Raw genomic sequence first — 115343 nt, 5'->3', positions numbered from 1 at the left:
GCAGCTTCCGATTATAAAGGTCCTTATTCTCCCATTGCGACCAAAACTGAAGGGATGTTCCTCGGCGAGTTACTGCCGCGACATGCTCAGATTTCCGATAAGTTTTCGATTCTGCGTTCGATCACACACACCGGCGGAGGCCATCCTGCCGGCTCATTACAAATGCTCGGAGGTGACAAAGATCGGATCGATAAACAAAAGCCGAAGCTGCCCGACCTCATGTCGGTCGCCAATTATCTCAGGCGTGATAAAGAAAACGTGCTGCCGAACTATATCGGCGTGAATGCGATTACAAACTACGACAGTTTTCAGATCGCCGGGCCGACATATCTGGGACCCGGTGCAGGGCCATTCCAGATTCAAGGTGATCCCAGTAAACCGGACTTTAAAGTTCCCAATATTGGGCTCACCGATCCACAGGAAACGCGACAGATTACCAGGCGCATTTCTTTACGCCAAAAGTTAGATCAATTCCGCCGCGATCTGGACCTGGAAGGTGCGATGCAGGCGATGGATCAATTTGAATCGCAGGCGACCAATTTGCTGACCAGCAAACAGGCGGCCCAGGCATTCGATTTAACCCACGAGCCTCAATACGTTCGTGATCGTTATGGGATGCATCAATGGGGCCAGCAATGTCTGATGGCGCGGCGGCTGGTGGAAGCGGGTGTGGAGATTGTCACCACGGAATTGTCCGGCCCCTTATGTGGGCGGGTTGGAAACTGGGATGATCATGCAGTGAATCATCATGTATTCGATGCGCTCAAGTATCGGGCCCCCTATTTTGATCAGGCAGTGACGGCTTTGATTGAAGATATTTATGATCGTGGACTGAATGAGCGTGTGCTGGTGGTTGTAGCGGGAGAATTTGGCCGTACCCCCAAGATTTCCCATGCGAAAAGTACGGGGGCCGGGATTGCCAGTGGCAGCGCAGGAACAACGCAACCGGGCCGCGATCATTGGCCGCGAGCCGCGTCGATATTGTTTGCAGGAGGCGGAATTCGTACCGGTCAGATCATTGGTGCCACCGATGGAAAAGGAGAAGGGCCTGTCGAACGGGCTGTGGGCCCTCACGATTTCCTGGCAACGATCTACGCACACCTGGGGATCGATTATCACAACACGTTCCTGCCTGACTTTACCGGTCGGCCCACTCCGATTGTGACACAGGGGCATGCGATCACTGAACTCGCCGGTCGTGCCTGATGAGATCATCAGACCACTTGCATTAAGAAATGGCCCTTCCGAATTTGTTTCAGAAGGGCCTTCTGTCTTCTTATTTTCCTTTGATGGCATAAAGTTTATCAAAGGAACGCAGGTAAATGACTCCCTCGCTAATCGCGGGAGTCGCGTAGAAAGTACCCGGCAGTTGATTTTCAGCGATGACCTCTCCACTGTCGGCATCAATCACGGTACAAAGGCCATCGGTGCTGAGGAAATAGACTTTTCCATCACCGGCGACCAGGGCAGAAAAGTACTGCCCCTTCATCCGTTTTTTCCAGAGCGATTTGCCATCTTTCAGATTCAAACAGGTGGCGACTCCGTTCTGGCTCACCATGAAAAGTTTGTCATCCAGAATCAGGGGAGTCGATGAATCAGGGGTGGAAACATCATACTTCCACAACAGGCCGGATTGTGTGATATTGCCTGTCGCACCTTGCTTGAACGCTTTGATGTATCCCAGTCCGCCACCGCCCGGGTTGCCAGAGGTCGCAATCACAAGATTCTCATCCGCCACGGGAGCTGCAATGATCCGGCCGAACGGGCTGGGAATATCCAGTCCACCAGCGATCCAGAGCTGTTTTCCTGTTTGGGGATCATAGGCGTTTACATGATCGGAACCGGAAACCAGCAGTTCGGTTTTGTCTCCGTTCTGATAGATGGTAGGCGTTGTGTATGCATCGGCACCATCTTTTTGAGCCGGCAGCTTTCGATTGACTTTCCAGACTTCCTTTCCGGTCTGCTTGTCAAAAGCCACGACATACGAGGGGCCTTTAGTCATGCAGGTGACAATCAACAGGTCTCCCCATAAACGGGGCGTCGAACCCATGCCGAATGTAATATTATAAGGTCCATAGTCTTTGACCAGATCCCGTTTCCAGACGATTTCTCCCGATTCCGCATCCAGACAAACTAACAGACCCGTACCGAAAAATGCCCAGATGTTCTGATCATCGGAAATCGGAGAAGGGGTGGCTGAGTTATGACGGTCGGCCCACAGATTACGTGGTCCCGGAGCAGACAACGATCCGGAGCCGACCTTGACTTTGCGAATTTCCTGACCGCTTTTGCGATCAAACGAAATGATCCACAGCCCGTTATCTTCAGTTTTGGTCGTCACGTCAATTCGATTTGCGGTGACAGCCGGAGAAGAATTAGCACGTCCCGGCAGGGCGACTGACCAGAGGATTCCCTCTTGCTGAGACCATTTTGCGGGCAGATTTTTCTCGTTAGAAACTCCACTGCCGGTCGCTCCGCGAAATTGCGGCCAGGTTTCGGAATGAGCGAGTGCAGGCATCAACAGGGAAACGATGATGGCAGGCATCAACAGTCTAGAGAATCGCATGGAAAAAACTCCTGGTTTGGTGTGTCTGATAATTGGGAGCAGCTTCAAAGGTGTACTGTATCTAAGACGTTCCTAAGGCAATGTAATGTATCTCACACATTCCCGGCAGAATTATTCTTCGCGCTGGGGGCGTGTCATCAATGTTTGTGTGGCATCGTCGGGCGATTTGCCTTCAAACAGGACGCGATAAATTTCCGTGGTGATCGGCATGTCGAGTCCTTTCTCGTCGGCGAGGTCGTAGACACTGCGTGTGGTGTTGACGCCTTCTGCCACCGCATCCATGCTGGATATGATCTGTTTCAGTGAATCTCCCTGACCGAGTCGTTCTCCCACTTTGCGATTGCGGCCAAATGGGCTCATACAGGTAGTGATCAAGTCACCAACGCCTGCCAGTCCGGAGAACGTGGCCGGTTCGGCGCCCAGTGCCGAACCGAAGCGGTTCATTTCCACCAGACCGCGGGTCATGATTGCCGATTTGGCATTGTCGCCGTACTTGCCTCCATCACAGATGCCGGCTGCGATGGCAATCACATTCTTCAAGGCACCCGCTAATTCGACGCCCACGATATCTACATTCGTGTAAACACGAAATCGATCTGTGCTGAACAGTTTCTGAGTTTGTTTCGCGAGCTGAATGTCACCGCTGGCAGCCACAACACTGGCCGGTAGACGGCGGGCGATTTCTTCTGCATGGCTCGGACCTCCCAGCGCAACTACAGGGCGGGGGCCAAGTACATCGGCAATGATCTCGCTGGGACGATAAAACGTCTCTTGTTCAATCCCTTTAATGACACTGATGACGGGAGTGCCGTTCTGGAGATGGGGGGCCAGTGTGTGCAGAGCGGCTCTGAGAAATTCAGTGGGAATCGCCACCACCAGAAAATCAGCGTCTGCCACTGCTTCATCAATATCTGATGTGAAATGAATGGCTTCTGAAAGCGTTACGCCGGGGAGCAGTCTTTTGTTTTCACGGTGTGTTCTCAGATCTTCAGCAACAGCAGGCTTGCGAACCCACATGGAAACAGCAACGTCTGAAGATTCCGTAAGCAACGTTGCACAGGCAGTTGCCATCCCACCACCGCCCAATATTGCAACTTTCATATCCATAAAACATCCATCTTTCATTTCTGAGCCTGAATTGTCTTAATTATTCGCCGGTGACAGAGATCCCTCCTGTTCAATGCAGCATGACAGGCAGAATTCTCATGATCCGAATACTTGTAATATAACGAGAATTGTCGCGTAAGCCAAAGAAGATAGAAATAACTGTCGATGGTATTTCTGACAGGAGTGTTCCGGGCTGAGATTGACTCCCCCAAATCCTGCAAAGGTCATTTGTGCTGATTTTCTCGTACAACTCCCCTAATCAGAACAGTAGAAATGTTTTGCGACAAATGACAGAAATAATCGTTGCAGATATTAAATTTTCACACATTACCAAAAAATGTAACCTACGTTTTGCTTGGTAAATATTTAATCAAGGAGCAATCTTATGAAACAGGTTACCGAGCAACAATCTGTCACATTCGAGGATCGTCGCCAAAACCGCGATAACAATCGTCCTGAAGGAATTGGTGAGCGACGCCAGTTCAGTAACTCGTATAATTCAGAGAACGAAGACGTCAATGAGTTGGCACAGGCCATCGACCAGTACAAACTGCGTCACCGCCGTCGATTCATCACGTTCGAAGAATTGCATTCGGTCGTCACCGGTCTGGGTTACCACAAATAACCTGAGAATGATTGAATCGTTGTCGTTGGAGAGTAGAGAGTGTCTGCAGGCAAGCAAGCTGCGCGAAGTCTGCTAAAAGGCTGGCTCTCTTTTCCATCCGTCGACGTTTTTGACGATTCCCTTCGCTTCATTGAAAATTCTGACTGACCTTATCGGAAGATCTTCAGATTCGCGACGCTGATCTCACCCTGTCTCTCAGCGTATGGTCGTGTTCAAAAAGCGATCCGCTTCCCTCGCTTTTCTTTTTTCACTTTTCTGGTGAAAAACTCTCTAAATCGCTTCATAGGCAGCTTTTTTTCTCATAAAAATCCAGAAAATTCAAACTTTTCCTCAAGTTTGCAGCCGCCACGCTTCAGATTGATGTTGACCTAATCTCCAACATTTGGAAAATCCCCTCACTAAACCACCCCAACAACGAAGAGTTGAGCCACATTGTGTTGCTGACTCCCCATTCAGACAGAGCATTTCCGCTCATATACTGATTAATCCCATATTTGCAGGTTGAACATTGAAAGCTTCCCTTCTTTGTCTTGCCATTGTGTTTTCAGCCGGACTTCCATTGAATGCCGCTGAATTGACTACGATTTATACACCCGCAGAAGACTTTGATGCCGTCATTCGTGGCCAAAGTCCGCCGCCTACGTATGAAGAGTCGGTCCCGTTTGGGACGACACCTTCGAACGGTGGAACGTATGCGGCTCCAAATGGGCAGCCATTTGATCCCAACGCGGGAGCCGGCAATTTGTATGGTGCGCCACAGGCGGGCTATGATCCGTTTCTCACACCCGGTGCAGGCGTCGATCCCTATATGGGGCAGCAGATGGCGGTACCCGGACCCGGTTATACGTCTAGTTTGAACGGGCCACAGCCCTATCGTTTTGGCTGGACTTCCCGATTTGAATTTGGGATTTTGCCAAAAGCACGGACTTATGTGCCTCCCACAGGCGCCCCCGGTGGTAATTTTGGTGTCTTTGAAACCGACGTTGATCTGACCTACACCACTCCAACACGCAATGGTTGGATTTTCGCATTTTCACCTCAATTTGACTACCGTGGCTGGGATGGTCCTCAGTTTGTTTCATTACCCGGCAAGGGATTCCGGTTTGGAAGTGATTTGCAGTTATCAACTCCCGCCAATGGATTGTGGAGCGTACAGTTAGGCTTTACTCCCGCTCTGGCATCCGATTTAGCGAAAAGCTTAAGCTCAAATGCCTGGCAGTTTGACGCGCGGGTTGTGTTATTCTTTCGACCTTCTGATACCTGGATGTTCGCCGCAGGGGCTGCTTACTGGGATCGTGTGGGTGATTATGTGATTCCTTACGCGGGTGCAGTTTGGACCCCCAATGACCTTTGGGAAATCCGTGCCATGTTCCCGAAAGCCCGTGTCAGCCGTTTCCTGGGAAATGTGGGTGACAAAAGCGTCTGGCTCTATGGTAGCTTTGAATATGATATCGAAGCGTTCCAGGTGGAACGGGCCGGCGTTATTGGCCGCGATCAGGTGGAATTCAAGGACTACGTCATGATGATCGGTTTACGCGGCGAAAACGGATGTATGTCGATGTTCCTCGAAGCAGGGGGAATTGTGAAACGCGAGGCTGACTTCAGAAGCGGTGGTGGATTTGACATCAAAGATGGATTCATCGCCCGGTTTGGGGTCCAGTTTTAATCTGCTCTCTGTTCCAAATTCCAATCTCACCCTGATTAAGGAAATTCATTCGTGAATCCTCCTGCAGCCGTCATCCTTGCCGCCGGTAAGAGCACAAGGATGAAGTCAGAACTTCCCAAAGTTCTGCACCCCATTCTGGGACGTCCGATGATAGAATACGTTCTGGATGCGGCCCGTGCCGCGCACTGCCAGAAACTGGTCGTGATTGTCGGTCATAAGGCAGACGAAGTGAAAGCAGCTCTCGCACCTCATTCCGATGTGGAATTTGCCTTGCAGGCCGATCAGAAAGGGACAGGGCACGCCGTGATGATGAGTGCCGAGAATCTGGCCGATCATGATGGGCCTGTTCTGGTGCTTGCCGGTGATACGCCACTCTTGAAAGGAAGTTCACTGGCAAAATTGCTCGAGATTCAACAGCAGAACCAGGCGGCTTGTGTGGTGGGGACGGCAACGACCAAAGCCAACGAAGGCCTGGGGCGCATCGTTCGCGATGCAAACGGTCAATTCTTGCGAATTGTAGAGCAAAAGGATGCCACTCCCGAAGAAGCCGCCATTGAAGAGATCAATACAGGCTGCTTCGCTTTTGACGGCCGACAGTTATTCCATGCATTGGAAAAAGTGAAACCAGATAACAGTCAGGCGGAATACTACCTGACCGACTGTGCCGAAATTCTACTCAAAGAAGGTCAGACCGTGCTGGCTGATCCGGTATTTGATATTCAGGAAGCCATGGGTGTGAATACCCAGGAGCAACTGGCTGAAGTGGCCGAAATTCTCAAACAGGCACCCTCTGAATAATCGACAGAGATTCGCTCGTTTTGCTACTTGCCCGTTTCAGTAAAGTGCGTCCAAAAAGCGGCATTTGAGGACTTTCGTACGAAATCGAAAGCTCATGCTTGACTTCTTTCTCTCGATAAGCGTGAATAGGGTAGTATGCCAGACAGATCCGTTCGGCGCTGACGGCCCTTGTTCCCGCAACTCAAAGTATCGCACTAAAGCAGGCTTCGCTTTCAATGTATGATCATTTGACTCTTCTTAGTGGACGAGCTCATCCTCAATTAGCTGGAGAAATCGCGGAATATCTCGGCGTTCGTCTGGCATCGGTCGAGTTGTCCAATTTTCCCGATGGGGAAATCAGTCTGAAGCTCAATCAGAATGTCCGGGGGCGAGACGTGTTTATCGTTCAGCCAACTTCGCCTCCCGTGAACGATAATCTGATGGAATTGCTGATACTGATGGATGCCTGTCGTCGGGCGAGTGCAGAACGCATCACGGCTGTCATTCCTTATTTCGGATACGCAAGACAGGACCGAAAAGACTCCGGTCGGGTCCCGATTACTTCCAAGCTGGTTGCAAATCTGATCAATGAAGCCGGCGCTGACCGGGTGCTGGCCATGGATTTGCACGCCGCCCAGATTCAAGGCTTTTTTGATACCCCCGTCGATCACTTGTACGCCGCGCCGATACTGGATCGTTACTTCAGATCACTCAACATTCCGGATAAAGACCTGGTTGTTGTGAGCCCGGATGAAGGCAGTATCAAACGAACGCTGCAACATAATAACAATATCGGGGGCACGCTGGCGATTGTTGATAAACGCCGCAAAAATGCCCTGGAAACACAGCAGGCAAATATTATTGGGGGTCCGATTGAAGGGAAAGTCGCACTCCTGTTCGATGATATGATTTCCACGGGAGGTTCGATTGTCGGTGCAGTCAATGTGGTCAAAGAACATGGTGCCCGCGAAATCTATGTCAGTGCATCGCATGCAGTTTTTTGTGGGCCTGCCATCAAGCTGCTGAGCGAGGCACCCATCAAAGAAATCGTGGTCACAAACAGTCTGCCGATTCCTGATCAGGATAAACTTTCTAATTTGAGAACAATTTCGATTGCCCCCTTGCTGGGCGAGGCCATTCGACGGATTCACCGTAACGAATCGGTAAGCCATCTGTTTGATTAGCAACGTTCCTGAGTAAAACCGATGGTTACGACATCGTTGCGATCAGAATAGAGAGACGACTTGCAATGGCGCGAAATGAACAAGACCGCGAAGACCTGATGCGTGAAGCGACGGCGTTATTTCCCCGTGCCGAACTGCAGCTGGCTCATGAAGCGTTTCCCCTGTTCTGGGGACAGAAGCAAAGCGGCCATTTTTCATTTTACTTTGGCAGCGATCCCGTCTATCAATTTGATCAGGATGGCTTCTTGAGACGCGCATATCTAGAAGGTGCCTTGTATCGCACCCAGGGAAACACGCTGGCCCGGTTGACCCGTGTCAGGAATTCTGAAGAATCCATTCTCAATCGCTACGATCTGTCTATAACAGAGGTAGAATCGTTATTGCAGACAATGGCCGAGCGGTTTCGGAGATTGGAATCAACGTTACTTGAAGACTCTGGTGTTCAAACAATCCAGACTCTGCCAGAGAATGCGGAACGTGAATTATGCGACCAGATTCAAGCTCACGTTCAACTGGTTCTGCAGCATTCAGATCAACTGGCGCCGCGGATTCGTGGTAAACGCTGAATTAGAGAATTCGTTCCCGCCCTCCTGAAAATGGTGTTTTCGATGCATAAATTGATTATAGGCTGTGGTTATGTCGGCTTGTCGGTCGCACAAAAGTGGCTGGAACAGGGGCACGCTGTTTCGGCACTCACACGCTCAGAGACGCACGCTCATGAATTTGAGAAGCGGGGAATCAGACCCATGATGGGGGATATTACCCAGCCCGATTCGCTCAAAGGCCTACCCGAATCAGAAACCGTGCTGTACGCCGTCGGCTTTGATCGTTCCGCTGAGAAATCCCGGCGTGAGATCTATGTCGAGGGATTAGATCACGTACTGACGGAAATCAAACCGCGAACTCAGAAAATCATTTACCTCTCCAGCACCAGCGTTTACGGACAATCCGCGGGCGAATGGGTCGATGAGACCTCCGTTTGCGAACCGGAACGCGAAAACGGCCAGATTTGTCTCGATGCGGAGCAAATGTTTGAACAGCACGGCTTGTTGCCGAACGGGGCACAACGCGAAACCGCAACGGCTGTGATCCTCAGACTGGCTGGTATTTATGGTCCCGGGCGACTTTTGGCCCGGATGCAGCAAATCAAAGCCAGCGAACCGCTGACAGGCAGGCCGGACGCCTGGCTGAATCTGATTCATGTCACTGATATCGTGAATACGATCCTGAAATGTGATACAGACATCCATCTGGAATCGCATTATCTGGTCAGCGACAGTCGACCGATTACCCGACAGGAGTACTATGAAACGCTGGCCCGGCTGATCAAGGCACCGCTCCCTCAATTTGCGGAAGAGGCTCCGGGCCAACCTGCTTTGAAGTCCCAGCGAATGCACAGCACCGAACGTGCAGCAGGACTGAATAAACGTTGCTGTAATAAAAGGTTACGTGAAGAGTTGGGGGTAGAACTGGTTTTTCCGACGATACAGGAAGGTCTTCCCCAGGCCATCGAAAATACTTAAGAGATGGTAACTGATTGACCGCCTCGCTTTAGGTTTGGTTATCAAGTGTGTATGCTGTGATGACTCACGCTTTCAATGACCTCTCATGTTCGAGACGTTCGCAAAAAATCCACATATCAATTACTTAGCTCATGCCTAAAACTTATCAAGTCAAGCCAGTTTCAGGTCCCATTAAAGGGGCTGTCAGACCTCCGGGGTCTAAAAGCATTACCAATCGTGCATTAATCGTCGCGGCGCTCGCTGAAGGCACAACTCACCTGACCGGTGTGCTCGACAGCCAGGACACGCAGGTGATGATCGAGAGTCTGAATCGGCTGGGCATCAGCGTCAAACACGATTCCGAATCATGTTCGATTGAAGTCGAAGGTTGTGCTGGACAAATACCGCAGCCGTCGGCTTCACTCTGGTTGGAAAACAGTGGCACCAGCATCCGTTTTTTGACGGCGCTGTGTGCGACCGGACATGGAGAATATGTTTTAGACGGCAATGCACGCATGCAGCAGCGGCCGATTCGAGATCTGGTGGAAGCCTTAAACAGACTAGGCGTCGATGTCGTCTGTGAAAATGGCACTGGTTGTCCCCCCGTTCGCGTGAAAGCAAACGGACTACCAGGAGGAGACACTTCCATTTCGGGCAGTGTTTCCAGCCAGTATTTAAGTGCCTTGCTGATGGTTGCCCCCGCCGCACAAGGCCCGATTACTATTTCCATTCTGGATGAAATGGTGTCTAAACCTTATCTGGATATTACACTCGGTGTGATGGCGCAATTTGGCGTCACCATTGATCGGCTCGAAGAGACGGTCTGGAGAATTCAGCCTCAAATCTACCAGCGCCCTGTTGCGTATGATATCGAACCCGATGCCTCAGCAGCCAGTTACTTTTTTGCAGCCGCTGCCATTACAGGCGGGGCGGTTACCGTGGAAGGTTTGAATCAGGACGCATTGCAGGGGGACATCAATTTTATCCGGGTCCTGGAAGACATGGGCTGTGAAATCAAACGCGGACGCGACAATATCACCGTTCAAGGTAAGCCCCTCAAAGGGATTGACGTGGATATGAACGATATCAGTGACACCGCTCAGACGTTAGCTGCTGTCGCGTTATTCGCAGAAGGTCCAACCTGTATCAGAAACGTAGGACATATTCGCCACAAAGAAACAGACCGACTTGCCGCGATAGCCACCGAATTGAAACGTATGGGAATTCAGGTTGAAGAAACCGAAGATTCCGTCACCATTTTTCCAGGGGAAATTCAGCCGGCGACCATCGAGACATACGATGATCACCGGATGGCGATGAGTTTTGCACTGGTTGGCTTGAAGGTGCCCGGAATCGTGATTGCCGATCCCGATTGTACGGTGAAGACTTATCCCCATTTCTTTGCTGACCTGGAACGGTTGTGTGGTCAGTCATCGTGAAAAAGAAAAACGTCTGGAAGCAAAATACATCTTCCACTGCCCCTGAGAGCGACCCCGAGAGTTTACCACTGCCCCGATTTTTCCGATCGGCTCGGGAACTCGCTTTTTTCCTGCTCGAAGAATATCGTCTGAACAGTCAATTCATCAGCGATTCGCTACAGCGCTGGGAACGCCGGATCGACCTTTCTTCCAAGGACCGACGACTGGCTACAGAAATCAGCATCGGCGTGATTCGACGTCAGTTAACCCTGGATACGTTGATCGAAAGTCAGCTGACGCGCCCTCGCGAAAAGGTAGAGGCTCCCTTGTGGACGCTGCTGCAAACGGGCGTGTATCAACTGGTGATTCTCGACCAGATCCCTGTGCATGCTGCGGTCTCAGAGACAGTTGAGTTAGCCGGAAAACTGAAACGGGTACGCTGGAAAAAAATGGTCAACGCCATTTTACGTTCCATCGACAGGCTGCAAAACGAGGACCTCGCAACAACGCCACAAGCCAATACCATTCCCTTAAGTACGGACCGCTATCGGTGTCTGAATACAGATTTATTCGAAGATCCCAAAGACAATCCGGCTGGTTATCTTTCCAAAGCATTCAGTTTCCCAGAGTCGTTGATTTCGGATTGGCTGGCACGCTTTGGGTGGGAGCAGACGCTGCAGATTGCCCAATGGTTTAATCAACGCAATAAACTCTGTTTGCGTGCCAATGTTTTGAAGACAAGCCGCGATGACTTGCTGGAAGAATTGAAACACGAGGGAATTCAAGCCAGTCCGGGAACAGAGCCGCAATCGATCAGGCTGGAAGAAATCGTGCCATTGGAATCGCTGGTTGGATTTGATGCCGGAAAATTTACAATTCAAGATGAATCGGCCATCGCCGCCGGGAATCTGCTCAATCCACAGCCGGGTGAAACCGTGTTGGATTTGTGTGCGGCTCCCGGAACCAAGACCACACACCTGGCGGAGTTGATGTACGACCGAGGAACGGTCATCGCCACGGATGTCAGCGACGATCGCCTCGAGAAAATTGAACAGAACGCATCACGGCTGGGACTGACGAGCATTCAAACGCAATTAATTCATCCCCAGGAGAGAATGCTGGACGAAGGGCCCTTTGACGCCATTTTGGTTGACGCACCCTGTTCCAATTCCGGCGTGCTGGGGAAACGTCCGGAGGCCCGTTGGAGAATTGAAGAGGCGGCAATCAAGGAATTGACAGAAATTCAGAGTCACCTGCTGCATTTGGCTCTGGATCATCTGAAGCCCGGGGGACGGCTCGTTTATTCGACCTGCTCCTTCGACCCGAGAGAGAATGAGGATCTGCTGCAGAGTGTTCTCAGGGATTATCCGGACCGCAAAATCGTACAGGAAAATCGGCATATCCCCGGTGTACCCAGTGATGGCGGATACCAGGGGCTTGTCCAATAATCGTCCCGGTTGCTGTATGGATGAATATGCTTCTGGCGTTGTGGGATGGTAAGGTACATAACCACAGCGAGAAAAAGGCTGAAACAGGCCTTAATGGTTGCTGTTTGCTGAAACAGATTGTAAGATTCGGGTTTATAAAATTTGGCAATAGCTTGTGTGAATAAAATCTATTGTCTGCTTCCATCTGCGCGCCAGCTGCAATAAAGGAAAATAGTGTGAGTGTCGACGAATTAATTGACGTAAAAGGTGTATTACAAAGCTCCGAAGGCGTAGGATTCTCGGATGTAGAACAGTTGTCCGAAATTGTCTGCTCTGATCAGGTTTCTGAGTTACGCAATGAAGTGCAGGCGCTCGTCAGAAGTATTGAAGAAGGCGAGGCTTCCGTCGGGCTGACTGCAAGAGCCGGCATCGCTTTGCATTTGTTGGGACAACACAAAGATGCGGTTTTGCAACTTGAGAAAGTGCAAGACAATGCAACAGCCAGTTTCTATCAGTCGGTATCCTTAATCGCTTTGAAACGGTACGACGAAGCCGACAAGCAGTTAGAAGTAGCAGCCAAGCTGGGCTACGATTCAATTGAATGCTCTCTCAGAAGAGCAGAAACGCTACGTCTGGTAGGAAAACTGGACGAAGCAGAAGCGATTCTTTCATCCATCGCCAAAGATGCCGCCGGCCGGGCAGAGTATTCGTTCCAGATGGGATGTATCCGCTCGGACCGAGGCGATCTGTACGGAGCGATTGAATATTTCGAACGTGCCGTCGACATGGACCCGCGTCACTCGCGAGCGATTTTCCGTCTGGCAGGTGAAAACGCTTCACGTGGAAACGACGAAGACGCGATTCGCCTTTATGAACAATCACTTTCCAGCCCTCCTTTTTATCTTGGCGCGATCCTGAATCTGGGACTGCTCTATGAGGATATGGAAAACTATCCCGCTGCTGCATTTTGTTTCCGTCGGATTCTCGAAGCAGATCCGAATAACGAAATGGCTGCGATGTACCTCAAGGACATCGAAGCGGCTGATAACATGTACTACGATGAAGAGACCGCACGCAACGAAGCCCGCATGAAACAATTGCTCGATCGCCCTGTGACCGACTTCGAACTTTCAGTTCGCAGCCGCAACTGTCTGCATGCGATGGATATTCATACGCTGGGTGACCTGACACGGGTCAGTGAAAACGATCTGTTAGCCGGCAAGAACTTCGGTCAGACCTCTCTCGATGAAATTCGCGAGATGCTCTCCTCGTTCGGCTTGCACATCGGTCAGAACCTGCACGAGGCTCTGGGAACAGAAGGCGGCTATGCAGCCTTGCCACCCGAGTTGGCTGATAACCCGGTTACGGAAAAGCCCATTTCCGATCTGGGGCTTTCTGTCCGTTCACGAAAATGTATGTCGCGTCTTGGAATTGGCACCATTGGTGAACTACTACGTCGCAGCCCGGATGAGTTGCTGGCCAGCCGTAATTTCGGTGTGACGTCACTCAACGAAATTCGTGAAAAACTGACAGAGATGAACCTCAAGCTGCGTAACGATTAGTGAATTGGAAAGATGCTGAATTTCTCTTAGAGAACTCTTGCCAGATCTTTCCTGATTCAATAAACTCCGGTGCCGGGTTCAAAGCTGCTACCGTGGCGAACCCGAGCTGAGCTACTGTGTCTGAAATACAGAAACTGCATTACCCGGTAGTGTAATGGTAGCACAGCAGATTTTGATTCTGCTAGTCAAGGTTCGAGCCCTTGCCGGGTAATATTAAATAAAAAACGCATTCCAAATTGGAATGCGTTTTTTTTACGTCTTGTTCAAACGAGCTGGTCGTGCAAACTACATTCGCTCGCAGGTTCGAATTCCCAGGAGGGACAAGCCATGCTCAATCACCCGGGCCGTTAAATCACAGAGCAGCAGTCGGCTGGTTTTCACCTGCTCCTCTTCGGCTTTCAGCACATGGCACTGGTTGTAGAACGAACTGAAGAGATTCGAGAGTTCAAACAGGTAGTTAGTCAGATAATTGGGCCGTGCCTCAATTCCGACGCTGTCCAGGATCTCTGAATAACGGTTGATCTGTAGTGCCAGGGCACATTCCGTCTCATCCTGCAGACGCAGGGCTGACTGATTTTCTCGCAGGGCCTCGCGGTCAATTTCTCCTTTTCGGAAAATGCCTGCGACACGGGCATACGCATACTGCATGTAGGTCGCCGTGTCTCCCCGGTTCGCCAGCATTTTATCCCAGTCAAACATGTAATCACTGTCTCGATTGTGTTTCAGGTCAGCGTACTTGATACCACCCAGGCCGATGATTTCGGCAATCTGCTGACGTTCTGTTTCACTCAGTTCCGGACCGTCCGGTTTGGCTTCATCGTTTTCTGCGATGATCGTGTAGGCTCGTTGAATCGATTCATCCAACAGACTTTCCAGGCCGACATTATCACCGGCTCTTGTCTTCAGCGGTCGCCCGTCTTTGCCAAGAACGGACCCAAAGCTCACATGCTGCAATTCCAGATCCTTGAAGCCCCATTCTTTCACAGTGGCAAACAGTAGTTGGAAATGTTCGCTCTGTCGAGAGTCAACCACGTACAGCACGCGATCCGCGTTCAGTTCTTCAGCTCGATATTTGATTGTCGCCAGATCCGTCGTGGCATAGGTGAAGGCACCATCCTGCTTCTGAACAATGAAGGGGGCTTTGAAGCCTTCCACAAAGACACAGATCGCGCCCTGGCTTTCTTCAGCGAGTCCCTTTTGTTTGAGGTCAGCGACGACATCAGCCAGCATGGGGTGGTAAAAACTTTCGCCCAGAGACATATCAAAGTGAATGTCCAGCCGATCATAGACTGTCTGGATCGCCTCCAGGCACTCTGGCAGGAACTGTTTCCAGAGCGCGAGATTGTCGGCATCGCCCGCGTGTAGCTTGGCGGTTTCTTCACGCGCCTGTCGGGCAATGTCGGGAAACGCGATTGCTTTGCTGTTGAGATCTTCATTCTGTTCCAGGTCAGACAGCTTTTCCTGCATGGAATTGATATTGGATTTTCGTTCCCCGATATCTGCTTTCAATTTTTTGAGTTGCTTCTGGGCTTTTTTGTCAGGCGGATTGCTACTGATACTAGCATTCTGTTCAAATTCAAGAAGCCTGGCTTCCTGTTGCTCAAGATCGTTCTGCCGCAGGGGAACGGCATTCTTGGTCGCGTGGTAATCGGAGAGCTGGTTAACCAGTCGATACAGCCGCGCCAGTTCATGGACTGGGTCATCCTGGAAGGCGGCTTCGTTGAGAAAGTTCTTATATCCGAAAATGATCATCCCGAACTGGGTACCCCAGTCGCCGATGTGGTTGTCGCCGACTACGTCATGTCCCAGAAATTTCAGTACCCGGTAGTTGGCGTCCCCGATGACGGTGCTTCTCAGGTGGCCCACATGCATTGGCTTGGCCACATTGGGGGCCGAGAAGTCGACCACGACTTTTTGCGGGGTTTCCGTAACCGCAACTCCCAGTCGTTCATCAGTGACAAGCTGCTGTGTCTGTTCTTCCAGGCAGTCTTGTTTCAGTTTGATATTGATAAATCCGGGACCAGCGACTTCCAGTGGCTCACAGAGATCAGATAGATCAACTTTCTCTACGATTTGCGCCGCCAGATCTCTGGGATTGGTACCCTGTATTCGTTTTGCCAGAGGCATTGCGAAGTTGGCCTGGTAATCACCAAATTTGGCATCTTGAGACGCTTTAAGCATTTCGATGACCGAAGACGGATCATCGGTCCATTCAGCCAGAACAGGTTCAAATCGTTTTCTAAGTTCAGCGAGAATATTCATGTGATCATTCCAGTACTGAGACCCTGATCTCTCTCTTTAATGGAAAATGTATGTGACAATCCAATGGATGACGCCCAGAATACACGCTGGGCGCGGAGAATGGTAGAAACAGCGGTCTCTTCTGCCCGATGTCAGACAGAATCTGCTTTGTCAGCGTTATGGGACTGCCAGTCGACTTTGGTGGCATCGGCCCAGAGGCGTTCCAGATCATAGAGTTCACGAGTTTCTTCGGTGAAAATATGCAGAACGATGTCCCCATAGTCGCCTAGAATCCATTCGCTGTCCTTGCCTTCGATATTGCGGCGGTGCGTGCTGTCGCGCTTCATTAATACGCGAATCTCCTCTGCGATCGCGTTACTCTGCCTCATGTTTGAAGCAGTCGTGATAATGAAGTAATCAAACAAAGGGGTGATCTTGGAGACATCGAGTACAACGGTGTCTTTGCCTTTGAATTGATCACAGATCTTAGCACACAGACAGGCACGCTCTAAGCTGGACGCACTTTCAATGGAATCGGGTTGTTGAGAAGGTTCAGTGTTGATTTTCGTGACCTTTAGCCTGTTTCAAATACTTAAAATAACTCTAATGCGTATTGAATAATAAACCCGGCTATGACAACAGAAACCATACTCATCAATTTGATCAGAATATTCAGGCTCGGTCCACTCGTATCTTTAAATGGATCACCAACGGTATCACCAACTACTGTGGCTTTGTGCGCATCAGTTCCTTTGCCGCCATGAGCACCTGCTTCAATGTACTTCTTGGCATTGTCCCAGGCACCACCGGCATTAGCCATCATAATGGCAACTGCAAACCCACTCGTCAAGGCACCTACCAGGAGGCCAACCACGCCGGGAACTCCCAGAATGACTCCGACGGCAACCGGTGAAAGTAATCCCAGCATTGCAGGCAGGATCATCTCACGCTGGGCGGCAGCGGTACTGATTTCGACACAGGCGGCGTAATCGGGTTCGGCTTCATTCTCCATAATTCCCGCGATTTCCCGGAACTGACGCCTCACCTCGTCTACCATCGCCCCGGCCGCACGGCCCACCGCTTTCATGGTCATCGCACAAAAGACGAATGCGACCATCACGCCGAAGAAGATGCCGACCAGCACCTTCGGGTTCAGTAGTGAGAAATTATAGAACCGCGAGAAATCGGGGACGGTCGCCTTCTTGACGTCTACGCATTCTCCCCGTTCCAGTAGCTCAGTGATATTGAGACCCCGGATTGTTGCGCCGACTTCTGCTTTCTCGATTTTCTCCCGACCAGGAGTTTTCTGAGAAACATTCAAAGCCGGAAACAGCAAAAATCCCTGGTTGTTATGTTCGGGTTCTGTTCCTGCTGAGTTCACTGTCCGGAGGGCGATGCAGTTTGAACTCAGCTTTAAGGCAGACGCATTCGCCATATCATCAGAGATCGTTTCCACGATCGCTGAATTTTCGACCCAGCGTTCAAATCCAATCCGGACTTCTTCGACATAAGCCGCCAGCAGTGCCAGGGCAGTCAAGGCGGCAGAGCCAATCGCGAATCCTTTACCCGTAGCAGCGGTTGTATTTCCCAAGCTGTCCAGGGCATCGGTTCGCTGACGAACAAACGGTTCCTGTCCGCTCATTTCAGCATTACCACCGGCGTTGTCAGCAATCGGGCCATAGGCGTCTGTCGCTAAAGTAACACCCAGCGTACTCAACATGCCGACGGCGGCGATCGCAACACCATACAGGCCCATCGCGAAAATCTGTGAATTGGCGAAATCAAATCCGGTACATAATCCGAAGGCGAGAATAATCGCAACGCCGATTACCAGGATCGGAATCCAGACACTGTAAAAGCCTTCGGCAATCCCGGCGATAATCACTGTAGCAGGACCTGTGGAAGATTGGTCCGCAATAAAACGGGTCGGTTTAAATTCATCACTGGTTGAATATTCGGTCCACTTACCGATGAGCCAACCTGAAACCAGGCCGCAAACAATCGCACCGAACACGCCGAATAAAGGTGTACCAACCAGTAAGGGGGAGTCAGCAGGAATGCCTGAAGACTGAGAAGGAATCACCAGCATAATCCAGACCAACGCAAACGAAGCCACGATGACGCCAATCGCGCTGGTGTCAATTCCTTTTGCGAGTGCTTTTAACAGGTTCTTTTGTGATGCGCCTTCTTCTGTTTTCACCATGAAGATACCGGTGACTGAAAGAAAGATTCCGATCGCTGCCAGACACATCGGCAGTAACAGGCACATCATCTGCATTTTGGGGTAGCCATGATAGGCGGCAACGCCCAGGGCGCCACTGGCAAGGATCGAGCCACAGTACGATTCATAAAGGTCAGCACCCATGCCGGCGACGTCACCAACATTGTCGCCGACGTTATCTGCAATCGTGGCCGGGTTGCGCGGATCATCTTCCGGAATACCCGCTTCGACTTTACCCACCAGGTCAGCACCGACGTCTGCGGCTTTCGTGAAAATACCACCGCCGACACGTGCAAATAAAGCCTGGCTACTCGCTCCCATACCAAAACAGAGCATCGTCACGGTGATCTCCGCCAGGTCCATTTTGACGACCCAGTGCAGCACGCCAAACCACAGGCTGATATCAAGCAGGCCTAAGCCGACCACAACCAACCCCATCACAGCGCCACTGCGGAAGGCAACCTGTAAGCCATTGTTTAATGAATCTTTTGCGGCGTGGGCGGTTCGTGCACTGGCAAGAGTCGCGGTCCGCATGCCGAACCAGCCTGCTAAAGCAGAAAAGAAGCCCCCGGTTAAAAATGCGAAGGGGACCCAGTGTGATTGTGTATTCAAGCCAAAGGCCATGAAGGCCAGTAAAGCACAGACGACGGCGAAAAAGACGGTAACGACTTTAAACTGCCGATCCAGATAAGCGCGGGCACCTTCACGAACATGCTCGGCGATCGCTTTCATTTTAGGGTCACCTTCACTTTGATTTACCATCCAGCAGAAGAAGCGGTAGGCGGTAAATAAAGCAAAGATCGCACCAGCAATTGCCACCAGCCAACTGATGACAACGGTCTCAGAACCAGCCTCGGGAGGGGCACTGGTAGTTGTGTCTGCAGCGATCAGCGAAGCCGAACAGAACAAGGCCGAGAAAGTTAAGGTGATGAGAGTTGTGAGAAAACGTACGGGAGAGAATCGAGCGCGGAAAGAAAACCTCATCCTTAGAGTTAACCCCATTTTAAAAGCTGTTGTAAATCTTGTTGTAAAACCTCAAAACCTCAATTGATTCCGGGCAACTATCAGCACGCAATTTTGAATGCTCAAAAAGTTACAAGTTAAAAACTCTAGCAAAAACTCTATTCGGGGAGTGTAGCACGTGGAACTCATTTTGCAATAACAGTAACTTAACAAAGTTCGCTAAACGCAAAAGTTAAAAGCAGCGCCAAGAGCAGGGCTGAAACAGGAAGTCAGCCGCAATGGCAGAGAAAATGAGGGAGAGTCGGACTATGACTGTTCTGCTGTACTTCGATTGAAGACCTGGCTCGTGTCAATCACATAATTGGTATCGAAGACCTGTTCGAAATCATAGATGTCGACAAAATCTTCCAGCCGATCATTTTCCGTTTTGCGCATTCTGCCATGCTCGATCATCTCAAAGACCATCTTCCCGAAATCTTTGGTGGCATGCACGCCCCACTGTTTAAATACAGTCAGCGTCATCAGACCAAACTGTTTTACAGCAAGTTCTCTTACGCCTTCCAGCAGTTCCTGACCGGAAACATGCGCTTCATCCTGCTCATTCTCATTGGTGACCGTACGCGCATAAATTTCTTGCGCCTGTTGCAATGCTTCAAAAACAAAATCATATGCATTGGGGTGATACTGCAATTTTGGTCGGGAAAGATTTGTGGCAGATGTCATTATTTCACCCATACCCTTTAGAAAGCTTTATAACTACGGTCTTGAGAGCAGTCTCTTATTCTAGTGTTTCGATCTGAGCGACTTTGGTCAAGACTATCTTATCAGATAACACTTCAGATCGTGAAAAATTATCGATGAGAATTTCACGAAAATCAATCCTGTTCGCCGTTTTTTACTGTTCAAAATCGTGGGAACCCTGTTTCATGAGTCGAATCCGCTCATTGATTCGTAGGAGTTTCTCCCTTTTTCTTTTTGATGACTTCCAGAATCTCTTTTCTATGGACAATTGTTTTCCGCGAGTCAGGATAGACCACCTGCACGCATTCAGAAAGGATCTCCTGGTTCGTCACTCTGCCTTCCCCCTGTTTTGTGATCACGGTTGATCCGATGGGAGGCAGTTCTTTCTTATAGCTTTTGTAGGTGTCATATTCGTATCGCAAGCAGCATTTGAGCCGCCCGCAGCGTCCTGAGAGTTTATTCGGATCCAGTGACGTTTTTTGCAGTTTGGCCATTTTCATGGAAACGGGAGGCATTTCTGTCAGATGCGTTCCACAGCAAACCGTTTTGCCGCAATCACCATAGTCGGCCAGCAGCTTGGCTTCATCACGCACTCCGATTTGGCGCATTTCAATCCGCGATCGATATTTGCGTGCCAGCGCTTTTACCAGTTCACGAAAGTCAACACGCTTTTCAGCAAGGTAATAAAAGACGACCCGTTCGCTGCCAAAAAGATGCTCGACATCGACAAGCTGCATTTGCAGCTTGTATTCATTGACCAGTTCCTGGCATCCCTGGAATTCTTTTCGTTCTTCATGACGATTCTGATCGCGCGTGCGATAATCATCATCTGTGACCATCCGAATAATGCGTCCTGTCGGCTCGGATGTTTTCATGAAAGAGCGAACACGCTCCGTTGCCGGCGAGAGGACTTCACCCCACTCGTGGCCGCGATCGCTTTTGATGATCACCGCCGCATTACGCGGGAGCTCAGTCTGACCCTTAAAAGAAAATTCGCCAATCAGCCGGGTAGAACCATAGCGAACAATATAACCTGAAACTTCAGTATTCATTTATGACAATTTCATTGAATTGAGTTTGAGCAAAGCCGCCAGAATTGAATAGAGAAAAACAGTGAATAAACAATGAGGCTGCTCAGATCATTTTAGTATAGCCAATCTTGATCGGGCAATCTTTACTTTTTCCCGGGAAAATGAATTTTTTGAAAAGCCATTGATTTTGAATCAGGTCATCCATGATCGGCTCTTATTTCATTTGTATACCTCTCAGATCTTCGCTTAAGCTTTCGATGCACAGTGCGATCGTGGCGTTTCTCGCGATTTCTTCTTCCGTCTGCAACATCCGATCCAGCAGATTCCCAATTTTCTCAATCTGGTCTTCCGTTGCACCCGGAATCCCAGCGACAAACTTTCTGATTTGCTCTGTGTCAAAACCCGAATCGTAACCAGCCGCAAACTGCAATGCCTGATGATAAAAATCAGCGCAAAATTTAATGACCCAGTTCGCTGTTTTTCGTTGTGCTGCCGTATTGCCTCCGATGTCATCAATGGCTTGCATGACGGCCTGAGAAAAGACTTGAGGCTGGAATGGGTGCTGACTCAGAATTCGAGTAATCTTGACTCGCAGCGTTTCCAGATTCTCGTCCAGAAGCTGGCTGGCAATTTTGAGAGATCCTTCTGCCAGCCGGGCAATCTGGTTTGCCTGTTCCGCGGAATCGAGTATTTGTTGTTCCATTAACAAATCGGCAACATCCTCTTGTGACAGGCGTCCGAAACGCATTAACTGACATCGGGATCGAATCGTCGGCAGGATCGCGTCCAGCTCGCTGGCAATCAATATCATTAAATAATTGGCCGACGGTTCTTCCAGCGTTTTGAGTAAAGCGTTGGCACTTTCCGCATTCATTTTGTCTGCATCATCAATGATGGCAATCCGCCGATCCCCCGACATCGGCCGTAATGACATTTCATAACACACGCCTTCGCGGCCGCGATGGTCATCTCCCCCGATGATCAGGCTCAACGGCAAGATCGCTTTGTCAGGAGGGCACTCGACCGAAATTAAATCGGGGTGAGTTCCCGCCGCCATTTGTTTACAGGAAGCACATTCGCCGCAGCTCGACAAATCGTCTGCTGATGTTTGCTCACAAAACAAACATTGTGCCAGATACAAGGCGACTCGTTTTTTACCAATCCCGGTATCGCCGGCAAACAGGAGTGCGTGCGGCAAGCGGCTGCGGGACAGGGCACGTTGCAGCATTTCCAGTATCGATTGATGACCTCGTATCTGATCGGTTGTCATTCTTGGTTCCCATTCTGATCAAACAGATCAACTTCCCAGCTCAGGTTCATCAACGTCAGCAGGTTCGATCCAGCCTAATACCGTGCCTGCCTCGACTTCAACCCCCGGCTGACACTCACACGCGATGACAGTTCCCGTACAGGGAGACTCAACATCAAAGGTCACTCCCGGCATCAACAGTTCAACAACACGATCTCCTGAAACAACCTGTTCTCCAGCTCGCGTGAGCCATAAGCTCACCTTGAGTTGGCGGTTCACATTGCCTAACGAAGGAACAACGATCGGGGTGGGCATTCAGGAATCATTTCCCAGGACAGCCGCCATTTCGCCTGCGTTATAACTGGAGCGGACAAACGGGCCACTGGCAACCAGTTTAAAGCCCATCGCCCGGACTTGATCTCCCACTTCATCAAACTCTTCCGGCGGAAGAAATCGTTCGACCGGCAAGTTCTCAGGCGTTGGTTGCAGATATTGTCCAATCGTAATCATATCACAGCCGGCAGCCCGCAGGTCGGCACAGACTTCCAGTACTTCTTCTCTGGTTTCACCCAGTCCCAGCATCAAACCACTTTTCGTGATGATGGTCGGATCAGTTTCTTTGACTTGAATCAGCAGATCCAGGGTTCTCTGATAGACGGCATTCCGGCGAACCCGATGGTAGAGCCGGGGAACCGTTTCGGTGTTGTGATTGAATACGTCGGGATGGGCTTCGGTGACACGATGAATGGCAGCGCGGTCGCCGCGGAAATCGGGGGTCAAAACTTCGATGTCTGCCCCCGTGCGCTCACGTACTGCCAGAATGCAGTTATAAAAATGCTCAGCGCCGCCATCAGGGAGATCATCCCGCGTGACCGATGTGATCACCACATGTTCCAGACCCAATCGGGCTGCTGCTTCAGCAACGCGTTCCGGCTCATCAATTTGGACGGTCTCTGTTTTTCCTTTTGCGATGGAGCAGAACCCACAGGGTCTGGTGCAGACGTTGCCCAGAATCATCAGCGTGGCCGTCTTGTGCGACCAGCATTCCGTGCGATTCGGGCACTTGGCGCTTTCACAAACGGTCACCAGATTTAAATCGTCGATTACATTGCTGGTGAATGACATGCCCGGTTTGGGGAGTGGCCTTTTCAACCACTTGGGAAGTCGCTGCCGAGGGGCAGGTTGAGTGTCTGTCAGAATATTAAGTGTGGACATAAACTTTTTTCTTCACTCTATTCAATAAGGGGTGTCGTGTGAAAATGGGGGTGTCCCGGTATCCGAACCGCGAAACAAGATTCCGCACGATACTTTCGCGAACAGAACTCATGCTGGCCTCCCGCGTCAGCGTGGCAGACAGCGATGTCAGGCGATGGTCGTATCGATTGGAGTCAATCAAGCGCAGTAATTTCATATCTGGTGAAACATTAATATAGAACCCATAGTAAGAAATCCAGGATTTGATCGCAGCCCCCAGGCAGGCAAACTGCCCACAACGACTGGAAATTCCTGTCGAACCGGGTTGGACCTGTGCTTCAACGCCTTGCTCCGCCGCCATGGCTATGATCGCCTGTTCCAGTCGACTCAGATAGTCCTGAACCCCGATCCCCAACTGCTTTAAGGGGAGGACAGGGTACACCGCCAGTTGTCCCGGAGTGTGTAAAATCGCGCCCCCGCCTCGATTGACCCACCGGACCTCGATTTGTCCCGCTTTCAATTCCTGGTAAGACCCCGAAAGTTGGGCGTGGCTGCCTTCACGTCCGACCGTAATCAGCGGTGGATGTTCACAAATGAAAAGCACAGCCGTTTCATTTTGCGCTCTTCGCAGTTCCTGTACCGCACGTTCCTGTAATACCAGTAAAGAATCGAAATCAACGCAGCCCAGCATATAGATTTTCATCGTCCGGTCTTGGTGATGTGCTCGTTCAATAGGGGACAGCTCGATATTCATGATTCTGACAGACAGGGGACAAGTTTACATTTGCGAAAGGCTTTCTACAGCCTCTTGTCATTTTTGGTGGTTGCATTCATGAGTCAATCAAGGGCATTCAAAAAATGGGACAGCCTGGATTGATTCATCGGGCAGGGGAGTCCGAGACCTGATTTCCCGTTGGGATCACAGGGGGATGGCACGCATTGATTTTACGGTGACCGCTGATAAATCCAACTGCGTAATGCCATATATCATATAAGCTTGCGAAAAATATGCTGTTTCAGTCTCTGAAGAAGCCGGGAAATCGTCATAACCGGAAAATCTTATAATTTCGGTTTATTTTAAAAAATCAGCATATCTGGTTCAATTCCGGGAATCCTCACACCCGATAAAGAGAGATGGATAATAATAGCACACCGTTTTGAAATTTATTTGATCTCACCAGCTCTCACAATTCTCGTCATGTCAATCCAACACACAAATCAGTCCCTATCCAGCAGTAAATTCCAATCGGTAAGGAGAATCAAAATGCGACGCGGAAAAAAGATGCTCGCGATATTTTCAACTATGGTAATGAGTGCGAGTATCGCAACCGCCGATGATCGCATGTTTGAATCAAGGTCTCCCTTTGATTCCGCTCCTCCGTCAAAATCGACGAGGGAGTTCTACTCGGGGCAACCGGAGACGAAAGCTGTGCCTGAAAGTAATACAGGTCACATCACCATTTCACAGCCCCGGCAGAAAGCAGCTGTCTCACGTCAGGCAGCTCAGTATAAGCCAACTGGAAAAGCCAAGCTCTCACAGGTTCCGAATTACTATAAAGAACTGTTCGGGCAGGAACGGCCTTATCGTCGGCTGGACGCCAAAGCACAGACGCCAGCGACAAGCCAGTCTCCCTTTCAGCAGGTGGGCCATGCTGAGTCTGGCAACAGCAAGAAACAATATCGCTTTGAAGAGTTCACTTCTCAGCAGACTGGTAAGAACAACATTGTTCATGCCGAATTTCAAGAGGGCAATCGTCAATCTGCTCAAGGAAAAATTCAGCAGGTCAGTGCAGCTGGAAACAGCAAACAGCAATTTCGTTTGCCAACGGAGTTCAATCAACCGGCTCCCGCGTCCAATCCATCCAATGTAGTCGTTCCTCGGATTCCAGATCAAAAAACAGTCGAAAACAAACACCATTTGACTTTCGGGAATAAGAAACAGGAAAACAAAGCAACTCAGCCTACGGGAATTACGATTTCCTCTACGCCACGCAGCCGTCGCAGCAATGAACCGGCATTGAATACGAAGCCCGTCGGTGTTTCTTCTGAAGTTGTCAGCTCAAAGGTTTCTCACAAGTGGATTAAGAAGAGCGAAATCAACGTAGGCCAGGAATGTGAGTTTGAACTGGTCGTTCAAAATGAAGGGAAGCGGACTGTTAAAGATGTTTTAGTAGAAGCATACTTTCCTGTTTCTGTTCGACTGACCAATTCTGTTCCTCGTCCGGATTCAAGCCGCGATCACCTGGAATGGAAATTTGAGTCACTGAAAGCCGGTGAAACAAAATCAATTACGATTAGCATGATTCCCAGTCAGCGTGGTGCGATTTCAGCTTCTGCTAATGTTCGCTTTACCAACGTCTTAACGGAATCATTTACGGTAGCAGAACCACTGCTGCAAGTGGCCGTCAAAGGACCTACGAATGTGATGATCGGCGAGCCTGCTTCGCAGTCTGTGACGATCTCCAATCCAGGAACAGGAACATTACACAACGTTGTTCTTGAAGCAGAAATTCCTAAAGGACTGGAACATGTAACAGCCGAGTATCTGCAAATGCAGGTTGGATCACTCAATCCGGGTGAGACTCGTACCATTCGTCTGGCATTGGCTGCCGTCCTGGGCGGCGAACAGGTTGTCAATGTTCTGGCAAAAGCAGAAGGTGGTCTCCAGCAGGCGACTCAAGCACGTGTGAATGTGATTGCTCCTAAAGTACAGGTTGCCATCGATGGACCAGGACTGCGTTATAAAGGTCGCAGTGCTCAGTATGTCATCACAACTCTGAACGACGGAGCTGCTGCAACAAACAATGTCCGTGTCTTACACAAAATTCCAGCCGGGTTCGAATTTGTCAAAGCCGATCATGGCGGTCAGTTTAATCCGGAAGATTCCACCATCAGCTGGTTCCTGGGACGTATGGAGCCAGGTCAGGCTGCGAGTGTCAATCTGGAATTGAAGACCAAAACCATTGGTAACTATGTCCATCATGTTCGGGCCATCTCTGAGCACAACGTAAAATCAGATGCTCAGATTCAGACTCGGATTGAAGGCACAGCACAACTGGTTCTCGAAATCGCCGATCTGGATGACCCTGTCGAAATCGGTGCGGAAACCGGATACAAAGTCGTCGTTCAGAACGATGGTAGTAAGTCTGCTTCCAACGTCTCGGTTTCCTGTGAACTGCCTCCCGGGGTAGAATTGATCTCTGCAACCGGCCCTACTCAGCACATCGCTGAAAACGGCGTTGTCGTCTTCAAGTCACTGGGAGACCTGGCACCTGGAGATTCAGTGCAATACCAGGTCATCGTGCGGGGTACTCTCGAAGGAAACCATCGTTTCCGAGCACGTCTCGCCAGCGATTCCATCCGCGATCCACTGCTGTTTGAAGAGTTGACTCGTTTCTATCGAGACTAATCAAATCATTCAAATCAGTACAAAATACAAAACCAGGTCAGAATATTCTGACCTGGTTTTTTTCGTTGAAGCAGAACCCATTTGGGACAACGAACCTTGTTTCAGTTGTATGAACCGGGCGATTTTATCGGGTGAATCAGCCTCAACAGTGAGACCGATGATTGCAGAGCTGTAGGGAAGCAGAACTTTTACAGGCAGTTGTTATTGTTTCCTCTGCCAGATGACGAGCTGATGATGTGGCTTTCCCTGTTTGCCGTTGGAAACCTTGAGTACCAGATTCGTCCGCGTCTGATTCTGACTTAGTACCTGACGAAATTCACTCAGGTTATTCACGGGAGTCCCGGCTACTTCTTCGATGACATCGTACAGTTTGACAACGCCGTGAAGTGAACTCTGCTGGTCCACATTCATCACGAGTAATCCAGACTGGGATTTCTCAAATCCCAATTGATCAGCGAGTTCTTCATTCATCGCGTACAGTTGGAGTCCGGTAAGGATGTCCTGTTCTTGTGAATGCTTGACTCGCTGAAAGCTCATCGGTTCAGCCGGAGTTCTAAAACGCCTTGAAGACTGTTGAGATTCTTTTTGCTTCCGCTCCAGTTCATCGAGGATTTGTCGATTGGCCAGCTCTACCATGACATTCACTTTGCGACCATTGCGGAGCAAAACCACGCTGACTCTGTTATCGATGGCAGTCAGACTGACAAGATTAATCAAATGATTCTGGTCCAGAACATCAATCCCACCGAAGCTTAGAATGACATCATCATATTTCAGATTCGCACGTGAAGCCGGGGTATTGGAAATCACTTTCACTACCCGGGCACCTCGAACACGATCCATTTTTAAACGACCTGCTGTCGCAATGCTGAATTCCGGGTCGAGCTGTACACCCAGGTAAGCCCGATAGACCTGCCCGTATTTGACGAGCTGATTGAAGACATGTCGCACCAGCTTGCTGGGGATACTGAAGCCGATTCCATCATTACCACCACTATTGGAAGCGATGGCCGTGTTAATCCCGATGATCTTTCCTTCCAGATCGATCAGCGGTCCACCACTATTACCAGGATTGATCGCGGCGTCTGTCTGTAAAAAGTTTTGATTCAGAACTTCAGAGCCGCTACCCAATTGAAGTGACCGGCGTCCTTTGGCACTGATGATTCCCAGGGTCACCGATTCACTTAAACCAAAGGGACTTCCCATCGCCAATACCATGTGTCCAATATCGAGTTTGTCGCTGTCTCCCCAATCAGCGGGGGGCACGTCTGTGATGTTCAGTTTCAAGATCGCTAAATCGGTATCTTTATCTTCCCACTTGCGCTGCGGGTGAATGACACGACCATCATGTAACTGAATCGAAATCGACTTACCATTGGAATCGCGTACAACGTGCCGGTTGGTGACAATGTATAAACCAGGCGCACCTTCACCCCGCACAATTACGCCGGACCCGGTTTCTTCTACCGCGCCGCGGGGAGTCTGCCGCTCACATTGAATATGCACCACGCTCGGCGTTGCCAGTTTCGCAATTTTGGCCAGATGCTTGCTGCCTTCGTGCAGGGTCGAGTGCGAAAAGATCGTAGAATGAGGTTGCCGTGGGTTTGCCTGCGAAGGAACTTTGGCTTCCAGTTGCTTTGAATTCAGGGGAGACTCAAAGCAGGTATTCCATAGAGAAGCAGAAACAACAAGTGCAAGCACCAGCAAAAGCGAGTATCGGTTTTTCATATTGCAAATCTCTCAGCGTGACTCAGGACCCTTTTGCATTCCAGCTATTTCTAGCTACGGCAAAAAAAGGCAATCCTTCGCCAACTGCCGGACGATTTGATTATCTGAAATCAAGCAGAGTACGATTTCAGATAATACGCAAGGACACCAGACTGATTGCAGTGTGTCTCTCCAGAGATCGAATCAGGTATGAGGGAAAGTCATTTTGGGGAGAGATGAATAAACGCAATCAAGTCGCAGGTACCTTCTGACGCTTATTATCGGAGGGAGAGATTATTTTTCGAGATCTAAATCGTGAATTCTGACGTCTTGATCATTAAGACGTCCTTCGTACTCGTAGGCGTTTTCCCAATCGCTAGGAATATCATGACTGGTTAAGCCCATTGATTCGCGCTGTTGCGCACAACCGACACAATACATCGTGTAAGGAACCGCTTTCAGGCGTGCGATTGGTATACTTTTATTACAGCTTTCGCAATGGCCGTAGCGACCTTCCTGGATCAGCGAAATTGCGCGGCGGATCTGCATCAGTTCTTTGTATTCGATTTCAGCCAGATGAGATTCCAGTCCCTGACGTGTTTCACGCAGGGCAGCATCACCGCTGTCTTCCACCGTAGAACGACTCGCAGAAGATCCTTCTGAACTGTCACTCACCAACTTCTTGAGCTCATCTCGTCGATTTAACAGTTGCTTATGCAACCGGATTATTGCGTCTTTTCGGACCACGCCCTCTTCCCCTCATAAAAAGCATTTTCGGAAAGCAAATTCAAAAGTCGATTCTCACAAAACATAGCTTTTAAATAAGCTCAAGTTATCAGAAACATTTACGGTTTTTAAATCAAATGCCTCCGTGATTATTATTCAATACGCGAATTAAATGTCGAGAGTTGGAAACTTTTAAAATACAAAAAAGATGCACAAGTTCATATTAATCAACAACTTATGCTGGTTTATGAATTTACGATTATGCCCATTTTTGGCGAGACGCCACTCATTTAATTCAACTTTTACTGATGCGATCGCCGAATCGTATGTTCAGGAAAGGGATGCGAGCTTGTCTCGTTCCTGATATTGACCCATCTGTTTGATTCCGATGTAATACGCGCCCCTGTTTTTCAGCATCTTTTTTATGGGTTGGTTCATCAGCCTCAGACAGCGATTGGGAAACGTGTTTACTACCTTCGACCGTTATTTATTAAAACGCTACTTCCATGTCTTCATCATCGGGTTCATCGCAACCTACGGCCTTTACGTCGTTTTCGATGGATTTACAAATATTGATGGCTTTCAGGCCGGGATCAAAGATGACTCTTCCACCAGCCTGCTGATGATTATGCTGGAATACTATACATTTCAGTCCAGCATCTTCTTCGATATGGTCAGTCCCATTCTGACAGTGCTTTCCGGCGTGGTCGTGTTTTCGCTGATGGTCCGTCATGGAGAACTGAACCCGGTTCTTTCAGCTGGAATTCCCACATACCGCCTGGCGATTCCACTGGCTTTGGCAACGATTGTTGTCAATTGCTTTATTGTCGCAAATCAGGAACTCGTGATTCCGGCGATTGCAGACAAGGTTCAGGCAGAACGTGGCGATCTGGGAAATAGTTCTCAGTTTGTCGAACCGGTCTATGATTTCAGTACCAGGATTATGATCAATGGGCAGGAACTCTATCTCACCGAGAGGAAAATGTTGAACGCAGAGTTTGTTTTGTCCAAGCCCACAGTGCATGACTTCGTGACGGTCAAATGCACGGAAGCCTTTTATCAGCCTGAGAGTCCGGACAACCCCGGAGGCTGGTTACTCAAAGCTGCCAGTCCCAACTATGAAGATCTGGAAATTGCAGAGTTTGCCAAAGAGATGATCCTGCCTGGATCAAATCCCGATGATATTTTTATCGTGACAGATGTTGGCTGCGATCAATTGTGTAATCGGAATACCAGTTCTTTGATCTCAACAACCGACTTGATTGCCCGCATTAATAACCCCTCATTCAGTGATCTCTCGATTCGTAAACAGACCCTCGACTTGCATTCTCGATTAACCCGTCCCTTTATGAACTTGATCGCCGTCATGATGTCGATTCCGTTTGTGCTGCGGAAAGAGAGCCGGAGTCAGATATTGAATATCGCAGTCTGTGCCTGCGTTATGGGCAGTCTGTTTGCCATTTCACAATGTTTTTTTTATCTGGGAACAGCCAGAATGATCAGCCCCGATCAGGCCGCCTGGTTTCCTGTGATAACCTGTGGCGCAATGGCCGCCTGGTTTTCGAATCGTGTCTGGACCTGATACGACAAGGACAGCAAAGGTTTCACCCACTTTGTCCCAGGTCCATCAGTTGACCAAATCGATCCAGCACGCGGACTTTTAAAGGGGCAAACCGCGGTTGATCGAATTCCCCCTTTTCTACCAGACGCAGCGCCACTTCCCGTGTTTCCTGTAGAATTGCTTCATCACGTCTCAGGTCGGCCACGCGCAGAGGAAGTTCTCCATGCTGGCGGGTTCCAAAGATGTCCCCCGGACCTCGTGCCTGAAAATCCGCTTCGGCAATTTCGAACCCATCGGTCGTTTGTTCCATCACTGCCAGTCGTTTTAAAGCATCTTCACTTTCAGTATACGAAAACAGGAAACAATTGCCGCGATGCACGCCGCGTCCGACACGTCCCCGTAGCTGATGCAGTTGGGATAAACCAAATCGGTCAGCTTGCAGAATGACCATTAATGTTGCGTTCGGCACATCAACACCGACTTCCACAACCGTAGTCGAAACCAGTACCTGAATGGTGCCACGATGAAACTCATTCATGATCTGAGCGCGTTCCTCTCGATCCATCTGGCCGTGTACCAGACCAATCGAAGCAGAGGCCAGTTCGCTCTTCTGCAGCTTGCGATAGACTTCTTCCGCGCTGGAGCGACTGTTCTGCTCATCCTCTGAATCGATTCTCGGGCAAACAATATAAGCCTGCCGACCCGCAGCAATTTGTGCCCGCAAAAAATCCCACGCCTTTTTTCTCTGTGGCGTTGTGCTCACACGGCTGGTCATGACAGGCTGTCTTCCCGGAGGGAGTTCCGCGTTCACAGAAATATCCAGCTCCCCAAACTGCGTCAGACACAGGCTGCGGGGAATCGGCGTGGCAGTCATCACCAGCATGTGCGGCGTATTTTCGTCGCTGGTGAAATGCGCTCTCTGCATCACACCAAACTTATGTTGTTCGTCAATAATCACCAGCCCCAGGTCCTGATATTTCACGTCCTTCTGAACGACCGCTTGAGTTCCAATAATCAACTGCTGCTGCCCGCTGGCAATCTGCTCCAGTGTTGTTTTTCGTTCAGCAGCAGAAAGGCTGCCGCTCAGAATACATCGCTTTACCCGGCTGTGTTTCAAGATCGTATTAATCGTTTCCCAATGCTGCACCGCCAGCAATTCCGTGGGGGCCATCAGGACCGCCTGATAACCGCCGGCAATCATGGCCAGCATGGCATAAATCGCGATCGCCGTTTTACCGGCGCCGACATCCGCTTGCAGCATCCGATGCATCGCGCGTCCCGAAGCCAGATCCGCACTGATCTCTTTGACCACCTGATTCTGACCCTCGGTGAATTCATAAGGAAACAGCCGCCGAATCCGGGCATCGACTTTCGCAGTCACTTTCAAGAGCGGCGCATTATCCACGCACGTCCACAGCCGCCGTCGCATTGCCAGCCCCAGTTGAAATTCCAGCAGATCATCATAGATCACACGATGCACGCCAGCATGATATTCTTCCATTGTCTGTGGCTTATGCATCTGAGTCACTGCTTGCGAAAGTGGAATTAGCGAGTGTTCCTCTCGAAACGCTTCCGGCAGGTAATCCGGAATCAGCTGCGCAAATTCATCGACGGCAGCACGCACCAACCGCCGCATCTGATACATCTTGATGCCTTCGGTCAAACTGTACTTTGGCAGAATCAGGCCTTGCGGATCATCCAGGTCCTCTTCCAGCACCTGATATTGTGGATGCGACATTTCCCACTTGCCCGAGCGGCGTTTCGCCTTCCCTGAGAACATCAGGAACTGGCCTTGAAAGAAACGCTTGATCACCCAGGGTTGGTTGAACCAGGTCCCTTTCAGAAAACCGGTTCCGCAATCGAGCAGGATCGCGGTGATCGTACGACCCCGGGAAATCGTTCGGGCATCGAGGTCAACTACTTTACCGCAGACCGACGCGGGTTGGTCTTCTTCCAGTTCGTTAATCGGGCGGACATCAGTCAGGTCGAGTACGCTGCGTGGTAGATGCCACAAAACATCTTCCACAGTTTTAATCCCGATTTTCGCCAGGATTTCTGCGCGTTCCGGACCTACTCCATTAAGAAATTGAACCGGCGTTTCCAAAGGGGATTCGGTCATCGCATTCCAGAACCCTGGGTTTAGTAATCAGACTGATTCTGTAGTTTTAAAGCGTATTCGACAGCCAGTTCATCACAGCGCTCGTTTTCGGGATGGCCACTATGACCTTTAATCGTGGTGAATTTAACTTCGTGCTGCTCCAGCAACTCGTCCAGTTTCCGCCACAATTCTTCATTTTTGACGGGCTTCCAGCTTTTACCTTCCCGCCGGCGCCAGTTATTTTTTTTCCAGTTTGGCATCCATTCCCGAGAGCCTTTCGCCACATATACACTATCCGTAATGATCTCAACGTGCGAGCGGCGTTTTAAAAGCTCCAGTCCGGAAATGACTGCCTGCAGCTCCATTTGATTATTCGTCGTAAGTGACTCTCCACCGGAAAACTCTTTTTCCGTTCCGGTCGAGGGATGACGCAGAATCACACCCCAACCTCCGGGCCCCGGATTTCCCCGGCAGGCGCCATCAGTAAAGATTTGCACAAACGGAAGAGACTCCGGTTTCTCTGATTGATCGGGCATAGTTCTTCAGACGCAAATCTGACTTGGGATTAGTACCAACCGACGATGAGTTGAGATCGAACTGCAAGGGCAGGGAACGGCACTCATCTGATGATTCATCCTGCTGCTGGTTCGGGAAACGTGATGGGGAGTAAAGAAACGTCTATCTTTCCCGATAGACGATTCGTCCTCGGTTCAGGTCATAGGGTGATACTTCGACCACGACTTTGTCACCAGGAACGATACGAATGAAGTGCTTTCGCATTTTGCCTGCAACGTGAGCCAAAACCTGATGCCCGTTTTCCAGTTCTACTCGAAATTGAGTATTAGCCAGTGCTTCTGTCACTGTACCTTCGACTTCAATGGCCTCTTCTTTGGCCATAACAATGGTATCCTATCCAATAAAGTTCAAAAAATGGGAATAAGCGAAACAACTCGCATAAACCTAACTCCTGACTGTTCCTGACCAAACTGGGGTCTGCAGTGGGAGAGAGTTTGTAGTGCTTATTGTGACAGGGGACCGTCGAATATGCCAGTCTGAACAGACTCCCAACCGCCATTCCCTCTAATTCCCTCGGAAAATGTCGGTTTCTGATCCGCAAATTTAGAAATTTAGGACAACTTTTCCAGTTTTTCCAGTTCTCGGTAGCAAACGTGAGGTAAATTTCTTCATACGGAGCGGGATATTCTCATAGGAAGAGCTTACGTCCATTCACGACTCACATTTATCTAGACTGGCAATTTCAGACTGCCATTAGTCTAAAGGATTGTTGCAATGCAATTTCTAAAAAGATTGCTCATTGAAGAAGATGGTCCCACTGCAGTCGAATATGCTGTCATGCTGGCAGCCATTGTCATGGTCTGTATTGCCGCCATCGCCGCAGTCGGAACGAAGACGAACGCATTATTTGAAAATGCTACGACCGAATTGCAAAATCACGGTTAAGCTGCTTTATCTATCCGCCCTTTTGTTTATTCTCGTCCGACACACATCCTTCCCCCCGTTTCTCAATCCACGCCCTGTGGAATTGCACTTCTCCACCGATTGACTAAACTGCAATCACGCAATGACACGAGAACGAAACACGCTTTTCTTCAGTCTCACGGAACGGCTATGCCTGACTGCTATATCGCTTTGGGGGGAAATCAGGGAAATGTCCGGGAGACATTCTCGCTGGCGCTGGAGCGACTGAACCGGCATCCAGAGATCACCCTGATCAACACCAGCCAATGGGTCGAAACTGCTCCTGTCGGCAGTCAGACCGACGCCACATTTCTCAACGGCGCTGCTCGACTTTCAACCAGTCTTGCTCCCGAAGCACTGCTGGCAGAATTTCAAGCCGTCGAAACAGAACTGGGCCGCGTTCGCGAAGTTCGCTGGAGTGCCCGCACGCTCGATCTGGATTTGCTGCTGTACGATCAGCTCGTTTTCGAATCAGCCGGCTTACTCATTCCGCATCCGGCGTTCTGGTACCGCCGTTTTGTGCTCGATCCGTTAACCGAGATCGCCCCCGATCTATTGCATCCGCTGAAAAAAGTCACAATCAAACAACTCCGGGATCGTCTGCTGAAACGCCCGTTTATATTCTCGATCGCAGGCTTGTCATCAGGCAAAGCGGAAGCGCTCATGGAAGCAGTCCAGCCCCGATTTCCCGATGTCCTGTTTACCTGTTGGGAATTAACCGAAAACATGCCCCAGGCAGAGGAACCCGCACTAATTGCCTGGTTAGGCACTCCTGATTCGGCGACAAACTGGGATTCGCTCCCTGTTTTGCCGCGTCTGGATCTTTCTAAAGGGGACGATATGACTGAACAAATTGTTCATACCTTGCAATCTGCGCTGGATTTCCAATAAAAAACGTCTATACTATAATATTACGGTTCGCCGATATTTGAATTAAGGGCTGTTCAGATTCCCACAGAAGGACCGATTCTGCCAGTCTCGCCCACCATCCTCCTCCCACCATTATGAATTTGGAGACCTGACACGATGTTGAATATCCTGGGTTCTCAAAAAAGTAAGTTCTGTGATCAGATTACACGCAGGAACTTTCTTTCCATTGGTGGTCTCGCATTAGGTGGCATGTCGCTCCCTCAAATTCTGCAGGCAGAATCTGCAACACCCCAGCGGAAGAACCACAAAGGTATCATCATGATCTTCCTGCCGGGAGGTCCGTCCCATCAGGATATGTGGGATATTAAAGTGGATGCCCCCAGCGAAATCCGTGGTGAATTCAACGCGATCCAAACCAATGTTTCCGGCATCGAAATCGGCGATCAGTTTCCACGCATGGCACAAATGGCTGACAAGTTTGCCTTTATTCGTTCCATGGTCGGTTCTGATGGAAGACACGACGCCTTTCAATGTCTCACCGGACAACGTTTTCGAAATCAGCCTCTCGGAGGATGGCCCAGCTTAGGCTCGGTTCTTTCAAAGAAGTACGGCGCCGTTGATCCTTCTATTCCCCCGTTCCTCGGACTTTCTCCCAAGATGGGACATATGGAATGGGCTCGTGCGGGAGACCCCGGATTTCTGGGTCTGGCGCATGCACCGTTTCGACCGAACGGTGAAGGTATGGCTGACATGACACTCAATGGGATTTCTCTCGATCGGCTTGATGACCGCAAAAAAGTACTCCGCTCGCTCGATCAATTCCGCAGTCAAGTTGATGCTTCCGGCATGATGGAAGGTCTTGACTCATTCACTCAACAGGCGTTTGGAATTCTGACCTCCAGCAAACTCGCTGATGCGCTCGATCTTTCTAAAGAAGATCAGGCCCTCCGCGACCGTTATGGCCGAGGTACTAAACAGCTCCGCGCCGATGGTGGACCAAAACTCCTTGACGATTTCCTCACAGCCCGCCGTCTGATAGAAGCCGGTGCCCGCTGTGTGACCCTCGCCTTCAGTCGCTGGGACTGGCACGGCGGAAACTTCAAACGCGGCCGCGAAGACATGCCGATGCTCGATCAGGGAGTCACTGCCCTCGTTGAAGACTTGGAACATCGCGGCATGCTCGACGATGTTACCGTTGTCGTCTGGGGTGAATTTGGCCGGACTCCCAAAATCAACGCCAATGCCGGCCGCGATCACTGGCCCCGTGTTTCCACCGCTTTACTCGCAGGGGGCGGCATGAAAACCGGGCAGGTCATCGGTTCCACCAACCGCCTGGGCGAATATGCGGAAGACCGTCCGGTGCACTTCCAGGAAGTCTTTGCGACTCTGTATCACAATCTGGGCATCGACGTCGAAACCACCACTCTTACCGACCTGCAGGGACGCCCCCGTTATCTGGTTGACAATAACCAGTACAAAGTCATGCCCGAACTCGTCTAGGCAACCCGGTTTTTCAGATCTATGAAGGGTGGCACTGTTGGCTTGCCCAACAGTGAGTGGAAAGACGCTCGATCCACAGAAATTGTAGGGGGAGACCCATGTGTCTCCCCGTGTGATTGACGTGATAATTAGTAGACTGTTTGAACCGTAATTTCGGTCCCATCGTTTGAGACAACTTCTATCAAACCCTGCCAGGCGAGCGGACACATGGATCTGCTCCTACATCACATCTTCCCCCTCGGCTCATTGATTCCTAACAGCGAATCGAAATCGTCACGCTGTACTTTTCGATCAAATGTTTGTCAAATACATTTTCCATCCACAATGATCATCTATTTGAAATAACAAACGCCCGCATTGCCTAGGTAGTGTTTATTTAAAAGTTTTGAGCGTGATTTTGTGGCCTGTAGAGTTATCAATGTAAAAATTTACTGTGGCCGATAGTGTGCTGTTGCTCTTGTTTTGAGGACTATGACCGCAGAGAAGACCCATTAGCCGCAGGGCGTTAGCCCCGGTTAGCCGTCTTTGGTAAGGCTAGTTTGAATTAATAAACGCTACCTAGAGAAGAGATTTGAAGGACCAACGATGCCCGATCCATCAATACCCGAGACTGTCGAAGCCATTATACGAGCACGTAAGACGGAAAAAGTGCTCTGTGATATTGAGGCACACCGGCCTGTTCCCGCTGACGTGGCGGAACGCAATCGAGAAATCGTGCTTCAGGCGATTAAGACCGCGGGCTGGGCTCCCTTTCATTATCCGCGAAAAGTCGATGGAATTGCGGAACCCTGGCGAGCCCATGTTTTGTGGCATGAAGAAGCACAGCAGGCTGCGATTTACCTGCGCGATGAATTAGGTGTCACCTCGAAAGGGCCCCGCTTGGCAGCCGCTTGCAGTGCGCTGGTATTGGTAACCTGGTTACCAGAGTTTTATGACCTGGAAGCACAGAACGCATCCAAAAGCGACCGTGAAACACAACGCGCACGTGACGAAGAGCATCTGGCTGCTGCTTCCGCCATGGTCCAGAATTTGTTACTCATGCTGACCGCCCACGGTATGGGAAATTACTGGTCTAGTGGTGGGAAGCTGGGAGGCCCCGAGATGTTCAATTATCTGGGCATTCCCAAGCAGGAGCGATTGCTGGCAGCCGTCTTCATTGAGTACCCGGAAATGATGGATGATTCCAAAGATCGCAAACCGGGCAGTCTGCGAAACGAGCGGAGTGATCAGTGGATTCGCGAAGTCACCCTTTGAGATCAACCCAATAATACCTATTCACTTTTTCGTTTCATAATCCTCATCCAATTTCTACTCACAAAAATTATTTATCCATGAATCATTCACGTTCGTGAATTTCGTAGTATTAAAAATCAGACTTGGATTTCAGCCAGTTCCTGCCAGAGCAGGGCACTGGCCAGGGTTCCCTGTCGAAAGGCTTCCAGTGAAAACCGTTCATTCGGGCTGTGCAGGTTATCGGTGTTTTGTCCCCAGCCCAGCAGCAGTGTTTCCACGCCAACGAGTTTCTGGAACGTCTCCACAACGGGAATCGAGCCCCCTTCGCGGATCATCACCGGAGCCGCACCAAAGGCCTGCTCAATCGCCGACCGGGCGGCACTCATATAGGGACTGTGGAAATCAAATACCAGTGCACGGCAACCATGGAAGTCGATAAACTCCATCGTCAACCCCGGCGGAAGTTGTTCCCGTAAAAACTGCTCCAGCGCTTTGGTTAACGCGACCGGATCCTGATCGGGCACCAGACGGCAAGTGATCTTTACGCGGGCTTGTGCCGGCACAATCGTCTTGGGGCCTTCCCCGGTATATCCGGAAATCATCCCGTTCACATCGCACGTCGGCCGCGCCCAGCGACGTTCCAGTGTCGAGAAGCCGGCCTCTCCGGCGACCGCATTCACGCCCAGAGCGTTCATGAATTTCGCTTCATCAAACGGTAGCGCGGCGAACTGGTCCCGTTCTTCCTGTGTGAGTTCAATCACGCCATCATAAAAGCCGGGAATCTGCACCCGTCCCTGATCATCGTGCAGCGCCGCGACCATCTTCGCCAGACCGTTGCCCGGGTTCGTCACCGCACCACCAAACACGCCGCTATGAAGATCCTGGCTGGGACCATTGACGATCACTTCACACGCCAGAATGCCACGCAAGCCGTAGGTAATCGCCGGAATGCCTGGTGCATACTGGCTGGTGTCACTGATGACCGCGATGTCACTGGCAACCAGATCGTGATTTTCTTCCAGGAAGCGGTCGAGGTTATTACTGCCGACTTCTTCTTCACCTTCTATGACAAAAACCACGTTCACCGGCAGTTCCCCGTGGGTTTTCATCCACGCTTCCACCGATTTGATGTGTGTATACATCTGCCCTTTGTCGTCAGTCGCACCCCGGGCATAAATGTGTCCGTCGCGAATATCCGGTTCAAAAGGGGGCGTTGTCCATTGATCCAGCGGATCGGGGGGCTGCACATCGTAGTGACCATAAACCAGCACTGTTGGTTTGCCGGCCGCTTTTTTCCAGGCGCCATAGACAATCGGATGACCGTCAGTTTCCACCAGCCGGCTTTCCAGCCCCGCGGCTTCCATCTGTTTCAAGACAAACTCAGCGCCTTGTCTGGTTTCCGACTTCAATGTCGAATCGGCACTCACGCTGGGGATTTTTAAAAAGTCTACCAGTTCACTGACAAACCGATCCTGATGTTCTTCTAAATAATTGCGAACTTGCTCAACCATTGTTTTCCTGTAACCTTGATCCTGCTAAGTTATGGTATCACTGAAGGTGAGAGAGACTCTGCGAATGATGTCATGTTGTTTGAGTATATGAACCTGCGGACCATTTGAGTATAGAAGTCATCCATGAAAACAGTAGATGTCGCAATAATTGGCGGGGGAATCGTTGGTCTGGCTACCGGCTGGCAAATTACCCAGCGGTTTCCCCATAAATCCATTTTACTTCTCGAAAAAGAAACGCAGGTCGCCCAGCACCAGACCGGTCACAATTCCGGCGTACTGCATTCGGGCATCTACTATAAACCGGGTTCGTTAAGAGCCACCAACTGCCGCGAAGGCAAACTTGCCATGGAAGCTTTCTGCGATGCGGAAGAAATTCCCTGGGATCAATGCGGCAAAGTGATTGTAGCTGTTGATGAACGCGAATTTTCGGTGCTCGACACGATCTTCTCACGTGGCCAGCAAAACGGCGTTACCTGCGAAATGATCGACGAAGCCCGGCTCAAAGAACTGGAACCACACGTCGCTGGCATTCGCGGCATCCACGTTCCGGTAACCGGTATCGTCGATTTCAAACAGGTCGCCGTCCGCCTTGCCGAACGCATCCAGGAAAAAGAGAACCAGATTCTGACTGGCGCCGAAGTCATTGGCATTCAGCATCACAGCGATCACATCACGATTCAGACGAAGCAGGGGGAGTATGCTGCGAAACAGGTCATCAACTGCACCGGCCTGTTCAGTGACCGCGTCGCACGTATGGGTGGTTCGCATCCAGCGTCTAAAATCGTTCCCTTTCGAGGCGAATTTTTCAAACTGAAACCGGAAGCAGAACATCTCTGCCGTGCGTTGATCTATCCCGTGCCCAACCCCGAGTTCCCGTTCCTTGGCGTCCATTTTACAAAGGTGATTCATGGCGGCGTGGAATGCGGACCCAATGCGGTCTGGGCTTTTGCCCGCGAAGGGTATTCGAATTACCATATCAATCTCCGGGATATGTTTGAATCCGCCACCTATCCCGGCTTCCTGAAGATGGCGTTCAAATACTGGAGAACCGGCCTCAAAGAGATGTGGCGTTCTGTCAGCAAACCGGCATTCGTCAAGCAACTGCAACGCCTGATCCCGGAAATCAAATCCGAAGATCTCGAGCCCGCCCCTGCTGGAGTTCGCGCCCAGGCGCTGGGACCAGACGGGAATATTATAGACGATTTTCTAATCGATGAATCAGACCGCATCATCAACGTGTTGAATGCCCCTTCACCCGCGGCCACGTCGTCGCTCCGCATTGGTTCGATGGTCACCGACCTGCTGGCACCCCGGTTCGAATAACCAAAGGAATTTCAATTACATGCAGGCATTGATCATCACCTGTTGGGGGTATGCGACGGTCGTTTTCTGGATCGTCCTCCTTGCTCCGTCGCTGGTGATGATGATCCGCAAACAGATTTCCCGTTGTGTAGCGCACACAGAGATTCCCGCGGAATGGCCGTTGGTCTCGGTGATCGTTCCCGCCAAAGACGAAGCCGAGACGATTGAAGTCACACTCAATTCCTTGCTCGCTTCCGATTATCCCCGCCTGGAAATTATCGCCGTCAACGATCGTTCCGCCGACGAGACCGGCCCGATCATGGAACGTGTCGCCGCGGAAGCAGCTCAGGATGAAAAGGCCTCGATGCAGGTGATTCACATTGAAGAGTTGCCGTCCGACTGGATGGGAAAATCCCACGCCATGCATCAGGCAGCGCAGTGCGCGAACGGAGAACTACTGCTGTTTACCGACGGCGACATTATTTTTACTCCGCACGCCATCTCCAGCGCCGTCCGTATATTTCTGCACAAGCAGCTCGATCATCTCTGCCTGCTGCCGCAGCTCGCACGCGGCGGCTTGATTGAAATGGCGTTCATCACATTCTTTGGGTTTCTGCTCACCGGCGGCACTTTTCTCTGGCTGGTGCCCACGCGCTGGACCTTAGGCTATATCGGCATTGGTGCATTTAATCTCGTGCGGACGTCCGTGTATCAAGCGGTCGGCGGCTTTGAAACGATCAAACTGGATGTGCTCGACGATATCAAACTCGGAAAGTTGATCAAGTACCATCATTATCGGCAGGATTTTTATCTGGGCATTGAAGAGCTCAAAGTCCGCTGGCAGCCTTCCGCCTGGGGCGTGATCACCGGCGTCGAAAAAAATTCCTTCGCTTCGTTTCACTATTCGATCATTCGTGTCACGCTGGCAACACTGGCCTTCATTCTGTTCTTTCTGGCACCCTTTATCGTACCCTTTCTGTTTCCGCTCCCGCAGACCATCGGCTTTCTCATTTCCGTCGTGTTGTTACATCTTTGTTACGCCGCCATCGCCGTATTATTTTCCTCCGGCCTCCGCGTGACCCCGTTCCTGTTCTTCGCCTCATTAGCGCTCGCTTTCGCCATCTGGCGTTCGGCCTGGATCACCCTCAAAAACGGCGGCGTCCGCTGGCGCGATACCATTTACCCGCTCGATGTGCTCAAGAAAAATCTATATTAAGGGCTGGACTACACCTTGAGGGATCGTGGGGACAGCCCGCAATATGGATGTGGTTTGCGTAACAATGTACAAAGTTGATTCCAATACCATTCCAAGTTTACCGTGAAGAATCAAAGGCCTCTTTCGTTTGGACGAAGTAATCTGCTTTAGGCTGGGCCAATCTCAAGGCCTCGCAGGCTTTCAAAGCTTCCTCCTCGGACGAGGCTTCATAAATGTAATAAGGACCGCTCTCTTCATCAGTTGACATGGCATAGTGCGTACCTGTTTTCTCGTAGTGGCATCTGCTTTCGATCAATCCAAAGCGGGCATCCAGGAACGAGACCAGAGGCGCTATTTTGGTGATGACTTTCCAGTCCTCAGTAAATGAGTCATCATTGGGAAAATGCGTTTCCATTTCGATCAGATGAGGGGAATGGGAATACTGCTTGCAGGATGAGACCGTCAATACAAATCCCTGATTGTCACAAATACAGTACCATTCCAGATTATGGAACGGGTAGGCCAGTGGCTCGCCTGTTGTGTCAGGTGGCAACGGCATTTTTTCAGCCAGAGCATCTGCAGGATAAATCAGGTAAACTTCCTGCCTGATTCCATTGGAGATCCGTTTTCGATTCAGCCGATCAAGAAAATCTTCTCTGGTGACCCATTCCATAGTATATTGAACCCCAACCTTAAGTTGAATTTCCTCATTTCAATAATCTATACCTCAAGATACATTGCTCTCATCATAGCAAATCAAATCTGTTATACTCAAATCAGCATCTATTTTAGACTCGCGAGTACCACTGTCGGCTGGTCCGACAGTGCTGCCAGTGAAAACGTTCCTTTCATCAACAGCGCAACAAATCATGAAACATTTTCTCTGCTTCTGTCTTCTGCTCACATTCATAATCACAGAAAACCAGAATCTGCAGGCCCAGTTGACCGTTCCAAAATCATCGGCTCCAAAGGGAGCGCCGATTAAAACCACGGTCTCGGTCACGCTGCTCACAGAAACCACCAGCTCAGCCCTGTATGCCCAACAGTGGGGGCGCATCTTTCGTGATCTGAATATCTCCGTGCGTACCCGGCGGGCCGTGCTCGATGATAAACCCAAAATCAAAGAAGATCTGCGAGGCACCCTGCGCGAAGTTCGTTTGACGGGCACACTCGACCGTAACGGCGAGATTCATTTTCCTGGACACAAGTTTTCCCGTAGCGAACTGGCAAGACTCAAAGAGTGGATCAACGAACTCAAAACTTTCGGTGCACAAGGATCACCCGAAAGCAAACCACTGTGGGGTCTCTCACAAGAACAGTTCAAAACCGTCTTCACGGAACTCTCTCAGCCTTCCCCCGCTAATGTGCAGGGACTGACGTTGAAAGCCGCCATCAGTAAACTTGACTTTCCCAAAGCACTGCCGGTGCGGTTTGATGTCGATGCGCAGAAACGGATCGCAGGCGATGCCGGTAACCAAACCATCTCAGCCGATCTGGGTAAGCTCGCGAAAGGAACCGTGCTGGCGATTGCCCTCAAACAGTATGGGCTCGCCTTTCATCCCCTGCGTACACCGTCCGGCTCATTGGAGCTGCTCGTTACTCCGTGGGAGTCAACCACACAGCCCTGGCCTATCGGCTGGGACTTGAAAGAATCCCGCCAGAAGACGGCCCCGCGCTATTTCGATTTGATCCCGGTCGAACTGTCGAATGTTCCTTTGAGAGACGTATTGATGGCGGCGTCTAAGGCATCAGGCATTCCGATGATTGTCGATGAATACGAGGCCACCAAAAAGCAGGTTGATCTCGACAAGATCAATGTGAGCGTTTCCAAAAAACGCACGACCTGGGGCATTCTGATAAAGAACGCTATCGGGCGGGACGGACTCACTCGCAAACTGGTCATCGATGAACGCGGACAACCCTTCATCTGGATCACCGTCTTTAAGCCGCGTGTCGGTCCGCCAGCTCGGTAACTTCAAGGAATGAGCGGTTCGGCATCAGCAGCCGGCGGTGCTGGGGGCGGCGGAATGATTTCCACCGAAAACCGGGCATTCTTGCGGATCTGTTTCTGTTGAACGTGCGGCTTTAATTTCACCGAAGGTGGTGCAACGCTCATTCCTTTGTTCGGATTCACCGCAGGCTTCGACTCCATTTGTATCTTTGAATTCGATTTCATTTCCGGCATCGGTTCCATCGTCGGTTGCAGAGAGCCCTCTGTCGCACTCACATTCATGATACCCTGATAGGTTGCTGCTTCTGACGCAGGATTATTCCCCACCAGATCAGGTCGGACGTACTTTAAATTCCGTCCGGGGGTGACACCGTATTGCCAGTGAAAATAAGCAACCTGTTTTGCCTTGTAAGGAAAGTGGAACTGCTTCTCAAAGAAGATGGCCGGTGCTCTCAGCGTGTTGTAATCCACCCAGAAACTGGCCAGATTATAACGCTCCCGGCGTTGGATGCATCCCTGCTGACTGAGCATCAGAGCGCAGACCAGCAGCAGCATGCTTCGATGCCAGCGAGAGACGGGTTTTTGTTTCATGGAACAACCTGCACGGGCAGTAGATGAGAATCACACGTGATTCAACCAGAATTGCCGACAATCATTGCGCAGCTTCTCTGACCGGATATAGACTTTCATCGACGAGACAAATCGGTTGGATTCAATCAATTCCCGACGAATGGAAATTTCACGCGGGAAATAAATCTTGTGTCGTAAAACAGGTAAGATGGGGTGAGTTGTTAGCGCCACATTTGTGCAAAGATTTTCCCCAGAGCGGGGATCTGATAGTGGGCATTCAGGCCGCTGGGATTGGGCAGTACCCAGACTTCCGCCTCGCCAAGCTTCCGTTCCTGCAAACCGATCTGTGCCTGGTTCTCCTGAAACGCTTTCCGGTAGGAAGTGATTCCAAGAAACACGACCTTTTGCGGCTGAAACTGGATCACCTTTTCCGTGAGGATTTCGGCTCCTTCATAGAGCTCTTTTTTCGAAAGTTCATCTGCCCGTTTGGAAGCACGGCTGACAATATTCGTCAGACCGCCACCCCGCTTGAGCAGTTTATAATCCTCGAACGGCGAATAAAGTCGTTCGGTAATTTTGCCCCGATACATGGCGGGCCAAAAACGATTGCCGGGACGTGCAAAGTGATGCCCCACCGCCGCCGAATACAGGCCCGGATTGGTTCCGACAAACAGTGCCTTCAATCCGGTTTCAATCAGATCCGGAAGTTGTTTGTGAATGGCCTGTTCCAGATCTTCCGCCGTTGGCTTCCAGATTTCTTCCACGCGTTTCAGACTCCCGTTTCCCTCACTCTACTTCAGTCGATGAAGCCGTCATTCCGTAGCGCGTCAATGGCACCTTCGAAGGCTTTGACAGTGAAGTCAATGTCTTCATCAGTGTGTGCTGAAGTCAACATCGCGCCCCAGCCAAACCAGTCAACGCCATTCAGCAGCAGAGCACAACGGAATGCGTGCCCCAGTTGGGCGTCATGCTTGCGGTCCAGTCGATCAAAGTCATTGTTGTACGGCACGAATGAATCATCGGTGGGTCGCGGCCCGTCGTAGCCGGGGAAGACTTTGATGATCGAAAATTGACCGTAGACTACCCAGTTCACATTCTTGCGAGTGAGGACTTCGTTCATGCCCTTTCGCAATTTGGCAGCACTCTCATTCGCTTTCCGGCAGGGCTCACCCGTGGCGACCTGTTTCAAAACCGCGATCCCTGCCGCTGCGGAAAGGGGATTCGCATTGTAGGTTCCCGGATGTTTCATCTTCTGACCAAAGGGATTGTCAAAGGCAATCGCCTGCATCAGATCGGCACGCCCCGCCAGACAGCCGCCAGGCAGACCGCCGGCGACAATTTTCGCTAGTGAGGTCAAGTCAGGCACGATCCCACAGACTTCCTGCATGCCTCCGGGCGCGACACGGAAACCGCTGATGACTTCATCCATAATCATCAGCACGCCTTTGTCCGCGGTCAGCTTGCGCAGCCCCTGCAGGAATCCGTCTTCGAGAGGTACCACACCCCAGCGACTGCCGGTCGCTTCGATAATAATACAAGCCGGATCATGTTCGGCGATCGTGCTTTCCACCAGGTCCAGATCATTGGGGCGAATGATAACGAGTTCATCAGACACCCCGTTGGTGACGCCGGGCATGGCGTAGGTTTTGTCGTCATGCGGCGGTTCGGATGCCTGGGTCAGCAGATCGTGCCAGCCGTGAAAGTGGCCCGCGAACTTGACCACTTTGGTTTTGCCGGTCGCGATCCTAGCCACACGCAGTGCCATCATGGTGGCTTCGGTACCACTGCTGGTAAACCGCAGCATTTCACAGGAGGGAACCAGTTGACGCACCAGATCGCCCCATTCGAGTTCCATTTCGTGACAGGCACCGAAGTGTGTTCCCCTCGCGACCTGATCCTGCACTGCTTTGACCATGTCGGGATGGCTGTGCCCCAGAATCAGTGCCCCGTGACCACTCCAGTAGTCGATAATGTCGTTGCCGTCGACGTCATACTTATGAGCATCCAGCGCACGATCCACATAAATGGGGAACGGTTTCATGTAACGTCCGTCGTGAGTCACCCCACTCGGGAACAGTTCGCACGCTTTTTTATAATCCTGAGCTGACGTCGGAAATTTTGCGTAAAAATCGGCCTCAATCTTTTGTCCCACTGCCTGACTCATGGCGTTGTGCTCTCAAAAACAAGGTTGAAAGTATTCAGAAGCATTTCCCTCGTTGGAGCCCTCAATTAACTGGTCACCATTGCGAGTGGCACTGTTGGCTTGTCCAACAGTGAATGCATCCTGGTCGCAAATCTGTTTACTTTAAAAAAGTAACAAATCCGTGTCCCTCAATTTATATCGAAACCAGGAGCAAATATCAAAGTGATCAGAACACAAAAAGTAGGGGGAGACCCATGTGTCTCCCCGCGGGGTTGACGTGTTTGCTGGAAACCGTTCGAGAGCTTTTGCGGTTCCTTTGCGCGAGTGATCTTTTATAGAACGTCGCCAGGCGGGCGGACACGTAGGTCCGCACCCTACGATTCCAATTCGCTGATGACAACAAACGCTCGTGTTTTTGCTACCACGAAAATCACGAAACCACACGAAATGTATCTAAAGTGGGTGGCACCGTTGGCTTGTCCAACGGTGAATGTGAAAGGTTTCTGTTACTCTAAAAGATAACAAATATGGGGCGAAAAAAATTCTGGCCTCATAGTTTAATACAGGGCTTTTTACGAGCCGATGATCGCAGCACGGCCGGACAAGCCGGCCGTGGCACACGACACTTCGAAATCTTCGTTTAAGCAATCTTAATACTCGTTCGCTTTTTCCGTCTGTCCTTCGATGCCGGAGAAGGTGCTTTCGACGACCTGACGCACGAGCCGTTGATCGGCTTCCTGTTTCAGTTTGGCAATCGCATCGGTTAACGGCATCGGCCCCAGATCGCCGTCGATTCGATCGCGGACTGCGACGGCTGTCTGCTCGGCCTCTTTGGGACCTACGATGAACATGTACGGAATCAGTTCCAACTGAGCATCGCGAATCTTCGCGTTGACCTTCGAACTACGGGTGTCGATCGAAATCCGGAACCCGTTCTGCCGCAGTTGGGCTGCGACTTCGTTCGCGTAGTCCAGCGTCTTATCACTGACAGGCAGCACGCGAATCTGTTCCGGCGCGAGCCAGAGCGGAAACGCACCCGCGAAATGTTCGATCAACATTCCCGTGAAGCGTTCCATCGAACCAAAGGGAGCACGGTGAATCATCACCGGACGGTGCGGCTGATTGTCCGAGCCCGTGTATTCCAGCTTGAACCGTTCCGGCAGATTGTAATCCAGCTGCACGGTTCCCAGCTGCCATTCACGGCCGATACAGTCCGACACCATAAAATCGGCTTTCGGACCGTAAAACGCGGCTTCACCTTCGCATTCACTATACGACATGCCCGATGATTCGAGCACTTTTCGCAGACTGTCCTCCGCATGCTGCCAGTTCTCTTCACTGCCGACATACTTATCGCTACCCGGCTCACGCAGGGAAAGCTGCACGCGGAAATTGTCCAGACCGACCGAGGCCAGCACGAATTTCACCAGCTCCAGCGTCGCCTTGAATTCGCCTTCCACCTGCTCGGGAGTGCAGAAAATATGCGCATCGTCCTGGGTCAACCCGCGAACGCGCAACATGCCGTTGAGTTCTCCGGTCTGTTCGTGACGATACACGGTGCCGAATTCAGCCAGACGTACCGGCAAGTCCCGATAGCTGCGCGGCATCGCTTTATACATCTCGGCATGATGCGGACAGTTCATCGGCTTCAGCAGATAACGTTCGTGTTTGTGCTCCCAGTCTTTGAGAATCTGGATTTTTTCTTCGCGGCTGGCACCGGGAGGAAACTCGAAATCACAATTCATCACGCGGGATGATTTGAAGAATGTCTCTTCTTCCTCGGCGGACAGGTCGTCTTCTTCCAGTTTGCGGACCCAGAAATCGACCAACTGGCCGGCATCATGACCGAACAGCGGTGCGAACTGCGAATCGCGATAATAGGGGAAGTGACCGCTGGTTTCGTACAGTTCCACACGACCGATGTGTGGCGAATAGACGGGCTGATAACCGAGGCGTGTCAGCTCCACCTTGATGAAGTCTTCCAGAACCGCACGGATGGTGGCTCCTTTCGGCAACCAGAGACAGAGCCCCTGACCGACTTCCGGGTTGATCTGGAACAGTCCCAGTTTTTTTCCCAGTACACGGTGATCGCGGCGTTTGGCTTCTTCGACCTGTTCCAGATATTTTTTCATATCCTTTTTGCTGAACCAGGCCGTTCCATACAGACGTTGCAGCGGCTTATTACCCGCATCCCCTTTCCAGTATGAACCGGCGATCGACAGCAGCTTGAACGCTTTGACTTTACCGGCGTTGGGAATATGTGGACCACGACATAGATCGACAAATTCACCCTGACGATAGAAACTGAGCTGACCGTGATCGGCCAGGCCGGTTTCGATATGCTCGGCTTTGGAATGCTGGTCCATCTCGTTCACGAACGAAACGGCTTCGGCGCGATCGAGAGAAAACCGTTCGAACGGTTCTTCCTCTTTGATGATCTTCTTCATCTCTTCTTCGATCTTGGGGAAGTCATCTTCGCTGATGGTATGTTCCAGACCGAAATCGTAGTAGAAGCCATGAGGCAGGGTGGGGCCAAAGGCGAGTTGAATGCCGGGCCAGAGCCGCATGACCGCGCGGGCCATAATATGGGCACACGAGTGACGCATGACGCCGAGTGCTTCGGGATCACGGTCAGTGAGCAGCTTGAGATTGATTTCTTGAGAGTCCGAGATCTCTTTCAAAGGGCGAAACGCATCACAAATGGTTCCATCCACTTCCGCAGCCACAACCGCATTGGCCAGCCGCTCACCAATTGATTGGGCCACATCGAGTGCAGTACTGTTTTCAGGGAATTCCTTTACGCTTCCATCGGGTAATTTGATTTGAATCATTCGATTTTTGAACTTCATCTAAAGTCGGAACCACCACAGTCGCCGTTACAAAGGGCTCACTGCTCAGGCAGTTCGAAGGAGGTAGAGTCTTTATATTCGACAGGCACAGCCCGCGTCAATGTTCGCCGTTTTGCAGGAAAATCAGCGGAAACCTGTGAAATTGATATGATCGGTCAGACAGGACCTGAGACTCTTTCATTCAGCAGTTTTTTTCACAGAAAGTCTTCTGGAACTTGACGATATCGACCTTGATCCGTAACCTTTTGAAACCTCAGGACGATTAGCTCAGTTGGTTAGAGTGCCACGTTGACATCGTGGAGGTCACTGGTTCGAATCCAGTATCGTCCATTTAAAAGCCCTTGTCTTACAGAGACTTAGGGCTTTTTTTGTGAGCACTGTTCTCTGTGCCGCACCGCTTACCTGATCTCAGCGTTCCGAATAATCGTCATGATTCATCGGGAATTGATCGTCAAACCGACAAATTCGGCATTGAATGCACAGGCAGACCACAAATCAGGACGATTCTTTCCGTGGACCGTGCCATTTTATTTTTACTGACTCTGATCAGCCTCCTCTATTCACACGGATGTGAAATCAGGGATTAGAACAAGGTTTCAGGATGAAGGATCATCCCTCAGTTAAAGTGCGCGGATTTGGCCTGGCGCTTTCTACCGCTTTTATCATGGGATGTGCGACGCATACTGCCAATGTCCAGGAGGCATCGACGGCCAAAGTTGCGCTCGCACCAACGCCGGATGAATCTACTCTACAAGAAACGAACTCCGAACCTTTGGATTCTGATACGCAGATCGTACAGACCGGTGCGGAAGCAACTGCCCAGGAATTGACCGACGGAACGCAGTCTGATCTGGTGATGCAACATCCGCCGCTCTCTCGGACGCTGGGCGAACTCGAGATGCTGGCCGTCGACCAGAATCCCCGTCTGGTGAAACTCTATCAGGAATACAATGCTGCTTCGGCGCGTTCACACTATGTCAACAAACTCCCAGATCCTAAACTGGGCGCGAATGTGTTCGGAGATCCGATTCAAACCGCATCTGGCTCGCAGCGGGCTGTTCTGAATGCCAGTCAGGCGATTCCCTGGCTTGGTAAACTGAATGCGCAGGAGCAGCGTGCCTGCTTTGAAGCCTTCGCTGTCCGAGCCGACTATCTGTCGGAGCGTCTGCGCGTGATCGCCGCTGTTCGTACCGGCTGGTATCGTCTGTACGTGATCGATCAACAGATTGCGACAGCGACCGCCAATCAGGAATTGTTGAAGTCCTTGATTGACGTCGCCAATGCCCAGGTTGCTACTGGCACTGCCACTCAGGGAGACGTCCTGCTCGGTACTCTGGAGCTCAGCAAACTCGAAGAGCGGTTGCTCACGTATCGCAAGTTACGAGTCGCTTTGCAGGCGGAAGTAAATCGGCTGGTCGCCCGCGATGCGGATCTGGCCGTGTTGCCTCCGGAAGAACTGGAAATTAAATTTCCAGAGATATCAGCTCCACAGGTTTATCAGAGCGCTTTGGACTCACAGCCTGAAATTCAGGCGGCTCAGCTTCGCACGCAAGCCACACGGTGGGGTATTGAAGTGGCCCGTTTGAGTCGACGGCCCGAACTGACTCTCTCGGCCAATTACTTTTTTACGGATAATAATCGTCCTCCCTCAAATCTGTATAAAGTGGGGCAGGACCCCTGGTCTCTTGGGGCTCAGGTCAGTATTCCACTTTGGAAAGATAAATACGATGCCCTCGAAAATGAAGCGACTTGGAAACATCTCGCTTCAAACTACTCGGAACAGGATCTCCTCGATCGCTATGATGCCCTGATTACCGAACTACTGGCCGAAGCCCGCCGTGCCGAAGAAACCGCAGTGCTCTATAAAGAAACGATTCTGCCACAGGCACGTCAGACATTAAGAGCCGACCAGGAATCGTATTCCCGCGGATCTGTCGAATTTGATCGCGTTATTCGCGATTATCGCAATCTGTTGACACTGGAACTGGGTTATCATCAGGCCATTGGCGAACTCGCAATTTCTCTGACACAGCTTAGTCGCGTCGCCGGCCAAGACTTTTCTTTATCTGAAGTACCTGTTGTTCCTGCATTACCCGGTGAGAACTGAGCAGAACACATCTGGACTTTCTGTTAGCAATGCGATACAGTGATAACAGGTCTGGTAATACGTCTTCAGGAGTCTGTTTCATGCACCGAATTGGTCGAGCGATGTTGATCTGGATGACAGCAGCAATGTTGTTTTTGCAGACACTCTGCCCGATGACTCTGTTCGGCTGTTGCTGTCAGAAGTTCAAACCCGAGGAACATTCGCAGACCCGCTGTTATCGACTCACTCAAACAAGGCCCGTTTCCGTAGTGAAACAATCGAGTTGCTGTGCTCATCTTGCCACATCCACGACTGCGAATGACAAACAGCCAGCCTGTCGCGGAAAGTGTGGTCGAAGCGACTCTGATTGCCACTGTAGTCGCACGAACAACACACCCGCGCTACCGGACACAAACAGCGGTCCGCTACAGGAACAACAGCTGTTGTTTGAGATTCTGGCACATCCGCTGGCAGCCCCTGTGACTCAGCCGGATCACTCCGAAGGCTCTATTTGCTTGAGTCACTGCCCTGTGGCACAGTATTCAAAGCCTGCGCAGATTCTTCTCTGCGTGTCTTTAATATAAAGGCACACTGCGCGCTGACTGAATGCCGTTTCATTTTTTCTGCGAACGCATAATGGCTGTTTTGTCCCCGTTGACTTTGATTTCCGGGACAAAAGGTTTTCCGATTTCTTATGGCCCGTCTGCCATTCTCTGCGATGGCACTAAATGAACACATTTGAAACAGGGCGGCTGGCCGGTTTTCCCGGCACGGTCCAATGCTGGTTGTTATGCAACGGCTGGCCGCTCTCTTGATTTGTTTTTGGAGAGGCAAGATGACAACATCTTCCACAGAAGAACCGGCAAAAAATCCTGTGAATACCGTAGCACCTCCGCCTCCCGATGCAAAATCTGGTTGCTGGTGGCTGAGAAAATTGCTGCCGGCAGCGCTGTTTCTTTCGGTCGGGCTTTTTCTGATCGTGTTGCTGGGGGTCGCACAGCGTCTGGGCTGGATTCAGGCTGGTCTTTCCACTCCGGCAGGCACGGCTCAAAGCGGGAAACAGCAGATCTATACCTGCCCGATGCATCCGCAGATCCGCCAGCCCAAACCGGGCCGCTGTCCGATCTGTGGAATGGCGCTGGTGCCGGCCGCGAAGTCCGGTGCCAACATCGATCAGATGGCCATCAATATCGATCCGGCGCAGCGCAGGTTAGCGAACATCCAGACCGCTGAAGCAAAGCTGGAGTCCGTCAGCACCACAATTGAAACGATCGGTTCGATAGAAATCGATGAAAGCCGTCAGGCCACCATTGCCGCCTATATCAACGGGCGCATCGAAAAACTGTTTGCCGACTATACAGGAGTGGAAGTCGACAAAGGAGATCATCTGGCGATCGTCTACAGCCCCGAACTTTATTCTGCCCAGGTGGAACTGTTGGAGGCGAGGAATGCGCTCAAGAAAATGACCTCAGGTGCCCTGTCCGTCGTGCGCGAAGTGCAGGAGAAACTGGTGGAGAACTCGCGACAGAAACTCGTCGAACTAGGCATGACAGACGCTCAGATCAATCATCTGTTATCAACAGGCAAGGCCGAGTCGCGACTGACGATCTACGCTCCTATTGGCGGAACCGTGACCGAAAAACTCGCAGAGGAAGGAAAATATATCAAAGCCGGAGAGCCCATTTACCGCATTGCGAATCTGACTACCGTCTGGCTCGTGCTCGAACTCTATCCTGAAGATGCCTCTCGGATTCGTTTTGGTCAGCGGGTTGATGCCGAATTGCAGTCTCTACCGGGAAAAACTCTAAAAGGACGCGTGGTGTTTATCGATCCAACGGTGAATCCCAACCGCAGAACCGTTGGCGTGCGCGTGGAGTTCAAAAATGAAGACGGACAACTCAGACCCGGCGATTATGCGAAAGCGCAAATCAAAGTTCCCATTGGCCCGCAAGGGAACGTTTACGATGCCGAGCTTGCTGGGAAATGGATCAGCCCCATGCATCCTCAGGTCATCCGCGATCAGCCCGGCGACTGTCCAATTTGTGGTATGAAACTCGTACCCACGTCGCGGTTCGGCTATACCGACCAACCGGTACCCCAGAAGAAAGCACTTACCGTGCCTCGTTCCGCGATCCTGATGGCCGGCGACCACAGTGTTGTCTATGTCGAAACCAAACCGGGGCGTTTTGAACTCAGAAATGTGACGCTCGGATCGTTGCTCGGGGATACTGCCGTGATTCTTGAGGGGGTGAATCCGGGTGAGAAAGTCGCCACGGCCGGCAACTTCCTGATTGATTCACAAATGCAGCTTTCAGGCAAACCGAGTCTGATTGATCCGCTCCGATTTACTCCCGCGAAAAAAACGAAGAAAAATATTCCACTTCAGTTTGATTCATTCAAGATTGATGAAATCACCGGACAGCCCGGTCAACTGCTCGATAAACTCTACTCGACTTACTTTGCGATTCAGAAGCAGTTTGCCGCCGATCAAAAAATTACAGAGCAGCAGGCCAGAACACTCAACACACTGGCTACACAACTGGCACAGGATTCCCAGCTTAGTCAGCCAATCAAAGATGAGTTGCAGCAGATCGCCAATAATTCAGAGCATCTGCATCATCTTTCGCTGGAAGAGGCACGCAAAAAATTTAAGCCAATCAGTCATGCGGTGGTTAAGCTGGCCACTCAGGTGCGAGGAGGTGAGTCAAAACCGGCGTTCCATCATTTCTTCTGTCCCATGGTTCCAGAGGGAGGTGGAGACTGGCTGCAATCCGATAATAAACTGCTCAACCCTTACTTCGGCCGTAAAATGCTGCACTGCGGCGAACTCGTGCCAACCTTTGAAACAGCGGCAAAACAACCAGCACCTCCCGGACAGTCGCAGCAAAAACAGAAGCACTTATCACCTTCAAGGCCCAAGGGAGAATAAACTATGTTACGTGCCTTGATTTCATTCAGCATTCGCGAACCGCTGATCATGTTCTGCATCACCGCGGTTCTGATTGGCTTCGGCTGGTATAGCGTGCGTGAAGTTCCCATCGACGCGATTCCCAACATCGGTGAAAATCAAGTGATCATTTTCACCGCCTGGCCCGGCCGTTCTCCCAAAGACGTCGAAGACCAGGTGACCTATCCTCTCTCTGTTTCGATGCTGGCCGTCCCCGATGCGGAATCGGTGCGCGGCAAAAGTCTGTTCGGTTACAGTTTTGTGCAGGTTACCTTCAAAGACAGTACCGATTTTTACTGGGCCCGCTCCCGTGTTGCCGAACAGCTGGGGACGGCCGCTGCGCTCTTGCCGGAAGGAGTCGTCCCAACGCTGGGACCGGATGCCACCGGTTTGGGGCAGGTGCTCTATTATGTATTAGAACCCCCAAAAGGGATGAACCTCGCCGAGTTGCGCAGTCTGCAGGATTTCGTGGTGAAGTATGAACTGCAGGCCGTCCCTGGTGTCAGTGAAGTTGCCAGTGTGGGAGGTTACGTCCGACAATATCAGATCGAAGTCGACCCCGATAAGCTTCGTTTTCATGATATCCCCCTCGACCAGGTAATCGATGCTGTCCGTAAATCAAATATTGACGTCGGCGCGAAAACGGTAGAATCAGGCGGCATGGAATTCATCATTCGCGGTCGCGGCTTCATCGGCGCGGGGCAAAATACCGCACAGGCGATCGGCGATATAGAGCAGACCGTGATCCGTTCGAAGGATGGTGTACCAATTCGGATTCGAGATCTGGGGCGTGTGCAAATCGGGCCGGAATTTCGCAGAGGAGCCATCGACCTCAACGGTACCGAAGCGGTTGGTGGTGTCGTTGTCATGCGGTTCGGCGAAAACCCCAGGAAAGTGATTGACAGCGTCAAAGCCAAAATGGCACAGATCGAACCGAGCCTGAAAGGAGTCAACTTTAAGCTCATCTACGACCGCACCGGCCTGATCAATGAAACCATCACCACACTGACCGATGCACTGACACAGGAAGTTATCATTACCGCGGTCGTCATACTGCTGTTTCTGCTGCATCTACGTGCGAGTATTGTCGTCGCCATCACGCTGCCCATTGCCGTTTTGATAGCGTTCATAGCCATGAATGTCTTCGGCATTGATGCGAATATCATGTCGCTGGCCGGCATAGCGATTGCCATCGGCACCATGGTTGATATGGGGATTGTCGTTTCCGAATCGATCTACGACAGCCTTGCGGAATGGGAGGCGGAAGGGAGTCCCGGCGGCAAAGAACAGCGTTTGAAGGTCATCCATGATGCGGCCACTGAAGTTGCGCCCGCGGTCGTCACGGCTGTGATGACAACCGTCGTCAGCTTTTTTCCCGTCTTCATGCTCACCGGTCGCGACTACAAACTCTTCGCACCGCTGGCCTGGACCAAAACGTTTTCGATTACTGCCGCCTTGATCGTCGCCATCACGCTGGTGCCTCTGTTGAGTCGACTGTTGCTTAATTCCAATCAACGGCCCCTCCGTCGACGCTTGATCGTCTCTACCGTGTTTGCGCTGGTATGCGGCGTTTTGTCCTGGAACTTTGGAGCCGACTATCTCGCGCGGATACCCATTCGTCTGCCGGTGCTCGTCCTGTTGAGTACAGGCCTGGGAGGAATCGGCTGCTTCTGGATGCTCAGCGAACGACTCAGACCCGTTGATGAAAACCCGGTAGGACGCCTGATTCGCTTTTTGTATGAGCCGACGCTCCGCTTTTTCATGCAACACAAATATCTGTTCTTCACCTTCCCCACATTCATTGTACTGTTGGGGCTGGGATCCTGGATCGGGATGCCGACGGTGTTGAAGCCGTTTGAAAAAGCTGCCCGGTTTCTGGGCGTTGAACCCAACGAGGTGCCCGGCTGGGTCGAAGCCAAGCATCTTTTGCCCGGACTGGAATCGAATGACTGGATCGCTCTCGACGAAGGGAGCTGGTTCTACATGCCGACACTTTATCCCGCTGCCAGTTTTTCACAGGCGATGGAAGTCCTGCAGACGCAGGATACTCTGATCAGACAGATTCCCGAAGTCGAAAATGTGCTCGGGAAAATCGGCCGGATTGAGTCGGCCCTCGATCCAGCTCCTGCGGCGATGATTGAAACCTACGTCATGCTCAAACCCGTCGATCAGTGGCGGCCCGGTCTGACTTCGAAGCAAATCTGGGAACAGATCAACGCGGTCGCCACACTGCCCGGCGTCACACCTGCTTCGCCGCTGCAGCCGATCGAAGGCCGCGTGGTGATGCTGCAAAGCGGTATCAAGGCACCGATGGCGATTCGCATCTTCGGCGACAGTCTGGACGGGCTGGCCGAAGCATCGATTGCTGTTGCCGACCACTTGAAGCAGATTCCGCAGGTCAACGCGGCTACGGTGAATCCCGATATTGTATTAGGGAAACCTTATGTCGAATTTGACGTCGACCGGGAAACCGCGGCCCGGTACGGCATGTCCACGGCGATGGTGAACCAGGTGATCGAAACGGCTCTCGGAGGATCGAACGTGACGCGCACCGTAGAAGGCCGCGAACGCTATCCCATTCGTGTTCGCTATGAACGGAATCTTCGAGAGCAGATCGACGAATTAAATCGCTTGCCCGTCGTCACGCATTCGGGAGAAATTATTCCTCTTTCTCTCTTGGCGAGTATGAAAACGACGTGGGGACCCGGCGTGATCAACAGTGAAGACGCGCGTCTGGTCGCACACGTCTCCTTTTCCTCATCCGGGCAGGAAGGCGCGCTGGAAACGGTGAAGGCGGTGGAGACCAGCCTCCGCACTGCACAAACAGAGGGCTCGTTGAATTTGCCTGCCGGCTATGCCCTGCAGGCGGTCGGCTCGTTTCAGAACCAGATCGAAGCCAACAACCGCCTGATGTGGGTCGTGCCACTCGTGATTTTTACAAACCTGTTTATCATTTATCTTCAGTTCCGTGATCTGTCGATTGCCTTCGCCGTGTTTTCCGGTATTCCGGTCGCGTTTGCGGGGGGCATGATCTTCCTGGGCTGGAACGACATTCAAATTAATACTGCTGTCTGGGTCGGTTTCATTGCGCTGTTTGGCATCGCCGTGGATGACGGCGTCGTGATGGCGACTTACCTCGACCAGGTTTTCACCCGCAAAAGATTGAAGACTAGAGAAGATATCCGCAACGCCGCCGTTCTGGCCGGACTCAAGCGGATTCGTCCCTGCCTGATGACGACTTTTACGACGATCATTGCATTGATGCCCGTCATCTTTTCTACCGGGCGCGGCTCCGATGTCGCCAAAGCGATGGCCTGGCCCGTGATCGGCGGCATGACCGTCGAACTGGTTACGCTGTTTGTTGTTCCCGTGTTGTTCGTAACTTACAAGGAATTCAAAATGAATCTCGGACTGAGCGATTCGCACTGGGCAGGTGTGGAAGACTAAATTTCCTTATTTTAATATCGCAGACCAGTGTGCTTTCAACGCTTCGATGTCGAGCTCACCATTCCAGCGGTCATCCCACTTGATCCCGGTTTTGGTCCTGCTGTCTGGATTCAGGCCGAGACGTAGCGGCTCATAGATTGGGCTGGCGCTGAGGTCGGCTGGACTTTGTCCTTCCGAAAGTGCCTGGAGTGTCACGTTGATCTGTACTGTTTGCCTGTAGGGAGTATTTTTTCCTAAGAGCTGCGTTTTGAGGAAATCAGCGTGGTCCAGTACGGTTTCCACCGCAGCTGGATCTTGTGTTCGCGCCAGTGCCAGTAACGCAATGAGCTTCTGCGAGTTCGCCTGTTTTTCTTCAGCCGAATTCAATAGATTCATCAGTGTGGGGACCGCCCGTTCCCGGGCAGACTCGGCATACAGGCAGCAAACTGCCGTTTCCCATTTACCGTAGAAGTCGTCGTCGAAGGTAATATGTTGTTCGATAGCCTGCTGCAATGCGGCTTCAGCCTGTTCCCCGCCAATCTGGCTCAGGCAGTAGGCGATCTGTGCCGTTCGGAAAGGACTGATATATTCTCTGTCTAGAACTTGCTCTAGCGTGGTACTCAAAGGCGCGACGACTTCCGGCCCGCGTTTAATCACGCGTGACATCTGGTTGTGAACACTGTTGGGATAATGTGGCGAAATATGGCCCAGTGAGGCAATCAATGCCGGCGTCGAATTCGCCCGGCTTGTTGTGACAAAGATCAAGACGAAGGACAGCGTCAGCGCGATCACATTCACTCCGAATGGCAGTAGATTCTTTCGCAGCCACTCATCTTTATTTGTCAGGAGCTGCAGTATTCGGAAGACAAGATACAAGATCCAGCAGAGGACCAACGGCAGCGCGAGCATCATCGGAATCAGCATCAGGCCCCCCAGTATCAACAGAGGGACGCCGAAATAAAAAAATCGTTTCACCCCCGTCGACAGCGGTCGACTGAATAAGAGCGACAGGACCAGCCAGCCGGAAAAACACCGATCAGCGACCAGAGAAACGGAAGCTGCACCTCAGTCACACTGTTCACGCAATTCATACACGCTTCCGCCGATTGTGTCGGCAGAGCGAGGAAGAGAGCCAGAGTGCTGAATAGGAAGTGTTTCATTTTGATCCAGATAGAGACCTGAGTTGTGTTTCTGAAGTCCATTGTAATGGATGAGATCGAATTCAGCACTTGAAATTTGTACGAAACATGTTCAAAACTGAGGGAGTATAAATCCGGGGATTCGCTTCATCATAATCGTGGCAGATGATCCCGTGCCTCCGGCAGACGTCCTTCTTCGATAAAAAAAGCATATTGCCGGAGATATTCAATCGCCGGGCCGGTGAGATAGGCTTGCCACTCGTCTACGTTATCGTTCAACGTGCGCAAAGCGTCCACTTCAGCCAGCAGGTCATCACGCGACTTCCACCAGTCACTGATCAGGGTGAGAGTCCAGTGTTGGTTTCCATCGGCCGCGTAGCCACAGAATGGGTCAAAGTTTGCAGCGCTCACCACGTTCTCCAGTTCGGAATGATTGATTGGCTGACGGAAGAGAAATTCATAACCATTTTCGTCGTACATGACATTGTCAGGTGCTTCAAGTCTCCCTGTCAGGCAGTTGTCTGTCTGGCCGCAATAAAAAGGGCCGGGTATGTTAAACCGGTTCCGTTCTGAAAATATCCCGTCGAAGGCATTGAAGTCTTCTAGTTTCGCTTTCAGGCCTGATCGTCGGATGGTGTAATCACTCAATTCATACCACGGCTTTTGACTCATCTCTCTGCCTTAAAAATCGATTGAACTGGACACGGAAAGGACAAGAATCCCCGTTGATAGGTTCTGCCAGTTTGCGTTGCTGTTTTCACGACAGCAAAGCATTGACTCAAATTAATTTCAAAAAAACAGGTTGGCGAGAATATAGTTGATGTGTAAAGTATGTGCAGGAAAGGGACTCAAAATGATTCGCATACGCAAAGCACAGGAACGGGGGCACGCCGACCATGGCTGGCTTGATACGTTCCACACATTTTCCTTCGCTGATTACCAGGATCCGGAGCACATGCGGTTTCGGGCGCTGCGGGTGATGAATGAAGATGTTGTTCAGCCCGGGCAGGGTTTCGGCACACATCCGCATCGGGATATGGAGATTGTCACCTATGTTCTGGAAGGTGCGCTCGAACACAAAGATTCAATGGGGCACGGCGAAGTGCTGCGCGCGGGTGAATTCCAGCGAATGTCGGCAGGCACCGGCATCACGCACAGCGAATTCAATCCGTCAGAGACCGAGCCCGTGCACCTGTATCAGATCTGGCTATATCCCGAGCGGAAAGGAATCGAGCCGAGTTACGAACAAAAACGCTTTCCCAGGAGCGAGCAGCAGAATCAACTACGGCTCGTCGCATCACCTCAGGCAGAGCAGGGGGCGTTGTTGATTCATCAGGACGCACAGATTTTTCTGTCGCAAATCGACAAAGGAGAAACGGTCTCTTATGAACTGGCAGAAGGACGGCACGCCTGGCTGCAGGTCTTACGCGGGACAGTAGTGCTGAATGATATGCCACTGGAAACCAGCGATGGGGCTGCGATCAGTGATATTCGAGAGATAACGATCCTGGCTACCGACAACGCGGAGATCATGCTATTTGATCTGGCTTAAATCGAGTTTGACTACACTCTCCTCCATGATTGATGCTGAAGAGGAAGAGAAACAGGTCATTGATGGTGAGTCCTCCGAATATTTCCGCCACGGGTAGAGTCGCCATTTCGGCCTGATTCGGTCGTAAAACACTCAGAACCCGTACAACGTGACCCGGGTTTGAGGCGAAACCCGTTTTTTGTGGGTTAATCAGCTTGGTTGGCACCTGTGTGATCTAAGCTTTCAGCGCACTCTTGACGCCAGGATTGCAAACACACTAGGTGACAGGTGACTACATGGTGCGCTCGCAAATTTACTGAGAGGTAGGCAGAAGAGATAGAGACAACGAGGCGATTCCATCAACGAGGAATAGAACAGTGGCTGAGATTCAATCCGAACTAACATATTTGAAAGCATTTCGCGACGCCGTCGACGAAGCCGGAATCGTCGCGATCACTGATGTTCGGGGGACGATTCTCGAGGCTAACGAAAACTTCTGCGAGATATCGGGATACAGCCGCGAGGAACTCGTCGGTGCCGATCACCGCATTCTACGTTCGGGCTACCATTCTCAAGAGTTCTTTCGCGAGATGTATCGCCAGATCGGTCGTGGAAAAACCTGGCGGGGCGAAATCTGTAACAGAGCCAAGGACGGAACTTTCTACTGGGTCGATACCACGATCGTTCCCATGCTCAATGAGCAGGGAAAGATCACGGGCTATCTGGCACTACGAATTGATATCAGCGAACAAAGACGGCTGCTCGACAGTTTGCATCAGCTTGCGCACCGTGATGCTTTAACCGGTCTGCCGAACCGGGCCGCGATTCTGCAATCCATTCAGACCGTCATAAATCGGAAAAAAACCAACCATTTTGCCCTGCTGTTCATGGACTTCAACCGGTTCAAACTCATCAATGACAGCCTGGGACACGATGTGGGTGACAAACTTCTGGAAGCCATCGCCGACCGTTTAAGAAAAGCGGTCCGTTCGACAGATTCGATTCAGGCTGCCCGCATGGGGGGAGACGAGTTCGTTGTGCTGCTGGACAATTTGTCGGCACCAGAAGATGCAGTTCACGTTGCTGAACGACTTCAGAAAGATTTAGCGATTCCCTATCAACTGGGCGGGTATACAATCTACTCCAGTGCCAGCATCGGGATCGTCACCAGCGAACATCTTGCGGATACGGCGAGCGAGATGCTCAGTAACGCCGATCTGGCCATGTATGAAGCGAAAGCGGCGAAAGTGGATTGCCCGATTGTTTTTGATCAGGTGCTACGCGATAAAGCACAGAAGCGGCTTTATATTGAAAATGAACTGCGCGATGTCATCTACCGAGATGAGTTAACGCTCTTTTATCAGCCGATCGTCGAATTGGAATCGGGAGAATTCCGAGGCGTTGAAGCGCTGATTCGCTGGTTCCATCCCGAGAGTGGTATGATCCCGCCAGATGAATTCATTTCAATTGCAGAAGAGATGGACCTGATTATTCCCGTCGGTAATTTTGTATTAAACGAAGCCTGCCGCCAGCTCAACCAATGGCGTAAGACTCTGGGGCCACTTGCCCCGGCTAATCTGCATGTGAATGTATCGCGCAAACAGCTGGAACATCCGACATTAGTGACTGTCGTGAAAAACGTATTGCGAAAGTACGAAATTCCACCCGAGTGTCTTCATCTAGAAGTCACCGAAAGCATCATTATGCACGATCGTGAAATTTCGGTGACCACGTTGAATGAACTGAAAAAACTGGGTGTGAATATCGACGTGGATGACTTTGGGACGGGATATTCTTCTCTGTCTTGTTTGTGTGATTTTCCGATTGATGTTTTAAAACTGGATCGTGAGTTCGTCAAAAAATCGGATCGTGACCGGGAAGTGATGTTGATCGAAGCGTTGATCATTCTGGCTGAAAAACTGGGACTGGAAGTGATCGCCGAAGGCATTGAAAACGCAGAACAACTGGCTTTGCTGCAGGCACTGGGTTGTCGGCACGGACAAGGTTATTTCTTCTCAAAACCACTGATTGCCGCTGATCTGGAAAAGGCAATTCTCAAAGAAGATTGGCCCTCTCCCAGTATGGCCAGCGTCTGATCAATCACAGAAACCGCGATGAGAAGAATTTTCTCACCTCTTCTGTCGAACACTCCTCATTAGAGGACTCTTTGTAACAGCCACTCCATCCCGCTGCGCGCCTGGAATTCAGATCATTCAATTTAATGATGAATTTTCCATGAACCATCTGATTTCCTTTGTGTCATGAACCCAATGTTGCGTTAATCTAAAAGACGCTGGTATCAGTGATGAGTGTGGATTTCAAGAGGACGAACCAGAGAGGATGGGATTCTTCAATCAATTGTTTGGGAAAAAAGACTTTGAATCGGGCGACACGCCTGAGACCATGCCGTGGGATGCACGACCTTCTATCTATGAGCACATCTGCGCGCACATTAAACCGGGCCAGACCGGCTTAACCGAAGACGGTTACGAACTACCCGACGAAACACGCATCAACACGGGATCAGAACTCCGGTGGGCCGCCGGTGCTCTGGATGGCGTGATGACGCATCATGGCGGAAACGGCAACGCTCAGGAGCAGGTTCAAAAAACAATATCACTGCTGCTGAGCTATTGTGATCAGCCGACTGCCGCCAATAAATATGCGTTATATCAGCACATTCTCGATGAGAGCATTGTTTCGATGATTGATGCGGTGATCGTGAGTCTGTTGGACGAGCAGAAACTCAATCATGAGCGACTTTACGAACTGGCTTATTCGTTCATGACAGAAGCGCCGGATCGCGAAACGGTCAAATTCGGTATTGCGATTCTCGGACTCTATCAGGTTGCTGAAAATACGCCTTTGTTTCAAACGCTGGGGCGACACGATGAGTTCACACTTTATTGCGCGGTCGCGCTGGCGAACACTGCCGAAGACCCTGATTTAGCCTTGTGGGAACTGGCACGCAACGTCGATGGCTGGGGACGCATTCACGTCGTAGAACGGTTGGCAGAAACCGAAAACAGCGAAATCAGAAACTGGCTGCTTCGCGAAGGCTACCGCAACTCCGTTTTATATGAATACCTGGCCTTCACCTGCGCCACCACAGGCGGGTTGCTGTCTGCGCTGAGTGAGTCGCACGTAGATCGTGAACTGCTCACTTCGGCGGGGGAACTCATTGAAGCGCTGATCAACGGTGGTCCCGCGGAAGATATGGACGACTATGACGACGGCGCGATTGTGGTCGATTTGTTTTTGAATCACATCAATCTGACTGCCGAGACATTGACTGATTTTCTGCACGTGCGTTCGATCCAGCAGTTTTTGAAAAATGAGGAAGCTGACTGGGAATCGCGTTCGGAACGAGGCTGGACAGCGCAGCGTCGCGAAGAACTCTTGGCGATTTGCAATGAGATTCTGGAACGACCTGAGTGGCCGGACCGTGTTCGAACATCGCTTAAGAGTCCTAATGATCAGGAATTTTATGAAGCCGATCAGGTTGCCCGCGTGCTCGAATTGCCGACCTGGGATTATCACTGGAAACGTCTCCAGGCACAGTCTCACGATTCTGGTCGCTGGTTCCATGTTATGCTGGCCTGTGATGAAACGCATATCTCACAAGTAGTGGATTTCGCGGAACAGGTTCTGGATCTTAAGCAGATCGCCAGTGGCGCAGCCGATACGCTCGGCATCGGTCCGGAATTTGTGCAGCATTCCTGCCTCGATTGTATCCTGCAGGAACTGCGTCGATTTCCGACTCACGGCGCTACTTTAATTGCAGCGGGATTGAAAAGCCCTGTGGTGCGCAACCGCAACATGGCGGTGGCGGCCCTGGCGACCTGGGGTGAAGTAGCATCTACATTTGAGCCATTAAAACTGGCAGTCGAAGTAGAACCGAGTGAGAGTCTCCGTCATAATATGCAGAAAATCCTCAAAGGCGAGCCGCTGGAAGAGTAAACGATGACGGACCAGACAACCGACACGCAGAGCAAACAGGATGTGCAGACGACAGTCAACGACTGCAATCAGTATGCCTGTGAGCTGTTCTTGAAATTAGCCGGGGAAAGCGAAGGGAATCTCTTCTTTTCGCCAAGCAGTATTTCCATGGCACTGGCGATGACGCTTGCCGGAGCTAAGGGAGAAACGGCGCGCGAAATGCAGGAAGCACTTGGGTTCTCTCTGGAGCCGGCGCGTGTTCATGAAGCGTTTCGACGTTTGCGTGCAGAGACGAGAACCGGTGGCGTAGAATTGAGTATCGCCAACCGGCTCTGGGGACAAACCGGCTATCAGTTTCTACCAGAATATCTGAAAACAATAGAACACGCTTATGATGCAGGATTGGAAACGGTCGATTTTCAGAATGCCCCTGGTGAGACAGCCAGCCAGATCAATGCCTGGGTTACGAAGCAGACTAACGGAAAAATTGATCGACTGGTTACGCCTCAGAACTTTAATGAATTAACCCGGCTGGTGTTGACCAATGCCATCTATTTTCTGGGCGGGTGGGAAGAGGAGTTTGAACCAGAGGAAACAAAAGAAGAACCGTTTCAATTATCCCAGGGTGAGGAAACGATCGTACCCCTGATGCATCAGACGAATTCGTTCGGCTACGGTGAAGATGAAGGTCTCCAGGTGTTGGAACTTCCCTACCGGCAGCATGATTTTACGACCCGGATCGTCGAGAGCGAAGACGGATTTCCTTACATGGAACAAGAAGAGATTCCCGGAGGGGGAAGTGATTTCGTCATGAATATTCTGCTGCCCCGCGAATCAGGTAGATTGCCTGCGCTTGAAAACCAGATCCATGCTGCCTCTTTGCAACAATGGATGACAACACGTAGTTGTGAGGTCAAAGTCAGTCTCCCCCAATTTCGCGTCGAATCTTCAATGGAATTGAATCAGCAGTTACAGTCGTTGGGGATGCAGCGGGCTTTTTCACGAGACGAAGCCGAATTTTCCAATATGTCAGATGATCCGGAAGGCCTGTTTTTAGGTGCCATTCTGCATAAAGCGTTTGTTGAAGTGAACGAAAAAGGGACTGAAGCCGCAGGTGTGACAGGGGTGATCGTGGCGGGAGGTTGTGTCAGGGATGATGAACCGCCGAAAGAATTTCGCGCCGACCACCCGTTTCTGTTTCTAATCCGGGATCGAAAAACCCGGTTGATCCATTTCATGGGTCGGTTAGTCAATCCCTCTCAGCCTGCAGTACCTTGATTACGGTTCCAGCAGCGCTTGAATCGCATTCCACAAACCGGGGGCCACATCACAGGGACCGTCGGCGGCGATCTGTTTTATGATGTCAGCGAAACGGGTCTGATTGATGCGGGACATCGCGGCGGCAGCGATGGCCGGGGAACGGCTCATGCCCCCACTGCAGGCGACCAAAGTGGGCACTTCGGATTGAACGAACCGCGTTGTTGTCTCAATCGCCGATTCCAGAATCGCGGGATTGTTTTCGTCTCCGTCAATCAAAGGCAGACGGCAGTAGACAATCTCTCGCGGAAACGTGATCGGTGGTTCTTCCAGCGCCAGGTCGATGACGGCGGCAATGCCGAGGTCCAGTACTCCTTGCACATCGCGGGCGTCCCGCGCATTGCCGATCCATAACAGTTGAGAAAATACTTCACGCATCGGCAGATTGCTTTTTGGGCTTTTTCTTCCATGACAGGATGGCGTCAATCGAGAGTGGCCCGGCTCCCACAATCAACAGATACAGCGAGCCCAGCAACATTGAAAAGTCAGTGCGGGCAGCGTGCGCCATGTGCCAGAACCCTTCTTCCGACAGCATGGGGATTTTGGTCGAGAAAATCGCGACCAGCATGATCGTAATCGTCGGCAGCACTGCCAGCCGTGTTAACAGTCCCAGTACAATCAGCACGCCACACACGATTTCAAAACTGGCAACGAAATAGGAGAGGAACTCCGGTTCCGGTAAACCGATCTTCACAAATCGACCGGCGCCACGAATCTCAGGATACAGAAACTTCTGAATCCCTTCCGAGAGAAACACCAGTCCCACCAGTAACCGGATCAGGATCACGGCGGAAGAAGCTTTTGATTTCAATGATTTGGTAATCAACTTCATCGTACTGGCCCTTTTAAAAGACTTCTTGAGAACCACTGACGGAAGTCACGCTTAGATTAGCCACCCGTTCGTCGCTGGGTAAACGTGCTTTTCTTATTCGCATTCACTGCGTTATTTATTTTAGGGACCGCCGACTGCATGATTTTAGAACGTGCCGGAATCGATTTTTGGGATTCCTGCTCGGTTTTCTCCTGTGACTTTTTTTTCATGTCCTCCAGGTGCTTTTTCTTAGCGACCCGTTTTTCTCGATCTTTCTTCTTCTGCTGTTTATTTTTAGCCATTTGGCGATGCTCCGCGAGGGGGGATTAAATTGAACTCTCTGTCAGTTCCACGGCCATTTTGCTGCGTGTAAAGTCAAGCTCGAACAGAGAGGTTGTGGAGTATCTTAACAGCATTCCCAGAGTTTAGAAAGAACCAGTGCTAACTGGTGTCCGACTTCTCAATGATTCAATCATGGTTCAGCCAGAGTACCAGTCCCAGAATCAGCAAGAGGACGATCCAGATCAGCATCGACTGAATCGTGGCTTTTCGCGCCCGTTCGACTTCCCACCAGCTGCGAGGTCGAACTCCCTGCAGCAGAAATGTTGCGACGCCGGCCAGATTGATGCAGATCAGGTTCGTTACAGTCAGCAGAAACGCTCCTCCGGCTAATGCAAACGAACCATTTCCGAGCAGCATGCCGCATGCGACCAGCGGCGGTACCAGCGCGACAGCCACCATCACGCCGATCACTGCTCCCGAGAGGCCTTGCGTGAACGCCAGCGTTCCGGCGCAACCCGCAGCCAATGCCAGCAGGATATCCCCAAGATCAACCTGGGTCCGAGAGGCAATCGAGGGGATTTCAGGATCAACCACGAAGAGGAATCCACCTAAGATCGATAATAAAAATGCGGAACCCGAACCGGCAATATTGGTTTTCAACGCGCTGCGCAGCAGGTCGAAATCGCCTAAGGTCACTGCCAGCGACATCGCCACATTCGGCCCCAAAAGCGGCGCGATCACCATCGCTCCGATAATCACGGCGACATCATCCCGCAGCAATCCCACGCCTGCCACAACGACCGAGAGCATGACCAGCCCCATAAAGACCCGGGTGACACCCAGCCCCTCGCTGACATTCGAATAGAGTTCCTCGCGGCTGATGCGTTCCTTGCCGTTATTCTTCTCTTTCGGTTTGTCTGCTTCCTCTTCTTCTTCATCTGGCTCCGGTTTCAAGCGGGGCAACACAGCTTCCACCGGAAACAGGAGCACGTGAAAACCTTTCGTGTCTCCGTATGCCTGTTCAAACCGATCCATAATCGGCTCTGTTTCCTCGGCAGGAACCAGCAGGTGCAGTACAATTTGACCGGAGTCCGTATCCCTCCAGCGGCCAAGAATTTCACGCCCTTCCAACAGATCATCCAGGTTCTCATGGTCGCTATCCGGAATGAAGATTTGCATGACCCGCAGAATCATTGTGTTTCTCTCGATTGAATATGAATGAAAAGTCGACTGGTTGAAATCGAAGTATATTTTTTTGAGTAAATCTTATCCTACCAGTGTCCAAGTGAATATGGTAGAATGGGCCTTGTTGAAATCGAAGTGTAAGGAATGGAAGATTCTTAACAAGGACAGAAAATGTTGTCGAAAGAAAATCTAACTGGGACGCGCGTTCTTCTGGCCGTGTTATTCACGTTCGGTTTTCTGGTACAAATTCAGATGCTGGCAGCCGGGCCGTCGGATCAGAAAATCGATTTTACAGTTCGCTACAAGGAGCTCTTGCTGGAATCCCAGAAGGCGCCTTCGAAGCAATATTTAAAAGAAGTGGCATTCGATATCATCGAAGTCTGTGAGCAGGCGATTCAGGCAGGTGACTATTCTGCAGCTCTCAAATTCGCCGCTTTTGCTGTAAATACCGCTAAAAGATCCGGGAATAACCATGCTTTCGTCGTAGCCAATGGATTGAAGCAACACAGTTCCGCATTACTTCGCGAATATCGGAAAGTCGAAAAATATCAGCAGAAGCTTGAAAAAAATCCGAACGACTCACAATCGGCTTTTCACTTCGGTAGATTTCTTGCGTTGAGACAACATGACTGGCGAAAAGGACTTTTCTGGCTCAGTAAAGGTGATGATGTAGCTTACCGGACATTGGCTCAAAAGGAACTTTCCAATCCAAAAGACGAACGTTCTCTTTTGACACTTGCCGCTGGCTGGTCACAACTAGCCGAAAAAGAGTCAGGCTTGGAGAAACAGCAGTTGGTGTCACATAGTTATGAGTTGTATCAACGGGCGTGGAGTCGGACGCTCGGAACGGATCGAGCCCGGATTAGTAACATGATGTCCGAATTACCGATCCGATATCTGAATCACATGCCGGAACAGGATGTGATCAAGGGCCCCTGGCCTCTGGGGAAGGATGGTGATTGCGGAAGTGGTAAAGGACGATTTACCGTCAACGAGATGGAGTTTCCGAATGGCCTGGGACTACATCCTCCTACTAACGGTGCAGCCAGAGTGCGTTATGAGTTGGATGGTCAATACAAAACGTTCGTCACTGGCGTTGCACTCAGAGACAGTACTTATAATTTTACCGGAACCGTTTATTTCTCGGTGATCGGGGATGGTAATTTACTATGGAAATCTGTGCCGGTTCGCGCACGAGGTGATGTTCAATACTGTTCTGTGTCAGTAAAAGATGTGAATAAATTGGAGCTACGAGTAGAGTGCCCTGGCAAATCAACAGGCGCCCATGCAGTCTGGCTCAATCCACACGTTTTAAAGTATTAAATTTCGATTGATATGAAATTCTTCTAGTGGGAGGCAATGCGAATGCAGGATGAAGCCACTTATCTCTGTGACGCTTGTGGAGAAGAAATCGTCATTCCCGTTGATCTGACGGAAGGGACCGAACAGGAATATGTCGAGGACTGTCCTGTCTGCTGTCATCCGAATGTGATTCACGTGCACGTCAATCCCGATGGAGGCGTGCGGATTTGGGCAGAAGTAGAAGATGAATAAGGGGAACGGTCCCGTTTATTCAGGGCCGATATATTGAAATCGGGGTACCTCATGTCCGTCGACTTCGACCGTTTCCAGAAACATGGTTTTGGGGCGGACCCAGAGTCCTTTCTGGCCATAATCAGGACTATAGACCACCATCTCTTCTTCTGTTTCACTGTGACGGGCAACTCCGATGACGAGATAGTCGTTCCCTTTGTAATGACGATAGCGGCCTGTTTTCATGTTGTTAAATCTCTGCTACTGAATTCCTCAGTCTGTGCCGTCAGGCCGAAGCCTCTTCCATCGCGGCACTATATTCACCCCGGCGGGCATCGCGATTGCATTTGGCGCGATGTGCGATCGATTTCTGAGCTGCTTCCACATTCGCAGGGTCTCCCGCCCAGATGCTCATGCCCGGTTGCTGAATGGCCCGTGCGAACGAGTACGCCATCGCCCAGGGAACCCGTGATTTGTATTTCACGTTCATCGCATTCAGCCGTTCTGAAGCGAGCTCACTCGATTGACCGCCGGATAAAAAGGCCACGCCGGGAACCGCTGCGGGCACGGTGCGCCGGAAACAGGTGACCGTTGCATCTGCAACATCATCGACCGAATTTTGCTTGGGACATTCCAGCCCCGGCACAACCATATTTGGTTTCAGGATCATCCCTTCCAGCAATACGCGTTGGGCCGCCAACTGTGCGAAGACCATGCGTAGCGTCTGCTCGGTCACATCGTAACAGCGTTGCAGCGAGTGTGCTCCGTCCATCAACACTTCGGGTTCCACAATCGGGACCAGTCCTGCTTCCTGACACAGGGCGGCATAGCGTGCTAAAAGATGGGCGTTCGCATCGAGGCAGCCTTGATTGGGAATCCCGTCCCCAATTGTAATCACCGCCCGCCATTTTGCGAATCGGGCTCCCAGTTGCACGTATTCTTCCAGCCGCTCACGCAGGCCGTCCAGACCTTCGGTGATCTTTTCGCCCGGATGGTTGGCGAGAGGTTTCGTACTCTTGTCGACTTTGATACCGGGGATGATGCCCACTTCTTGCAAAACCTGAACGAAAGGGGTACCGTCTTCTGTCTTTTGGCGGATCGTTTCATCAAACAGAATTGCACCGCTGATCGATTCATTCAGTCCGGGCGTGGTCACAATCAGTTCCCGGTAAGCCCGCCGATACTCTTCAGTCTGGGGAATTCCGAGCTTTGCGAATCGCTTGTGGCAGGTGGGCATGCTCTCATCCATCGCCAGCAGGCCTTTGTCGTCTGCCACCATCGCGTAGGCTGTCTCGATCAGTTGTTTTTGACTCATCTGTACTGCTCCCCTTGCCAGGTAGTGTTGATTTATTAGTTTTGAATGTAATTCCCAGGACCGCAATCTAACCCAGGCCGGTTTTAACCGCGGCTAACGCCGTGCGGCTGATCCGGTCTTTGGTGATTTCCCAACCGGAATGACTTATTAGCCGAAGGGCGTTAGCCCCGGTTCATCCTCATTTGTAAGGAAAAATCGAATTTAGAAACGTTACTTAGATTGCATTACATTTTACCATAGCGTGTTTCAATCTAATATACTCGTTCCAAATGGCCATGGAGACGCTATAGTAAAACTGGACACAGTCTAGACCCGAAACAGCTCACAGCTCACCGGCAGCAATCTCAAATGAGTATGCTGCACAGAAAGAGCGGCCTGACTCCCTTCACTGTAAACCATTGGCTTCCAGTAGTGCAAGGGCGCGTTGCAGAGGGCAATTGGAAGAGGGCGAAGAGGGACCGCGGTAACCGTTCAGCAACTCTTTCGAACGCCGGGCCAGCATCCGTCGCACTTCCCGCCGTTTCCCTTTGACGCGTGGAATGGCCATTTCATCATAGGCGGTCGTCTGATGCCGCATCCAGGCAATCACGGCCGCTTCCGCCCGCTGTTCAACGGGAATCCGTTTTGTACGGGCTACCGTACCGCTTCCAACCGGCGTGGCATGATTTGTGATCGCGCGTGCCATCTGTTGTGCCAAGTCGGCGTGTGCGGGGTGAAAGTCCAGAAATGCCAGCACGGAACCAAAGAAATCCTCCACGTATTCCGCCTGAACTTTTTCGCGGCGTTGTGCTGCTGCCGCCTGTTTCTTCGCATACGCGTCGGTCGAACGCTCTGCATCCAGTTCCGCGCGAGTCCGTTCGATTGTCTCTGCGGGTGCCCAGACTCCTTTCGAAAAGGTCCGCCGCCCTTTTTTCTCCTGCACGATCCAAAATTCACCGGCCGCTTTCATCCGCCGCGTCAAACCGGCATCCCCGGGAGGCAGCAATGCCCAGCCCGCGGGAACTGTATGAATCGTACCGTCGGCAGCTTTAACGGAATCCGGCGTGGGACCGGGGGAGAATACGTTGTCGCTCATGCTATCGTCACATCCTTGTTGATATTTCTGTTATGCCAGCAACCAGTCTGGAATTCCTCAACTATCGAAACGCGATTTGGTTTGCAAATTCTCGCAATCCTTTTCGATTCGATCTAAATCATAATATTAGTTCAACATGAAACTTACTTGTTGTTATCATGATTGATTCAGGTTATACATTTGAAAGTCGCTCGATTCAACTGGTTCAAGATATCTCTGTGAATTCCATCGCTTCCCCATAGGAAAAAGAAATGACGTTACCTGAAATCATACTGATTGAAGTGGTGATTGGTGCGGTATTGATTATTGTTGCCTTGTCTTGGATCAGGCGGATATCGGTTCGGAATCATTCTGTTGCTCCTTTGATCAAGGAACATTTTTACCCGCTCCCTACCAGCGAGATTACGATCACGGAAAGAACGTTTCCCCTGCGCGTTCGGGCCGATCTGCAGATTGCCATTGATCAGTTATTGAGTGACAAAAAAGAGATCAAGCATTTTTGCGGAGTACGTAGTGGGTTCGATCATCAGGGAGTCACCCTGTCGAGTTGCATTATCCAGAACAAACATAATCCCATCGTCACGACGCCTCCCTCCTTTGAAGAAGTCAATATTGGAGCAGAGCAACCTGTACGTGTCCTGAAGACGGGGCTCTGGTTATTGGAAAAAGAGGGGATTAATTTTGTCGCCTTCCTGACACCCGCCAACAATTTTGGCCAGATTACAGGCGTTGAGCTGCATGTCGGGGCTCCTAATACTCCTGAAGGGACCAGAATCACTCAGGATTTTTTCAAACATCTGGAACAATCGATTCAGCAGGCGAAATCCTATCGGGGGAAAGTCCTCTCACTTGAGAAGCAGAAACATTCCTATTCCGGAGAGTCGAAAGGAATCGCCGTGCATCAACTACGGGACGTTCCCCGTGATCAGGTGATTTTGCCAGAAAAAACTCTTGAACTTCTGGAACGCAATGTGATCCATTTCGTGCAACAGCGCGAGCGATTAGCCCAGTTTAAACAATCGACGAAAAAGGGCATTCTGTTCTATGGTCCGCCGGGGACGGGAAAAACACATACGATCCACTTTCTGTCTCATGCACTGCAGGAACATACCACGCTGCTCATCTCCGCAGAACAAGTTGGCATGTTAGATGAATATATGACGCTGGCCCGCTTACTGCAGCCCAGTATTGTGGTTCTCGAAGATGTCGATCTGATTGCCCGCAATCGCAGAGACATGAACAGTGCCTGCGAAGAAGTCCTGCTCAATAAACTACTCAATGAAATGGACGGCTTGAAACCCGATTCTGATATTCTGTTTATTCTCACGACAAATCGACCGGAAACGCTGGAAGCCGCCCTGGCCTCCCGTCCTGGACGCGTTGATCAGGCAATCGAATTTCCTCTGCCAGATATCAATGGACGCCGTAAGTTGATTCAGCTCTACTCGGAGGGAGTCATTGTCAAAGATGTGGTGATCGAGGAAATTCTGCGACGTACCGAAGGTGTCTCCGCCGCATTCATCAAGGAACTCATGCGACGTGCCGTTCAGTTTCATGTCGAGCGAGACGGCACCGGTGAAGTCTCTATCGAAGACGTCACCAATGCACTCGACGAAATGCTGGTTACCGGCGGTTCATTAAATCTGAAACTGCTCGGAGCGACTGATATTGCCAATTCGGATTATACTTTGTGAGTTTTGTCAGACAGACTTCAGTGACAGTTTCTCAACAGCCACGTCTGCGGAGTGACCGCATCAGTTTCAGCACCGCCTGTTTTTTGCTTTGGTCTCGACTTCATAGATTCCGCTTTCTTCAAGATTGCAAAGGTTATTCAGTGGTGTCGATATAAACTTCATGACGTTCGTAACACTCAAGCCTAGTTTCGCATTCCGCTTGTTCGTGTTTTGGGGCGAGACTCAGCGATTCTTTCCCCATGCGGATTGCTTCTTCAAAATCGCCCGTGGCTGCCAGGGCGGCAGCGAGAGTGCCTAGATCACTCCATTCCGGTTCCGGATGCAATTCCAGGTTCTTTCGTGCCAGACCCAGTGATTGTCTTGCGTCGCGAAATTCTGGATCAGGGCAGGTTGCCATCATCCAGGCGAGACCGTTATAGCCAGGGTGGAATTCCGGGGCTTGCTGAATGGCTGCTTCGAAATCGAGTTTCGCTTTTTGAAAATGATGTAGTTCATAGTAGGCAGTTCCCCGGGCTGCTAGCAGTTCTGCAGACTGTTCACCCAGATTCATGGCATGCGTCAGGTCTTCTATGGCTCGCTCAAATTCATCCAGATTCAGTAAGAGATATGCTCGATCCAGAAAGAGGGTCGAATCAGCAGAATTCAGATTGATCGCCTCGCCATACACGTTTTGTTCCAGGGCTTCCCGAAAGATTGACTTTGCTTTCTCAACGTCATCTGATCTGAGGTAGCAGTACCCTATTAAGACCTGAAGCTCAGTGGAAGGCTCTGGTATCTGAATGAAGTCGTCTAATGCGTTTTGATACTGTTCGGCACAGAAATAGAGATTTCCCCGTTGTTGATAACTCTCCATGTCTTCAGGGTTAAGGCGGATGGTTTCATCAAAAGGGTTTAATTCGAGCGCCCGTTCAAAATCCGACCGGGCAGCCTTTAATTTCCCTTGTTTCGAATAGGCACAACCACGATTGAAATAGTATTCCCATTCCTGGGGGGCATATTGGATCGCGAGAGTATAATCCTGAGCCGCTTCGGGATACTTCTGAAGTTGTAATAAGAAGTGACCACGTGTGTGATAGTGTTGAGGGTTATGAGGGCCAAGTTCTACCAGACGGTTGAAGTCGCTCAATGCGGAGTCAATATTTCCGATACTGGAATAGGAATACGCCCGATTGAACAGCGCATCTGCCAGGTCCGGTTTCAATTCCAGACAATGAGTCAATTCAACGATTGCTTTTTCGAATTCCTTATGTAGTGCATAAACAGCACCACGATTAAAGTAAGCAAAGTGGTTTTGGGGTTCAAGCTGAGTCACAGTATCACAGTCTGCGATTGCCAGATCGAACTGTTCCAGATGGTAAAAGGCTGTGGAGCGTGCCAAGTAGGCGGCGGTGTCCCTGGGATTCTTCTGAATCTGCTTACTGAAATAAGTAACCGAGTCTTCCGGAGTCATTTCAGAGTCATTTCGTTGGGAAGGACGTTTTTTAAAAGAGGAAACGAATTCACCAATCAGCAGAAATAGAAACCAGAACGTGTATCCTGCGCCAAAAATAATAAAAAGGAATTTCATAACCAAATCTTCGTCCATCGGTTGAAAGAGATGGCCATTATAACAGTGCTGTGGTTCTTGATCACGGGGTCCCCGGGAGTATTTCATTGAAATCTGGAAGGTGATGGATTCTAACAGGTTTAAATTTGGGGTTTGGTTTCTATGGTTTCATAGTAGTGACATGTGGAGCTCAAACTTAGGACAGGCAGAATTCATGATTCGTCTCTTTCTGGCAGTTGTAGGAAGCCTGTATCTTTTGTTGGCACTCTGGTGTTCGTTCGCGCCGGCTACCACCTCGTTGACCGTGGGATTCGCGCTGAAGCCGGGTTCCGGGCAGTCAGAATTTCTGGTTGTTTATGGCGGGTTGGAACTGGCGCTGGGAATTGTGTTTCTCTGGCCTCTCTACCAGCGAGAAGTGGTTCGCTACGCACTTGTCGTCTGCATTATTATGCATGGTTGTCTGGTTCTGTTTCGGACCATTGGCTTTTTTCTATTCGAGGGAATCGAATCGACAACCTATTCATTGGCACTTGGTGAATGGTTGATTTTTCTCATCAGCCTGGGGGTCTGCCTGACTCAACATAAATCAACAACCACGTCTGCGAAGTGACCGCATCAGTTTCAGCACTGCCTGTTCTTTCGCTTTGGCTTCGACTTCGACGGTGATTTCTGGTTCCTCCCAGCAGCGGGGGAAATCTTTCACGTCGATGAAATCGTGGTGCGGCTTGGGATTCTTACCCTCCCAACCCTCTTTGGGACTGGAAAGATGAAATAGTGGTTCGCGATTCCAGGTCGCCAGTGCCTGCTCTGTCGCTGCTTCGATTGACAAGCCATCGGGTAGACAGCGGTGGTGATGCACGTCGTAAACCAGCGGAATTCCGGTTTTATGACAGAGTGGCAATAGATCAGCTGGCGTATAGGTAGTATCGTCATTTTCCACGGTCAATCGGCTGCGGACCCGTTTGGACAGTCGCTTCAGGTTTTGTTTGAACCGTTTGAGTGCTGCCGGCTTGTCGCCATAGGCACCTCCTCCGTGTATGTTGAGGACGTCCGCCCCCACCCACTCTGCGACCTCGGCCTGATATTCGAGTTCGGCGATCGAACGCGCAACAACCTCTTCACGCGGTGAATTCAGCACCACGAACTGATCGGGGTGAAAGCAGGTGCGCAGGCCATGTTCCCGCACATAGTCTCCGCACTGTTGGAACCGTTTGACGATCGCTTTTCCACTCGGGAGATCGCTCATCTGATAACCGCATTCAGAATGCGTTTTCAATGGGAGTATCTGGCTGTTGATACGGAAGCAACCAATGTCGTGTTGCACACAATATTCCAGCGTCTCTTGTAGCGCCCGTGCATTTTCCTGACAGAGTTGAGCCAGTTTCTCGAGCGCTGACGTGCGATCCATGTTACGATTGGCTTTGACCGTGGTGTTGCGAAATTTGATCGGCTCATCCTGAAACTGACAGCAGAGACCAAGTCGGATTGATGATGTTGGCATTTTCTGCTGAGACAAACTTCACACTCCCCGATTCATCCAGAAGATGCTGACCTGCAATGTGGTCGCGATTGAAACCCACAACAGATACGGTGCCTGGGCGACAGCCACCCAGCGAATGCGAGGCCAGATAACGATCATCATCCAGACAATGGTCGTCCAGACAATGAGTATGTCCAACGTGGCCAGTGGCAGATTTCTAAGACCGAACAAGATCGGAGTGAAACAGAGATTCGCGATCAGATTAATGGAGAAGGGGACCGCGGTCGTTTTGGGTAGCTTGCCTCTTCCGGTTTGCACGAACACGTAACCAAATGAAACGATGATGATCGGATATAGAATCTGCCAGATCAGACTGATGGTCCCCGGCGCGGGAGTCCAGTCCGGCTTTGAAAGCGTGTTGTACCATTCCATCCAGCTCATCGCATCGTTTTCCTGTAAAGTTTTGAATTCACACAAGCAATTATGGTACAGAGACATGAATTGGTAAGTCTGTTTTTACTCTATTTCTTGATTAAGTGGTGCTGGATTTCTGTAGAGTTGATGTAAAACCCTGACAGAAGCAGAAAGAAATGTCTCTGAAACCGGGAATGGCGAATTTCTGAAGCTGTCCCTGCCAGATATTTTTGTTACAATCAGACTCGTATTCCCCACATGTGTCGGTTGTTGAGACAATCCGATTCGCTTGAAAACAGGGGAGAGTTCTGATTTTGGCTGGTGGGGTAAATATGTCGAAAGATCGGCTCCAATCCGACTTTTGTGCAGAGAAATTAAAAGCGCTGGGCGAGCCGATTCGGCTGCGCATCATTGATCTGTTGCGCGACGGCGAGCGAACGGTCAGTCAGACCGCAGAGCAACTCGAAGAAGAAGTCGTTAATATCTCACACCACCTCGGCATCCTGTATCATGCGGGACTGGTCGTCAAACGCAAAGAAGGCCGTTTTGTCGTTTACAGTCTGCATCCAGATGTTTCCGCCGTCAGTGAAGCGGGCAAACAGCATCTCGACTTCGGCTGCTGCCGCCTGGAAGTGCCCGACGCGTAAGCGATTACTCACCGAGGCTCATCCATGCCGACAGAGATCCGCATCAAACGTATTTACGAAGAACCCGATTCTGACGATGGACACCGGGTGCTCGTCGATCGTCTCTGGCCGCGTGGCATGTCGAAAGCAGTCGCCCAGGTCGACTTGTGGCTGAAAGAGTTTGCTCCTTCCACCGAATTGCGTAAGTGGTTCCATGCAGACTCAACCGACTATGAAGAATTCGTCAACCGCTACCAGCGCGAGCTGGAAGCACACCGCTCGGAAATCGAACAGACAGTCGCCGCCATGACCCAGCCGACAATCACCCTGGTGACAGCCGTCAAGAATCCCCAACGCAGTCATGTTCCGGTCTTGAAACAGTTTCTGATCAATCTCATTCTTGCGGATTAATTACGTAGTGAATGAGAGACCGATTGGGCTAAGGGGGTTGACAATGAAACTGGCAAATGGTAATATGGCGATATTGCCATGAAAGAAAAGACACGCAAACAATATGAAGCCCGTGCGAAGATTGCCAAAGCGATGGCACATCCCAGCCGGCTGCTGATGCTGGATCTGCTCCAGAAACAGGAAATGTGCGTCGGTGATCTGACCGAGCAGGTTGGTGCAGATCAATCGACTGTTTCAAAGCATCTCGCGATCTTGAAGGAAGTTGGCCTGGTTGATGCCCGCAAGGAAGGGGCGCTCAGTTATTATCGAGTCACCTGTGGCTGTCTTGACGGCTTCTTTTCCTGTATGGAGACCGTCCTGCTTTCGGACCTTAAAGGGCGACAGAATTCACTCAAATAAAAATTTTACCTGAAATATGGTAATATGGCGAAAAGGCCATGTGTTGTGTTAGCAAGATTCACTTAATCAAACCTTGAAGGAACCTTGAAAATGAATGCCGTCAAAAATGATTCGGCTGCCCCGGCGCAGGGAATCAGTTTTTTTGAACGCTACCTTTCGGTCTGGGTGGCGTTGTGCATTGTGGCTGGGATCGTTTTGGGGAAAGTGGCCCCCGGCATCGCGCAGAAACTGGATGGGATGGCGCTGTATGTCAATGATGCCCCCGTGATTTCCATTCCGATTGCCGTCTGCCTGTTCTTCATGATGTATCCGATTATGGTCAAAATTGATTTCGGCGAAGTGCTCAAAGCAGGGAAAGCAGTCCGCCCGGTCGGACTGACGCTATTCATCAACTGGGCCATCAAACCGTTTACGATGTATGCGATTGCCAGTTTCTTTCTGGGAACATTGTTCCTCACATTCATCGGACCAGATGCCGTCGATTACGTCAAAATGCCCTTCGGTGCAGATCTTGCTGTGGGAGCGGAATACGGAGCAGGCAAAGTCGTGCTCGTCGATGGTGTGAAGATGTTGCAGGTTCCGCTCTGGCGCAGTTATCTGGCTGGCTGCATCCTGTTGGGTATCGCGCCGTGTACCGCGATGGTCCTGGTCTGGGGCTTCCTGGCTAAAGGCAACGATGGTCATACCCTTGTGATGGTTGCGATCAACTCATTAACCATGCTGGTGCTCTACGGAATATTGGGAGGGTTCCTGCTCGGCGTAGGGAAACTTCCTGTTCCCTGGCAGGCATTATTACTTTCGATCGGCGTGTATGTTGCACTCCCTCTGGTGGCAGGTTATTTTTCCCGGAAATGGTTGATTCGAAGTAAAGGAGAAACGTGGTTTCGTGAGAAATTCCTGCATGTACTCACACCGGTTACAATCGCCGCCTTGCTGGTCACGCTGGTGCTGTTGTTTTCATTCAAGGGTGAGACGATTCTCAATAACCCCTTAACGATTCTCTGGATCGCCATTCCCCTGTTAATTCAAACCGTAGTTATTTTTGCATTAGGCTACGGTTTGTCAAAAGTATTGGGGCTCACCTATGAAAATGCCGCACCGACAGCCATGATCGGCGCGTCCAATCACTTTGAGGTGGCCATCGCGACCGCAACCATGCTTTACGGTTTATCTTCAGGAGCAGCATTAGCGACTGTGGTGGGAGTCTTAATTGAAGTCCCGCTGATGCTGATGCTGGTGAAGTTCTGCCTCAGAACTCAGGACTGGTTTCCATATACGATCGGCTCTCAAACTGCGGGAGAGCAAGCGACAGTCAATAATCAAATTTAGTTAATAATAAGGAAAACAAAAACATGAAACGTGTGTTAATCTTATGTACGGGAAACTCCTGTCGCTCGCAGATGGCAGAAGAGCTCTGGGAAACACTGGGCGCTGGTGAATGGCAGGCAGACTCAGCCGGCTCCAAACCCTCCGGCTACGTGCATCCGCTGGCGATTGAAGCGATGCGTGAACTGGACATCGATCTGTCAGAGAACACGAGCAAGTCGCTGGATCAGTTTACTGATCAGGACTTTGATCTGGTGGTCACAGTTTGTGACAACGCAAAAGAATCGTGCCCGGTCTTCACCGGTGCTACGCTGACTCTGCACTGGCCCTTTGATGATCCTGCGGATGCGACGGGCTCCGATGAAGAAAAAATGAAAACGTTCCGCCGCGTTCGCGATGAAATTAAAACGAAAATACAAACGTTTTTAGCAGATGAATCGGCTTAATACACAAAAATGAATGAAAAGGAGCAGACAATGAATCAGGAATCCGCTGTCGATTTTCCCGGGCAGTATCGCCTGCATGTGGCACTCAATGTTTCCAATCTGGAACAGTCAAAACAGTTCTATGAAATCCTGCTGGGTATTAAGCCGAGTAAGGAACGTCCCCGCTATGCCAAGTATGAATCCGTCGATCCTTCGGTCAATCTGACTTTGAACGAAGTTGAAGGAGAAGTGACCGTCGAGGGCGGTTCGGCGCATTTTGGCATTCAGGTTAAGTCGGTGGCGGAAGTGCACGCTGCCATGGATCGCTTCAAAGCGGTCGGGATCAAAACGATCACCGAAGAAGCTACCACATGTTGTTACGCCGTGCAGGACAAGGTTTGGGCCGTTGATCCGGACGGGCACAAATGGGAAGTCTTCGTGGTTCTCGAAGCCGACGCGAAAGACGAACTCTATGCGCAGTCGGGATGCTGTGGCCCCGAAATGGTGACATTGAAAGCGTGTTCGGACTCCCAATCAGAGACCAGTTCTAATCCGTCAGCACCGTAACCCACTGGGCACTGTGGATGGTTCCGTGTTGTTTGTTTTTGGAGCTGTCAAGCAGTTTGGTTTGATCCGGTTTCAGAAAATCAAATAAGACGATCGTGTTCTCGTCTGCTTTGTTTGACTCAGCCGGTTCAAATTCTTTGGTATACTTGGCGGCTTTGGAGATCTGAAACATCCGCATCGTGCCTCTGCCGAACAGGCCCGCGGGTTTGGTTTGCGTCTCTTCCCATTTTTCCTGAGCGCCCAGAAACAGTTTTCGTTCGGGATCAAAGGGCCCCGGTTTCGGTGCGGTCATCTTGTGGACGAGTTTGCCATTCAGGTAAATCGCCTGCTCGTTTCCATCATATACCAGTGCCACGTGGTCCCAGCCTGCGTCAGAATTCGGATCAACGGGGGCTGAATAATTCGTGCCGTTATCACTTTCCCATCCGGTCGAGTGTCTGTTCGCACGAATCGAGATCCACAGGCTGTTTTGCGGATCACCCTGGATTCCCTCGCAGCAGATCCTCCCGCGCCAGTCCTTGACCCAGGCTTCAATCGTAAACGCGTTCCATTCAGAAAAATTGACGTGCGGCAGAGTAACATAGCTGTCCTTGCCATCAAACTTTAAGCCGTATTGTACCTTGGCCTGATCCGCTTTGGCGGGATCTGCAGCGGCTGAAAGCATTGGTGATAGCAAACCGCAAACGTAACAACACACAGCGAGTAAGAAGAATCTGAAATTCCTCATGTGTTCGAATCCTGTTTGGGGACACATCGATAATAAGCCTGTGGTGGAACTCTGTCCTGTTTTTAGACAATTGTACTTATAATGAGTCTCCTGTGCTCAAAATAGTGTCTGGAAAAATCAAAATTCATATGAAATTCATAATGGATCGGAATGAGAACTCATTCATTAAAAAGCATTCGTGTATCTTCATATGTATCAAAACGGCATTCTTCGATCATCCATGCGGGAGCGATGTTCTGTTCTTTTAAAAGTTGTACTGCTTTGAATCGACAGAGCTCACAAGGATTCAAACGATAAATCATCTCAGCCAACGGTGAGCGATCTGCGCCTGGGTTATGCTCTAATACTTTTAACAGATCGGAGAAGAGGCAGTGAATTTCCCAGGAGTCCTCAGGCAGTTCCAGCGCGGCGAATAAATGTGCTTCGTCACCTGGTTTATAGTTATTTATAAACAGGCTGAAGACATGGAGAGACCATTCTTCGGTCAGTTGCTCCAATGCAAATTCACGTATTGCAGGATGAGAATTATTCGCCAGCGCAGAAAATGCCCAACGTTGTAATTCGTCATCATGGTGTTGGCAGAGTTCGATCAGTCGTGGATCAAATACTGGGAGTGCCCGATTCGAAAATACTTTGATTAACTTAACCAAAATTGACGGCGTATTGATCGACCTTAATGCATTAAGAACCGTATTTAAGCTGGCCTCATCTGCATACATTCCCCAGCCACGAAACCAATGACAATGTTCGGCACCGTTTGCTGCTTGAATGATTTCATCAACCGGAATTGCTTGCATCCGTTTAATATAGTTGCCTTTACCATTCTTATTCTTGGGGTTTTGTGAAGGGGGATCTGGCTTCTTGTTTTGTATCCATAAATCATAGAATCGTCTGAGATTGACATCGGTAGCCGAAGACATCAGATTGAGAATCTCTTCTTCGCCAAAATCTTTCATTGCGTTATTGACTAGATATTCATCGTCCCAATCCCATTCAATTGTTTTTAGCCGAGTGCCTCGAATCTGTGCGGCAAACTGAAAGCCCTGTTTATCGTCCAGATTCATAATCTCTTCTTCGCCGAGAGAACGGTTATCCTCGAATGGTTTTTGTTTCACCACTTCATAGAGTTGTGCTCGGAATGTTTCATCACCCTCAGCTGCATAATGTCCGGCCAATTCATAGAGTTGACTGGCATTCCAGCCGTCAGTCTCTGCATAGAGGGCATGCAGAATTGGCACACGGAATTGCTCCTTGGCATCGATTTCTTTGATCAGCTCCCACAACCAGTCGCCCCTCGGCTCTTCGCACTGCTTATCGTACCGCAGGTCCTGCAGGCACGCCTCCAGTAGAGGCGCGTCTGCGAGTAAACCTTGTTGAGCCCACAGCCGGGCGCGTCCCAGACCTTTCTGTAACGCATCGCGTTGCTCAGCCAGAGTGGGAACAGCCACCGGTGCGCAATCAAAATATTCCAAACGTTATCCTTTCCGGTTTGCCAGACGAATTCGTATGAGCAGATCATTCAACGCTTCCGTGGCGCGGGGCTTCTCAGGCAGACTGGTTGTTTCCATTGCCTGTTCCAGTTCGCCTACGAGCCGCAGATATTCGCGTCCATGAAATTCCATGTCGGCGGCATCCAGTGTTGACTGTTCTGCCCCGTGAAGTTTGCGTTCGATTAATTCAGGAATATAGGACAAACCAGCTGATTCATTTAAGGTGATCAGATTCGGTTCGATCTCGCCTGTCCGCATCAGATGCAGGCCCGTCAACAACACTCGATAGACATACAGCAGCGGCTTGACCCGCGGCGGATCCTCTTTCTGAAACAGTTTCCACTGTGTCGCCGCAAAGCCGAGATAATGATACGCATGATATTTCGTCACACAGTCGGGAGCCAGTGCTTTCAACTCTTCGTATTCGGGCGTCGCATACACGACCAGTGGCGAGAGGAGTTGCTCCAGCACATAGCCGTTCTTCTTGAGCATCAACTGGAAAAACTTGCCAACATCATGCGTGACGAGATCAATTTCCATCCCCTCGACGATGCGCGAACGCTCAACGGTTTCCTGTCCCCCTTTCAAACCAATCACGGTTTCCAGAGGCAGAATGTGGGTGCCCCTTAGATCATAGTCGGAATCAGGAGACGGGAAGCCGTAAATATGCGAACCGCTGATCGTCGCGAACAGCAAAGGATACGGATGTTGTTCGACCTGATTCAGTAATCGAGGATCAAGTTTCATGGTAGTTCTTCCCGTGTCGCCAGTTGGCGTGTCTTGATTAAATACGTGTTCGCTTTTTCATAGTCGGGACGGTCCGGCAGTTTGGTTTCTGCCTGTGCCTGTTCAAAATCTTGATGCAGGCTCTTCCGCCATTTCTCGGTTTCATCCCAGGGGACTTCACCCCGTTTAATTGCCAGTAATTGTTCCCGATAAGGACCGGCGTCGACAACCACGTAACCTTCGCGCAAGAGTGTGATCCCGGAAATCAGCAGCCGAATCAGATGCATCACATGTTTCCATTTGACTTTTCCCTGATTTTTAATGTCGGTCTGCATCTTCTTGAACTGAGACATCACATAGCCGTTATAGGTCTGATAGACAATCCGCGTCAGAAAGATTTCCCGCATGCCCAGCAGTTCCTGGCCGAGGGGGGTGATCTTCTCGACCAGGGGAGTGTAGAGACATTCCAGCACGTTCGGGTTCGCCTTGAGCGCCAGCACCAGAAACTTCTGCAGTTCCCAGTAGGTCTCCTGTGTTTCATGACAATCCAGTTGTTCCGGCACTCCATACAGCGACCACTGCAATTCCGCCGGTGGCAGATAGATGCCGCGATAATCGGTGTCAGAGTTCTCGTCTTCCAGACCAAAGGCGCGTGAGCCGATGATACACTTGAAAATGACGCGTTCGAACAGATCACTGCGATGTGCGTTGATCTCGCTGTTGCCGATCTCGCCCTCTTTAAAACTGGCCAGCAGCGTGAGTTCATCCGCTTTCAGCGCTTCTTCGACGCCGTCCGGAAACTTCACTCGATAGGAGTGATCCAGATCGCGGGGCGAACGGACGATGACTCCCACCGCACCCCGAGGGTGCAGCGTGCGCCCATTAGGGCCGATGATGTCTTTTACCGTAACGATTTGCGTCCCTTCTGAGTAGATCAGATTCGGATGGTAGTTCACTCGTTTAGTCATAGAAAAATTCTCCAGACTGGCATGTCGTGCCAGTGATCTCTTTTAAAGTCGAGGATCGACTGGTTCACTTTCCAGTGCGAGTACCCCGAACACACATTCATGGACCCGCCTGAGCGGTTCCCGGTTCACAAATCGCTCTAAACCCTCAATGCCTAATGCAAATTCCCGCTGTGCCAGCGATCGTTTTCGCCCCACATTACGGCTCCGTAACCGGGATAGATTTTCCGCAGCGTCATAGTCGGGGCCATAGATAATCCGTAAATACTCTTTACCGCGACATTTGACCGCCGGCTGTACCAGTCCCTGTGTACTACGCTGGACCCATTCCAGCGGTTTCACAACCATGCCTTCTCCCCCTTGATTTGTCAACTCGGTCCACCAGTCAATTCCCGCCTGGGTGCTGGCAGCATCAGTCAGGTTAACCCGCTGATATGCGGTTGCCAGCAGCAGTTCTGGATTCTGCTGACAGATGCGTTCCAAGGTCTGCATATGCCACAGATGATTCTGGTCAATGTGAACGCGGCCTTCGGTCGCCAGCAGATGAAACGGTGCCAGTTTCAGATCATTCAGCGATTCCACAGGCCAGCAGTACTGCCGATAGGCGGTCACAAACTGCTCGATTGTCGTCTGGCGACTGCGATAGCGCGCCAGAACGTCATCCGCTTGCGCTCGATCATCATCAGCCAGACGCTCGGTTGCTTGCGCGAGCGCGTGGACGACTTTCGGCAGCGCCGCATTCCCCGCGGCACCGACGGCAGCATATTGTGACTGCAACAGCGCCTGTGCTTTGCTCGACCAGGGCATGAGTTCACAGTCGAAACAGGCCCAGGGAGTCTGAAATTCATTCCAGAAGTCGGCAGCACTTAATGCCAGACGCAGCCGTTCCAGAAATTCTGATTCGAGCGATTCCTGATTGAAAAACCGCCGTCCCGTTCGCGTGTAAACAATACCGAGCTCTTCTTCCATTACGCCAAATCGTTTGCGTGCGGTCTCCTGATCCCGACAGACGACGATCACGGCCCGCGAACCCATGTGTTTTTCTTCGCAGATCACTTCTGGAATGCCCTGACTGCGGAAGTACGAAAATGCTTCCGCCGGATGCTCCAGTAAGCCCGCTTCAGTCGATGTTTCCGGAGGAGACATTGTGGGTGGAAGGTAGACCAGCCATTTGGGATTGGCGGCGAAACGACTCATGACTTCCAGCGCAGCCGTCGCGTTCTCTTCACGGATCGTGATATTGGTCTGCAGTCGCGTCGAAACAATCCGCTTACCGATGACATCCTGCACATCAAGCAGATCATCGTGCTGATGTTGTACCGACTGTGCGCTTGAGCCCGCTTCGGTATAGAGGGGTTTTGCATACTCACAGTAGACCTTGCTGGCTGGTACCGAGACAAATTGTTTTTCCGGATAGCGCAGTGCGGTCAGTCGACCGCCGAAGACGCAGCCCGTATCAATGTTGACTGTCCGATTCAGCCATTGGGGATCAGGAACCGGCGTGTGTCCATAAACGACATGGGCATCGCCGCGATATTCCGCCGCCCAGTTATAGCGCACAGGAAAACCAAATTCGTCTGTTTCCCCTGTTGTCTCACCATACAGAGCAAACTCGCGGACTTTCCCTGAACCTCGTCCCTGCAGTTCGGATTTCATCCCCGCATGTGCCACGACCAGTTTACCCTTATCGAGCACATAATGACTGATCATCCCACGCAGAAATTCTGCCATCGCCTGGCAAAACGGCTGCTGAATGTCTGCAGGTAGAGCGTCGATTTCAGCGACCGTCTCAGCCATTCCGTGTTTTAAGTTCACATTTTTACCGTTCAGCTTACGCAGCAGTTTCATATCGTGATTGCCGGGCACGCACAAACCGGTTCCCTGCTGAACCATGTTGCGCGCAATTCGCACGACATCCAGGGATCGCGGCCCCCGGTCAACCAGATCGCCCAGAAAGACCGCTTTACGTCCTTCCGGATGGGTAAAATAGTCAGCCCCCCAGAGCGGGTCTGGCTCGTCGTCGGTTTTCAATTCGTAACCGAGTTGCGCCAGCAATGCTTCCAGTTCATCACCGCAGCCATGAATATCACCGATGATGTCGAACGGTCCGTTTTCCGCACGTCGGTCGTTCCAGAGCGGAACCCGTTCCACTTTGGCCGCTTTAACATCTTCGCTTGTTTTCATCTCGAATACATAACGAAACCCTTCTCGGCGGAGATGTTTCAGCGATCGTTTCAATTGAGATTTCTGATTCCGTACTACATGGGGACCAAACGCGCGGTCCGGTCGACCCTGATTGCGCGCCTGGCAGATCTTTTCGGGCGTGTTCAATACAATGGCGACTGGCAGACAGTGATATTGCCTAGCTAACTGCACCAGAGGCTGTCGTGCTTCTTCCAGTACTTCGTCCGTCTCTTCCGTTTCAAGATCCTCCGTCTGGACTTCTTCAACCAGACGAGCCAGCGCACTGCGATACAGACTTGGCTTGAATTTCAGATAGCGGCGGCTGATTTGTTCTTTCAACGGATGTTCCACCAGCCAGCCTGCTCCTTTTGCCAGCAGCTTTTCCAGTTCATCGCTGCCTACAAAATAATGTTTTCGATTATCAAACACCGGAATCAATACATACAGGTGATTGAGCAGTTCCGAAACTGTTTTCGTCGCTTCCAGACGGACTGAATAACAGGGGCTCTCGCCCCATTCCGGGAAGAGTTCATCCAGAGCATAGGCTTGAATACCCACGGTATAACCCAATGGTTCGAAGACTGCACGTACGAATTCCTCTCCGCCACGTACCGGCAGCACGTTGATTTCAACGGTCAGGGGCAGGGGAGTCTCAACCAGTTCCGGCCGATGGTTACAGCGTCCATTGAGAGCCGACCTCAAGACCTGTGTAATAGCTACACTCATGAATGAGGAAGCGACATAAGGTCGGTCATTCACATACTGATCGAGCAGAAATGATTCTTTGCGTCCCTTGCCGCGGACCATACCCACCGGATCCACGTCCAGCAGCAGACAAGCCGTACAACGATCCTCTGTGACTTCAGGGTAAAACAAATGCGCTTTCCCGAAGCTCAGGTCGAAGCTCTGCAGACGGTCAGGGTGTTTGTGCAGAAGATATCCCAGATCCGTCGCCGGAGTATGGTTGGCTGTGAGCGTTAATAACACGTCACTTGATCCTTATTTATCGAAATTCCAGTCTTTTGGTAACTCGTTTTCACAGACGGCGCAAACAAACCAATTGTCCTTGATTAGATTTGTTTGTCCACAGTGAGTACAGCGACGAAAATGAAACGCTGGTTCAAAATACTCAGGATGTTCTATGCCAATATGATTCAGGGCGGACTGAACGGCGTGCCAGGACTCTGGTTCAGGGCAATAACCAGTAGACTGATTCGTTATGTTTTCTATTACACAGTCCTGTTTATGGTATCCGAAAGTCATTTCTCCTGCGCTGAATACGTTGTGCCCCGATGCGCAGATCACATGCTCATTGTGACGATCAGTAATTTTCAAGAATCCGGACGTGTCAATAACATAGGTGACAATCAGTGACTGGTTAGGACGGAACTCAAATTCAAGTTCCCTTAATCGTTGTAACAAATCTTGTTTTGAATAGACCGATGGACAAACTGCTGAGTTCAATACGCGCTGTTTTATTTCAACAGGGCCGACATAGTGATATTGTTTAGGTACTACCATTGCTGTGTGTGGCTACGCTGACGGCTCAGTTCTTCAAGCAGTCCTGGTGACAGTGATAAGTGATTGTCTTCTGTTTTACGTATCTGAGAGCACAAGTAAATGAGCTTCGGTGATCGTGGGAGGTTCGCATCGTTGTGCTAGTTGGTGGATCACTTTTTCCGGTACGACTTTCGTTTGTTGCTGATTCTGATGCAGTATGGTCTTGAGCGGCGGTTCCAGATAGACGATTTCGATGCGGGCACCGTAATCAGCGAATAGATTAATCCAGCGTTGGCGCGTCTGCCGTGAGAGATTGGTGGCGTTATAAGCGAATGATGTCTTCGCACGCAACAATTCACGACAACGCTCCTGCGCCATTTGTGCCACTTCCCCCTGATTCTCTGTAGGCTGAATTTCCAGTTCTCCGCGGACTTCATCCAGTGAAACGACCGGAAGATTCGCACGATGCTTTGACAGCCAGGTGTCTTTTCCACTGCCGGGCAGTCCTGACAGCATGGTGACGGTACAGGTATAATCTTCATGGGGAATATAATACAGGTCCGGATCAGAGCAGCGATAAAACAGGAACCGGGCCTGATCATTGGCAAACGGATACGGTTGTTCGAAACAGTCCCGTTCTTCCGCGATCATTTTCCAGAAGCGGAGATGTTCTTCGGGGCGACTCATCGAGTCGGTCGTGCGTCCACGAGTGTCAGCTAAAGCGAACAGGTACAGCAGACGATGATTCACCAGCCACGACAGCGAAATGACTTCGTGCTCCGGCTTCGACTTTTCCAGTAGAAATGCCGGTCGACCATGAAAACGGACCAGGCGGCAGATGGTTTCGCGGGTTTCCAGGTCGCAGTCCAGTTCACGGAGAATGCTGCGTGCGAGATGTTCCCCTTTGACAGCATGTTTAGGAGAACGAATACGGCCGGTTTCCGGGTCCGTTTCTGAAGTCAGCGGTTTTGCGGCATCGTGCAGCAGGGCGGTGAAGGTCAGAATCGCCTGTTCCTGAAGGGACAAGTCGGGCCACTCGTTTAATTCTGTTAACTGGCGGCAGACCATTTTCGTATGCGTCCAGACGTCTCCTTCCGCGTGCCAACTCGAATCCTGCGCGCACTGGGACATCGCCCGGCACCAGGGCTGTTCTTCGGCCCAGTTCAGGATTGTTTCAAGATTGGACTGTGAAAGGGTATCCCAGTTCATGACCAGATATCCGCTTGTTTGGAAAGCAGGTTTGGCACCATCGCCTGGTGCTGCCAGTGACTGCTCTGTTTGATTTTCTCTACAAATTCAGGCCGAACAAACTTGGCTCTGCCGGTCACTGATTCTTCCGTTTCCGTCCTCAGATAGACGCCTTCCATCAGGTTGTCTGTCGTATTTGTGATTGGATTTTCAAATGTACTGTCAAAAGCGGAGTTTCTAATGAGTGTTTCCAGTGTTTTTCTGGTAATCGCGCCTTGATGGATCACGGGCACGGTTTCGATGCCGGTGCCTGAAAGTAATTCCAGACGACGTCTGAGACTCAGGAAGACCTGCTGGATTTTGTCATAGATATCAAATTCAAAAAAGTAGTGTGGCAGGCTTCGATAATGAATTGAATGCCGGGCGTAGACCCATTCACCGAACAGGATAAACCGGTCTTCCAGCATACGTTCCAGATCAGAGCGTTTGACGACGGCCCATTGTTTGAACAGATCGTACTGCGGATGCATGCCTTCATTAATCAGGTGGCCGCGGCATTGCAAGACGAGTTCTCCGCTGTGGGAAAAATGCAGACCGACATTCGTGCCATCAATTTTTTCTTCAACGATTAATGACGGATCGGCAATAAACTGTTCCGATTCCCGCGCACCGAGTCGTTTATCATCAGCGGTCCCCGTAGAGCCGAACAGATGAGGTGTCCGTGGATATTTTACAAATTGATCGTGGGAACGGCCCATCGGTCCGGACTCTCTTTAACAAAAGTGAAGGGGATGTTTCTGGTTCAGCAGCGTCAGGATACACAGAACATCTGCGTTGATTCTGACAGATCGCTACCGACATGAGAACTCAATGACTGAAAAGAGCACACAGATTCAGAACGTTGTGTGTGCTGTTTATTCTCTGAAAAAAGTGATCGCGGTTGACGCCGTCAAAAGCAGCCCCGCTGGAGGCAACACTTTTTTAATCGCCTGCCGGAACCACACGGACACAAATCATTGCGGCCCAGTTTCTCTTCCAGCAGCTTGTCGCCATGCACCATCCGCGTACCCCGCTTGACCTGGGTTTCTGACGGAAACCCTTTACGGCGTTTGCTCATCGTTTCAAAAAAACGGTATTTCGTCGAATTCGTTGTGTCGCATCACACACCTCCCGTGGGCAGAGAATTAGAGTGGTTTGAGAGAGGAGACACCACATCGGTGTTGAGGTTCGCAAATCACATGCAGTATGGGCAAATAAGAGAGTGAGGAACTGAAGAATTTAATAGAACACTCATTGATCCGAACCGAAATGAGGGGATTGTGTCGTAGTTCAAAATCAAACCCGCTTCTAATCCGAAAGGACAAATTGAGATGTTGTACAGATCGACCCTGCAACGAAGACACAGGTTCAAACAAATTATCGCGTTTAAACAAGAAACAGCTTTTAGCCATGACTCGCAAAAAAGGAACGTACATAAAACCGGCAGCAGATCCTGATCTGCGCAATCATATTCAGCACCTCGGCCTGGAGTCGGTTGAGGAGTATCGCCAATGGTGCGTACAGCACGGCTTTCGTACCCATCTCCAGAAATCGAGACAACAACTCCGCAACGAACTGCTGCACTACCGGCAAACAGTGGTTCAGAGTACGCTCCAGCAGCGAAAGCAGCAGCAGCGGATGCTTGTGGAAAAGTTGTCCGGGATTTGCTCGGAAGAGACCAGGAAAAAAACAATTGCCGATCCGCTACTCAGACAAATCTGCAAGTTATATCAAACTCGAAAAGGGAGCATCGAGCGGACGAAATTGAATCGCAATGCGTTTCTCAGACTGGTTGCGCATCTGATTTGCTGCAAGGCAAAGTTCATTTATCATTCTTATGCGATGATGCAACCGGGGTATCATTGGGGGATTCCATATCTCGATGCACTGGTTTTTATTGTGGAGAACGCAGAATCCTGGATTCGACCGATTGAAGCATGGCGTCCTTGCGGCAGTAATGCCTATCGGCAATTCGCCTCGCTCTTGAGACACCTGTTTGTCAAATATCAGCTGCCTCTTTTTTTTGATTCAGCCTGGCTGGTTAATGATGCTCCGGAATGCAGGAACTGGCGAAAATGGTATCTTGATGTCGGCTCAGGGCGAAATATTCGTCACTCCCGCTTGCCGATTCCCTACACCAAAAAGATGGCACATCATTTCATGCGGGCCCCACAAGACCTCACGATCTTGCAGGCGATTCGCTGGGGGCAGATTCTCGGCATGGGAGGAGATGCCAGACTGGCCCGTTGCTTCCTGAGAACTAAAATCGCTGAAATGTTTTTGCACAATGAGTTCTGGTCGACCGTGATCCACTGGTTCGTTCAGCATTCCTGGCTGAATCGAGATCAGATTACATCGATTGTGGAATATCTGATCTTTCAGCGTTACGGGATTGAAGTGATTCCCAATGACTACTGGACTTTCCCGGAAGACCTGTTGAAAGACAATTCCGCAGTGATTTCTGAATACGCAATGAAAGGCAGGACTGCCCGCTCTCTATTGCGGGATCTTGCGTGGTGGCACCGTCAGCAGGAACTTGCAAAACGGGAAGCTGATCGCAAATGGGAACCAAGTGGCATTTCAGAGTTTGATTATCAGGATCAGGGACAGGGGAATCAAACTGGCAAACGCTGGATGATTCGGGAACTGCTCAACAGCCAGGAACTGCAGAGGGAAGGGGACCAGATGAGACATTGCGTGGGATCCTATGTTTCAACCTGTGCGAGTCGTGAGAGCTCCATCTGGTCGATGGAAATTGAAATGCACAATGGGTTCAAAAAGGCCATTACGATTCAAGTCGTAAATGACAGCCGGATGATCTGGCAGGCACGAGGTAAAGCCAACCGCTATCCGAATTCGCGGGAGCGCGCGGTAATTCAGCGCTGGGCAGACACAAACGAACTGACGGTCGCCAGCTATGTCTAACTTTGGCATCGGATCAATCTGGAATCACAAACGACATGTGCATTTCCGCGTGCCGCAGTTGAAAATCCTCCCATTCCTGATTTGTGAGTTTGCCAAAAGCGGGGTGGTCAACTCGACTCAGTTCGCGGTGTTGGCGTTCGACGGCGGTTTGCAGAGCTGCCAGTCCTGCTTCGGTTGTGGTTTCTCCGGGGATGTATTTTTCCGAACTTTTAAACCCAGCGGGCAAGGCGACATGCAGAAATTTGTGTTTCATGAATAGCCGCATGAAAAATCGCATCGGTGCAGGTAGGCGAAAATCAATTCCATCGATGGATGTATTCAAAGACATCGCGAGATGCATGAGAATTTGCCCCAGTGACCAGTTTCCGATCATATGCACGTTGCTTTTCGCCATCTGTTCTGCATCGGCCAGCAGATCATCCCATGAATCAAAATGAACCGCACGGCGGCCTTGAACTTTTTTGGTAATCACTGTCATCGTAGTTCTCTTTCTTCACAAAAGTGATTTCGAGTACGCGTCCTGCATTTTCAGTTTTCTTCTGTCGACATTTCATCCAGCAGGTCGCCCAGTGCGTCCAGCGATCCTTCCCAGAATTCCCGGTGTTTCGAAATCCATTTCTGTGCTTCATTGAATGGCTTGATCTGCAGTTGAAAGCGGTGAACCCGTCCTTCGACGCGGCGGGAGATCAAACCTGCCTGCTCCAGAACCCGGATATGCTTTGAAACCGTGGGTTGTGCGACATCGAACGGTTTACCCAGATCACTGGCGGTCACTTCTCCCCGTTTGGCAAGCAGCGAAAGCATCTTCCGCCGTGTGCCGTCTCCTAAAGCGTGAAAAGTTCTGTCGAGTTGGTGTTGATAATGTATAGCCATATGGCTATATTAAGTCGAGTTGAGTGAATTTGTCAAGTTCAAACGAAGGGGAGAAACGATGGTTGCGGAATCTTCTGAGGAGAAACTGGTTTTGCGGCGGCATTATGCTGCGGTGCCGGAAGTCGTATTTCAGGTCTGGACAACCCCGGATTCGATGCGGCGCTGGTTTCGACCGAGTCAAGAATTTACCCATCAATTGATCGAAATCGATTTGCGTGTCGGCGGGCAATATCGTGTTTCCTTCGAATCTCCGGAGGGCATTGTTGATGTCTTAACTGGCGAATTTCTGGAAGTTGCTCCCCCACATAAGCTCGTCTATTCCTGGATCTGGGAAGAACCGAATGAGCATGCAGGGATCGAAACACAGGTCACTGTCGAGTTTCTGGAACAGGACGGAGGCACCGAACTGGTGCTGACACACGAACGATTCACGAAACCAGATATGAAAGAACGGCATCTGGGTGGTTGGAGTGGGGCACTCGATCTTTTGAGTGAGTCGTGTGATCGATAAAACAATTTCTGACTTAAGAGGAATCGACGAGTGAATTTAAAAAAAATCCTGTTGGGAACACTGGGGTACGCAGCTGTGACATTTCCACTGGCGGTGGTCTGGCATCTGGTGGCATTCAAATCGACTTATGAGCGGCTCGGGTATTTCAGTCGGGACGAACCGATCATCGCGTTTGGGTTTGCCGCAATATTCATCCAGGGGGCGATCCTGTCGTTGATCTATCCGTTTCTGTGCCGTGGACTGTCGTTTTTCAAAGGGGCCATCACCATCGCGCTGGTCATGGGCATTTATCATTGGACCATGCACGTGCTCGCGGCCGCTGCCAAGCAGAAGATCGAACCACTGTCTCTCTGGTTCGGTCTGGAAACGGCTTACCTGGCGATTCAATTCACATTAGCGGGGCTGCTGCTGGCGTTTATCTATCGCGAGTCACCACGTGTTGCAGTTAACTCAGATCCTTGACGGAACTGATACAGCGAAAACCAAGACAACGCCCGCGTGCGATGGGCGGACGTCCTCTCCGATAGGAACTGCGGCAGAGTGAGGCGGGGCCGACCCAGCTTCCGCCACGCTCACTGCGGACCAGAGTCGTGGTGCGGTTCAACGGGTTTTGTTGAGTTGCTTCCAACGTCTGATAAAAGTCTGCATCATACCAGTCACGGCACCATTGCCAGACATTGCCGGCCATATGATGCAGGCCAAAGGGAGACATTCCTAGTTGCATATTCACCGGTGCCAGTGGCAGTGTCTGAGCACGGTAGTTGACTTTCTGCCGATGCAGGCCAGCTCGGAGTCTGGCGGGCACAGGCTTAGCCTCTCCCCAGGGAAAGAGGCACGATTCCGAACCACGGGCCGCATATTCCCATTGCGCTTCTGTTGGCAGGTAACTTCCCGGAGATTCGTTGGAATTATCCAGATAACTGGTCCACAGGCGGTCGTTGGCCCATAGAGAATAGGCGTTCGCACCATACCAGGAAACCAGAATCATCGGCCAGGTTTCACAGCCGGGCAGGGGCCGCCATTCACTTTGATTTCGATGAATCAGCATGTGAATGTCGCGATCATCATCTGCATTGAGTATGAACCAGTCGGTAAGAAATTGATCAGGAACTTCACCCACCGAATTCAGGAACCGGCAATATGCGGTTGTCGAGACCGGTTCGGCGTCAATCAAAAATGAATCCAGTTCAACGAGATGCAGAGGCCGTTCATCCGCAACCGCTTCCGTCAAATCACTGCCTATCTCTACTTCTGCAGCCGGAAGTTGAAGGCATCGCATTCCATCGGTTTGCCTGCGGTACTGCTTAACCGATTTTTTAGTTTCCAGCTTTTCAAACAACCCGGATTCAAATCGGCCGGACTTCTTCCAGATACCATCCAGTTGTGAGAAAGGGATGAGCTTTGCAGAGTGAGCGTTAGTTTGTGGCTGACGAAATTGTTGACTGCTGCGGGGGAGGTTCAGTTTCAAATAGACATAAACCAGTTCGGCCAGGTCAGAAATACGAAACGGCTGACGGGTGAAAATGGATTTATGCACTGGATCGGAGGTTTCAGAAGGCAGGACGATGTTAAAATGTTCTTCCAGTTCCATCATCAATTCAACGGTGTCCAGGCTGTCACACATGAGATCTTCAAGCAGTCGACTGTCAGACGAAATTTCCGCACGAGGCATTCCCAGTACTTCGGATGTGATATCGCAAACACGGATTTCAATCTCGCTGCGACTGAGAGAAGGTTCGGCCATCATAACAGTTCCAATAAAATGATTTGGGGATTATGGCATTCACATTATACCTGTTGTATCAGGGGGATGCTGATTAATCGGGTGTAGATCTTAGCTATTTTAACTAACACGAACCGGGGCGGTTCAAATTTGTATCTGTGTATAGATGATGATCAAGGATGAGTGGAGGAAACCCCTCCTTTTTGTCGAAGTCAAAAGTGGCCTGCATTGTAATTAAGTTCGATTGTCTTCTACCTCAAGAAAGTAATAACCGAGTTTTACTATGCATGTCCGATTTCTACGCTCTCGGTCTTTACTGAGGTGCTTGACTTGCTTTACGCTTCTCTTTCTTTTTCCGGCATTCTCCTCTGCTCAGGATCCGGAATGGTTGGAAGAGGACGATTATCTTTACCGCGCCTATTTTGATTTCACAGGCATGGCCGGCGGTGTCAATGATACCGGACAGGGACTGCTGTTTGTTCCCCTGGCTCAAGATGAAGAGAGTCTGTTCTTCGCCGATCTGCGGGGAAACATCTTCGATAACTCTTCAGCTGAAGGCAATTTCGGACTCGCGTACCGCCATATGATCGACGATCAGTGGATTGCCGGCGCGTATGGATTTTATGATGTCCGCCGCAGCCAGTACGATAATATTTTCAAGCAGGGGAGTTTCGGTGTTGAGCTGATGAGCATTGAGTGGGACTTTCGGGTCAACGGCTACATTCCCAATTTGAAGCAGAAACGCGTCGACTCGCTCAGCACTGCCTATCTCAGCGGCAATAATATTGTGATGCGGGCCGGTGAAGAGCGTGCCTATTGGGGGACCGACTTTGAAGTCGGCCGTCTGCTGAAAACATTTGATAATATGAATGTGGATGCCGAATTGCGCGGCTATGTGGGCGGCTATTATTTCGATAACTCCGCCCCCGGCTTCAAAGAAATTGCCGGTCCTCGCGCCCGTGTGGAGTTTCGAATGTTTGATTTGCCATTTCTGGGGAATGGTTCACGCGTTGTGCTGGCAGGCCAGTTTCAGCATGACGAAGTGCATGGTTCTCAGGGAACGGGCTTATTGACGGTACGGATTCCTTTGCCCGGAAATGGGGACAGTCAGAAGCTGACCCGTTTCCAGCGTCGCATGGTCAACCCGATTGTGCGTGATATTGATATCGTGTTGAATCAGGCACGGGCGCCCGAAGAACATGCAAAACTGCAGCTCACCGGCCAGATGTTGAACGATGTCACAATTATCGATGCGAATACGGTGAACGCAGAAGCGGTATTCAACGCCGCGGGTTCCGACAGTGTCGTGCTGTTTGACGGAGCCGCGGGAACGATTACTACCGGCACCGGTTTTGTATTTAATAACGGCCAGCTGGCACTCGGCGGCGGTAAAAGTGTAAATATCGTGGGTTGTACTACAGGTGCGGTCACCAGCTTCAGTTATGGTTCCGAAGCGACGGTGATCGGGGGGAACGCCGCTGTTGACGTCTTTACGATGGCCGATAATTCCAGCATCGTCGGATTGAATGTTGTTGGCGGTCGCAACGGAATCTACGGGAATAATCTGAGCGGCTTTACCATCGCCTGCAATACCGTTGCGGGCGCATTCCAGGATGGCGTGCATCTGGAAGGGGATACCAACGGAAATATCACCGACAATACCTTCTACGATAATGGCTTGCCGACCTTTAATGACGGCCTGGAAATTGAAAACTTTACGGGGGGCACCATCAGCGGAAACCTCGCATATGATAACGAATATGGATTTTATATCCAGACGGTCAGCGGCGGAACGATCAGCAATAATACCGCCGAATACAATAGCTACGACGGTTTCGACATCGATGAATTTAACGGGGGCACATTTACGGAAAACCTCGCACAGTATAACGGCGAAGATGGATTTTATCTCGACGGCGATGTCAACGGCGGTGTCTTCTCAAACAATATCGCCCGCCATAACGACAACTTCGGATTTAACATGGACGGGATGACCGGGGGAACCTTCAGCGGCAACCGCGCGGAGGACAATGACTACGCCGGTTTCGCGTTTCTTGATAGCGTCACCGGGGGCACGATCTCGAATAACGTGGCATTACGAAACGACGACGGGTTTTATTTCGATGACGTCGTCACCGGGGGCACCTTCACAGGAAATATCGCCAATCAAAATAGATACAATGGATTCTATTTCTCGAACGCTGTCTCCGACATGACATTTACTCAGAACAGTGCAGCACACAACGGCGTGAATGGGATCAAATTTGACACAATTTCTTCCGGAGCCTTGATCAGCGAGAATACGGCAATCGCCAACGACGATGACGGATTTGACTTCACAACCGTCAACGGAGGTATGATCGTGAATAATACGGCCTCGGGCAACCTGGAAGACGGCTTTGATTTTGATGATGATTTCATCAGTGGTGTATTCAGCAACAATACCTCTATCGGCAATGCCTTTAACGGCTTCGATTTCGCTAATCCGATTCAGGGGGGCACCATTAGTCAGAACAGTGCCCAGAATAACTCGGGCAACGGTTTCGAAATTGATGTCTTCAGCGGTGCCAACACGGCGACCTTCTCTGAGAACTCTGCCACCAATAATGCAGGGAGTGGCTACAATGTTATTTCGGGAACTCCGCAGAATGGTGTAGGTACAAATACCGGTTCTGGTAATGGAAGCGACGATGATTTCTGATCATCAGGAAGCAGTAGGGACTGGGGGACTGCTTTCCTCAATGGCCAGGTTCTCAGCCTTTCTCGAACCTGGCCATTTTTTCTTTTAAAGAATGGTTCTCTTCCTGCAATGACTGAATCAGCGGTAATACTTCATTCCCGGGAAGTCGCTGATGAAGATGTTGCGGGCAGTTCATATCCCAGGCTTCAACAGAAAACAGAATGGCACGTTCGACTCGCGCAGGGTAAGCGGCATCTTGAAGCTGCTCAATCAAATCAGGATCGTCTTCGATCACATGGGCGGTGCCCCAGATTTTAATGCGGCGGCGATTGACATAATCCATCAAGAACAGAAACGCCTGCGGATTTTCTGCCAGATTACCCAGACTAATATATTGCCGATTGCCGGCAAAGTCGGCGAATCCCAGCGTGGTTTCGTCGATGACTTTGAGAAAACCGGGACTGCCACCCCGGTATTGGATGTAAGGCTGTCCGGACTGGCTGGCAGTACCCAGATAAAACATGTCCAACTCCGATAGAAATGCGGCCAGCTCGGTTGTGATCTTCGTCTGCCAGCCAAACCCCTGTTCCATTCTGGCATACTGCGAACGCGATCCCTTGCTGGATTGGATTGCTTTGACCGAGGGCGTAAAAGCAATATCACTGGCAGGTTGATTCATGGCTGGTTTCTCTTTAACGGACTGGAAAAAAAGCCGGGGCTGGCAAATTACTCCACAAGCCCCGGCATTAGCAACAGAACGTGACGATTCTGACTGACGACAGAGAAAACTTCGCATCAGTCGAGCAATCGTCTGCCGTTCATTAAGAACAGGTTGATCCTTCTGTCTGGCAGCACGCAGCACCGTGAGAATCCAGCGGTTCGACTTCAGGGAAGTCGATCTCCGTTTGTGCCATGTGATTGAAGTAGTTGGTGAAGATGTTCAACGCCACATTCGCCACGACCTCGGCAATCGCGGGATCATCATGGCCAGCACGACGCACATCCTCTAGATCCTGATCAGAAACGAACCCCTGTTTCTCCAGAATCTTACGGGAAAACTTCAGCAGGGCATCGGTGGCTGGATCGGTATCAGAACCGCTCCGACTTTGCTGAATCTGTTCCGGTTCCAGTCCCACCATTTTGCCAAGCGTGGCATGAGCCGCCAGACAGTAGCCGCACTGGTTGGACTCGCCGACGGTTAACGAAATCTGTTCTCGATGTTGTTTCGAAAGCGATCCTTCGGCTAAGGTGCCGCTGAATTTCAGATAGGCATCCAGGACGGCCGGGGAATGCGCCATCGTACGCATGAGGTTGGGGGTCATTCCCAATTGGGCCTGAACGCCTTCCAATAACGCTTTCGATTTTCCTTCGGCTGCTTCGGGGGCAATGGCGGTTAAACGTGGCATCGTAGTTCTCCTTCAAAAAATGTGAAAAGTGGTTAATTGTATTAATACAGACAGGTCTGTATAATTGCTGCAAAATAAAAATGAAACTCTATTTCCGTTTCGCTTTGGCAATCAGCATGTAAGCTGCTTCTTCGGCAATCTGTGCTGCTTCCGAATTGCCTTCACTGACTGAGGTGACAATGGCCCCTTCGACCAGGACAGAAATCGCGGGAGCGACTGCAGCGGCCTTAGGCCCTTCTGTTTCAATAATAATCTCCGTTAACTGGTCGCGAAATCGTCGTTTGTGTTCGGTGCAAAATACCGACGCGGCATGCCGTGGATCGGCTAGCTCAGCGGTGGCATTGATAAAGGAACAACCCCGGTAATCCGGGCACTCAAACCAGTCTTTCAGGGCTGCGAAAAACGCTTTGAGCGGATCCAGACCCCGAGACTGATGCTCCATCATCTGTTGCTTCATAAACAAGTCAAACTGTTCTTCGCGATACTTCAACACCTCCAGAATCAGTTCGTCCTTGGATGAGAAATGGTTGTACAAGGTCATCTTGGCGACCCCCGCTTCAGCGATCACCCGGTCAATTCCCACGGAGCGAATCCCCTCTGCATAAAACAACCGTTCGGCTGTTTCCAGAATTCGTTTACGGGCACTGGATGGTCGATGTGTTTTACTCATATTGTAAATATACAGACCTGTCTGTTTTTGTCAAGCGGCTTTTCTGAAAAAATAAAAACATGCTTCGGACGTGCAGGTAAGTCATTCCTCTGGTTCATCGAACCAGAATTCTTTTCTAATGATCAACTTGATTGATCTGAAATTATTTCAATTCATCAGAATCGAAGTGATTGATTGTCGGATGGAACCACTTGCGATCAATCATAATTAATGGGGAGAAGAAGTAACCCAGTTCATTGCCTCGGCTGACATATTCTCCCCTGATATTTTTGAAACGGGCCTGAAACCGACAACCCTTGGGATTCCAGATCGAAATATCGGATACCGACAGCCCAATACTTCGATATCGATAGATTCCGGACTGACTGAAGTAGTAGCCTCCCAGGCAGGAGAGCGTGATGTAAATTCCCACATAGCTCACGAAAAAAACGAGAGCGGCAATCAGCGATTCACGTAATAGTTTACGTCGATCTTTCAAAGTCTGTCTTCACCTCTTGATATAAGGTTGAGGCCAGAGAGGTACGTTCTCCTGCTTCTTGCGAGATGAAACTTTATGGTAGCAATTCGGGAATTCGAACTGCAAGCAGAAAATATAATTTCACGTTCTTAGGTCGGTAGTTGTATTTCCGGGACAGTTTACTCAATTTTGAAAGGTAAACCCTGCTCAAATTCCTGTCTCTCTTTGTCAGGCAAATGATCTCGCAACGCGCGCACGGTGTATCCACCGACCAGTTTTCCGTTTTCAACGTACATCCAGTCAGAGATTTGATTTTTGGGAGTACGCACTTCATCTCCCAAAATCATGGTTTTGATTTGATAAGGATCATTATCCAGCGTTCCAATATATTCTTCATCACTAAAGCTGACCGGCGTCGTCCAGACATGCTCTTGATGCTCGCCCTCTTTGATCAGTACTTTGACTGAGAAGTCAGATTGGGAAGGTTTTGACTCTTTGAACGCAGCCTGGAATTGATCGAAGGTTGACCGCGCTGTTTCAATCGCGGCCAACATTTTAGGATCGTCTGCTTTGATGTAGGTGATGGCAGGTTCCCCTTCGCGTTCGACCGTTTCACCCGTTTGGGGAGCCTGGCTTTCACAACTGGCACACAGCCCGCATGCCACCAGAGAGAACGCGAAACAGATCGTTCGAGAAAGTGTCATCTTCTTGATCCTGAAAGAGCAATGTATTCTTAGATGTGTTTGCTCAACGGTCCTTTGTCCACGATTCAAACGACATACGAGAGCGCATCACATTTTACCATAGCGTGCCTCAATCTAATCTACTCGGTCCAAATCGCTTTGAAGACGCTACAGTAAAACTGGACACAGTCTAACACAATCCAGGTCCTGTGTCAGGTATGCCTCCGTTGACGTGTGGAGAAAAACAGTCGGTTCAACAAAGGCCTCAGTGATTCAGCATTTCAGGATGTTTTTCTTCTTCACCTTGGTAGTAGTTCGTCAGAATCGATTTCATCTCCCGGTTGCCTTTCGAGATTTCTATAATTTCATTCCACATTTCTTCGCTGAGCAATTCCTGTAAGGGTTGATCCAGGCGGGGAATGCGATGAAACACCTTCAGCAGTTTCTTGTCCCAGATTTTATAGTACTTGATTAAATCGTTGGGATAGACGATTTTGCGGCGGGTCCCTTCGTCAATGCCTCGGAAGGGAGTGGGAATATTCAAATAGCCGTAATCGTCGGTCAGCTGTTCGCCCGGGTGAATGTCCCGGATGGCGATTTCAAAGTCGTAAGCGGTCGTCAGGCAGTTCGAATTGAAACTGTGGTTGACGTAGCGGCCGTTGTCCCAGCATAAAACCAGATTCCCCTGGTTATTGCGAAACGAATACGTATCCAGAATGTTCTGGTAGATCTCTTCCATCGACTGAAATTCGAGGGAGCTGAACTCGCGGTCCAGTTTATCCAGGACCCAGGTGATGGAGCCGGCGGGGATGAAGTCGGTGGCCACAACGCCGTAGCCGATTTCGTTACTGATGAATTTGAGCTCGGTTTTGGGGTGTATCATTGTTTGTTTCCTGACCCGATAACGGGCGAATACACGAACGGAAATGTCTCGGCGACAGCCCCCTTTTCAGGACTAGCCACCAGACGGAATGTCATTTCACGGAGCACCTCTTTGTTAGATGATTATTTTCAGGAAGATATATACCGTGAGGACAGGGCTTTGCACAGCGCCCACATGAACAATTTCCACGAATCCGGAAAGGATTTTCAGCCAGGCGGGCGGGGATTGAAGGACAAAGCACAAAAAATGATGGCCAGGCTGGCGCGCAAGGATGGCAGGGGGGATCGCTTTAGTTCTTGACCCTGGTTGACTAAACCGAGGGAGCGACTTTGGGGTTGGGGCCATACTCGTTGACTCCCGGTTCCCCGTCCAGAACCATCAGTACAAACATGACCAGAGTTCCGATTCCAGGAATCAGCCCGATAAACAGCCAGAGGGCACTCCGGCCGGTATCATGCAGGCGGCGAACCGTTACGGAGAGTTTGGGCATCAATACCACAAACAGGTAGCAGAGTAACGTGCCAAAGCCCAGTCCGGACGGCAGTTCGGATTCGCTCAGCAGATTGCCAAATAACGTTCCCACGACAAAACTCAAAACGGTGAAGAGTGTGTCGAACAGGGTAAACATCCAGTATTCCATGCGCTGGGCGCGGCCATTGAGAACGGCGTATTTTTTCAGGACTGTCAAATACCAGTGCATGCTTTTCTCTCTTGAATATCGAATCAGAAGAGGCGCAGAGTCATCCCGCACAGGAATGCTCTGCACCTCATGAATTCATGATTACGAATTATGGGGCTGTGCCGATTGAGGAAAGCTCAATTCAGGCTCTGTTGCCAGTTTGGGATTCGGTCCGTAAGAGTTCGCTTCCGGATCGCTGTCCAGAATTGTGAACACAAACAGGACGAGTGCACCAATAAATGGTACCAGAGAGACCAGTACCCACCAGCCGCTACGGTTGGTGTCATGCAGACGTCGTACGGTGACCGCCAGACTGGGTAAAAAGATAAACAGCGTATACAGTGCAGGCAGGCTCAGGGCGAACAGACCATTTCGTCCCCCGATGAGTCCCCCGACCAGACCGACTGCAAAGGAGATGATGATATTAAACAGGAAGAACATCCAGTATTCTTTTCTGCGTGCCCGTCCACTGAAATCCGCATATTTGTTGATGACTGCCAGGTACCAGTTCATGTCGTAACCTTTCGTTTCACTCGTGATTTGATTCTTGGAAAAGACTGATAGATGAGCGAACGCCTTTTCGCGACGACTTCGAAGCTGTCACAAAACAGCCCGACGATCTGGGTGAAAAGTAGCTTACGAAAGTGTACGGGAATGGATCTGTTCAGATTTTCAAAGGAAATCGAAAGAGTGAGAGTGGAAATATACTGGTTATACTGACTGCACTGTTCGCGAAGGGATGAGGGATTTCACTCAGGCTGGGGCTTATTGTGGATCAGACCAGACACCGAATTCATTACCCGAGGGCTCGGTGAATTGAAACCGTCTGCCGCCGGGAAAGGAGAAAATCGGTCTGATAATGGTTCCGCCGGCTGCTTCGACTTTCGCCTGGGTCTCTTCCAGCTGCTCACTATAGAAAACTAAGAGTGCGCCGCCGTTCGCGGTAGTGGAGCACAAATCTGCTTTGAAAAATCCACCGTCCAGTCCTTCGTTCGAGAAAGCGGTATACTCGGGACCATAGTCAGTAAACGACCAGCCAAAGGCGGCTTCGAAAAAGGCTTTCGTGGCCGCCAGATCGTTGGACGGGAATTCGACGTAGTTAATTTTTTCATGTGCGGGCATGAATGGTGTTCCTGATTGATTAAATTTGACTGAGTGCCAGGTTGTGTTGATTCAATCACTTTGTTGATGATTTCCCAAACGGAATGACCTATTAGCCGAAGGGCGTTAGCCCCGGTTCTTACTCAGTCCGTATTAAAACACACATCGTAAAGTATTTCTTTTACAAAGACGAATTGAAAAAAGAAACACGACCTGGAGGAAATTAAGCCGTAAACTGCATTCTGATTAACGGGTTCCCCGTGGGCTCATGAATGGACTCCGATAACGGCGTAAAACCGTAACGCTGATAAAAATGACGTCCAATACGGTTGGCTTCAAAAACTTCGACTTCCAGGTCGCCGCGTAATTCCTGTGCCTGGTCCATCAATGCTTTCCCGGCACCCGTGCCATGAAATTCCGGCTGGACAAAAATCGCACCGACTTCGTTCCCCAGTAAGGCGATAAAGCCGATGACCTGTCCCTCCTGCTCAATCACCCAGGTTTCAGCATTGGGTAGATACAGATTGGGGATATTATCGCGTTCCTGATCGAGAAATTCCTCTGTCATAAACGGATGGGCCAGCCGGGTCGCATTTTCCCAGGCCGCTAAGACGGCGTCCAGATCTTCAGCCCGGTATTCGCGAACAATTCGATTCATGTGAGTTCCTGATAAGTGATTGAGAAAAGAGATCCCTGATTCGAGACGGATGATGATAAGCTGACGACACGCATAAGGCGAACAGGTTCGGTCTGATTATTAAAATTTCTCAAACGGCCAGGGGGCTTTCATTCCGGAACCGATTCTCTCGTACTTTTGGTTCCTGGAACCTTTGTTTGTTTGCATGCAGATTCATCGCTGCTGTTTTTCGTTTCGGCTACATGGTTTTGTTATACCGTCATTATGGATGAGCGTACTTGGTCGGAGATCCTGCTACTCGCCGTTTAACATGGCAATGTGGGAGCATTGATCTTAGGTCTGCGATACCTCGTTCTGTGACCCGTGTGTATTTTACATAGAGAACGCGTAGCGTCGAGAATCGTGACAGTTGACAAAGACCACTGTCACTCAACTCAGTTAATGTTAGGATAAGACGCTGAATTCGCGGCATTTCCGGCAACTGAGCGATACAGTCATCTGTGATTGTGGTCCGTGAAAGATCCAAAAATGATGCATGTAGTTTTCGCATGCGGGTGAAATGAATGCCTGTGATTTGACTGCCATAGAGTGAAAGCCAGTCGAGCGAGTGATGATGTTCTAAATTTGGCAGGTGCACTGCAACTCCGGGATACGCATGAAGCAGCAGGCGCGTCACGGACGTCGCGCGTTCTAAAGCGGCGACAGCAGCACTCGTAGGAGGGCAGTGGGGGACATGTAGATGATCAAACTCACCAAGCGGTGTCAATGAGTGATTCTGTGGGAAACAATCTGGGGGTGTCAGCGCTCTTAGCGCGTTCAGCGCCGATTCTGAGATCGGAGATTTGGCAAGCTGATCCCAAGCCTCTGCCACACGTAGTTGGTGTGGGTTTGAATCATTGGGAGATTGATTTGTGATCGTAGCCACAGCTGGCCCTGCAGATGCTTGCAATATAACTATATGAGAGACAAAATATGATTCTGTCTCAATCTATCAGGATTTCTGTCTCTTATCAATTGAAACTTTATCGGCTTGCGTTCACAGCCAGGCCGAACCTGAAACTAACAGAGTTGGATCAGTTTATTGCTGGGCCGATGGTCGCCAGGAATGTGTCCGACAACCGGCAACACGACATTGACCTAGGATTCAATGCGATTTATGCTAAGCCGAAGACGGCGAAGCCAGTTCCCTGGCTGATTTCGTTCATCCTGAAACAAGCGATTGCTCGACAACTGCGAGAAATGAGAAACGTTCATGACTGCTGCCAGCGGCTCGGACAAACCGCCACATGGAATCAATCGCCGCCGAGTGGTTCTGGGACTATTGGGCCTGCCTGTATTCATTGCCCTGTTTATGTTCCTGCCTGCTGGCACATGGGCGTGGCCGAAAGGCTGGTTGTTCGTCCTCATTCTGCTGGGCGTCATTTCAGCAGTATTTCTTGTTCTTCAGCGTGTGAATCCGGAAGTCATCGTTGCCAGAAGTCGCTTCCACGAAGGAACAAAACCCTGGGACAAGATTCTACTCAGCTTTTACTTTCCAGCGATGGCGGCCGTCTTACTCGTGGCGGCTCTGGATGATAGTCGATTCCACTGGTTCCCGGTCCCGTGGTGGGTTTGCGGTGTCGGCTACGCTTTGCTGCTTGCCGGAATTGGAATCGTCACTTGGGCCGAAGGTGTGAACAAATTCTTTGAAGTCACCGTGCGGATTCAAACGGATCGGGGGCATTCGGTGATCGACACCGGCCCCTATGCCATCGCCCGGCATCCCGGTTATGTCGGGGGCATTCTCCATGCCATTGGCATGGCACTGTCGTTGGGCTCTTTGTGGGCATTGATTCCTGCGGGCTTGGCTTCAATAGTGTTGATCGTGCGGACCCAGTGGGAGGACCAGACGTTGCAGGAAGAATTGAACGGGTACAAGGAATACGCAATGAGGGTTCGGTACAAGCTGATTCCGGGCGTATGGTAAGGATAAAAGATCATTTAGCGGAAATAAAGGGGTCAGGACTCATTAAATAAGAGTCCTGACCCCTTTTCATCGCCCGGTGACAATTAAGTTGAGGGTTACACTCTGTGCAACCACTATTGAAATGGCTCATGATCGCGTTTTTTATCGCAAAAGAAGTTCCAAATCAGGTCGCTGAGTTTTCAATGGGGCAAGATCGTTTACGTTGATGCTCGCTGGGATGATGAGCGTTTTCAGGCCCGGTAACAATCGCAACTGATTCAAACCGGCTGCGGTGATTTTGGTATCATGAATGTCCAGGACTTCCAGACTCCACATGGCAGTCAGTTCAGACAGGCCGGCGTCGGTAATCGGATTTCCCCACAGCGACATCCTTTTGACATCCTTCAGAATCCCAATTCCATCGAGTTGTCGATCGGTGATTCCGGTCTCTGCCAGATAGAGGCGATCAATTTTTCCAGCCCAGCGAAGATTTTTGATGAGGTCGTCGGTGACGGGATGACCTTCGAGATGCACGTAGGTGATCCCGCTGAATTGAGCCTGTTTGATTTTCGCCCCTGCGGCTTTCAGTTTCTCTGCAATCTCTTTGAGTCGTTTTGTGGGGTCGCCATACTTTTGCGGTTTTGTTTTGGGGGTTGGGGCCAGACTGGGAATGTCTTGCTGCGGTAACCGTTGTAGTTCTGCTTTCAGGTTCAAGTCATTCGAAAGCGACTGAGTGAGCGTTTTGCCGACCGCCTTCGGCCTGGTGATCGAATCAGTGAAGTCGGCGCGGTTACTGACTTGTAGTGTCCCCGGGACTCGACTTGTTGCGCGGTGTAATCCACCGGGTGATCCGTTCACGAAACCGGATTTCGTTTTAATCAACCAGTCATCAGAACCGTAAAAGAGAAACAACTCTGCCTCCAGATCACCAGTTAGAGTCTGTTCAAAGCCGACAGAATCACTGACTGTCCCGACCGATTGACGTGGATTTCCTGGTGAACCTGCGATGAGAAGTTGACCGGGGTGAAAGAGAAGTCTTGGCGACTCGCGAAACGAAGTCGCTCGCGAGTAAAGCGTCTCATTTTTTTCCAGGTCGAAGAAGCTCAGCTTGCCGCGGTTCGGAAGGTATCCGGCAATGCTGCCACTCACGTTCCAGAAGAGATGTTGCCCGGATAAGTCAGCGCGGCTTTGTTCGAGATTGTCGATTGCCAGTAAAGAAGTCGTGTCTTGCCTGGTCGACCCGTTGGTTGTCAATTTGTTTCTGATCCACTTGTAGACAGTTGCTGAAATCAAATTCCCTAACGGATCAACGCCGCCGACTCCGATCCCTGGATCAGGAAACATCCTCGTTTGCAGCGACTCTCCAGTCTTGGCATCGATCACTCTGATCTCGTCAATGCCGGCTCTTCCATCGTTTCCTGTTGTCAGTGCAGCGACGATTTTCGACTCATCTGAGCTCCAACCGGCGTAGATGACTGCTTTGCTCGATCTGGCATAGTCTCGTTCAATTTTACCAGTCTGAAGATTCCAGATGAGGATCCCTCCTCCGTTTCCGTCATACCAGTCTCCCGTTGAGATGAGCACGTGTTGCCCATCTTTAGAAAACTGAGCAGACGTGAATGCCCCTTCAAAGTAAGAGTCTCCTTTTTTTCTTTGCAGTGATTGCAGGACCTTGCCTGAGGTCAGGTCCATAATTCTTAATTCGTTTTCCTTAAGAAGTACTTTGTCTTCTGTTGGATGAAAACATCCGTAGTCGATATTCTTCAAATGATATTTCAACTCCCCCTGTTTCAGATCCCAGATTGCACTCGGTTGCCCAGGATCTCCCCAGCCTGATTTGCCTGTCAGCAGCCAGCGACCTGATGGAGAGAATGCCAGGGGAAGATGGTTTGCTGCCGCAAACAACGACGTCTGGGTGGGGATCTCAATCGTAGGAGAATCCGGTAACGGGCCATGCAGGCTTATGGTTTTCTGCTTCGAATCAACGTGCAACCGCCAATGATTCCTTGTGACCCACCAGCGATTGTCTGCTGATGATTGATAGGTCGGCCATTCGTCTTTGGGAGGGGCTTTTTCATGCCGATCCAGGGACCAGAGTTCAACGTTTCCCTGGGGGTAATTCAGCAAAATATCATCATTCACAAAGGATGCATAAAGTGCAGTTCGTGGAATGGAGAGCAAGGGAAGTACGGACGCTGTCTCCCAGACGATCACGCGCGGCGTGTACCAGAATTCGCCTGATCCTATGGTTAGAAATTTGCTGCCATCGTCGTTGAACTCAACGGTGTGAATTCTATTGGGAGAACAGAACCGTTGTTGTATCTTACCTGTTTTTAGATTCCATAGAATTCCAATGTTACCAGAACCTGCTAACAAAAATTGTTGATCAGGTGAGATCTTCGCTGCGCTGATTTCCCCCTCTGTCGGAAATTCGCTAAGAGTTTCCCCTGTTTCCAGATTCCAGACACGAATCGTTTCTGGTCCGCAGGAAGCGACGAAAACTGGCTGCCCGTCGTTGATCAACAGGATGTTAGAATAATTGGAGTATTTATACTTCACGAGGTCGATATCGCGAATGACGTCTCCACTCTGCTGATTCAACAGCCTCACCATCTCTGATGATTTCAATAACAGGCGACCGTCTTGCAAGAACCTTGCAGAGAAATTTCTGGTATTGAACGGATACTGCCGCAACGCCAGTCCCGTTTTCACATCCCACAAAACAGCACTTGCCTGGTGCCTCGTCAGCAGATGTCCTGATTCAGGGTCATAGTCGTCAACACGATCGGCAGAAGCAAGCCCCCATTGCTGAATAAAGAGTTCCTGTTCCTCAGCGCAAGAATTATTTGCAAGAGTGGCGATGCACAAAATCAAGCTGATTTCCAGAGTACGATTCCAGAAACGCATCTCACACTCCCTAAAAAGTAAATGTAGTGCCATGTCTAGCTTCAAATGCCATATGACAATCTATGTTCGCCGCTCTCTTGGTAAATTGTAACGTGACATAATGAAATGGACAAATCAGATCGAGATCCACAGTAGGGTTGGTGTGTAAAGCGGATGAAAAGGGGCAGGATTCATTAAATCAGAGTCGCCAGGATCTCGGCAATGAGTCACAATTGATCAAGGCGGAAAGAAAGTTTTGTATGGCACACCTGTCTTATAATTAATAGTGGCTGTCGGGCAGGCGAGGTCGAGAAATGGCACAAGGAACAACTATGCGAGAGTTTCAATCACTTACGAAACGCGGGCAGCTTGGCAGATACCGCAGGGCCCTTTGGGATGCGCTTGCAGACTACCCGATCCATGTGAAGTCCATTCGCCTCGTCTCTGACGGATCCAGGCCCGTGTTTCGAGTGGACACGAACGCTTGCAGCTACGCAGCAAAATTCCAGAACCCCCAACAGCATGTGCTCTCGCAAATGTACGGAGAATTACAGTTTCTCGATTATCTCTCTCAGCACACCAATTTACGAGTCGAATCCCCTTTGGCCAATATCCGTGGAGCGTTGATTACCCAAATCAACAGTTGCTGGCTTCCGGAGCGAGCACATCTTGCACTCACCCGTTGGCTCTCCGGCCGCCACCTGGAGAACGCGCCAACCGCACGTTCCTACCACTGTCTGGGACGTTGTGCTGCCGAACTCCACAAGGCGTCTCAATCGTTCCGACCGCGAAACGGATTTCAGATTCTGACCAATGATCGCGTCTACTACTGGGACAAAGAAACGATTTTGTCCCGACGCGATCGAAGTCTGCTTCCCAAGAAACGTCAGGAATTGTTTCGCACAGGGACGAAACGCGCCCAGCGAGCAATTCAACGACTCTGGAAAAACGGGAAGCCAACCGTCATTCACAACGACCTGCATCCCTGCAACATCAAGGTCCATCGCCAGCGCCTGGGCTTGTACGACTTCGAAGACATTACCTGGGGGTTCCCCGAACAGGACATCGGCACGGCCATGTATCACATAAGGTTCAGCGATGACTACGAAACGCTACTGAATGCCTTTCGGCGCGGCTACGAGGAACTGCTCGACTGGCCGCTCACATCATCGAAGCAACTCGACAGCTTCGTCATCGCCCGCCTGCTGATGTTTGCGAACTACGTCGTCAATTCAAACATCCGCCCGAAACAGCACCTGCCCCGATTTGAGTCAAAACTGACCGCACTCCTGGGAGGGGGGACATAAATTTAAGGTTACTGGAACCTTTGAACGACTCCGGAACGTCGATTAATTGAACAGGGTTTTCTATCCAGTGTTGATTTTGACTGGTTTGATGAAGATGAACAACGGCCGATCTTATGGTTCTTGTTTCTCAGATCGCAGCTTGTCCTTTGAATTTCCCTTGTCCGCTTCTTGAATCCTGATTTTGGCGAAGTCATCTCCGAGGAGAAAGTTTCTCATTTCTGTGATCTTCAGGACGTATTGCTTCTTTCCCACAACAAACTGGATCTGATCACCCTGCTTGACCGAAGTCCGTTTGTGTAGTACTGTACCATCGGCTGCGATGACCGTCAGCAAAACCTGGCCTTCGGTAATGTCTCCAAGCCGAAGCATCACCGTCCCGTCGGAGCCCGGCACCGCACGTTCTTCACGTTGAATGATCGTCATCTCGACCGAGTCGGAAGGTAATTTCAGCAGCAGCGGCGGCTCAGGAGTCTTGTTCGCTTGCCTGCCCGGATTCATTCGGGTCGGGTTGCCCTCATCGTGCCAGGTGCCGCGTGAAGAGCGACTCCAGCATTGCCCGGTCGCAGTATCCAGAACAAAAATGCGACCATCGAATGACGTGACGGCCTGATAACGCCCCACCTCGGCAGGGGGGGCCTCTTCCGCCGCCGCGCGATGCTCGCTGATAACCAGGGGGATTGTAACACAGACTAGCAGACGTAGTACATTCTTCATCATTGTCGTCTCCTGATTAGATGAGTCGAACGGGAACGAGGCCGAATCATTCCGGGAACATCTATTCCCGATGATGCCAGTGTGAGTTTGTGAAAGCAGAAATCAGAAGTCAAGAAAAAATGCTGATTGGTTAAAAGGTGTCAGGAACCTTAAAATAAGGTTCCTGACACCTTTTAACCAATCGAAGTACGCCATGGTGATGCGTAGCCCTTCGGTTTGCCTATGTGAATGAACCCCCAAACCCAGTACCGTAGTTCAATGCTGTCAGGAAATTTCAACAGCATGTTCTCTGGCGATTTTTGTTAGATTTGATTGGGCTCATTCTTAGTGGATATTTATTGATTCACAATACTCATCGCAATCAAGCCAAGTGTTCCGCCAAACAAAACCATGACAATAGTAACTAATATTGCTTGAATTCCACTCAACTCAATACGCCCTTTGGTTAATCGCAACCGAGCGAAGTCACGTTTTCCGCGAACCATCAAAAATACTGTCATGCCGCCAGACAAAATCAAAAGCACTGTAAGCGCGGCGAATCCCGGTTTCTTGTTCGAAAAAATCTGCAGAGCTACGAGTCCAAGTTCGAATGCCCACGACATAACCGTAACCATGTATCCAAACAATGATCGGGTTGAAACTTGCGGGTGATTAGGAGCCAACATCAAGCCTTCCGGAAAAAATACATCTGATGGTATTTTCTTTAGTTCGATCTGATCAGTTTAACAGATGGTACTTTGAATGCAAAAAATTGTCTCTCGTTTCCATCATGATTGCCTCGACTTTCTTAATTTGGTTTAAATTGTTGATCGGCCAGTCTCTTGTATTCCCTGCTCATCCCATCCGCTTCAAGATATTCATCTCAGCGTTTCAGTGGGGATCGGGTAGAATTTGTGTTCCTTGACCCACGGGTGGGAAAAACGTGAGCGAACGCTTTGCCGCTCAGGGTGGGGTTAGTTTTATTTTGTGAGGTTTTTTTCTGATGGGTGTGCTGGTTCTGGCGGGCAGCCACATAGGGCTGACCCTACTTTTTTTACTCGTGGTTGGATCTCATTTAACGGGCTGTTACCTGGCTGTCGGGTTTGTCCGATGTGAGTGTGAACTATTTTCTGCAGGGGTGCGGGGCAGTCAAGGGGGATACGTGAATTGTTTCCTGGAACGTCAATTGAACGTACTGCGAAGTTTTATGAAGTTCCTGGGAACGCTTAGGAAGTGTCTGCGAAAGCCATCGATAGCGGGGGTGTATCTGAGCAGCGGTTTTGAAAATCGGTCTGAAACCAGTGGGTTTAATAGTGTGCTTGTGGCACTGCTGCGGGATGTTTCAGTGAATCTGTTAGTGACTCTCACGCGCGCGACGTTATCTCCGCATCAGCATGTGGAACGGCAGGTCGGAGTCAAGTTCATTTTATGCAATGTTGCGGGGGACGGTGATGGGATCAACAGGTGGAGGTAGGGTGTGATTTCTTTTCACTGTTGGCAAGCCAACAGTGCCACCGAATGTGGGAGGAGGTTTGTGTTGTGGTTCGTTTTGTTTTCAGTCATTCGTCTGTTAGCAATTGACCGGCGGCTAGCGCCGTGCCGCTCAGGGTTGGTTTGTTTTTTTGTGTATGAGGTGTTTGGAAAATGGAGTGAGCTGACTGGTGAATTATCGGGGATTGGGATGCAGAACAGGCACCGTCGGACAAGCCGAGCGGTGGCACGCGAGGGCTTTTTTATGGGGGGATGAGATGTGATTTCTTTTCACTGTTGGTCGAGTCAACAGTGCCACCGAATGTGGGAGGCGGTTTGTGTTGTGGTTCGTTTTGTTTTTAGTCATTCGTCTGTTAGTAATTGACCGGCGGCTAGCGCCGACCCGCTCAGGGTTGGTTTGTTTATTTTATGTATGAGGTGTTTGGAAAATGGAGTGAGCCGACTGGTGAATTATCGGGGATTGGGATGCAGAACAGGCACCGTCGGACAACCCGAGCGGTGGCACACGGGGGCTTTGTTATGGGGATGAGATGTGATAGCTCTTCACTGTTGGGCAAGCCAACAGTGCCGCCGAATGTGGGAGGCGGTTTGTGTTGTGGTTCGTTTTTTTTTCAGTCATTCGTCTGTTAGCAATTGACCGGCGGCTAGCGCCGTGCCGCTCACGTTTTGGATGCGCATGCAAACAGGGAGAACGGCGGGCGCTCTCCCTGTTTGGGAAAATTGGATTGTCAAATCATGTGATCTGGTTTACTTCTGATGATGATTTTTGAAATGCTCTTTGAGCAGATCACGGCCGAAATCGCCGTCGAATTCGCGCCAGACGGCATGCACATGATTGGCGTCGTTCTGTGTGTTCGCAAACTCGATCAGGAAGACTTTGGATTGAATTCGGTAGTAATGGAATTCGCCCCGTTTCTGGCCGCCGCTCCAGGCAAAGTAGAGATGGTCACCGTCTCTGAGGTTCCCCAGATAGCGTGTCCCTTTGAGAAGCTCCGGTCGGAAACGCTGCAGATAGACATTCACCAGACGCAGCAGTTGTTTCTGCTGTTTGGGATCCAGGTCGGCATATTCAATGCCTTTGTGTTCCACCAGTCCCTTGTCGACGACGGGATCGTCGGTTGTCAGGACTTCTTTGAGTACGCTTTTGGCCAACAGTTTTTTATCCAGTCCGGATGTGTCGATCGTGGCAATCGCCAGCTGATCGGGGTTGAACGATTTGACCAGGTTCAGTGCCAGCTGCTGTTCCTGCTTGAGAACTTCGACTCCCTTCAGCGGGCCCTGTTTGACGGTCGCCGGGTTGGAGCCGAAAAAGGAAGGAGTGACTGAAAATTTCTTGCCGTCCACGATGGTCAAATTGACCGAGAGGTGATGTCCTTCGAATCGCCAACCCCAGGTTCCTTTGGCGTCGGGTTTTCCGAAGATCGAGACATAATACAGTTCGGGGTTGCGATAGTCTTTGCCTTCCAGCTCGAACAGGACCTGTTCCAGAGCCCGGATCGACATCATTTCCAGATAGCCCCGGTGTGACAACGCGGTGGAAGGCAGTGTGACTGCAAAGATGCGTTGTTGGGGAGTCATCTTGGTCATTGGCAGACCATTGCGGACAGCTGCGGGTTTGATGGCGAAGTCGGGGATGAAATGCCAGTTCGTGCGTTCTTTATCGTCCAGTTTAAATGTAGCCTGCTTGCGTTGTTCTTCGGTCAGTGATGCGAGGAAGCGTTTGGCAACCGCCGCCATTTCACCGCTGGCTTTCGAGATTTGTGCCTGTTGTGCTTTGGTGACTTCGGCAGCATCCAAGGGGCTGCTGGACAGGTTGAAACAGAAGCAGGCCATCAGGGCCAGAGCAGTACAGGGAGAAAAGATCTTCAAGGTGCAGGTCCTCACTAAAAGATGATAAACAGGGTAGGCTAAAAGATCGCGCG

Annotated in this window: 104 protein-coding genes and 2 tRNA genes (1 of these 106 only partly in view); 46 read left to right on the top strand and 60 right to left on the bottom strand. The window is 50.6% G+C overall.

Features of this window, described 5'->3' with window-relative positions; all coding sequences use genetic code 11:
• Positions 1-1206: the 3' portion of a DUF1501 domain-containing protein gene (locus Pan241w_RS20550; RefSeq protein ID WP_145223455.1), read on the top strand. It extends 240 nt beyond the left edge of the window; the window shows 1206 of its 1446 coding nt (coding positions 241-1446); the start codon falls outside the window, past its left edge; the stop codon is at positions 1204-1206.
• Between the two features lie 70 nt (positions 1207-1276).
• Here the strand turns inward: Pan241w_RS20550 and Pan241w_RS20545 are convergent, their stop codons facing one another.
• On the bottom strand, positions 1277-2566 hold the full coding sequence (locus Pan241w_RS20545) for an outer membrane protein assembly factor BamB family protein (protein ID WP_145219440.1): 1290 nt from the start codon (positions 2564-2566) through the stop codon (positions 1277-1279).
• Positions 2567-2677: 111 nt separating this feature from the next.
• Entirely contained in the window at positions 2678-3673 is a 996-nt protein-coding gene (locus Pan241w_RS20540; protein ID WP_232107215.1) for an NAD(P)H-dependent glycerol-3-phosphate dehydrogenase, read from the bottom strand.
• Between the two features lie 385 nt (positions 3674-4058).
• Here Pan241w_RS20540 and Pan241w_RS20535 point away from each other — a divergent pair, with 385 nt between their 5' ends.
• The 10 genes from Pan241w_RS20535 to Pan241w_RS20490 all read left to right on the top strand — a co-directional run bounded on the left by Pan241w_RS20535 (position 4059) and on the right by Pan241w_RS20490 (position 14045).
• Complete coding sequence (locus Pan241w_RS20535) at positions 4059-4298, top strand: hypothetical protein (protein WP_145219437.1); 240 nt, start codon at positions 4059-4061, stop codon at positions 4296-4298.
• Positions 4299-4806: 508 nt separating this feature from the next.
• Complete coding sequence (locus Pan241w_RS20530; RefSeq protein WP_145219435.1) at positions 4807-5964, top strand: hypothetical protein; 1158 nt, start codon at positions 4807-4809, stop codon at positions 5962-5964.
• 51 nt (positions 5965-6015) lie between these two features.
• The gene (locus tag Pan241w_RS20525; RefSeq protein ID WP_145219433.1) at positions 6016-6762 is read left to right on the top strand and encodes an NTP transferase domain-containing protein; all 747 of its coding nucleotides are present in this window, start codon (positions 6016-6018) and stop codon (positions 6760-6762) included.
• Positions 6763-6977: 215 nt separating this feature from the next.
• Entirely contained in the window at positions 6978-7925 is a 948-nt protein-coding gene (locus Pan241w_RS20520) for a ribose-phosphate diphosphokinase (RefSeq protein ID WP_145219431.1), read from the top strand.
• Between the two features lie 65 nt (positions 7926-7990).
• A complete protein-coding gene (locus tag Pan241w_RS20515) occupies positions 7991-8491 on the top strand; it encodes a hypothetical protein (protein WP_145219429.1) in 501 nt (166 codons plus the stop codon).
• Positions 8492-8533: 42 nt separating this feature from the next.
• Positions 8534-9448: an SDR family oxidoreductase gene (locus Pan241w_RS20510; protein ID WP_198000050.1), complete on the top strand. Its 915-nt coding sequence runs from the start codon at positions 8534-8536 to the stop codon at positions 9446-9448.
• 131 nt (positions 9449-9579) lie between these two features.
• The gene (aroA, locus tag Pan241w_RS20505; protein WP_145219425.1) at positions 9580-10866 is read left to right on the top strand and encodes a 3-phosphoshikimate 1-carboxyvinyltransferase; all 1287 of its coding nucleotides are present in this window, start codon (positions 9580-9582) and stop codon (positions 10864-10866) included.
• Positions 10848-12293 carry a 16S rRNA (cytosine(967)-C(5))-methyltransferase RsmB gene (gene rsmB / locus Pan241w_RS20500; RefSeq protein ID WP_145219423.1) on the top strand — a complete coding sequence of 482 codons (1446 nt, stop codon included), beginning with the start codon at positions 10848-10850 and terminating at the stop codon, positions 12291-12293. The genes aroA and rsmB overlap by 19 nt, the downstream gene beginning before the upstream one ends.
• Positions 12294-12508: 215 nt before the next feature.
• Positions 12509-13834 carry a DNA-directed RNA polymerase subunit alpha C-terminal domain-containing protein gene (locus Pan241w_RS20495; protein WP_232107214.1) on the top strand — a complete coding sequence of 442 codons (1326 nt, stop codon included), beginning with the start codon at positions 12509-12511 and terminating at the stop codon, positions 13832-13834.
• Between the two features lie 140 nt (positions 13835-13974).
• Positions 13975-14045, top strand: a tRNA-Gln gene (locus tag Pan241w_RS20490).
• A 74-nt stretch (positions 14046-14119) separates the two neighbouring features.
• On the opposite strand, the gene argS is transcribed toward Pan241w_RS20490, so the two are convergent.
• The 9 genes from argS to Pan241w_RS20445 all read right to left on the bottom strand — a co-directional run bounded on the left by argS (position 14120) and on the right by Pan241w_RS20445 (position 24177).
• Positions 14120-16096 carry an arginine--tRNA ligase gene (gene argS, locus Pan241w_RS20485; RefSeq protein ID WP_145219421.1) on the bottom strand — a complete coding sequence of 659 codons (1977 nt, stop codon included), beginning with the start codon at positions 16094-16096 and terminating at the stop codon, positions 14120-14122.
• Positions 16097-16227: 131 nt separating this feature from the next.
• Complete coding sequence (rsfS, locus tag Pan241w_RS20480) at positions 16228-16560, bottom strand: ribosome silencing factor (RefSeq protein ID WP_232107491.1); 333 nt, start codon at positions 16558-16560, stop codon at positions 16228-16230.
• Between the two features lie 107 nt (positions 16561-16667).
• Complete coding sequence (locus Pan241w_RS20475; protein ID WP_232107213.1) at positions 16668-19280, bottom strand: sodium-translocating pyrophosphatase; 2613 nt, start codon at positions 19278-19280, stop codon at positions 16668-16670.
• A gap of 285 nt (positions 19281-19565) precedes the next feature.
• Positions 19566-19982: a Minf_1886 family protein gene (locus Pan241w_RS20470; protein ID WP_232107212.1), complete on the bottom strand. Its 417-nt coding sequence runs from the start codon at positions 19980-19982 to the stop codon at positions 19566-19568.
• Positions 19983-20200: 218 nt separating this feature from the next.
• Positions 20201-21052 carry a PSP1 domain-containing protein gene (locus Pan241w_RS20465; protein WP_145219416.1) on the bottom strand — a complete coding sequence of 284 codons (852 nt, stop codon included), beginning with the start codon at positions 21050-21052 and terminating at the stop codon, positions 20201-20203.
• Positions 21053-21245: 193 nt separating this feature from the next.
• Complete coding sequence (gene holB / locus Pan241w_RS20460; protein ID WP_145219414.1) at positions 21246-22301, bottom strand: DNA polymerase III subunit delta'; 1056 nt, start codon at positions 22299-22301, stop codon at positions 21246-21248.
• 27 nt (positions 22302-22328) lie between these two features.
• Positions 22329-22595: a lipoyl domain-containing protein gene (locus Pan241w_RS20455; protein ID WP_145219412.1), complete on the bottom strand. Its 267-nt coding sequence runs from the start codon at positions 22593-22595 to the stop codon at positions 22329-22331.
• Positions 22596-23495 carry a lipoyl synthase gene (gene lipA, locus Pan241w_RS20450; RefSeq protein WP_145219410.1) on the bottom strand — a complete coding sequence of 300 codons (900 nt, stop codon included), beginning with the start codon at positions 23493-23495 and terminating at the stop codon, positions 22596-22598. It lies immediately after the preceding gene.
• Positions 23482-24177, bottom strand: a complete 696-nt coding sequence (locus tag Pan241w_RS20445; RefSeq protein ID WP_145219408.1) for a lipoyl(octanoyl) transferase LipB — start codon at positions 24175-24177, stop codon at positions 23482-23484. Before Pan241w_RS20445 ends, lipA begins: the two co-directional genes overlap by 14 nt.
• 561 nt (positions 24178-24738) lie before the next feature.
• On the opposite strand from Pan241w_RS20445, the gene Pan241w_RS20440 reads away from it, so the two are divergent.
• The gene (locus Pan241w_RS20440; protein ID WP_198000049.1) at positions 24739-26883 is read left to right on the top strand and encodes a COG1361 family protein; all 2145 of its coding nucleotides are present in this window, start codon (positions 24739-24741) and stop codon (positions 26881-26883) included.
• Between the two features lie 201 nt (positions 26884-27084).
• On the opposite strand, the gene Pan241w_RS20435 is transcribed toward Pan241w_RS20440, so the two are convergent.
• Positions 27085-28611 carry a trypsin-like peptidase domain-containing protein gene (locus tag Pan241w_RS20435; protein WP_145219404.1) on the bottom strand — a complete coding sequence of 509 codons (1527 nt, stop codon included), beginning with the start codon at positions 28609-28611 and terminating at the stop codon, positions 27085-27087.
• A 273-nt stretch (positions 28612-28884) separates the two neighbouring features.
• Positions 28885-29265 (bottom strand): TraR/DksA family transcriptional regulator, encoded by a 381-nt coding sequence (locus Pan241w_RS20430; RefSeq protein WP_145219402.1) that lies wholly within the window; start codon positions 29263-29265, stop codon positions 28885-28887.
• Between the two features lie 475 nt (positions 29266-29740).
• On the opposite strand from Pan241w_RS20430, the gene Pan241w_RS20425 reads away from it, so the two are divergent.
• The gene (locus tag Pan241w_RS20425) at positions 29741-30898 is read left to right on the top strand and encodes an LptF/LptG family permease (protein ID WP_145219400.1); all 1158 of its coding nucleotides are present in this window, start codon (positions 29741-29743) and stop codon (positions 30896-30898) included.
• 22 nt (positions 30899-30920) lie between these two features.
• Here the strand turns inward: Pan241w_RS20425 and recG are convergent, their stop codons facing one another.
• The 3 genes from recG to infA all read right to left on the bottom strand — a co-directional run bounded on the left by recG (position 30921) and on the right by infA (position 33872).
• Positions 30921-32996 (bottom strand): ATP-dependent DNA helicase RecG, encoded by a 2076-nt coding sequence (gene recG / locus Pan241w_RS20420; protein ID WP_145219398.1) that lies wholly within the window; start codon positions 32994-32996, stop codon positions 30921-30923.
• 20 nt (positions 32997-33016) lie between these two features.
• The gene (gene rnhA / locus Pan241w_RS20415) at positions 33017-33511 is read right to left on the bottom strand and encodes a ribonuclease HI (RefSeq protein WP_145219396.1); all 495 of its coding nucleotides are present in this window, start codon (positions 33509-33511) and stop codon (positions 33017-33019) included.
• Positions 33512-33653: 142 nt separating this feature from the next.
• Positions 33654-33872, bottom strand: a complete 219-nt coding sequence (gene infA / locus Pan241w_RS20410; RefSeq protein WP_002643979.1) for a translation initiation factor IF-1 — start codon at positions 33870-33872, stop codon at positions 33654-33656.
• A gap of 393 nt (positions 33873-34265) precedes the next feature.
• On the opposite strand from infA, the gene Pan241w_RS20405 reads away from it, so the two are divergent.
• From Pan241w_RS20405 to Pan241w_RS20390, 4 genes are all read left to right on the top strand, one after another.
• Positions 34266-34436, top strand: a complete 171-nt coding sequence (locus Pan241w_RS20405) for a Flp family type IVb pilin (protein WP_145219394.1) — start codon at positions 34266-34268, stop codon at positions 34434-34436.
• Between the two features lie 168 nt (positions 34437-34604).
• Complete coding sequence (folK, locus tag Pan241w_RS20400) at positions 34605-35345, top strand: 2-amino-4-hydroxy-6-hydroxymethyldihydropteridine diphosphokinase (protein WP_145219392.1); 741 nt, start codon at positions 34605-34607, stop codon at positions 35343-35345.
• A gap of 135 nt (positions 35346-35480) precedes the next feature.
• Positions 35481-36824 carry a DUF1501 domain-containing protein gene (locus tag Pan241w_RS20395; RefSeq protein WP_145219390.1) on the top strand — a complete coding sequence of 448 codons (1344 nt, stop codon included), beginning with the start codon at positions 35481-35483 and terminating at the stop codon, positions 36822-36824.
• Between the two features lie 585 nt (positions 36825-37409).
• On the top strand, positions 37410-38078 hold the full coding sequence (locus Pan241w_RS20390; protein WP_145219388.1) for a nitroreductase family protein: 669 nt from the start codon (positions 37410-37412) through the stop codon (positions 38076-38078).
• A 116-nt stretch (positions 38079-38194) separates the two neighbouring features.
• On the opposite strand, the gene Pan241w_RS20385 is transcribed toward Pan241w_RS20390, so the two are convergent.
• A complete protein-coding gene (locus Pan241w_RS20385; protein ID WP_145219386.1) occupies positions 38195-39568 on the bottom strand; it encodes a dipeptidase in 1374 nt (457 codons plus the stop codon).
• Positions 39569-39691: 123 nt separating this feature from the next.
• Here Pan241w_RS20385 and lhgO point away from each other — a divergent pair, with 123 nt between their 5' ends.
• Complete coding sequence (gene lhgO, locus Pan241w_RS20380; protein ID WP_145219384.1) at positions 39692-40891, top strand: L-2-hydroxyglutarate oxidase; 1200 nt, start codon at positions 39692-39694, stop codon at positions 40889-40891.
• Between the two features lie 19 nt (positions 40892-40910).
• The gene (locus Pan241w_RS20375; protein ID WP_198000048.1) at positions 40911-42086 is read left to right on the top strand and encodes a glycosyltransferase; all 1176 of its coding nucleotides are present in this window, start codon (positions 40911-40913) and stop codon (positions 42084-42086) included.
• A gap of 97 nt (positions 42087-42183) precedes the next feature.
• Here the strand turns inward: Pan241w_RS20375 and Pan241w_RS20370 are convergent, their stop codons facing one another.
• The gene (locus tag Pan241w_RS20370; RefSeq protein WP_145219380.1) at positions 42184-42738 is read right to left on the bottom strand and encodes a hypothetical protein; all 555 of its coding nucleotides are present in this window, start codon (positions 42736-42738) and stop codon (positions 42184-42186) included.
• 196 nt (positions 42739-42934) lie between these two features.
• On the opposite strand from Pan241w_RS20370, the gene Pan241w_RS20365 reads away from it, so the two are divergent.
• Positions 42935-44038: a hypothetical protein gene (locus tag Pan241w_RS20365; protein WP_145219378.1), complete on the top strand. Its 1104-nt coding sequence runs from the start codon at positions 42935-42937 to the stop codon at positions 44036-44038.
• A 2-nt stretch (positions 44039-44040) separates the two neighbouring features.
• Here Pan241w_RS20365 and Pan241w_RS20360 read toward each other — a convergent pair whose 3' ends face one another.
• The 4 genes from Pan241w_RS20360 to thrS all read right to left on the bottom strand — a co-directional run bounded on the left by Pan241w_RS20360 (position 44041) and on the right by thrS (position 49560).
• Complete coding sequence (locus Pan241w_RS20360; protein ID WP_145219376.1) at positions 44041-44607, bottom strand: hypothetical protein; 567 nt, start codon at positions 44605-44607, stop codon at positions 44041-44043.
• Positions 44608-44807: 200 nt separating this feature from the next.
• Entirely contained in the window at positions 44808-45350 is a 543-nt protein-coding gene (gene mug / locus Pan241w_RS20355) for a G/U mismatch-specific DNA glycosylase (protein WP_145219375.1), read from the bottom strand.
• A gap of 32 nt (positions 45351-45382) precedes the next feature.
• On the bottom strand, positions 45383-46750 hold the full coding sequence (locus tag Pan241w_RS20350; protein WP_145219373.1) for an aspartate aminotransferase family protein: 1368 nt from the start codon (positions 46748-46750) through the stop codon (positions 45383-45385).
• A gap of 629 nt (positions 46751-47379) precedes the next feature.
• Positions 47380-49560: a threonine--tRNA ligase gene (gene thrS, locus Pan241w_RS20345; protein ID WP_198000047.1), complete on the bottom strand. Its 2181-nt coding sequence runs from the start codon at positions 49558-49560 to the stop codon at positions 47380-47382.
• A 274-nt stretch (positions 49561-49834) separates the two neighbouring features.
• Here thrS and Pan241w_RS20340 point away from each other — a divergent pair.
• The 5 genes from Pan241w_RS20340 to Pan241w_RS20320 all read left to right on the top strand — a co-directional run bounded on the left by Pan241w_RS20340 (position 49835) and on the right by Pan241w_RS20320 (position 58058).
• Positions 49835-49908, top strand: a tRNA-Val gene (locus Pan241w_RS20340).
• A 271-nt stretch (positions 49909-50179) separates the two neighbouring features.
• Positions 50180-51685, top strand: coding sequence for a TolC family protein (locus Pan241w_RS20335; protein ID WP_145219369.1), 1506 nt, complete (start codon positions 50180-50182; stop codon positions 51683-51685).
• An 80-nt stretch (positions 51686-51765) separates the two neighbouring features.
• Complete coding sequence (locus Pan241w_RS20330; protein ID WP_145219367.1) at positions 51766-52248, top strand: hypothetical protein; 483 nt, start codon at positions 51766-51768, stop codon at positions 52246-52248.
• A gap of 251 nt (positions 52249-52499) precedes the next feature.
• Positions 52500-54593 (top strand): efflux RND transporter periplasmic adaptor subunit, encoded by a 2094-nt coding sequence (locus Pan241w_RS20325; RefSeq protein WP_145219365.1) that lies wholly within the window; start codon positions 52500-52502, stop codon positions 54591-54593.
• Between the two features lie 3 nt (positions 54594-54596).
• On the top strand, positions 54597-58058 hold the full coding sequence (locus Pan241w_RS20320) for an efflux RND transporter permease subunit (RefSeq protein WP_145219363.1): 3462 nt from the start codon (positions 54597-54599) through the stop codon (positions 58056-58058).
• A gap of 6 nt (positions 58059-58064) precedes the next feature.
• Here Pan241w_RS20320 and Pan241w_RS20315 read toward each other — a convergent pair whose 3' ends face one another.
• Positions 58065-58961: a hypothetical protein gene (locus Pan241w_RS20315; protein ID WP_232107211.1), complete on the bottom strand. Its 897-nt coding sequence runs from the start codon at positions 58959-58961 to the stop codon at positions 58065-58067.
• A gap of 365 nt (positions 58962-59326) precedes the next feature.
• Positions 59327-59848 (bottom strand): ferredoxin, encoded by a 522-nt coding sequence (locus Pan241w_RS20310; RefSeq protein WP_145219359.1) that lies wholly within the window; start codon positions 59846-59848, stop codon positions 59327-59329.
• A gap of 181 nt (positions 59849-60029) precedes the next feature.
• Here Pan241w_RS20310 and Pan241w_RS20305 point away from each other — a divergent pair, with 181 nt between their 5' ends.
• The 4 genes from Pan241w_RS20305 to Pan241w_RS20290 all read left to right on the top strand — a co-directional run bounded on the left by Pan241w_RS20305 (position 60030) and on the right by Pan241w_RS20290 (position 65924).
• Positions 60030-60728, top strand: a complete 699-nt coding sequence (locus tag Pan241w_RS20305) for a pirin family protein (RefSeq protein ID WP_145219357.1) — start codon at positions 60030-60032, stop codon at positions 60726-60728.
• Positions 60729-61084: 356 nt separating this feature from the next.
• Positions 61085-62803: a putative bifunctional diguanylate cyclase/phosphodiesterase gene (locus tag Pan241w_RS20300; protein ID WP_145219355.1), complete on the top strand. Its 1719-nt coding sequence runs from the start codon at positions 61085-61087 to the stop codon at positions 62801-62803.
• Positions 62804-63047: 244 nt separating this feature from the next.
• Positions 63048-64667: a limonene hydroxylase gene (locus tag Pan241w_RS20295; RefSeq protein ID WP_145219353.1), complete on the top strand. Its 1620-nt coding sequence runs from the start codon at positions 63048-63050 to the stop codon at positions 64665-64667.
• 3 nt (positions 64668-64670) lie between these two features.
• Positions 64671-65924, top strand: a complete 1254-nt coding sequence (locus Pan241w_RS20290) for a serpin family protein (RefSeq protein WP_145219351.1) — start codon at positions 64671-64673, stop codon at positions 65922-65924.
• Here the strand turns inward: Pan241w_RS20290 and Pan241w_RS20285 are convergent, their stop codons facing one another.
• The 4 genes from Pan241w_RS20285 to Pan241w_RS20270 all read right to left on the bottom strand — a co-directional run bounded on the left by Pan241w_RS20285 (position 65925) and on the right by Pan241w_RS20270 (position 68250).
• Positions 65925-66341: a dual specificity protein phosphatase family protein gene (locus Pan241w_RS20285; protein WP_145219349.1), complete on the bottom strand. Its 417-nt coding sequence runs from the start codon at positions 66339-66341 to the stop codon at positions 65925-65927.
• Positions 66334-66795: a DoxX family protein gene (locus Pan241w_RS20280; protein ID WP_145219347.1), complete on the bottom strand. Its 462-nt coding sequence runs from the start codon at positions 66793-66795 to the stop codon at positions 66334-66336. The genes Pan241w_RS20285 and Pan241w_RS20280 overlap by 8 nt, the downstream gene beginning before the upstream one ends.
• A 56-nt stretch (positions 66796-66851) precedes the next feature.
• The gene (locus Pan241w_RS20275) at positions 66852-67076 is read right to left on the bottom strand and encodes a hypothetical protein (RefSeq protein ID WP_145219345.1); all 225 of its coding nucleotides are present in this window, start codon (positions 67074-67076) and stop codon (positions 66852-66854) included.
• Between the two features lie 166 nt (positions 67077-67242).
• Positions 67243-68250, bottom strand: a complete 1008-nt coding sequence (locus Pan241w_RS20270; RefSeq protein ID WP_145219343.1) for a TIGR00341 family protein — start codon at positions 68248-68250, stop codon at positions 67243-67245.
• A gap of 162 nt (positions 68251-68412) precedes the next feature.
• Between Pan241w_RS20270 and Pan241w_RS20265 the strand changes: the two genes are divergently transcribed.
• Positions 68413-69564, top strand: a complete 1152-nt coding sequence (locus tag Pan241w_RS20265) for an NPCBM/NEW2 domain-containing protein (protein WP_145219341.1) — start codon at positions 68413-68415, stop codon at positions 69562-69564.
• Between the two features lie 42 nt (positions 69565-69606).
• Entirely contained in the window at positions 69607-69795 is a 189-nt protein-coding gene (locus Pan241w_RS20260) for a CPXCG motif-containing cysteine-rich protein (protein WP_145219339.1), read from the top strand.
• 15 nt (positions 69796-69810) lie between these two features.
• Here Pan241w_RS20260 and Pan241w_RS20255 read toward each other — a convergent pair whose 3' ends face one another.
• From Pan241w_RS20255 to Pan241w_RS20245, 3 genes are all read right to left on the bottom strand, one after another.
• Positions 69811-70020 (bottom strand): DUF1653 domain-containing protein, encoded by a 210-nt coding sequence (locus Pan241w_RS20255; protein ID WP_145219337.1) that lies wholly within the window; start codon positions 70018-70020, stop codon positions 69811-69813.
• A 40-nt stretch (positions 70021-70060) separates the two neighbouring features.
• On the bottom strand, positions 70061-71089 hold the full coding sequence (locus Pan241w_RS20250; protein WP_145219335.1) for a class I fructose-bisphosphate aldolase: 1029 nt from the start codon (positions 71087-71089) through the stop codon (positions 70061-70063).
• A 385-nt stretch (positions 71090-71474) separates the two neighbouring features.
• On the bottom strand, positions 71475-72164 hold the full coding sequence (locus tag Pan241w_RS20245; RefSeq protein WP_145219334.1) for a DUF2293 domain-containing protein: 690 nt from the start codon (positions 72162-72164) through the stop codon (positions 71475-71477).
• Between the two features lie 251 nt (positions 72165-72415).
• On the opposite strand from Pan241w_RS20245, the gene Pan241w_RS20240 reads away from it, so the two are divergent.
• Positions 72416-73858, top strand: coding sequence for an AAA family ATPase (locus Pan241w_RS20240; RefSeq protein ID WP_145219332.1), 1443 nt, complete (start codon positions 72416-72418; stop codon positions 73856-73858).
• Between the two features lie 133 nt (positions 73859-73991).
• On the opposite strand, the gene Pan241w_RS20235 is transcribed toward Pan241w_RS20240, so the two are convergent.
• Positions 73992-75425 (bottom strand): tetratricopeptide repeat protein, encoded by a 1434-nt coding sequence (locus tag Pan241w_RS20235; protein ID WP_198000046.1) that lies wholly within the window; start codon positions 75423-75425, stop codon positions 73992-73994.
• Positions 75426-75618: 193 nt separating this feature from the next.
• Between Pan241w_RS20235 and Pan241w_RS20230 the strand changes: the two genes are divergently transcribed.
• Complete coding sequence (locus Pan241w_RS20230; RefSeq protein WP_145219328.1) at positions 75619-76014, top strand: hypothetical protein; 396 nt, start codon at positions 75619-75621, stop codon at positions 76012-76014.
• On the opposite strand, the gene uvsE is transcribed toward Pan241w_RS20230, so the two are convergent.
• On the bottom strand, positions 75991-76920 hold the full coding sequence (gene uvsE / locus Pan241w_RS20225; protein ID WP_232107210.1) for a UV DNA damage repair endonuclease UvsE: 930 nt from the start codon (positions 76918-76920) through the stop codon (positions 75991-75993). The genes Pan241w_RS20230 and uvsE overlap by 24 nt on opposite strands.
• Before the next feature lie 3 nt (positions 76921-76923).
• Positions 76924-77325 carry a TspO/MBR family protein gene (locus Pan241w_RS20220; RefSeq protein ID WP_145219326.1) on the bottom strand — a complete coding sequence of 134 codons (402 nt, stop codon included), beginning with the start codon at positions 77323-77325 and terminating at the stop codon, positions 76924-76926.
• 305 nt (positions 77326-77630) lie between these two features.
• Between Pan241w_RS20220 and Pan241w_RS20215 the strand changes: the two genes are divergently transcribed.
• The 6 genes from Pan241w_RS20215 (at position 77631) to Pan241w_RS20190 (ending at position 81052) form a co-directional block, all read left to right on the top strand.
• A complete protein-coding gene (locus Pan241w_RS20215; RefSeq protein ID WP_145219324.1) occupies positions 77631-77945 on the top strand; it encodes an ArsR/SmtB family transcription factor in 315 nt (104 codons plus the stop codon).
• 24 nt (positions 77946-77969) lie between these two features.
• Positions 77970-78335, top strand: coding sequence for a DUF488 domain-containing protein (locus tag Pan241w_RS20210; RefSeq protein ID WP_145219322.1), 366 nt, complete (start codon positions 77970-77972; stop codon positions 78333-78335).
• A 78-nt stretch (positions 78336-78413) separates the two neighbouring features.
• A complete protein-coding gene (locus Pan241w_RS20205) occupies positions 78414-78734 on the top strand; it encodes an ArsR/SmtB family transcription factor (RefSeq protein WP_145219321.1) in 321 nt (106 codons plus the stop codon).
• 90 nt (positions 78735-78824) lie between these two features.
• Positions 78825-80063 (top strand): ACR3 family arsenite efflux transporter, encoded by a 1239-nt coding sequence (arsB, locus tag Pan241w_RS20200; RefSeq protein ID WP_145219319.1) that lies wholly within the window; start codon positions 78825-78827, stop codon positions 80061-80063.
• A gap of 23 nt (positions 80064-80086) precedes the next feature.
• On the top strand, positions 80087-80506 hold the full coding sequence (locus tag Pan241w_RS20195; RefSeq protein WP_145219317.1) for an arsenate reductase ArsC: 420 nt from the start codon (positions 80087-80089) through the stop codon (positions 80504-80506).
• 30 nt (positions 80507-80536) lie between these two features.
• A complete protein-coding gene (locus tag Pan241w_RS20190; RefSeq protein WP_145219316.1) occupies positions 80537-81052 on the top strand; it encodes an ArsI/CadI family heavy metal resistance metalloenzyme in 516 nt (171 codons plus the stop codon).
• Here the strand turns inward: Pan241w_RS20190 and Pan241w_RS20185 are convergent.
• The 9 genes from Pan241w_RS20185 to Pan241w_RS20145 all read right to left on the bottom strand — a co-directional run bounded on the left by Pan241w_RS20185 (position 81033) and on the right by Pan241w_RS20145 (position 90892).
• Entirely contained in the window at positions 81033-81716 is a 684-nt protein-coding gene (locus tag Pan241w_RS20185; protein ID WP_198000045.1) for a LamG domain-containing protein, read from the bottom strand. The two genes, Pan241w_RS20190 and Pan241w_RS20185, sit on opposite strands and share 20 nt — an antisense overlap.
• Before the next feature lie 221 nt (positions 81717-81937).
• Positions 81938-83251, bottom strand: coding sequence for a hypothetical protein (locus Pan241w_RS20180; protein WP_145219312.1), 1314 nt, complete (start codon positions 83249-83251; stop codon positions 81938-81940).
• Positions 83252-83254: 3 nt separating this feature from the next.
• On the bottom strand, positions 83255-84016 hold the full coding sequence (locus Pan241w_RS20175; protein ID WP_145219310.1) for a nucleotidyltransferase domain-containing protein: 762 nt from the start codon (positions 84014-84016) through the stop codon (positions 83255-83257).
• Complete coding sequence (locus Pan241w_RS20170) at positions 84013-84963, bottom strand: nucleotidyltransferase domain-containing protein (RefSeq protein ID WP_145219308.1); 951 nt, start codon at positions 84961-84963, stop codon at positions 84013-84015. Before Pan241w_RS20170 ends, Pan241w_RS20175 begins: the two co-directional genes overlap by 4 nt.
• Positions 84964-85005: 42 nt before the next feature.
• Positions 85006-88131, bottom strand: a complete 3126-nt coding sequence (locus Pan241w_RS20165) for a polynucleotide kinase-phosphatase (protein WP_145219306.1) — start codon at positions 88129-88131, stop codon at positions 85006-85008.
• A gap of 12 nt (positions 88132-88143) precedes the next feature.
• On the bottom strand, positions 88144-88665 hold the full coding sequence (locus tag Pan241w_RS20160; RefSeq protein ID WP_145219304.1) for a hypothetical protein: 522 nt from the start codon (positions 88663-88665) through the stop codon (positions 88144-88146).
• A gap of 75 nt (positions 88666-88740) precedes the next feature.
• Positions 88741-89853, bottom strand: a complete 1113-nt coding sequence (locus Pan241w_RS20155; protein ID WP_145219303.1) for an AAA family ATPase — start codon at positions 89851-89853, stop codon at positions 88741-88743.
• Positions 89850-90590 carry an RNA ligase family protein gene (locus Pan241w_RS20150; protein ID WP_145219301.1) on the bottom strand — a complete coding sequence of 247 codons (741 nt, stop codon included), beginning with the start codon at positions 90588-90590 and terminating at the stop codon, positions 89850-89852. Before Pan241w_RS20150 ends, Pan241w_RS20155 begins: the two co-directional genes overlap by 4 nt.
• Positions 90591-90781: 191 nt before the next feature.
• Complete coding sequence (locus Pan241w_RS20145; RefSeq protein ID WP_232107490.1) at positions 90782-90892, bottom strand: SEC-C metal-binding domain-containing protein; 111 nt, start codon at positions 90890-90892, stop codon at positions 90782-90784.
• Between the two features lie 389 nt (positions 90893-91281).
• On the opposite strand from Pan241w_RS20145, the gene Pan241w_RS20140 reads away from it, so the two are divergent.
• Positions 91282-92796: a PcfJ domain-containing protein gene (locus Pan241w_RS20140; protein ID WP_198000044.1), complete on the top strand. Its 1515-nt coding sequence runs from the start codon at positions 91282-91284 to the stop codon at positions 92794-92796.
• Positions 92797-92809: 13 nt separating this feature from the next.
• On the opposite strand, the gene Pan241w_RS20135 is transcribed toward Pan241w_RS20140, so the two are convergent.
• Together Pan241w_RS20135 and Pan241w_RS20130 are read right to left on the bottom strand one after the other, a co-directional pair.
• The gene (locus tag Pan241w_RS20135; protein WP_145219295.1) at positions 92810-93274 is read right to left on the bottom strand and encodes a DUF1569 domain-containing protein; all 465 of its coding nucleotides are present in this window, start codon (positions 93272-93274) and stop codon (positions 92810-92812) included.
• Between the two features lie 50 nt (positions 93275-93324).
• A complete protein-coding gene (locus tag Pan241w_RS20130; protein WP_145219293.1) occupies positions 93325-93669 on the bottom strand; it encodes an ArsR/SmtB family transcription factor in 345 nt (114 codons plus the stop codon).
• Between the two features lie 58 nt (positions 93670-93727).
• Here Pan241w_RS20130 and Pan241w_RS20125 point away from each other — a divergent pair, with 58 nt between their 5' ends.
• Both Pan241w_RS20125 and Pan241w_RS20120 read left to right on the top strand, forming a co-directional pair.
• Positions 93728-94180, top strand: coding sequence for an SRPBCC family protein (locus Pan241w_RS20125; RefSeq protein WP_145219291.1), 453 nt, complete (start codon positions 93728-93730; stop codon positions 94178-94180).
• A 30-nt stretch (positions 94181-94210) separates the two neighbouring features.
• The gene (locus Pan241w_RS20120) at positions 94211-94642 is read left to right on the top strand and encodes a hypothetical protein (RefSeq protein ID WP_145219289.1); all 432 of its coding nucleotides are present in this window, start codon (positions 94211-94213) and stop codon (positions 94640-94642) included.
• Here the strand turns inward: Pan241w_RS20120 and Pan241w_RS20115 are convergent.
• On the bottom strand, positions 94626-95927 hold the full coding sequence (locus Pan241w_RS20115) for an SUMF1/EgtB/PvdO family nonheme iron enzyme (protein WP_145219287.1): 1302 nt from the start codon (positions 95925-95927) through the stop codon (positions 94626-94628). The two genes, Pan241w_RS20120 and Pan241w_RS20115, sit on opposite strands and share 17 nt — an antisense overlap.
• Positions 95928-96291: 364 nt before the next feature.
• Here Pan241w_RS20115 and Pan241w_RS20110 point away from each other — a divergent pair, with 364 nt between their 5' ends.
• Positions 96292-98604, top strand: a complete 2313-nt coding sequence (locus Pan241w_RS20110) for a right-handed parallel beta-helix repeat-containing protein (protein WP_198000043.1) — start codon at positions 96292-96294, stop codon at positions 98602-98604.
• Positions 98605-98656: 52 nt separating this feature from the next.
• On the opposite strand, the gene Pan241w_RS20105 is transcribed toward Pan241w_RS20110, so the two are convergent.
• The 6 genes from Pan241w_RS20105 to Pan241w_RS20080 form a co-directional block, all read right to left on the bottom strand.
• Positions 98657-99262: a pyridoxamine 5'-phosphate oxidase family protein gene (locus tag Pan241w_RS20105; protein ID WP_145219283.1), complete on the bottom strand. Its 606-nt coding sequence runs from the start codon at positions 99260-99262 to the stop codon at positions 98657-98659.
• Between the two features lie 142 nt (positions 99263-99404).
• Positions 99405-99989 (bottom strand): carboxymuconolactone decarboxylase family protein, encoded by a 585-nt coding sequence (locus Pan241w_RS20100; protein ID WP_145219281.1) that lies wholly within the window; start codon positions 99987-99989, stop codon positions 99405-99407.
• 88 nt (positions 99990-100077) lie between these two features.
• Positions 100078-100659: a TetR/AcrR family transcriptional regulator gene (locus tag Pan241w_RS20095; RefSeq protein ID WP_145219279.1), complete on the bottom strand. Its 582-nt coding sequence runs from the start codon at positions 100657-100659 to the stop codon at positions 100078-100080.
• Positions 100660-100801: 142 nt separating this feature from the next.
• Positions 100802-101137: a hypothetical protein gene (locus tag Pan241w_RS20090; protein WP_145219277.1), complete on the bottom strand. Its 336-nt coding sequence runs from the start codon at positions 101135-101137 to the stop codon at positions 100802-100804.
• Between the two features lie 158 nt (positions 101138-101295).
• Positions 101296-101820, bottom strand: coding sequence for a YegJ family protein (locus Pan241w_RS20085; RefSeq protein WP_145219275.1), 525 nt, complete (start codon positions 101818-101820; stop codon positions 101296-101298).
• A gap of 244 nt (positions 101821-102064) precedes the next feature.
• Complete coding sequence (locus Pan241w_RS20080; protein WP_145219273.1) at positions 102065-102682, bottom strand: SET domain-containing protein; 618 nt, start codon at positions 102680-102682, stop codon at positions 102065-102067.
• 111 nt (positions 102683-102793) lie between these two features.
• Between Pan241w_RS20080 and Pan241w_RS20075 the strand changes: the two genes are divergently transcribed.
• Entirely contained in the window at positions 102794-102982 is a 189-nt protein-coding gene (locus tag Pan241w_RS20075) for a hypothetical protein (protein ID WP_145219272.1), read from the top strand.
• Positions 102983-102992: 10 nt separating this feature from the next.
• Here Pan241w_RS20075 and Pan241w_RS20070 read toward each other — a convergent pair whose 3' ends face one another.
• From Pan241w_RS20070 to Pan241w_RS20055, 4 genes are all read right to left on the bottom strand, one after another.
• Positions 102993-103382, bottom strand: a complete 390-nt coding sequence (locus Pan241w_RS20070) for a DUF805 domain-containing protein (RefSeq protein ID WP_145219271.1) — start codon at positions 103380-103382, stop codon at positions 102993-102995.
• Between the two features lie 81 nt (positions 103383-103463).
• On the bottom strand, positions 103464-103874 hold the full coding sequence (locus Pan241w_RS20065; protein WP_145219270.1) for a DUF805 domain-containing protein: 411 nt from the start codon (positions 103872-103874) through the stop codon (positions 103464-103466).
• 252 nt (positions 103875-104126) lie between these two features.
• Positions 104127-104483: a VOC family protein gene (locus tag Pan241w_RS20060; protein WP_145219269.1), complete on the bottom strand. Its 357-nt coding sequence runs from the start codon at positions 104481-104483 to the stop codon at positions 104127-104129.
• 202 nt (positions 104484-104685) lie between these two features.
• Positions 104686-105120, bottom strand: coding sequence for a GNAT family N-acetyltransferase (locus tag Pan241w_RS20055; protein ID WP_145219268.1), 435 nt, complete (start codon positions 105118-105120; stop codon positions 104686-104688).
• A gap of 1231 nt (positions 105121-106351) precedes the next feature.
• Here Pan241w_RS20055 and Pan241w_RS20050 point away from each other — a divergent pair.
• Positions 106352-107065, top strand: a complete 714-nt coding sequence (locus tag Pan241w_RS20050) for a methyltransferase family protein (protein WP_145219267.1) — start codon at positions 106352-106354, stop codon at positions 107063-107065.
• 141 nt (positions 107066-107206) lie between these two features.
• Here Pan241w_RS20050 and Pan241w_RS20045 read toward each other — a convergent pair whose 3' ends face one another.
• Entirely contained in the window at positions 107207-109951 is a 2745-nt protein-coding gene (locus Pan241w_RS20045) for a hypothetical protein (protein ID WP_145219266.1), read from the bottom strand.
• A gap of 311 nt (positions 109952-110262) precedes the next feature.
• Between Pan241w_RS20045 and Pan241w_RS20040 the strand changes: the two genes are divergently transcribed.
• Positions 110263-111237, top strand: coding sequence for a phosphotransferase enzyme family protein (locus Pan241w_RS20040; protein WP_198000042.1), 975 nt, complete (start codon positions 110263-110265; stop codon positions 111235-111237).
• A 111-nt stretch (positions 111238-111348) separates the two neighbouring features.
• Here Pan241w_RS20040 and Pan241w_RS20035 read toward each other — a convergent pair whose 3' ends face one another.
• From Pan241w_RS20035 to Pan241w_RS20025, 3 genes are all read right to left on the bottom strand, one after another.
• Positions 111349-111954 carry a hypothetical protein gene (locus tag Pan241w_RS20035; protein WP_145219264.1) on the bottom strand — a complete coding sequence of 202 codons (606 nt, stop codon included), beginning with the start codon at positions 111952-111954 and terminating at the stop codon, positions 111349-111351.
• A 332-nt stretch (positions 111955-112286) separates the two neighbouring features.
• Positions 112287-112616 carry a hypothetical protein gene (locus Pan241w_RS20030; protein WP_145219263.1) on the bottom strand — a complete coding sequence of 110 codons (330 nt, stop codon included), beginning with the start codon at positions 112614-112616 and terminating at the stop codon, positions 112287-112289.
• Between the two features lie 1552 nt (positions 112617-114168).
• Positions 114169-115290 carry a DUF3500 domain-containing protein gene (locus Pan241w_RS20025; protein ID WP_145219262.1) on the bottom strand — a complete coding sequence of 374 codons (1122 nt, stop codon included), beginning with the start codon at positions 115288-115290 and terminating at the stop codon, positions 114169-114171.
• Positions 115291-115343 lie beyond the last annotated feature (53 nt).

The sequence above is a fragment of the Gimesia alba genome, assembly GCF_007744675.1.
Taxonomy (GTDB): domain Bacteria; phylum Planctomycetota; class Planctomycetia; order Planctomycetales; family Planctomycetaceae; genus Gimesia; species Gimesia alba.
The sequence above is the reverse complement of the archived record's forward strand: the minus strand, read 5'-3'. Positions and strand labels throughout refer to the sequence as shown.

Coding starts and splice junctions, on each gene's coding strand:
- Pan241w_RS20425 (WP_145219400.1), top strand. CDS start 29,741: ATGGGTTGGTTCATCAGCCTCAGACAGCGATTGGGAAACGTGTTTACT.
- Pan241w_RS20065 (WP_145219270.1), bottom strand. CDS start 103,874: ATGAACTGGTACCTGGCAGTCATCAACAAATATGCGGATTTCAGTGGA.
- Pan241w_RS20440 (WP_198000049.1), top strand. CDS start 24,739: ATGCGACGCGGAAAAAAGATGCTCGCGATATTTTCAACTATGGTAATG.
- Pan241w_RS20080 (WP_145219273.1), bottom strand. CDS start 102,682: ATGATACACCCCAAAACCGAGCTCAAATTCATCAGTAACGAAATCGGC.
- Pan241w_RS20325 (WP_145219365.1), top strand. CDS start 52,500: ATGACAACATCTTCCACAGAAGAACCGGCAAAAAATCCTGTGAATACC.
- lipA (WP_145219410.1), bottom strand. CDS start 23,495: ATGTCCACACTTAATATTCTGACAGACACTCAACCTGCCCCTCGGCAG.
- Pan241w_RS20160 (WP_145219304.1), bottom strand. CDS start 88,665: ATGGTAGTACCTAAACAATATCACTATGTCGGCCCTGTTGAAATAAAA.
- Pan241w_RS20140 (WP_198000044.1), top strand. CDS start 91,282: ATGACTCGCAAAAAAGGAACGTACATAAAACCGGCAGCAGATCCTGAT.
- Pan241w_RS20285 (WP_145219349.1), bottom strand. CDS start 66,341: ATGCGTGAAGTATTTTCTCAACTGTTATGGATCGGCAATGCGCGGGAC.
- Pan241w_RS20215 (WP_145219324.1), top strand. CDS start 77,631: ATGTCGAAAGATCGGCTCCAATCCGACTTTTGTGCAGAGAAATTAAAA.
- Pan241w_RS20290 (WP_145219351.1), top strand. CDS start 64,671: ATGACGGACCAGACAACCGACACGCAGAGCAAACAGGATGTGCAGACG.
- Pan241w_RS20105 (WP_145219283.1), bottom strand. CDS start 99,262: ATGAATCAACCTGCCAGTGATATTGCTTTTACGCCCTCGGTCAAAGCA.
- Pan241w_RS20035 (WP_145219264.1), bottom strand. CDS start 111,954: ATGATGAAGAATGTACTACGTCTGCTAGTCTGTGTTACAATCCCCCTG.
- folK (WP_145219392.1), top strand. CDS start 34,605: ATGCCTGACTGCTATATCGCTTTGGGGGGAAATCAGGGAAATGTCCGG.
- Pan241w_RS20510 (WP_198000050.1), top strand. CDS start 8,534: ATGCATAAATTGATTATAGGCTGTGGTTATGTCGGCTTGTCGGTCGCA.
- Pan241w_RS20445 (WP_145219408.1), bottom strand. CDS start 24,177: ATGAAAATCTATATGCTGGGCTGCGTTGATTTCGATTCTTTACTGGTA.
- Pan241w_RS20540 (WP_232107215.1), bottom strand. CDS start 3,673: ATGGATATGAAAGTTGCAATATTGGGCGGTGGTGGGATGGCAACTGCC.
- Pan241w_RS20125 (WP_145219291.1), top strand. CDS start 93,728: ATGGTTGCGGAATCTTCTGAGGAGAAACTGGTTTTGCGGCGGCATTAT.
- Pan241w_RS20235 (WP_198000046.1), bottom strand. CDS start 75,425: ATGAAATTCCTTTTTATTATTTTTGGCGCAGGATACACGTTCTGGTTT.
- Pan241w_RS20245 (WP_145219334.1), bottom strand. CDS start 72,164: ATGAGCGACAACGTATTCTCCCCCGGTCCCACGCCGGATTCCGTTAAA.
- Pan241w_RS20320 (WP_145219363.1), top strand. CDS start 54,597: ATGTTACGTGCCTTGATTTCATTCAGCATTCGCGAACCGCTGATCATG.
- Pan241w_RS20095 (WP_145219279.1), bottom strand. CDS start 100,659: ATGAGTAAAACACATCGACCATCCAGTGCCCGTAAACGAATTCTGGAA.
- Pan241w_RS20155 (WP_145219303.1), bottom strand. CDS start 89,853: ATGAACTGGGATACCCTTTCACAGTCCAATCTTGAAACAATCCTGAAC.
- Pan241w_RS20465 (WP_145219416.1), bottom strand. CDS start 21,052: ATGAATACTGAAGTTTCAGGTTATATTGTTCGCTATGGTTCTACCCGG.
- Pan241w_RS20255 (WP_145219337.1), bottom strand. CDS start 70,020: ATGAAAACAGGCCGCTATCGTCATTACAAAGGGAACGACTATCTCGTC.
- Pan241w_RS20365 (WP_145219378.1), top strand. CDS start 42,935: ATGAAACATTTTCTCTGCTTCTGTCTTCTGCTCACATTCATAATCACA.
- Pan241w_RS20375 (WP_198000048.1), top strand. CDS start 40,911: ATGCAGGCATTGATCATCACCTGTTGGGGGTATGCGACGGTCGTTTTC.
- Pan241w_RS20190 (WP_145219316.1), top strand. CDS start 80,537: ATGAATCAGGAATCCGCTGTCGATTTTCCCGGGCAGTATCGCCTGCAT.
- aroA (WP_145219425.1), top strand. CDS start 9,580: ATGCCTAAAACTTATCAAGTCAAGCCAGTTTCAGGTCCCATTAAAGGG.
- thrS (WP_198000047.1), bottom strand. CDS start 49,560: ATGATTCAAATCAAATTACCCGATGGAAGCGTAAAGGAATTCCCTGAA.
- Pan241w_RS20475 (WP_232107213.1), bottom strand. CDS start 19,280: ATGAGGTTTTCTTTCCGCGCTCGATTCTCTCCCGTACGTTTTCTCACA.
- Pan241w_RS20390 (WP_145219388.1), top strand. CDS start 37,410: ATGCCCGATCCATCAATACCCGAGACTGTCGAAGCCATTATACGAGCA.
- Pan241w_RS20535 (WP_145219437.1), top strand. CDS start 4,059: ATGAAACAGGTTACCGAGCAACAATCTGTCACATTCGAGGATCGTCGC.
- Pan241w_RS20070 (WP_145219271.1), bottom strand. CDS start 103,382: ATGCACTGGTATTTGACAGTCCTGAAAAAATACGCCGTTCTCAATGGC.
- Pan241w_RS20330 (WP_145219367.1), top strand. CDS start 51,766: ATGCACCGAATTGGTCGAGCGATGTTGATCTGGATGACAGCAGCAATG.
- Pan241w_RS20280 (WP_145219347.1), bottom strand. CDS start 66,795: ATGAAGTTGATTACCAAATCATTGAAATCAAAAGCTTCTTCCGCCGTG.
- Pan241w_RS20250 (WP_145219335.1), bottom strand. CDS start 71,089: ATGAGTCAAAAACAACTGATCGAGACAGCCTACGCGATGGTGGCAGAC.
- Pan241w_RS20040 (WP_198000042.1), top strand. CDS start 110,263: ATGCGAGAGTTTCAATCACTTACGAAACGCGGGCAGCTTGGCAGATAC.
- Pan241w_RS20085 (WP_145219275.1), bottom strand. CDS start 101,820: ATGACACTTTCTCGAACGATCTGTTTCGCGTTCTCTCTGGTGGCATGC.
- Pan241w_RS20240 (WP_145219332.1), top strand. CDS start 72,416: ATGACGTTACCTGAAATCATACTGATTGAAGTGGTGATTGGTGCGGTA.
- Pan241w_RS20360 (WP_145219376.1), bottom strand. CDS start 44,607: ATGAAACAAAAACCCGTCTCTCGCTGGCATCGAAGCATGCTGCTGCTG.
- Pan241w_RS20295 (WP_145219353.1), top strand. CDS start 63,048: ATGGGATTCTTCAATCAATTGTTTGGGAAAAAAGACTTTGAATCGGGC.
- Pan241w_RS20520 (WP_145219431.1), top strand. CDS start 6,978: ATGTATGATCATTTGACTCTTCTTAGTGGACGAGCTCATCCTCAATTA.
- Pan241w_RS20385 (WP_145219386.1), bottom strand. CDS start 39,568: ATGGTTGAGCAAGTTCGCAATTATTTAGAAGAACATCAGGATCGGTTT.
- Pan241w_RS20030 (WP_145219263.1), bottom strand. CDS start 112,616: ATGTTGGCTCCTAATCACCCGCAAGTTTCAACCCGATCATTGTTTGGA.
- Pan241w_RS20435 (WP_145219404.1), bottom strand. CDS start 28,611: ATGAAAAACCGATACTCGCTTTTGCTGGTGCTTGCACTTGTTGTTTCT.
- argS (WP_145219421.1), bottom strand. CDS start 16,096: ATGAATATTCTCGCTGAACTTAGAAAACGATTTGAACCTGTTCTGGCT.
- Pan241w_RS20135 (WP_145219295.1), bottom strand. CDS start 93,274: ATGACAGTGATTACCAAAAAAGTTCAAGGCCGCCGTGCGGTTCATTTT.
- Pan241w_RS20205 (WP_145219321.1), top strand. CDS start 78,414: ATGAAAGAAAAGACACGCAAACAATATGAAGCCCGTGCGAAGATTGCC.
- holB (WP_145219414.1), bottom strand. CDS start 22,301: ATGACAACCGATCAGATACGAGGTCATCAATCGATACTGGAAATGCTG.
- Pan241w_RS20210 (WP_145219322.1), top strand. CDS start 77,970: ATGCCGACAGAGATCCGCATCAAACGTATTTACGAAGAACCCGATTCT.
- Pan241w_RS20405 (WP_145219394.1), top strand. CDS start 34,266: ATGCAATTTCTAAAAAGATTGCTCATTGAAGAAGATGGTCCCACTGCA.
- Pan241w_RS20370 (WP_145219380.1), bottom strand. CDS start 42,738: ATGGAATGGGTCACCAGAGAAGATTTTCTTGATCGGCTGAATCGAAAA.
- Pan241w_RS20055 (WP_145219268.1), bottom strand. CDS start 105,120: ATGAATCGAATTGTTCGCGAATACCGGGCTGAAGATCTGGACGCCGTC.
- Pan241w_RS20545 (WP_145219440.1), bottom strand. CDS start 2,566: ATGCGATTCTCTAGACTGTTGATGCCTGCCATCATCGTTTCCCTGTTG.
- Pan241w_RS20395 (WP_145219390.1), top strand. CDS start 35,481: ATGTTGAATATCCTGGGTTCTCAAAAAAGTAAGTTCTGTGATCAGATT.
- Pan241w_RS20260 (WP_145219339.1), top strand. CDS start 69,607: ATGCAGGATGAAGCCACTTATCTCTGTGACGCTTGTGGAGAAGAAATC.
- Pan241w_RS20305 (WP_145219357.1), top strand. CDS start 60,030: ATGATTCGCATACGCAAAGCACAGGAACGGGGGCACGCCGACCATGGC.
- Pan241w_RS20130 (WP_145219293.1), bottom strand. CDS start 93,669: ATGGCTATACATTATCAACACCAACTCGACAGAACTTTTCACGCTTTA.
- Pan241w_RS20315 (WP_232107211.1), bottom strand. CDS start 58,961: ATGCTGATTCCGATGATGCTCGCGCTGCCGTTGGTCCTCTGCTGGATC.
- Pan241w_RS20100 (WP_145219281.1), bottom strand. CDS start 99,989: ATGCCACGTTTAACCGCCATTGCCCCCGAAGCAGCCGAAGGAAAATCG.
- recG (WP_145219398.1), bottom strand. CDS start 32,996: ATGACCGAATCCCCTTTGGAAACGCCGGTTCAATTTCTTAATGGAGTA.
- lhgO (WP_145219384.1), top strand. CDS start 39,692: ATGAAAACAGTAGATGTCGCAATAATTGGCGGGGGAATCGTTGGTCTG.
- Pan241w_RS20145 (WP_232107490.1), bottom strand. CDS start 90,892: ATGGTGCATGGCGACAAGCTGCTGGAAGAGAAACTGGGCCGCAATGAT.
- Pan241w_RS20350 (WP_145219373.1), bottom strand. CDS start 46,750: ATGAGTCAGGCAGTGGGACAAAAGATTGAGGCCGATTTTTACGCAAAA.
- Pan241w_RS20230 (WP_145219328.1), top strand. CDS start 75,619: ATGATTCGTCTCTTTCTGGCAGTTGTAGGAAGCCTGTATCTTTTGTTG.
- Pan241w_RS20045 (WP_145219266.1), bottom strand. CDS start 109,951: ATGCGTTTCTGGAATCGTACTCTGGAAATCAGCTTGATTTTGTGCATC.
- Pan241w_RS20050 (WP_145219267.1), top strand. CDS start 106,352: ATGACTGCTGCCAGCGGCTCGGACAAACCGCCACATGGAATCAATCGC.
- Pan241w_RS20310 (WP_145219359.1), bottom strand. CDS start 59,848: ATGAGTCAAAAGCCGTGGTATGAATTGAGTGATTACACCATCCGACGA.
- Pan241w_RS20470 (WP_232107212.1), bottom strand. CDS start 19,982: ATGACATCTGCCACAAATCTTTCCCGACCAAAATTGCAGTATCACCCC.
- Pan241w_RS20150 (WP_145219301.1), bottom strand. CDS start 90,590: ATGGGCCGTTCCCACGATCAATTTGTAAAATATCCACGGACACCTCAT.
- Pan241w_RS20185 (WP_198000045.1), bottom strand. CDS start 81,716: ATGCTTTCAGCCGCTGCAGATCCCGCCAAAGCGGATCAGGCCAAGGTA.
- Pan241w_RS20060 (WP_145219269.1), bottom strand. CDS start 104,483: ATGCCCGCACATGAAAAAATTAACTACGTCGAATTCCCGTCCAACGAT.
- rnhA (WP_145219396.1), bottom strand. CDS start 33,511: ATGCCCGATCAATCAGAGAAACCGGAGTCTCTTCCGTTTGTGCAAATC.
- Pan241w_RS20115 (WP_145219287.1), bottom strand. CDS start 95,927: ATGATGGCCGAACCTTCTCTCAGTCGCAGCGAGATTGAAATCCGTGTT.
- Pan241w_RS20265 (WP_145219341.1), top strand. CDS start 68,413: ATGTTGTCGAAAGAAAATCTAACTGGGACGCGCGTTCTTCTGGCCGTG.
- Pan241w_RS20170 (WP_145219308.1), bottom strand. CDS start 84,963: ATGACTAAACGAGTGAACTACCATCCGAATCTGATCTACTCAGAAGGG.
- arsB (WP_145219319.1), top strand. CDS start 78,825: ATGAATGCCGTCAAAAATGATTCGGCTGCCCCGGCGCAGGGAATCAGT.
- Pan241w_RS20195 (WP_145219317.1), top strand. CDS start 80,087: ATGAAACGTGTGTTAATCTTATGTACGGGAAACTCCTGTCGCTCGCAG.
- Pan241w_RS20335 (WP_145219369.1), top strand. CDS start 50,180: ATGAAGGATCATCCCTCAGTTAAAGTGCGCGGATTTGGCCTGGCGCTT.
- Pan241w_RS20270 (WP_145219343.1), bottom strand. CDS start 68,250: ATGATTCTGCGGGTCATGCAAATCTTCATTCCGGATAGCGACCATGAG.
- Pan241w_RS20515 (WP_145219429.1), top strand. CDS start 7,991: ATGGCGCGAAATGAACAAGACCGCGAAGACCTGATGCGTGAAGCGACG.
- Pan241w_RS20275 (WP_145219345.1), bottom strand. CDS start 67,076: ATGGCTAAAAATAAACAGCAGAAGAAGAAAGATCGAGAAAAACGGGTC.
- Pan241w_RS20220 (WP_145219326.1), bottom strand. CDS start 77,325: ATGAGCTGGATGGAATGGTACAACACGCTTTCAAAGCCGGACTGGACT.
- Pan241w_RS20455 (WP_145219412.1), bottom strand. CDS start 22,595: ATGCCCACCCCGATCGTTGTTCCTTCGTTAGGCAATGTGAACCGCCAA.
- infA (WP_002643979.1), bottom strand. CDS start 33,872: ATGGCCAAAGAAGAGGCCATTGAAGTCGAAGGTACAGTGACAGAAGCA.
- Pan241w_RS20175 (WP_145219310.1), bottom strand. CDS start 84,016: ATGAAACTTGATCCTCGATTACTGAATCAGGTCGAACAACATCCGTAT.